Source organism: Mucilaginibacter angelicae (assembly GCF_042434235.1).
GTDB lineage: Bacteria > Bacteroidota > Bacteroidia > Sphingobacteriales > Sphingobacteriaceae > Mucilaginibacter > Mucilaginibacter angelicae.
In genome coordinates, this window is sequence record NZ_JBHLTS010000070.1 from 1 (window position 1) to 99,947 (window position 99,947).

Here is a 99,947-nt window from a genome sequence, read left to right on the forward strand (position 1 = left end):
AAGGCCTCATCAGGGTATTAATGGTAAAAAACCTATTGAAATGGCATCCGTAAACAACAAATAAAATACCTGATTCTGTTACCGAATTACTAAACCTGTACAATTGCGAGCGCAGCGTGGCAATCGCGAACTGTACAGAGGCTCTTGCATAGCTGCTCTGCTTATCGGGGATTGCTTCGTACCTCGCAATGACGATTATTTAGCCCTATCTTTCAAACACCACCGATTCTGTACCTGCACCCAGCTCAGCCAATAAACCGCTGATCTCCTCAACCATTGCATCAGGGCCGCATACATAAAAGTGTTTAGAAAAATCCTTTACTTCGGCTTTCAAAAAATCAGCATTAATACGTCGCTGATCATGCATGCTGTCTTTTTGATTGGTGATAGTGAACAGCGCATTTTCTCCCAGCATACTTTTGAGTTCATCGGCCAGTATAATGTCGGCATCCGTTTTGTTGGAGAAGAATAATTTATTATCGGCCAAAGCCCCCTCCTTGTTCAACTGTCTTAGTATAGCTATAAAGGGTGTTATGCCCGCCCCGCCTGCTATAAAATAACCCGGGCCTTTGTATTCAATAGCCCCCCAGGCTTCGCGCAATATCAGTTCATCACCTACATGAAGCTGCCCTAAGTGGTTAGTTACACCCTGATGATCGTTGTATATCTTGATGGTAAACTGCAGATAATGCTCGTCGTTAAGACACGTGAAGGTAAAAGGGTTTCTTTTATCTGTCCAGCCCTCCTGGTTAATGGATATCTCGGTAGCCTGCCCGGGTGTAAAGATAAAACCGTCGGGCTTTTCAATAATAAATTGCTTAACGTCATGGGTAACCGGGTGTATATCCAGTATTCTGACAATCTGCTCCATAATTTTACTTGTTAATTGGTTTTAATAGTAATGACATTAATCTGCATTTGGTTTTAACCAAAATAAATTTGGCTTTGAATATTATAATTTTATGCTTTTTGCCTTTCGCTTTTAGCTTTGGCGCAAGTCTTGTGTGCAGGATAGTGCAGGGCAGACTTGTGACTCCGCCAAGTCCATTTATCCACCCCTTTGGCGCAAGTCTTGTGTGCAGGATACTGCAGGGCAGACTTGTGACTCCGCCAAGTCCATTTATCCACCCCTTTGGCGCAAGTCTTGTGTGCAGGATACTGCAGGGCAGACTTGTGACTCCGCTAATACAACCTTTGCCATCCCACAAACTTGAGCTCAGGCAACGATATGGCTTTAGTATCACTGCAGGCCCAAAGCCACGGCGTGGTTAAAATCCCCCTTGTCACAGCAAATCAGCTAAATCCGAAATCGAAATTCCCAAATCCGAAATCAAAAATTATCTTTGCAGCTATTATGAGCAAATCAACCGACGAACTTTTTAAAAATGTTATTTCACACGCCAAGGAATATGGCTTTGTTTTCCCTTCCAGCGAGATTTATGATGGCTTAAGCGCAGTTTATGATTACGGCCAAAACGGCGCCGAACTCAAAAACAACATCAAAGCCTACTGGTGGAAAGCCATGGTGCAAATGAATGATAACATTGTGGGCATTGATTCGGCCATATTTATGCACCCTAAGATCTGGAAAGCAAGCGGTCACGTTGATGGCTTCAGCGACCCGATGATCGATAATAAAGACTCAAAGAAACGCTACCGCGCCGATCAGCTGCTGGAAGACAAGATAGATCGCTACAGCAAAGACGGCAAAACCGATAAGGCAGAAAAACTACAGCACGATATGGACGAGGCCCTGAAAGCCGAAGACCTGCCGCGCATGAAAGAGCTGATCCTGGAACATGAAATTGCCGACCCAATAAGCGGTACCCGCAACTGGACAGATGTACGCCAGTTTAACCTGATGTTCAGCACCCAGATGGGCGCCGTGGCTGATGATGCCGATACCATTTACCTGCGTCCTGAAACCGCACAGGGAATCTTCGTAAACTACCTTAACGTGCAAAAATCGGGCAGGATGAAAATCCCCTTCGGTATTGCACAAATTGGTAAGGCTTTCCGTAACGAGGTGATTGCCCGTCAGTTCATTATCCGCATGCGCGAGTTTGAACAAATGGAAATGCAATTCTTTGTTCGCCCCGGCACTCAAAAAGAGTGGTTTAATAAATGGAAAGAAACCCGTTTGAAATGGCACCTTGCTTTGGGTACCGATGCTGCCAAATATCGCTACCACGAACATGCCAAGCTTGCTTTTTATGCTGATGCAGCCTTTGATATTGAATTTGAATTTCCGTTTGGCTTTAAAGAAGTTGAAGGTATCCACAGCCGTACCAACTATGATTTAAGCCAACACGAAAAATTCTCGGGCAAAAAATTGCAGTACTTCGATCCTGAAGTTGACCCTGAAACAGGCAAACCGTACGGTAACTACGTACCGTATGTTATTGAAACTTCGATAGGTTTAGACAGGATGTTCCTGCTTACCATGATCAACGCTTACGAAGAGGAAGACTTGAGCACTGAAGAGAAACAGGACAGCCGTACCGTATTACGCCTGCACCCATGCCTGGCACCGGTTAAAGCCGCTATTTTCCCGCTTACCAAAAAAGATGGTCTGCCCGAAAAAGCCCGCGAGATCATGGATAAACTGAAGCTTGATTTCAACATCCAGTACGAAGAAAAAGATGCCATCGGTAAACGCTACCGCAGGCAGGATGCTATTGGTACACCATTCTGCATTACGGTAGATCACCAGACGTTAGAAGATAACACCGTAACCATCCGCCACCGCGACAGCATGGCACAGGAGCGCGTAGCCGCCGATCAATTGGATAAGATCATCGGCGATCTGGTTAGCTGGAGGAATGTGTTAGCATAAGTAAAGTGGTGCGGTGATAACACCAACCACAAGCTGAAATATTCTCCAAAACGTCATTGCGAGGTACGAAGCAATCCCCGATAAGCAGGTCCGCCCTGTATAGTTTGGGATTGCTTCGTACCTCGCAATGACGTTTTTGGTTTCCCCCTGTCCACTCCCACGGCCAACAACCATCCATCCCCCCAGCGGACGGACACCCCAATCCATCAGCATAAAACCTCCCATTTATCAGTAAAGCAAACAATTGCTTATCTTGTTCCTTTCTGTGTACAAAACCCTGCATCCATGCCTGCTGTTAAAGAATACCCCTTTTACCTTAAAAGTACTGTTATACTTTTTGGGTTGATATTACTGGTTTATGTGTTTGCCCAACTGGCAGATGTTATGATCCCGCTGGCTTTTGCCGCCTTTATCGCCATTTTGCTAAACCCGGTAAGCAACTGGCTGCAAGAGCGTAAAGTACCCAAAATACTGGCTATAGGTTTAACCATGCTGCTTGGCGCTATTTTACTGGCGGGACTGTTCTACTTCCTCTCTACCCAGATCATCCAGTTTGGCGATTCGCTGCCTATGCTTAAAAAGAAGTTTGCTGAGCTGTTCATCACTTTTAAAGACTGGGTAGCCACCACCTTTAACTACTCCGTTCAAAAGCAGGACAAACTTATTAAAGATGCCATGGATAATAGCCAGGCGCTGGTAGGCCGAACGCTGGGCAACGTGCTGAGCACATTCGGGTTGGTATTTGTTGTACCTGTGTACGTTTTCCTTATATTGTTTTATAAAACCCTGCTCCTAAATTTTATTTACGAAGTATTTTCTGAAGAAAACTCTAAACAGGTTGCCGAAGTTTTAAAAGAAACCAAATCGGCCATACAAAGCTATATCCAGGGTTTATTAATTGAGATGCTGATAGTAGCCGCCATGAACTCGCTGGCGCTGGTATTACTGGGCGTTAAATATGGCATCCTGATTGGCGTTATAGGCGCTATTTTAAACCTGCTACCTTACATCGGTGGCATTATAGCCATAGCCTTGCCTGTGCTGATGGCAACCGTTACCAAAGATGGTTACAGTACACAGTTAGGGGTGATCATTGCCTATATGGTGATCCAGTTTATTGATAATAACATCCTGGTACCGCGCATTGTATCATCAAAGGTGCAGATCAACGCGTTAATGTCAATTGTAGTAGTGCTGTTAGGCAATATGCTTTGGGGCTTATCGGGCATGTTCCTGTCTATCCCCTTTATAGCGGTACTCAAAATCATCTTCGACAGGATTGATACCCTAAAACCATGGGGCAAACTCCTTGGCGACACCGTACCTACCAAACCCAAAGGCCCCGGCTGGACAAGAACCAGGAAAAAGGCGGTATTACCTGAGGAAGGTTAAAGGCGAAAGGTAAAAGGCAGAAGGTAATTGGTTAAAAGCCAAACATAAAAGGTGAAAGGTAAAAGATCAACGCGGGTGCGCTACCTTTTACCTTTCGCCTTTTACCTTTAACCTCAAAAATTAGTGCGTCACCGGATTTTCGCCATTATGCAGCGTCCCATTGATGTACAGCAATTGGTTCACCTTTTTAGGATCGCCCTGGTATACCCATACTATGTTGTTGATGTATTTACGGAAGGCGTTACTTACGTCATCCGGGGTTAATTTCTTTACATCATCAACCAGCGTTAATGAGCGTTTCCAGTTATCATGCAATACTTCGTTTGCTGCTATTGATGATGCCTGGGCACTGTTGGTTTCGTTTTTATAATAGAAACCGGTAAGGTAGGTAACCTTCATGTCAGCTACATCTTCGGGTTTAAAGCCTTCTCGTTTAATTTTGTCAACCAACTTATCAAATACAGCTATGTATTTATCAGGCTCGGTTGTAGATACGGAGAAACGGGCTGTCGACGTTTGACCGGCACTGAACCAGGCCTGCGGCGCGTATGATAAACCGTTGTTGGTACGTACCTCTAAAAAGTGCATGTTCGAGAAAATGCGCATAGCTACGTTAAAGGCGTTAAAATCAGGCGTACCGGCAGCAGGACCGCTGGCAATGCCTTCAACATAATTGGTTGCCAGATCACGTTTTTCAACGGCGATGCTGTTTTTATCAGTCCTGAAGGTTGATTTTTTAAATGCAAACGACTGGCCTTGTTTAATACCGCTCAGCATTGCTTTTACCTTAGCCTCAATAGCAGCCTGGTCAAGATCGGCAACTACCACTATCACCAAACGCGATTTGGTCAGTATTGATTGGTAGTAAGCTTTGGTTTCGGCCGGGGTTAAGGCAGTAATGATAGGTACTGTACCACTTGGGTCTTTGGCGTAGTTGGTACCGGCAAAAGCCACTTTATCGGCATATTTGTCAATGGCATTATCGGGCTGTGAGTCTTCCTGTTTCAGATTATTGATGGCATCTTGCTTAATGCGGGTAAATTCCTTTTCATCAAACTTGGGCTGGATTATAGCCTCAACATACAGCGGCCAAACAATGTCAAAGTCGCCTTTAATACAGTTCATGCGCACTACCGAATAGTTTTTGTTGCTGCTGCCGTAAACGGTTGCACTCACTTTATCAAGTTCGTCTTTAAAACTATTTTTATCGTGCTTTAAAGTGCCGCATTCGGTAAGGGCGCTCATCGCCAGCGATTCGATACCTGCTTTTGTAGCCGGGTAGTTTTGCACGCCGCCTTTTATAATAGTTTGCACTTCAACAATATCGTTACCGCTTGGCTGTACAATAACCTTTACGCCATCTACCGTGGTTTCATAGGCCTGTTTTTGCGCTTTAGCTGTATTTCCTATAGCCGCTGCTACCAGCAGGGCAATTATATATTTTTTCATCATGATGAGGTAGTTTTAAATTACTTAGCTGCAAAAAATGAAGCCGCGTTTACTGTTTTGTTTAACTCAGGCGCTATGATCAGACCGGCAGCATAAGGCTTACCTATTACGTAAGTCTCCAGGTACTTTTTAATATCAGCACGGGTAACTTTCTGATAGTTGGCATCCAGGTCGGTATAAAAATTAAACGAGGTGCTGCACCACTGGTAGCTGATCTGGCTTGGCAGCGATGATGGTTTTTCCTTGGCATGAATATCATTACGGTGCAGGATAGCCTTTGCGGTAGCCATTTGCTCGTCGGTAAAATAATCGTCCTTGTTCCACATGCTAATCTGGTTCATCAGCTCGGTATAGCACTCTTTAAGCTTGTTAGGATTAGGTACCACAAATACATCAATAGGGCCAACATAACGACTTGTAGTGTAGTTTACATAAACACCGCTGGCCAGGCCTTTATCAACCAATGCCTGTTGCAGTTTTGATGAGTTTAAGCCCACAATGGTCGAAAATACGTCAGCAACAACCGTTCCCGCCGAATCGGTTGGGTAAGATGGCCCCTGCCATGTTAACTCCATATAAGGAGTTTGGGCAATGGTTGCTTCCTTAACAAAATATTCGGGCTTGGTTAAAGGCTTAAATGCCGGGATCGGGAACTTGGTTTGCGGATCGAAACCGCTGCTGGCCCAATCGCCAAAAATGCTTTCGGCAAGGGCAAAGGCATTATCATGCTTCACATCGCCGCAAATGGTAAGGAGGCTGTTATTAGGGAAATAGTATTTATCCTTAATGATCATCATTTTTTCGGGTGTAGCCGTGTTGATCACTTCGTGGATACCGATAGGGTTTTTACGGGTGATGAGATCGCCCCACAGCTTTTGCTGCATACCAAACCAAAGCTGGAAACCCGGGTCACTTTCGGCACGCTGAAACTCGCCGTCAACCACAGGACGTTCCTTCTTCATATCTTCCTCGCGGTAAATAGGAAAACGGATGGCTGCGTTCATGAACTTTAAGCCGGCCTTAAGGCTATCCCTGTCAAAAGTAAAGAAGTAGTTTACACGCTCGGTATTGGTGGTACCATTCCAGATGGCGCCAAGTTCCTGCGTGCGTTTTAAAAACTTTTCCTGGGTTGGATAATCCTTATTGGCTTTGAAAAACATGTGCTCAAACAGGTGCGAAAGACCGCTGAATTCCGGCCCTTCGGTATAGGCACCGTTTTTAACGGCAATTTCAATGGTGGTTAATGGTACTTTGGCATTTTCAATAACCAGCACATCCAATCCGTTTGGCAGTGTTTTCAGGAAGTATCCTTCCGGCAGCCGGGTTTGGGCAGTAGCCATGCAAGCGCTGAAAACTGCGGCTGCGCTTAATGCAAAAATTTTGATAAAATTTCGGTTCATATATCTACAATGTTTTATACACTATAAATATATCGGTATAATCTCAAATAAATGAACGATTTAACCCCCTGTCCTAAATTTTTTAACACAAAATTAAACCTGTGGTGATTTCAGCATATTTGCATACCGGCAATTAAATACCGGCTTTAATGCTGTTATAAGGCAAGCCCAGGTCATCAACGGAGTACTGGGTAAGTACACTGTCTTTTATGGTGATATAATCGCCGCGGTGGGTGACCAGGTATTTTTCCACACCATCTTTGTTGTCAACCTCGGGGATAGTGGCTGATACCACTTTGCCTGCGGTGTCCAGTTCTATTACATACAATTCCTTTTTACCGCCAACAATATCGGTAAAAGGCACAATAAGCGTGTGGTTATTATCGTCAACAAAACGGCCTACAATGCTTTTGCCTTCCAGTTCTTTAGGTTCAAGGGTAAGCAAATGTTTAGCTATTTCGGCGCTTACCCCGGCAATGTTCAGTCTTACCGTATTGCCACCGGCATCTTTAGTGGTATCCTGTATAGTAACCTTATCGCCCTGCGGGTAACGGGCAACAGCATAAAAGCTATTGGCACCTGTACTTTTATCATTATGACCGGGCAGCAAAAAGTAAAGCTGCAGGTTGCTCAGCTTTGCGCTATCAGCCTTAATTTGCGAGGTTATGCTCAGCAGCTCGGCCCACTTAAGCCTGCCATCTATTTTAACGGTGAGTTTAGTAGCGGTATCTGACTTGGTAACCCTCGATATGGTGTAATGCGGTATGTTTTTCTTAGTGCAGCCAAAAGCCACAAGCATGATTATTAAGCAGGGAAAAATATTCTTGATCATGTGGCAAAGTTAAACCGTTGATTTGAATTTTTGAACCTTGATTTTTAGGATTGAAAGATGACCTTGACAGATTGCCGCGACCAAACTTACGAAGTTTTAAAAACTTCGTAAGTTTTCCTTATTCTATTTAACATAATGCCTTTCGCCTACAAACTTATCCCCAGCCTCAATGCCGATTTTGCTTCAGTACCGCCATTGTACGATACGCCATACATAACCCGGATATTGAGGTATTGCAAACCGAAACCCAGCTCCATGTAGTTTTTAAGCGTAGGCGTGTACAGGTAATTTACATCAACAATTTCCTGCAGTTTAAACTTGCGGATAAGCGGAATTTTATTGGTTATAAAACCCGAAAAGTTATGTTCAAAATGCCCTTCAAGGTATTTATCAGGCGTGCTGAAATCATAATAATCCAGCAGCAGGAAGCGGTTTAGCCTTGGTTTATATGACAATACTTCGTTACCTGCAAAGTGGAAATAATCGGGAAAGAAAACACTTTTGGCATTCAGGAATTTACCGGCACCTATAAAAAATGAGCTGCTGCCATAAAAACCCATGCTGATATCGGCCTTGGAGATCTCTGCGCTGATCTTATCATAATCAACATCCGACCCTAATACATTGCTGATCCCTTTGCTGTAATTTAAACTGATAGTCGGGTATTTTGAGGGCAGATAACGCCTGCCCGATGGATAGGTTTCATACTTGTTGCTGAAATCATAACTGACCTGCAGGTTTACCGCGAGTGACTGATTTTCGGGGAACAACAGCGTGTTATGATCAGGATCCATTGGATTATTCGATGTAAACTGGTGGGAATGCGGATCAAAAATACTGAATGAGGCCGTATTTAACAGCGATTTACGGTTAGCCCATTCAACTGATGCGCTGCCGCGCAAGCCACCGGTTACCCTGCCCGAAAGCGATGCGGATGCAAACTGTTTTTGATAGAGTTTTTTGAAGTTTTGCTGCGAAAGCAGACTGTGAACTGTATTCACAAAGGCCGACATGGGTGCCTGGTTATTAAGGTCAACCACATCCGATCCTCCGTTTAAGCCCAGCGTAAACCGTTGTAATACCGGGATTGCCGCACCCGCCGAAGCATTGAACAAATGATTGGAAAAACCATACCGTACTTTGCCGTTCAGCATAAAATAGCGGTTATTAACGGTATCAATTAGTTTGCTGTATGATGCGCCGTAATCAATAGCCAAACCTTCAACCGTGTTATAAAGCAGGGAGCCGATAATAGGGTCGTAATGAAAATATTCCTTTTTATAGCGGTTACGGGTATTGATGCCCGTGAGCAACAGGTTTACCGGTTTAAATTTATTGTTGGCTTTATCCAGCGAGTCGAGGTATTCTTTCGATTCGCGTTTTTTGGCAAGCTTATCTTTATTGGTGTAATCAGTAACTTCTTCACCTGTGAGCGGGATTGGTCGGGCCTGGTTCCAGTATGCAGTATCTTTGCTGATACCTTTGGTGATCCGGAGCACCTCATTAAAATCGGCTTTGCTCAACGCAGGATCGAGGTTGTAGTTTTTATAGATCGAAATAAAATATCCTCCCAATTTAAACCCAAACAAACCTCCTGTAAATTCAAATTTAACCGATGATGTCATCCATACCTTTTCGCTCACCGGGAAAAACTGCTGATTAATTTTAAGGGTATCAACAAAATTGATGTTAGCCTTTTTAGTAATGTAAAGCTGCAAACCATAAATGCGCCAGCTATCGTCCAAAATATAAATATACCCTTCAAAGCATGGATCGTGCGCCCGCCTGGGGATCACCTGGATCTTGTTGATGGTTTCGCCGTTCTCTACCGAGGTACCAATGTATTTATAGTTATAATAAAATAGAGCGTTATCGGCCACCGGCGATACCAGCGGGCGATTGCTCATACCCTGCCATGTTTCATAATTCTGGTAAAAATTAACCGCCATATCCGACGCCCGGTTAAAGCTGAACGCCCTGTTACGGCCCGATACTTTTGAGGATACCTGCTCCTCATGCACCTTATCGGGCCTGATAAAACTGTATTTTGATTCCGACTCGGAAAGGTAAACAATCCCGCGGCGGTTTGAATCGAGCCCGGCTTCGCTGGTAGCCTTTTGCACGTCAAAACCCATAAAGCTTTTGGGCGCAGCCAACAATTTTTGCAAGCCCTTGATGTAAATATCGCAGGTATAGGCTTTTACTTCGTTAAGATAGGTTTTGCGTTTTTTAATAGCCTTGCGCATAATAGCATAGGCCGGGTCTTCTCCGCCTGCATGTACGGTGACATCCTTAAGCTGGTAGGTTTCTGTTTGCAGGCTGATGTTGATCACCTGGTTGGCAGCAAGGTTTACAATTTTGCTTTGCTGCGCATAGCCAACTGCCTTGTATTGAATTTCGTGCCTGCCGCCATTTAAACGCAGCAGGTACGTCCCCTCGCTGTTGGCTGATACTCCTGTAGTGGTGTTTTTTATAAATACGGATGCAAAGGGGATTGGCTTACCTTCTTCGTTGGTTATTTTGCCGCTAATACTGAATTGTTGTGCATATAAGGGAATACTGAGAATTAAAAATAACGCAACTAAGGCTGGCTTCATTTAGCAGATGTTTATGCTAAGATGAAACTTATTAATTAATTGTTACAACGCTAAATTGTTAAATAATGTGAAAAGGCACCCGGTTAGGATGCCTTTTTCTTTGAAGTTTCTTTATTGCCAAGTGGCGGATGCGGTTTATTTTTGATGTTCCAGTCCTTAATATCAACAAGGCCGGGTTTTGTATGATAGTGTGATTTGCTTTTAGGGCACCTCACAATAAAGTTAGCTTTAACCTGCTCTATAACTGGCCTTTCCCCACATTCTTTGCACGGTTCGCAAAAAATATTCGCTTGTATCGGTATAAATTTTTCCATAGTAAATTACTCGAACGTGATGCGTTTAATTAATTATGGGGATCCCTTTTGGGTAAGGCAAATTACATAAATTTTGAACTGAAAATTTTATTTTTTTATTTCAATGAACAAAATAAACAAACCCGGAATGTTTATTTGATCAATTCCATCAGTTCCTCATCACCAATGATGGGGATATTGAGTTTATTAGCCTTTTCAAGCTTTGCAGGCCCCATATTATCGCCCGCAACCAGGTAATTCAGTTTGGCTGAAATACTGCTCAAAATCTTTCCGCCGTTTTGCTCAATGATATCTTTCAACTCATCGCGCGAAAATTTCTCGAAAGTACCGGAGATAATAAAGTTCATCCCGGCAAGTTTTTCACTGGCCAGCACAACTTCTTTTTCTTCGGCAATAAACTGTAGTCCCTGCTCCCTTAGTTTTTGTATTTCCTGCCGGTGAACGTCACCTGCAAAATATTCGGTTATACTTTGGGCTATCCTTTCGCCTATCTCTTCGGCAGCTGTCAGTTCTTCAACCGAAGCCTCCATCAGTTTATCTATCGATTTAAAATGGAAAGCCAGCTTGCGGGCTACTGTTTCACCTACGTAGCGGATACCTAAACCAAACAGCACTTTTTCAAAAGGCATTTTTTTAGATGCCTCGATACCATCAAGCATGTTATTGATTGATTTTTCACCAAAACGGCCCATCTGTTTCAACTCGACAGCGTGGGTATGCAACTCGTAAATATCGCTGATGTGGCCTATAAACCCTTTGCCATACAATGTTTCGATAGTTTCATCGCCAAGGCCATCAATATTCATAGCCTTACGACCGATGAAGTGCTGCATTTTTCCAACAATCTGTGGCGGGCAGCCTTCATCGTTAGGGCAATAGAATGCAGCTTCGCCTTCCTTGCGCTCAAGCAGCGTATCACAAGCGGGGCAGGTAGTACGGTAAACAACAGGCACGGCATCAGCCTTACGCTTTTCGGGGTTTACGCTGATGATTTTAGGGATGATCTCACCCCCTTTTTCAACAAAAACTGTATCGCCCTCATGCAAATCAAGGCGAATGATCTCATTAGCATTATGCAGTGTTGCGCGCTTTACCGTGGTACCGGCAAGTAATACAGGCTTTAAATTAGCAACAGGGGTAACTGCTCCGGTACGGCCAACCTGGTAAGTCACTTCAAGCAGTTCGGTCTCTACCCTCTCGGCCTTAAATTTATAGGAGATAGCCCAGCGCGGCGATTTGGCTGTGAAGCCAAGCTCCTGCTGTTGTGAGTAATTATTTACTTTAATAACAATGCCGTCAATATCGTAGCTCAGGTTAAAGCGCTCCTTATCCCATTTGTTAATAAACTCCAGTACGCAATTAATATCCGGGCAAAGCTCGCTATGTTCGTTGGTATGGAAGCCCCAGGTTTTAACAGCCTGCAGGCTTTCCCAATGGGTTTTAAACAATGGTTTTTCGGTATATAAAAAGTACAGGAAACAATCAAGCGGGCGTTTAGCTACCTCGGCCGAATCCTGCATTTTTACCGTACCCGAAGCAAAATTGCGGGGATTGGCATAAGGTACCTCTCCGTTTTCAATTCGCTCGTTATTAAGCCTGTCAAAAGCTTTGCGGTGCATAAATACCTCACCGCGGATATCAAAATAGGCGGGATATCCCTCGCCATGCAGGCGCTTTGGTATGGTATGAATGGTTTTAATATTGGTGGTTACCTCATCACCCTGCACACCATCACCACGGGTAACGCCCCGTACCAGTTTGCCATCTTCATAAGTAAGGCTCATGCTTAAACCATCAAACTTAAGCTCGCATACGTACTCAAAATTATCACCGATAGCTTTGCGGATACGCTGGTCAAAATCAAGCAGTTCCTGCTCGTTATAGGTGTTACCTAACGACAGCATTGGCCAGCGGTGCCTAACCGTTACAAACTCTTTGGTAATATCCCCGCCTACTTTTTGCGTTGGCGAATCAGGATCGGCAAATTCCGGGTGTTCCTTTTCGAGCTGGTTAAGCAACTCCAGTTTTTTATCAAAATCAAAATCAGAAATGGTTGGCATAGCCAGCACATAGTAATTATAGGTGTGCTGTTTAAGTTCGGCCGTTAATGCCTCTATTTGTTTTTTTGCTTCAGCTGATGACATAGCTACGAAGGTAATAATTTCCTTTATTCCATTCTTCCTAAACAACCGACAGCACAATAACAAACTGATAAACAATTAAATAACATCAAAAAAAAATAATAAATATCCCCATAAGCTCTAAGCTATAGTTAACTTTATTTAAAACCTTAAAACCATGAAAAAAATAAACATCCTTCTGCTGGGAATGCTGCTCATGCCGTTCCTCGTAAATGCTCAGAAGCGTCATTTACAAAAGTCTTTCTATCAATCTAAAAATTTATTAACTATCGCAAAAACCAAGTTGGATACCTCTATGACGAGAGGAGTAAGTTATTCTGCATTTAAGCTATCGGTAAAAGAATTTGATGATAAAAACAAATCTCTTTTGGATAGTGTATGGTTATTATGGAAAAACAAAAAATGGAGCGAATTGGAAAAATTATTCGATATCAAGAAATTAAATAAAAGACGCCCTCCTAATTTTGGCTTTGTATCCCAAGAAATAATTAAATTAGATACGGGTACAATAATCAGTCGTTTTCGTTACAGTGACAGTAATTGTTATGATAGTCCTGATCTCGGTGATTTTGTTGCTCCGGAGGGAGTAAGTTTTGAACAACGTTCAATTACTAATAATAAGTACCAATATATCGTTTATAAAGTTAATAAACCTATTGACAGTGTTAAAAAAGGCCCCGCCATTCCGTGGTACGGTAAGGTTGGTTTAGGCATTCAATATAAGCTAAAAAAAGATATTGAATCTTTAAGAAAGGATACATCCCTTGTAGAGATTAAGCAATAACAAACATCAAATTTTGAAGGCTCTACTTGTCAACCCCTGTAGGGCCTTTTCTCATATTAAATACATTTCGATAGTAACATATAATATGAATAAAATAAATACAATAATTCCCTTTCATAAAAGCGATGGGTGATGTAGCTTTATCAAACCAAAAACTACATCGAATGAAAACACTAAGATTGCTGATCCTGTCCGTAATGCTGATGCCTTTTCTGGCAACGGCACAAACCAAACCATTAAAAGCTGCACATCACGCTGCAAAAGGGCATCACCTCCCGGTACGTGGTGTTACTTACGATGACTTTAAAAGCTCCGTAGCCGATTTTGCCGACAGCACAAAAAAACCTCTTGCCGACTCAGCCTGGTTGTTCTTTAAAACAGAGAAATGGGCAGCGCTCGAAAAATTCTTCACCAGGAACAACCTTAACGGCGGCTGGCCGCCAAACCGGGGCGCCGTAAACCTGGTAATAGTTACCTTACCAAAAGGTGTGCTGATTGACCGTTACGGAGGTTATACCGATTCTACTGGTACTTTCCAGGATAAGGGTACTTTTGTATCGCCAAAAGGTGTACCTTTCCCTATGCGCGCGCTGCCTGATAATACATTGACCAAACCCTATAAAATTTATAAAGTTTTAAAAGCAATAGCCAAAGTGAGGCAAGGGAAGATCATCCCATGGTTTGGCAAGCCTGGTTTAGGTATCCAATACGAAGTACCTGCCACTGTTAACGACCTCAAGACAGGTGGTTACATAGAAGAAGTAAAACAATAAAAAACGAGAATACTATTAAAATATGATCACAAAATATGAAATAACAAAATCATTATTGTTTGATGGAGACGAAGCAGAGGCTGTGCATAAATCCTTTAGCCTGCCTGCCGGGAGTATAAAGTTCAATGATTTTGCCAACAACAATTTTGAAGATCTGCGAAAGGTAATTACCACTGATGACTTTGAAACCATTGTAAAAACAGGTGGTTTTAATGCCGACTTTCTTAATTTATACAAGGGCAGCGAAAGGCTCCGTTTATACTACACAAAAAAAGGAAATACCATTGCTGTTTTTGCTTATGGCGAGTTTCAGCCTACCAGGTATAAGCTTTACCTTGAAGGGATATGGGAGCTGTAATGCCGGGTACTTACCCAACAAAAAATCCCTGCCGGCTTCGGCAGGGATTTTTACTTTTAAGATTATGAGCTTACTTAGCTGTAATAACCGTTTCTGTTTTAGCGCTCATCGGGAAACTAAGCCCGCCTGGAGTTTGGGGACTGTCCTTGATATCAATAGTACCATCTATTACCTGTTTTATATTTGACTCGGTAACCCAGCCGGTAATTTTATCAGTTTTAATATCAGATACCATAGTACCCTTTATATTATATTTCATAGCCACTCCCATCATAGCCTTATAATCAATGGCCGGATCACTGTTAATGCTGGCCTCACCATGAATAACATAGTTTTGCGGCGTAACATCAACCAACCTGTAAACCGATGCAAGCTTTGCAGCCATTGTGCCGCCAATATCAGTGTTAACATGCCACTCATCATTTTTTGAAACAGCTTTGTCAGGGAATATCGCCATTATCATTTCTATATTACCTTTTATGGTGGCCGAACCAAAAGTTTGCAAAAGCTGGGTTTTTAATTGTTCTTTTTGCACTCCCTGCGCCTGCGGAAAACCATCTATTACGGAGCTTATCATAACCTCGATATTATCAACAGCACGAACCTTTCCTGTTTTGGTAATGCGTGCGGTAAAAGGCTTATTGGTTAAACCTGCCAACAGACTGGATACCACGTCTGCAGCATCTTTTTTATTGGAATCAAATGCTACATTACCTGTAGGTAACTGCATCTTCATAGTCAAAATCATATAATTAACTTCCATGTAATACAAAGAATCATCGGCATTTAAAACTTTAAACGAGAGCTTGCTTCCCACGTTAAGGTTAATATTATTTGCCTGCCCATTCATATTTTGATTAATTTCTGAAACGGATGAGGTAACCAGGTAGTAGGTGTCTCCTTTGGTTAATTTCAGAGCTGGTTTTACTTTTTGAGCATGGGCCGCAATTGATATTATTGCCAGTACACCGGCAAACAAAATTTTCTTCATGATCTGTGATATGTAAGCGCTAAATATATTATAATATCCATCGCAAAAAACTCAAAATTCCTAACAATTAATTAAAAACAATTTCGTTAACTTTATACTACGCTCAACTCTTATTTTTTTGACACACTTATTTAGCGGAAAGAGAGGTTTTTATGTTACAGCAAATAGCATTTATACCACAGCACCAGTTTCATGTGCTGATTAATTTTTCGGGAGAAGATGAACGTATTGTGGCCGTTTTACCCAACGAAGCAGGAGGATTCCGCGTGGTTGACCAGGGCAAAATTATTGCCGAACTTAATCTGAATAAGGGCTCCTGTACCTGTTATAAAGGCAAGCTGAAAAAAGACATTATGACCCAACTTGAGCGCCAGATAAAAAATCATTACGCGTAAGCTGTTAATAAAAAGATTTTGATAGTTCATGGGAAATAAACTCATGGTTCATAGTCCATGAGTTTATCCCCGTGGACTATCAATTAATTTCCGCTGGTTTTGGCCAGCATGGCTTCCCTTATAAATTTAACCGGGGCGCTGCCATAGCTTAAAAACTTTTCGTTAAACTCCTTCAGTTTATACTTATCGCCCATTTTTATTTTATAGGCATCCCGCAAATCAATGATCTCTTTATACCCGGTGAAGTAACTGGTAAGCTGAACACTGGTAACGCTAACACGTTTCCATTTCCCATCGGCTTCGGCCTGTTGCTGGAAAGCTTCACGCGTTAACAGTTTAATGGCTTCATCCTTATTCATACTGCCGCTGTGTACACTATAATCCAAAATGGTATTACATACCGATCGCAGGTTCCATTTGTACCACATCAGCATCATTTCGGGCTCGTTATTGCCGAAGCCATTTTCCAGCATCATCTGTTCGGTATATACTGCCCAGCCTTCGGCCATGGCGCCATTACCAAACACAGCTTTAATAATACTTGGGGCTTTGTTTGAATATACGCCCTGCACATAATGTCCAGGTACGGCTTCGTGGATACTCAGGATCTGTAAAATATAATTATTGTATTCGCGCAGGTAGCTTTCGGCTTTTTCCTTGCTCCAACCGGCCAGGCTGCCTACATTATAATACGAATTACCATTTTTATCATAAGGGCCGGGGCCGCTCATGGAAGCACCCGCCACACCTGCCATATAACCAGGTTCCTTGCGGATGATCAATGGTTTTGACGGATCAAGCGTTAACAGGTCTTTAGCTTTAACAAAGGCATTAAGCTTAGGGATGATCTGCTCAATTGACGATTGAAAATCTTCGGGCTTAACATGCTTTGATGAAATGGTATCTATCAGCTGGCTTATCATCAGCAAACTATCGGCAGGTGCAGCCTGTTTACCAAAGTATTTTGACCAAAGCTGCTTGCTGATCTTAGTCATTTCGCGGTGGATGTATTTTTTACGCTCAACTGCGGCATTGTAAATTTTTTCGGCAGTGTTGGTGGCTACAATCTCGTATTTAAATTTATCCTCATACAAATCCTTACCCAGCCTGAAACTTCTTGGATGATCGTTTTTCAACGCCTTAAGCCAGTCGGCATAAGCTTTAATGGCCACAACGCTTTGCGCTGCCCTGTCGGTCATTAACTTTTGCTCGGCTTTGGGGATATTGCTTTTCTTCAACGAATCGGCAAAGTCCTTTCCTATCACATCCATACCACCCAGGTTTTGCTCTATAGCTAAGCTGGTAAGCTCCAGCACCGGGTTTTTGATCTGCTTTTCGGCATCCTTATAATACTGCGGAATAAACGACATACGCTGATAAAAATGGCGTAAACGTTTAGGCAAAGGCTCATAGTGCTCGTTCAAAATATAAGCAAACGTACCGATAACGTTATATGACGATGGGTCCCACTCATACTGCTTTAACTGGCGTACCTGCCACTGCAGGTATTCAAGCTGATTTTGCAGGATCTTGTAATCTATTTTATTGGCATCAGACAGGCTATTTACTTCAAAGCGGCTCAATGAATCAACCTGATATTTGGCAAAGGTTACCAGTTTATCACGGCTTTGCTCATTAGGAAGCACCATCAGGCTGTCGTATTTATGATAACCTGCCGATGTAGCCCAATCGGGGTTTAGTTTCCAGAAGTTATCCAGAAACGTATTCTCATATTTAACAAAAGCGGCATCGTCCTTACCTAATAACGGGCCGGTGCCACTACCCCCTTCTTTTTTACAGCCGGTAAGGGCAACTATAAATAAAACAACGGCGAGTGCTAATTTTAAGAATATGTTTCTGATCACAACTGATGAGTTTTACAATGAAGCATAAACTTAAAACATTTAAGCCAAATAAATCAAACCGGCGATGAATTTGTTACTTTTAAAAACATTTAGCCCCCCGGCCCCCTGAAGGGGGTGCGAATAGCGGTTACAATCTGGATTTGCCTATGAATAATGAACATAAAGTTTTAATTGATGAAATTGCGCATTTGCTGCAAGGCGGCAACGCCCATGCCGGTCTGAAAAAAGCCCTTGATGGTTTGCCACCAAAACTTCGCGGCATTAAAGTTGACCAGCTGCCCTATACCATATGGCAACTGGTTGAGCATATCCGCATAGCGCAATGGGATATGGTGGAGTTTAGCAAAGACGGCAGCCATGAATCGCCAAACTGGCCTGAGGATTACTGGCCGAAGGAACTTGCACCTAAAAATGATGAAGCCTGGGATAAATGCCTTAAACAAATTGACGATGACCTGGAAGCGCTGATTGACATGGTAAAAACCAAAGATATTTATATAAAAATTCCGCATGGCGATGGACAAACCATCCTTCGCGAAGCACTACAGGTAGCTGATCATAATGCCTATCACGTTGCCGAGATCATTATGATCAGGAGGTTATTGGGGGCATGGTAGAATAAAACGGACACCTCCATCCGTCATTGCTGTAAGGCACGAAGCAATCGCGAACTATACAGGGCGCACCTGCAAATCGGGGATTGCTTCGTGCCTCGCAATGACGGGATTTTATAAGTATAAAAAGGGGGGCTTACTTCGTTGTCTTCAGCACAAACGTAATTATCGCCGTAACAAACTCCGGTTTCAATGGCAAATCGGGCTCGTTGTAGGTAGCCTTGTTCTTCTCCTTATCGGCCGGGGCCTCTTTCAGCACATGGTTCATGTTGGGGATAATGGTAAGTATAGCGTCGGATTTTGCTTTTTTCAGCTTCTCTGCATCGCCAACAGTTACCTGCAAATCTGTTGTTCCCTGTATGATCAGGATCGGTGCTTTTACCTTCCTGATCTCGCGTTGAGGATTGTACCTGAACCACGACATTAGGTATTTCTGAATACTTGGCCTGGCAATAAAGTACAGCGCCGGATCTATATTATCAGTTGTTTTACCCCTCTTCAAACTGTCCAGCATGCGGTTAAACCCATCTGATATAAATGCAGGCTGTGATTTCATTTGCTCGGTCAGGATCTTATCGGCCGAATCTCCTGCACCGGCTACAGATATAAAGCCTTTTATGGGCTCATCAAAAGCAGCCATCATACCCACCAACGAGCCTTCACTGTGCCCAAGAATAATGATGCGGGAAAAACGCTCATCACTAACAAACGTGTTAAGCAGGGCGGATGCATCCTCCACATAGTCCTCAAACCTGATCTCGTTTTCTTTAATGGACGTGATGCTTTGCCCAACCAAACGTTTATCATAACGCAATGATGCTATACCTTTTTTGCCCAGTTCATTGGCTATCATTTTGTAAATATTAGCATGCAGTCCCAATTTAGGGCTGTTGCCATCCCTATCTGTAGGGCCCGAGCCCGCAATGATCAATACCAGCGGCACCTTACCATTGGCATCCTTTGGCATCGCTAATGTTCCTGATATGGAACCCAGTAAAGTTTTAACTACAACAGGCGACTCGGTTAACGACGGATCCGTAGCTATAGCTGTGCCTGCTGCCGGGGCTGCAGCAGTAGTTGCAGTTGGAGCCGTATATGGCGTTAATGACAGGCCTGTAAACTTGTTATCAGCATTCAGCGACAGGTTTAACAAAAAAACACCTTTTTGAAATGTGGCCTTGTAGTGTGCTATCGGCGTTTCGTAACTTGATAAATCAGCCTGCAACAATGAACCTAATTGTGTTTTCAGCTGTAATGTCGTGCTCTTGAAATCGGCTAATGAAAGAGCCTTCATCATTTCGGGGCTAAACATGATGTACACGCTATCCGGCTGGTTATTGTTGTATAGCTGTTTAAACTTATTTAAGGCCGTGGCATAATTGGCCGGGGGCATTTGTGCAAACAATTTCCCTGCAAAACAGGTAACTAATATAAACAGACAAATTTTTTTCATGTTATAACGGTCAATATACAATGCGATGATGTATTGAGGCCGAAAATAAAGAAAAAATCAGGTTGTTTTGTTTATTTATGCCATTGCATGCGTTTTAGCAAACAATATTTAAGTGTAATAATGTAAAACCTTTTACTCAACATAATTCCATACTCATGTTGCAACATTGTTTTGTATTATATAGTTAAAATATCAATACAATACATATAGTTTTATATATATTGTATTATATTGCGGTGAATTTTATAATCTTTTAAACCATAGCAAACGTCTACATCTACTAATTAATGAGGGTTTTAACAGCAGGCTTATTTTTTGCATTCCTGACAGGAATGTATTGTATTTCGTTTGCCCAAACAAAATCTTCAATAATACAAGGCAAAGTTTTAACTGAAAATAATCAGCCCGCCGAAGCTGCTACCGCCGTACTGCTTACAGCCTCCGACTCCTCGATATTAAAATCAAACCTGGTAAATAAAAACGGCCAGTTTGAGTTTACCGGACTGCAGCCCGACAGCTATTTAGTACTCATTAGTAAAATAGGATATGTAAAAGTTTATGCCGGGCCGTATAAGGTTACCGCTGGTCAAAAAATAACTGCCAACGATATTGTTTTAAAACTTTCAGATAATCAGCTGCAGGAAGTTAAAGTTGTTGCCCGGAAACCTTACATTGAGGTAAAGCCCGGCAAAATTGTTTTGAGTGTACAAAACAGCATCCTGGCCGAGGGCAATTCGGCTTTTGATATCCTGAGGCAGTCGCCGGGGGTACGGGTTAACAGCAACGAAACTTTAAGCATTAACGGCAGGCAGGCTGCGTTAATAACCATCGACGGCAAACCCACTAACCTTACCGGCGATGACCTTACCAGCCTGCTCCGCAGTATGCAAAGCAGCACTATCGACCAGGTTGAAATGATCAGCAGCCCATCGGCTAAATATGATGCATCGGGAGGCGGTATTATCAACATCATCTTAAAAAAAGGTAAAAACCTGGGCACCAACGGTACCATAACCGCCATGGCCGGTTATGGAAAGTATTATAAAAGTACCGCCGGCATTGTTTTCAACAACCGCACAAGTAAGCTCAATATCTTTGGCAATTACACTTACGATAACAACAAAGGTACCCGCACCATTACAACCAACCGAAATATTACCTATAACGATATCCTGAGCAATTACGATGTTGATTATAATAATATCCAAAAAACCACTAACCACAATTTTAAATTAGGAGCCGATTACTCCATCAACACTAAGCAAACTATAGGTTTTTTGGTAAGCGGTATTATCAGGGAAGATGGCTTCGCAAAAAATAATGACCTGTACATCAGCAACCAAAGTAAACTGGATTCGATAATCAGGGCCCGGTCAAACCTTGACAGGGGCAGCAGCTACTTAAATTACAATATCAACTATAACGCTGTACTGGATAAAAGCGGCAGAAGTATCTCGGTGGATGGCAACTATTCAACTTACCACCGCCACTCCAATGAGTTTATTACCAATAGCTTTTTTACCCCGGCGGGCAATACTTACCGTAACGACCTTGATTTGGAAAATCTATCGCCATCAGATATCCATATCTGGACATCTAAGATCGATTTTGTAAATCCGCTGACTAAGACCTCACGATTGGAAGCCGGAATCAAGTACAATAATGCCAGCAGCAACAACAATCTTGTTTTTGGCCCCAAAATAAACAACGTATACCAGGCCGATCCAAATTTCAGCAACAGGTTTCTTTATACTGAAGCAGTGAGCGCAGGCTATATCAACTATATTAATAAAATTGGCAAATGGGATCTTACGGCAGGTGTACGTGCCGAAAACACCCATGCAAGCGGTAAATCATGGGGACTAAATGACAACATTCCTGATGTAAACACCTACAATTATTTCAATCTTTTTCCGCAGGCTCAAATAAGCTACGAAGCCGATAAAAAGAACATCATTGGCATCAGTTATAACCGTGGCATTCACAGGCCGCTTTATGAAGATATAAACCCATTTTTGTATTATACCGACCTGTATGACTACCGCGCCGGTAACCCGCAACTCAAACCCGAATACACCAATACCATACAGATCTCCCATACTTACGATCAAACCTTTTCAACCGAATTGTATTATACCGTTACCAATAATGCTTATGATTTCCCGGTGTACTACCAAAACGACTCGACCAAGGTTAATGTAACCTTCCGCAAAAACTTTGGGCAGATCTTTGTTTACGGTGCTTCATTTTATGCACCGGTGCAATTCACCAGGTGGTGGTCGGGTAGTTTTAACCTTGATGCAATTTATGTTCGTTACAAGGCCTATCCGCGAAATGGAGATTTTGACAGGGGCAAGCAGGATATTATTTTTGGCAGCACACAAAACTTTACCATCACCAATACATTGCTTGGCGAAATATCAGGCAGATATGAAACGCCAACCATATATGGCATCAATGAGTTAAAGGCCAGCTATGCAGTAAATGCAGGCATCAGCAAGCAAATATTAGATAAACGTGCTACGCTTAAACTAACAGTAAACGATGTATTTAATACCGACAGGGGCCGCAACCATGCCAGCTATCAAAACATCGATCTATCAGAAGTAAATAAGCGGGATACACGTATTGTAAGGCTTAACTTCAGCTATCGTTTCGGCAAAAGCACTGTTAAATCGGCCAATAAGCGTAATACAGGGAATGACGATGAGCGCCGCCGCACCGGAAACTAATGATGCCCAAACCTAACTTTTAGCTCGGGGTATTTGCCTTTTATACGGGTAACGAAGAAGTTCCCAAGCGATTCGGCGCTAATAAATTTTTTATAGGTAGATAACGGAAAACCAAAGTATTGCCATACACCGCCATTTTCCCGAAATTCAAGTTCAAGTATCCTGGCGTCCCGATCATAACCAATGCTGTTTAAAGCCGATGATTGTACAAAATGCCTCTCCATATATAATATAATATGATAAAGGCAAAAAGGTTTTAAATATTATCCTGCGTGGCCGCTTATCATGCTTGCTAAAATAATAAGCAGCACTATTAAGGTGATAGCCGTATACAGGTAATCCTTTTCCATAATAAAGCCAATAGCCGAAAATAACACCCTGATAACCGGCGTGGCTATCAGCAAAACTATACCCGCCTGTATAATTGCCCGGCCGCGTAAAGTAAATACACCATGGATAATTGCGCCGGGATTACTTACAAAATCGGGCACACCAACAAACTTGCTGTAATCAACATGGGTTTGTCCATGCCGGTACAGGTAAATAACCCCGCCAATAAAAATAATGCTCATTGATACCAGCACCCCTGCGCGCAGTATCCAGCCTATTATGGCCTGCATATCGGTATCCTTAAACTTTTTAGTCATTGGTTCATTTGTTCATTAGTTCATTGGTATATTGTTCATTAGTCTGGCTGCCAGGCAACCCATATGACCCATTAGATAAGCACTAATGAACAATTGAACCAATGAACTATATAGTCCCTGTAATTCCTTTATATATCATTTGCGATGCCAAAAACGTAACCACCAGTGCAAATACCCAACGAAGCCAGCCCGATGATGTGGTATGCACCAGTATTTTTGACCCGGTTAATGCACCTAACAAAACGCCTATGGCAACCGGCATGGAAAGGCCCGGATCAATATATCCCCGCTGCAGGTAAACCACCGCACTTGCAGCAGCGGTAACCCCTATCATAAAATTACTCGTAGTGGTTGATACCTTAAAAGGGATACGCATAATGCCATCCATCGCCAAAACTTTCAGCGCCCCTGAGCCTATGCCAAGCAAGCCCGATATCACCCCGGCAAAAAGCATCATAAAAAAACCACCGCCTACATTCCTTACCGAATAGGCTACTTCACCAGCCGGGGTTGGGAAACTGCCGTTTAGTTTCAGCTTTTCGGCAAGTACACTTTTTTGCTGGTGGATTTCCTGGGCTTTTTTTCGCAGCGACATCACCGCCGAAAGGATCAGGATAACACCGAATAAAACTGCTATAAAATTTGTAGGGATATAAACCGCTATCAGCGCGCCAACCATAGCACCTGCGGTAGTTGCTATCTCCAAAAACATCCCAAGCCTGATATTGGTGATACCCTCTTTAACATAAGCCGCCGCTGATCCTGACGATGTGGCTATAACCGAGATCAGCGATGCACCAATAGCATACTGGATATCAACACCAAGTAAAATGGTAAGCAGGGGAATAATAACAACACCTCCGCCTAAACCCGTTAACGAGCCTAATAAACCCGCCAAATACGACCCAACAAGTATAATAAGCGTAAGTACTGTTACCGACATAGAGGCAATTGATAATTGATGCGAAAGTAAGGATTTTATCATTAGATCGCCGGATCATTAAGTCATCGTTTATGTTAATAGGCGATTACCATTTGTTATCTGATTATGTAAATGCCCAATGACAATGAAATGAATGACCAAATAAAAAAAACGCTAATTTCGCTGCATGGGTTACTCAAGTTTACAAGCCTGCATTACCGATCTCGAAAAAAATGGTCATCTCATTCGCATTAAGGAACAGGTTGACCCTTACCTGCAAATGGCCGCGATACACTTACGTGTATTTGAAAACGAGGGGCCTGCCATATTATTCGAGAATGTAAAGGGTAGTAAATTCCCGGCAGTATCCAACCTGTTTGGTACACTCGACAGGTCGAAATTTATTTTCAGGGATACGCTTGAGAAGATCAAGGTTTTGGTTGATATCAAAAACGACCCGATAAAAGCCATAAAAAATCCTTTTAAATATGCAGGTGTTGGCTTAACGGCCCTTTCGGCACTGCCTATGAAAAGCGGTATGGGCGCACCAATCAAATTTGGCAAATGCAGCATCAGCGAGATCCCGCAAATAGTAAACTGGCCTATGGACGGCGGTCCATTTGTTACCATGCCGCAGGTATATACTGAAGATACTGATCAACCGGGTATTATGAACGCCAACCTGGGCATGTACCGCATCCAACTGGCTGGTAACGAATATATACAAAACCAGGAGATTGGTTTGCATTACCAGATCCACCGGGGCATTGGCGTACACCAAACCAAAGCCAATGCCAAAGGGCAGCCGTTAAAAGTAAGTATCTTCGTAGGCGGGCCACCCGCGCACCCCGTTGCCGCTGTAATGCCCCTGCCCGAAGGCCTGTCTGAAATGACCTTTGCAGGTGCATTGGGCAAGCGCCGTTTCCGTTATTTTTATGACGCTGAAGGCTTTTGCATTTCGGCCGATGCCGACTTCGTGATCACCGGCACCGTTATGCCGCACGAAAATAAACCCGAAGGCCCTTTTGGTGACCATCTGGGTTATTATAGCCTTGTACACCCTTTCCCATTGATGAAAGTGCACAATGTTTATCACCGTAAAGATGCCGTATGGTCATTTACCGTGGTTGGCCGGCCGCCACAGGAGGATACCAGCTTCGGGGCGCTGATCCATGAAATAACCGGCTCGGCCATTCCAAAAGAAATTCCCGGTTTGCATGCTGTTAATGCGGTTGATGCGGCTGGTGTACACCCCCTGCTTTTTGCTATAGGCAGCGAACGCTACACCCCCTACCTTAAAGAGCGTAAGCCACAGGAGATAGTGACTATTGCCAATCATATACTGGGTAAAGGTCAGCTGAGCCTGGCTAAATATCTGTTCATTGCCGCACAGGAGGATGATCCTAAACTTAATGTAAACGATGTAGGTGGGTTCCTGAAGCATATTTTGCAAAGGATAGACCTTACCCGCGACCTGCATTTTCATACCAACACCACCATCGATACACTTGACTATAGCGGCAGCGGCCTAAACTCCGGCAGCAAACTGGCAGTTACTGTTGCCGGCGAGACTAAACGGGAGCTTTGGACAGAACTGCCCGATTGGTTCAACCTCCCCCGCCCTGTCAGCGGCTATAAAATGGCTATGCCCGGCGTACTCATGGTTGAAGTGCCCAAACACATCAATCATAAGGATATTGATAACATCATCAGCATTATTGAATATCATTTACAGGATGAGGATTTAAGTGGCCTGCCCCTGATAGTACTTTGTGATGATGCCCCTTTCGCCGCCCAAACCATCAACAATTTTGTTTGGGTAACCTTTACCCGCAGTAACCCATCGCATGATATTTACGGCGTCGGCAGCTTTACCGAGCACAAACACTGGGGCTGCAAAGGTCCGCTGATTATTGACGCCCGGATAAAACCACATCATGCCCCCGTGCTGGAACGGGTACCCGAGGTTGAAAAAACGGTAGATAAGCTTGGTGAAAAGGGAGGATCGTTGTTTGGGGTAATTTGATAATATCTCCACAGCGTCATTGCGAGGCACGAAGCAATCCCAAACTATACAGGGCGGACCTGCTTATCGGGGATTGCTTCGTGCCTCGCAATGACGGATGGGGTAAAATGTAATTCCACACCCCAAAATCTAACTTTAAACGAAACCAAGGCTGTTTTTCAAAAAATAAACCGGCAACTAAACACCAATCTCCGCTCACTAATCACTATATTAGCATCCTTTTAATTTTACTCATGAATATATTTTACGGAACAGGGGTAGCTATGGTAACCCCTTTTCATGCGGATGGTCAAATTGACTACGACGGGTTGAAAAACCTGATTGAACATTTGATTGATGGCGGGGTGGAATACCTTGTGTCTTTAGGTACAACCGGCGAAAGCGCTACATTGAACGAGGTTGAACGAAAGCAGGTTTGGGCTTTCACTGCCGAAGTGGTAAATAAGCGCGTTGGCCTGGTAGCCGGTATAGGCGGTAATAATACTCATGAAGTTGTTGAGCAAATAAAATCATTTGATATTGAAGGCTATGATGCTATACTTTCATCAAGCCCGCATTATAATAAACCTACCCAGGAGGGTATTTATCAGCATTACAGGGCGATAGCACAAAATACTAAACTGCCTATAATCCTGTATAATGTACCAAGCCGTACGGGCAGCAGCATTAGTGCCGAAACAACAGTACGCCTGGCAAAAGAGTTTAAAAACATTATCGGAATTAAAGAAGCATCGGGCAATTTCGACCTATTTAATCAGTTGATGCGCGATAAGCCTGAGGATTTCTTGTTTATATCGGGCGATGATCCGGTTACTTTGCCAATGATAGCCTTGGGTGGCGTTGGTGCTATATCGGTTATTGGTAATGCTTTGCCTCGCCAGCTATCTGATATGGTAAGGCTTTTGCTTAACAATGATTACAAAGGCGCGCAACCCGCACACTTTAGCCTGATAGAGTTTACCCGTTTAATGTTTGCCGAAGGCAGCCCTGCAGGTGTTAAAACTGCGCTGAAGCAATTAGGTATTTGCGGTGATACCGTAAGGCTACCGCTGGTACAGGTAAGCGAAAAAACTGCTGATGCTATTGCTGAAGAGCTTAAAAAACTGGCGCCGGTAGCGGTAAAGGCGTAAAAATTTATAAGAACTCTCTACTTCACGTCATTGCGAGGTACGAAGCAATCCCAAACTATACAGGGCGAACCTGCAAGTCGGGGATTGCTTCGTACCTCGCAATGACGTTTTTTTATAGATACGTTTTAAATACTATACAAAATAAAAAACCCGATCCATGGACCGGGTTTTTTATTGGAATAAGATGATAAAATCTTACTAAGCTTCTTTATTCTTAGCTTCCTGAACTTCAAGGCGGATAGCCTGTGCCAGGTTTTTAAGATCCTGCATGCCTTTACGTACACGTGTACCGGCAGCGCTGTTTCCTTTATTGTAGAATTTATCGGCGTCGGCCTCTAAAGCTGCTACAAGCTCTTTTACTTCAGTAAATTTTTTCATTTAATTACTCCTTTTAAAATTTGAGGTTTATTGTTTTAATTAAGCTAAGCTAAAATGTTTTTTGCTAATTAAAAACTTTTGAAGCCAAAAAATACGGCCTTAACAGTGGTTTTTTTCCACATTTTTGACGCTTTTGGTTTATTAGCCCCCGCTTATTTTATATTAAAAAGTTTAAATCAAACTTATACTTCAAAATAAGTTTGATTAATAATTAAAATACAAATTATAAATCAATATAAATAATATTCACAGCACTCTATACAACCATAAGGTGGTATTTAAAATACTTTCAAGTATTAATATATTCAGCAGGTTTAAAAAGTCTGCTGCAGTATATCAGGATAGTGTTCATGCACTTTTAGTATCAACTCGCCAAATAAAGTGTTAGCCCAGGCAAACCATTTACGGGTAAAGTCCTTAGCATCATCCTTATTGAATGATTCATGCATAAAACCTGTACCCGCATGGGTACTTTTCAGCCATTTGATGCACTGTACAATCTCCGCTTTATCGGTTGAAGTAATACCCCGCATAATAATTGCCATTGGCCATATGTATCCAATACCTACGTGCGGACCGCCAATCCCTTCGGCAGCGGTGCCTTTAAAATAGTAAGGGTTACTATCACTTAACACAAACTTACGGGTGCTTTGGTACAAGGGGTCATCAACCTTTACCGAATCAAGGTAAGGCAAAGCCAGCAGGCTTGGCACGTTTGAATCATCCATGAACAACTGGTTACCGTAGCCATCAACCTCAAACGGAATAACCTGACCAAATTGAGGGTGCTGACCTATGGCGTTTTGCTTAAGTGCCGCCTGAACCTCTGCAGCCAAAGCTTTACAGGCATCAGCAGTAGCGTTATCATGACCTATGGTGCTGTACATTTCGGCCATTTGATTTAAGCTTGCTACCGCGAAATAGTTTGACGGGATCAGGAAGGGATAAATGGTAGCATCATCCGACGGGCGGAAGATAGAGCAGATCAGGCCAACAGGCTTAACCGGGTTACCATAGCCCCTGTTTGGCGCGGTATCGCTTGCAGTTTCGGTTTTACGCTGGAAAAAGTACGGGCCTTTACCATCCTTACGCTGCTGTTCTTTAAAAGTGGCAAGGATGATCTTACCTGCTTTTTGCCAGTTATCGTCAAAGAAGCTGCTGTCGCCACTGATCTTCCAGTAGTTATAGGCAAGCCTTACCGGGTAACAAAGTGAATCGATCTCCCATTTGCGTTCATGCAGTTCGGGTTTCATGTTGGTGCGGTCGCTGTCCCACTCGCTGCCTGTTGGGCCTTCGTTAAAGGCGTTGGCATATGGGTCAATGATCACGCATTTAGCCTGGCGGCTCAGCACACCCTGGATCAGCTTTTTAAGTGCAGGATCATTTTTAATAAGCGGCAGGTACGGCCAAACCTGAGCCGATGAATCGCGCATCCACATGGCGTTAATATCACCGGTGATCACGAATGTATCAGGCTTACCATCCTTTTCAGAATAGTTTACCGTAGTATCTAAAGTATTGGGATAGCAGTTTTCAAAAAGCCAGGCAACTTCAGGATCTTTAATATCGGCCTTAACTTTTTTAATGATGGCCTCAACAGCCTTGCTGGTGAACTTACGGTCGGCCAGTTTTGGGCGCTGGCTTTCAAAAGCCGGGGCCATTGCCGAAGCAAATGCGGGAGTTAAACCTAAACCGATCCCGGCAGCTGCAACGCCGTTAATTTTTATAAAATGTCGTCTGCTTAACATATGGTTTTGTAATGGTAGCCGTAAAAATAGAAAAGCGTTTCAGTTAAACAAAAAAGCTTGCTAAAATAATTTAGAAAACGTTTTATCAAGGTTTTTGAGTTCAGATTGATCTTAATAAAATCGTCATTGCGAGGCACGAAGCAATCCCCAACTCTACAGAGGGACTTGCATAGCCGCTTTGCTTATCCTACTGTGTGTACACATCTTTTTATTAAAAGAAAATGTCATTTCGATAGAGCAGGGCTGGGCTGCGCGCAGGAGCGAAAGAGAAATCTTATACGCCTTGCAGAGCCGTAAGTATGGTTTAGAGCAGGGTGTATAAGATTTCTCCTCACCACACCCGCACATTCCCCAACCGGTTCGTCGAAATGACATTCGGCTTTATTGTTTAATATTCGTTTACAAGATGTTTACATATGGTAGCTGCTTATCGGGGATTGCTTCATACCTTATAATGACGTGATTGTAAGTTATTGATTATTAAGTATGTTTTTTTGATCGATTTATGAATATGGGCGTTGCCTGCGACCCGTGCTATCCGCTCATACTGCACAGGCATTAGCCACAAGGCCGGTATCCGCTACTATCACTAACGCGACCCCTGCACAACATCGCTAAATATATTGTACACGTCATCACCATTTTTTCCGGGGTTTCTCTGGTGAATACTCGCAATGACGCGTGAAGATGGCAGGTGAGTTTTTTTGTTTACACAAAAAAGCCCCGGATCATCTCCGGGGCTACCTATGTTATTTGCCAGATTTACTATTAAGCAATTTCCAGTTTATTCTCTTTATAATAACCGGCTTTCAGCTTTTCGCCAATTGAGCTGTAAGCATCAAGGGTGCGCTGTACATCCTCTAAGCTATGAGAGGCGGTTGGGATCAATCTTAGTACAATTAAGCCTTTAGGGATAACCGGGTACACTACTATTGAGCAGAAGATGCCATAGTTCTCACGCAAATCGCGGGTTAAAGAAGTAGCTTCAAAAAGGTCGCCTTTTAAAAACACGGGGGTAACCATGGTGTTTGAAACACCAAGATCAAAACCACGTTCCCTTAAGCCCTGTTGCAGCGCGTTGGCTATCTGCCATAATTTTTCGCGAAGCTCGGGCTGGGTTTTCAGCATTTCGAAACGCTTTTTCAAACCTAATACCATTGGCATAGGTAATGCCTTGGCAAATGTTTGCGAACGCATATTGTAGCGCAGGTAATGGATAATATCCTGATCGGCTGCTACAAAAGCGCCAATACCGGCCATTGATTTGGCGAAGGTAGCAAAGTACACATCCACCTCATCCATACAATCCTGCTCCTCATGCGTACCTGCACCCGTTTTACCCATGGTACCAAAACCATGCGCGTCATCAACCAGTAAACGGAAGTTGAATTTCTTTTTAAGTTCGGCAACCTGTTTAAGCTTGCCCTGCGCGCCCGACATACCAAAAACACCTTCGGTAATTAACAGGATTCCGCCGCCGGTTTGTTCGGTTAAGCGGGTTGCACGCTCCAGCTGTTTTTCACAGCTTTCAATATCGTTGTGCTGGTAAACAAAGCGTTTACCCATATGTAAACGTACGCCATCAATGATACAGGCATGCGATTCAGCATCATAAACAATAACATCATTCCTGTCAACCAGGGCATCAATTATCGATACCATTCCCTGGTAACCGTAATTAAGCAAAAAGGCCGATTGTTTGCCAACAAAGGTTGCCAGGTTATTTTCCAGCTCTTCGTGGTGGATTGAGTTTCCCGACATCATCCTTGCGCCCATAGGGTAAGCCATACCATAATCAGCAGCGGCTTGCGCATCGGCCTGCCTCACTTCGGGATGATTAGCCAAACCAAGGTAATTGTTAAGGCTCCAAACTAAATGCTCTTTTCCTTTAAATTCCATGTGCGGGCCAATCTCACCTTCCAGCTTAGGAAAAGAAAAATAACCATGCGACCACTTCTGATGCTGACCTATCGGCCCACCCAGGCTTTTTGTTATTTTATCAAATAAATCCAAAATGAATTGTTTTTATAAATTTAAATGCAAATATAGCCGTTAAAACACCTTTAAACAATAGCTATAACTTTTTAGAATAGGTTATAACTTGAAGGAAAGAAGCAAGAAATTAAGAAGAAAGAACCAAGACGGCAAGATTCAAGCTCCAGGAAAACATATGACAGATCTTAACCCGTCATTGCGAGGTACGAAGCAATCCCCGATCGGTAAGTCCGCCCTGTATAGTTTGGGATTGCTTCGTACCTCGCAATGACGCTTTTTTAACAGCTTTTCGGACTTCAATAAAAAAGGGAGATCAACTACCAGATTTAATTCTTTTGTCGATCTCCCATTCAATTATTGTGGTTTTATTTTTCTTGCCTCTTGAATCTTGCTGTCTTGACTATTTTACAAATCTTGCTTCCTGACTCTAAAAGTCTTGATTCTCCCTTAATCAGCGTTCCCGTGCAGGTATGAGTTGTTATTCCTGATCTCAACATTACCTTCGCTATCCTGCATCAGGGAAAAACGGGAGATCTGGCTTTCGTCAGATGCCGGGGTATCCTGTAAAGCAATCTCCTTACGTTTGTAAGCAGGTACATTTTCCAGCTCCTGGATATTACCGGTACGCAGTTTCATGCTTAGGTCTTTCAGCCTCATGATCCGCTCGCGCGATTTTTTCAACTGTTCCTCTATCGATTCGTTGGTTTTGTTATCATCAGCACCAACAACCGCTTGCGGTACTGGAGCAGGTTCCGGCTCCGGTTCGGGCATGCGTGGCTGTTCCCTAACAGGCTGCTCGTAACTAACCGGCTCGCTCATTTTAAAAGTGAACCCGGCAGTATCCGGCTCATTATCAGCTTCGGGCTCTTCCTCGTGCATCAGGCTGTGCCTTACCACAGCAGGTTCTTCCTGACGGCTGCCGGCAAACATATCAAACAAACCGGCCTGTTTGGCATCCTCTTTAGGAACCTTAGCGTAAGGCTCGGCAGGAGTATTAGCCTTTACAGGCTTAATAAACTCGTTAACCGGTTTTGCCTGCTGCGGCTCTTCAGGAACCAGCATTGAAACTATTTTCTTGTTGCTATGCTCTTTTTCACGTTCATCCTGAGTTTGGAAACCGGTAGCGATAATAGTAACCGATAATTGCTCACCCAGGTTTTCATCGATACAGTTACCCCAGATCAGGTCGGCAGCTAAACCGGCTTCTTCCTGTATGTAATCGGTAATTACGCTGATCTCATCCATGGTAACCTCTTTAAGGCCCGAGCTGATGTTCAGCAAAATATACCTTGCACCTTCAATTTCATTATCCTTTAACAGCGGCGATGCCAAAGCACCTTCAACAGCTTTTAAGGCACGGCTTTCACCATCGGCACTAAAGCTGCCCATGATAGATACACCGCTATCCTTCATCACCGTGCGCACATCTTTAAAGTCGACGTTTATATAACCCGGTAAGGTAATGATCTCGGCAATGCCCTTAGCAGCCGTGGTCAATATATTATCAGCCTGTGCAAATGCCGAACTCATGGTCAGGTTACCAAAAATCTGGCGGAGCCTGTCATTCGAGATCACCAGGAATGAATCTACGTATTTACGCAGTTCTTCTAAACCGGCATCAGCCTGCATTTTACGGCGTTTTCCTTCAAAAGAGAAAGGCGTGGTAATGATGCCCACTGTTAATATATCCATTTCTCGCGCTGCTTTGGCAATGATAGGACTTGCGCCTGTACCCGTGCCACCGCCCATACCAGCTGTAATGAACAGCATTTTGGTATTAACGCCCAACATCTGTTTAATATCGTCAATATTTTCAATAGCCGAATTTTTGCCAACTTCGGGTATTGAGCCTGCACCCATGCCCTCAGTTAAACTGGCACCCAACTGCACCTTGTTAGGTATAGGGCTCAGCTCCAATGCCTGGGCATCCGTGTTGCAGATTATAAAATCAACACCGGTAATTCCTTGCCTGTACATATGGTTTACCGCGTTTCCACCACCACCGCCAACACCAATTACCTTGATGATCGACGATTTTTCTTTTAACATTTCAAAATGCATAATCTTCGTTTTCAGCTATATGTAAATCAACCAACATTAGATTTTACCATTGTAATAATAACACTTTTTCAACAAGGTTTTTCCACAATTGTGAGCAATGTGAATAAGTTTAACCCTTGTGAATAATTATTATTTCAGAAAGTCCTCATCCTTAATGTCATCCTTAATAAATGTGATGCTCTTTTTCAGCAGCCTGTCTAACAAGCCACCTTCTTTGCTTTTAGCATCGAATTTGGGTTTAGCCGTTTTTACTTCGGCAGGGATTGCTTCATTCATGTACTCCATTTTCTGGATCCCTTTAATAAGCAAACCAATGCCGGTAGCAAAAGTCGGGCTTTGCAATTCTTCGTACGTATTTTTTGGCAGCACTTCGTTTTTGGCGAGGTGCTCGGTAGGATAACCAACACGGCAATCCAAACCGGTAACAAATTCAACCAACTGGCGCAAGTGTTTCAACTGCGCGCCGCCGCCTGTTATTACGATGCCTGCTATCAGTTTCTTTTCGTAACCTGATGATTTGATTTCGTAATAAACATGCTCTACAATCTCTTCCATACGCGCCTGGATCACATAAGCCAGGTTTTTTACCGAAATTTCTTTAGGCTCCCTGCCGCGTAAACCCGGAACGCATACAATCTCGTTTTCCTTGTTCTCATCAGCCAGGGCCGATCCAAACCTTACTTTCAGTTGCTCGGCAATGTTGCGCATTACCGAACAGCCTTCGCGGATATCCTCGGTTACGCTATTACCTCCGAAAGGGATAACGGCCGTATGACGAATGATCCCTTCGTGAAAGATGGCTACGTCGGTAGTACCACCACCAATATCAACCAATACCACACCGGCTTCTTTTTCCTCTTCGCTCAAAACAGATTCTGAAGATGCCAGCGGCTCAAGGATCAGTTCCTGGCTTTCCAGGCTTGCCTTGTTAACACATTTAACAATATTTTTGATAGCGGTTACCTGGCCCGATATGATGTGGAAGTTGGCCTCAAGCCTAACACCCGCCATACCTATCGGATCTTTAATCCCCGGTTCGTTATCTACCGTAAATTCCTGCGGCAATACATGGATGATCTCTTCGCCCGGAGGCATTACCAGGTTATACATATCCTCAATCAGCTTATCAATATCCTTACGGCTGATCTCTGACTGCAGGTCACGGCGGGTAATTAAACCGCGGTGCTGCAGGCTTTTGATGTGCTGCCCGGCAATACCCACGTTCACTACCCTGATCTCCACATTTGATTGCGAGCCCGCCACATCCACCGCCTGGTGAATGCCCTGTACTGTTTTATCTATATTTGAAACCACGCCGCGCGTTACACCGGCAGATTCGGCTTTGCCAATCCCTAAAACCTCAATCTTCCCGTTCCTGCTCCTGCGCCCAACAATGGCACATATCTTGGTAGTTCCGATATCCAATCCTACTACAATTGGCGAACTTTTTTCCTGAGTTGAGCTTTTGTCCATATTACAATTTAATTTGAGATGAGTCCCTTTTCGTTTTAAGCGAATCCTGTTTGGCAGCCTTAGCCGCTTTTACCGAATCAGCTTTTATATTTTCATTTTTTATACCGATAACCTGGTTGGTATATTTAATATTTATAATCCTGTAGGTATCCCAGCCTACTTTTGGCAACACTTGTTTATAAAAAGCCAGCAGGTTATTGAACTTAACATCCAGCGAATCGGCATTGCCTATCAATACTCTTTGATTACCCACTCTCGGGATCAGCTCGATCTCGCGATCGCTGTTCACATACATCTGTGCAATCTGCGCGTCCCAAAGCGAATCCCTGCGGATATAATCGGCCGTTTTAAACAGATCTTTAGCCAACCGTGTATGTAATGAATCAACATGGTTGGTAAACAGCTCTTCAATAAAACCATTAGCCACCAATACCCTTGCGGTAAAGTTTGGCGACAGCGGGATCTTTAAACCATGCTGATCTACATAAAAATCCATATCATAATGGTTCATGATCCGTAGTATTGGCTGGCGCTGGCTTACCTCAACTCGCAGTACACCGTCCATTTCGGTATAAACTTTGGCAAACTCAATAAAGGGGTTCGCTTTCAGCTTATCCTCCAGTTCCTGGATGTTGATATCTTCGATAGGTTTACCTACCAACGAATGACTGGTAACTTCAATAATATGATCAACCTCCTGCTTGTCAATAAAATACTGCCCGCCGGGGATGCTCACATTTACCTCGGTACATTTTACACCCGCTTTTTTTGTTTCAATAAAACTCATGAGCACCACAAGGCCACCCAGGCTTATTACCCAGGCACAACCTATCAGCAGGCGCTTCCAAATGAGTTTTTTATTCATTGCTCAATACTTGTTTTAATGGCTGTACCAGTGTATCAATATCACCGGCACCTACCGTTAACAATAATTCGGGTTTTTCTGTAGCTACTGCGGCTACAGCTTCTTCCTTGCTCAAAATCCTTTTGCTTTGCAGCTGCATGCGGTTAAGCAGCATCTGCGAGTTAACACCTTCAATAGGCAGTTCACGCGCCGGGTAAATTTCCAGCAATATCAGCTCGTCAACCATATCAAGCACTTCGGCAAAGCCATCGGCAAAGTCGCGGGTGCGGGTATACAGGTGCGGCTGAAATATGGCCGTCAATTTTTTAGCCGGATATAATCTTTTAATAGATGAAATGCAGGCCCTCAATTCTTCAGGGTGATGCGCGTAATCATCAATATAGATATGCTCCGGTGTTTTAACTATGTATTCAAACCTGCGTTTAACTCCTTTAAATGATGCCAGTGCTTCCTTGATATCAGCCGGGGCAATATCCAGCTTCAGCACCGCTTCAATAGCAGCAACCGCGTTCTCAACATTATGAGTGCCCGCAATACCCATTTTTATATCAGTAATATTTACAGTTGCACTGTTATAATCAAAATAAAAATCGCCATCAATAATGCGAACGTTTGAGGCGTGCGCGTCGGCGGTTTCATCTTCAAAAGCATAGGTATACCCGCTATCCAATGGCAAGCCATTTTTATGCACCAGTGTACCGCCCGGTTTAATCTGCGAAGCAAAAAGCTTAAACGACTCAGTCAGGTGTTCGTGATCGCCATAAATATCCAGGTGATCTGCATCCATTGATGTGATAATAGCCACATCAGGGTACAGGGTCAGGAATGAGCGGTCATACTCATCGGCCTCAACCACCATCACATTATTTTTGCCATACAGCACATTGGTTTGGTAATTTGATGAAATACCACCCAAAAACGCCGAGCAATCATTACCCGATGCTTTGAGCAAGTGCGCCACCATAGTTGAAGTAGTGGTTTTGCCATGGGTACCGGCAACTGCAATGGTGTATGAACTCTTGCTGATCAATCCTAAAACCTGCGAGCGTTTGAACAGCTCAAAGCCGTGATTTTTAAAGTAGTTTACTATGTGCGAATCCTTTGGTACAGCGGGCGTATAAATAATAAGCGTATCGCTGCAGGGTTTTTGAAAACTCATAGGGATATAATCCGCATGATCTTCAAAAACAATCTGGATCCCTTCGTTGTGCAACTGGTTAGTTAAATCAGTTGATGTTTTATCATATCCGCAAACAATGCAACCCAAATGATGGAAATAGCGTGCCAGGCCGCTCATACCGATGCCGCCTATGCCTATGAGATAAACTCTTTTTATGTCGTGCAGTTCCATTTTCAATTTGTTTAAAAAAGGCCCTCCTCCCTTTAGAAGAGGAGGACCATCATTTAATTGTTACTTATTATTTGGATAAGTTCCTTTGCTATAACTTCATCGGCATTTGGCATAGCCATTTTACCAATATTTGTGCTTAATTTTTTTTGCAGGTCGCGGTCCTCCAATAATTCAAGTGCCCTGTCAACCAGTTTTTCTTCGGCATCCCTGTCGGCCACAAAAACGGCTGCGTTTTCATGTACCAGTGCCAAAGCGTTTTTAGTTTGATGATCTTCGGCCACATTAGGCGAAGGCACCAGGATCACCGGCTTTTTAATGGCACACAGCTCGGCAATGGTACCAGCCCCTGCCCTTGATATAATGATATCGGCAGCGGCATAAGCCAGGTCCATCCGGGTTAAAAATTCCCTGATCTGCAGATCGGGGTGATAATTTTCGCCCAGTTTTTCGATGATGCTTTTATAATAAAACTTGCCGGTTTGCCATATTACCTGTACATCAGCAGCCAGTAGTTTATCAATCCCATTCATGATACTGTTGTTCAACGTGCGCGCCCCAAGGCTACCGCCGGTTATCAGTATCGTTTTTTTAAAGGCCGATAAATGATACAGCTCCAATGCCTGCATGTGCTTACCTGCAATGTTTACCGCATCCTTACGGATGGGGTTACCGGTTTTGATGATCTTATCGGCAGGGAAAAATTTCTCCATGCCATCAAAAGCCACACAGATCTTTTTAGCGTGCTTACCCAGCCATTTATTAGTAATACCTGCATAGGAGTTTTGCTCCTGTATGAGGTATGGGATATTTTTTAACGATGCCGCGTACAATAACGGCCCCGAAGCATAACCACCAACACCTACAGCAGCATCGGGCTTAAAATCTTTAATAATCTTGATAGCCCTGCGCACACTGTTGGCAAGCTTGACAGGGAACATCAGGTTTTTAACAATAGAACCACGCTGAATCCCCTGAATATCCAACCCGATGATCTTATAACCGGCGGCCGGAACTTTTTCCATTTCCATGCGCCCGTTAGCCCCCACAAAAAGGATCTCGGTATTGGGGTCAATATTTTTCAAAGCATTGGCAATAGAGATAGCCGGGAAGATATGTCCTCCTGTTCCGCCACCGCTTATGATGATACGCAGCGAAGCCCCCCCCGCCCCCTGAAGGGGGTGCTTTTGAGTTGCGTCTTTCATTTTGCCTTTATCTTCCATTTGTTAATTACTCTTTTATTCAATCTCCGCCATTGTCCCCCTTTAGGGGGTTAGGGGGCAACGCTTACGCTGTCCTGATCTCTCCTACTATAATCTTATTAGGACCTGCATTATCTTCTTTTGCCGGCTTGTCTTTCTTAGGTTCTTCAATATCCTTACTTACAGATAGTATAATACCAAAGGCCACACTTGTAAATAATATGGAAGTACCACCCATACTCACCAGCGGCAAGGGCACACCTGTTACCGGCCCCAAGCCAACGGCTACAGCCATATTGGCAAAAGCCTGTATGGTTAAGCTAAAACTTAAACCGCAGGCCAGCAATGCCCCAAATGCTTTTGGGGCCTTCGTTATGATCTTGATACATCGATACAGCAGGAACACATAGATCCCCACCACAATGATGCCCCCCACCAGACCATACTCCTCGACTATGATGGCATAAATTTCATCAGAGTATGATTCGGGCAGGTAATTTCTTTCGGTACTGTTTCCCGGGCCTTTTCCAAATATGCCGCCAGTTGCAATAGCAATCTTAGCATGATCGCTTTGAAATGATTTATCTGCTTTTGCCAGTTCCGGATGCATAAACACCTTCATACGCGATACATAAGTATGCCGCCTTGGACCAAGAAAAATCACCCCCAGCAACAATATAAAACCGGCAGCGCAGGTAATAGCTATTTGCCTGATACTGATCCGACCGATGATCAACAACAAAATGCTAACCCCAAACAACATCAAAGCTGTTGAAAGGTTGGCAAGCGCTATCAGAATAAACACAACGCATACCGAGCCCATGATGGGTAAAAAGGATTCTTTTACATTTTTGATATTTTCCTGCTTACGCGATAACGTACGGGCCAGGTAGGTAATGAGTGCCAGCTTAGCCAAATCCGAAGTCTGGAAGCTTAAACCCGTTCCGGGGATGGCTATCCAGCGGCTTGCATTATTGATGTGACTACCAAAAACCAGTGTATACAACAACAGCGGAATGGTAACGATCATCATCACCTTCGAGATCCCGGCATAATAACGGTAATCAAGCTTGTGCGAAAAATACATCAGCGCAATACCTCCCAATATCATAAACACGTGTTTCATGAGTATGATCTCAACCCCTTTACCCTGCTTAAATGCCAGCGTACCAACCGAGCTGTATACCGCCAATAAGGATATAACAGAAAGCAATATGACTATAAGCCATATCCAGCGATCTCCTTTTGTATTGTCTAATATCCTATGCATAATAACTCTCTGAACCTTGATTTTTAGGATTTTGGGATTACCCTGATCCTCTATTTTGTGTTACTTACTCATTTGTAATCTGCACATCTGAAATCTGCACATTTATAACTCCTTCACCGCCTCCTTAAACTGCCTGCCACGGTCTTCGTAGTTTTTAAACAGATCGAAGCTGGCGCAGGCCGGGGATAGCAATACCGTATCGCCTTTGGTTGCCAGGTGATAAGCTACGGTTGCGGCTTCCTGGGCCGATGCTGTGTTAACTATAATATCAACCATATCATCAAAGGCCTCATGGATGCGTTTGTTATCCTTACCTAAACACACAATGGCTTTTACCTTTTGCTTAATCAAATCATTAAGCATGCTGTAATCATTTCCTTTGTCAACCCCGCCTAAAATCAACACTACATCGCTGGTCATACTTTCCAAAGCGTACCAGGTTGAATTAACGTTGGTAGCTTTTGAATCGTTAATGAAGCGGATACCAGAGATATTGGCAACAAACTCCAGGCGGTGCTCAATGCTTTTGAAGTTGCCCATGCTCTCCCTCATCGTTTCGTTGCGCAGCTCCAACACCTTTGCTACAATACCCGATGCCATGGAGTTGTAAATGTTGTGTTTGCCTTGCAGGGCCAGTTCTTGAATTGACATTGTAAAATGTTCTTGTGTTGTGTTTATGACAATATTGTCGTTACTATCCAGGTATGCGCCCGGTTCAAATTTTTGCTGTATGGAAAACGGCAACAGCTGTGCCCCGAACGTTCGTTCCTTCATGCCTTTAATGGTTTCAGGATCATCGGCACAATAAATAAAATAATCGGCGGCCGTTTGGTTCTGCGTTACACGGAATTTTGATGCCGCGTAGTTTTCCAGTTTATAGTCGTACCTGTCCAAATGGTCAGGTGTAATGTTTAATAATACCGCTATGTCAACTTTAAATTTGAACATATCGTCCAGCATAAAGCTGCTCAGCTCCAGCACATACCAATCAAACTTTTCAGTTGCCACCTGGTAAGCAAAGCTTTTACCTATGTTACCTGCTAAACCAACATTTAAGCCTGCGTTGTGCAGGATGTGGTAGGTTAAGCTGGTGGTAGTGGTTTTACCATTTGAGCCCGTGATCCCTATGATCTTTGCATCACAATACCTTCCTGCAAACTCTATCTCCGATATTACCGGGATCCCTTTTTCATGCAGTTTTTTAATGATCGGTGCCTTATCCGGGATGCCGGGACTTTTGATCACTTCGGCAGCATTCAATATCAGTTCTTCAGTATGTTGTTTCTCTTCAAAAGGGATCTTCCAGTCTTCGAGTTGTTTTTTATAGTTATCGGCAATAGCACCAAAATCAGATACAAAAACATCAAAGCCCTGCTGCTGCGCAAGGTATGCCGCCCCAACACCGCTCTCACCGGCACCGAGGATGACAAGGCGTACAGCCCCCCCCGCCCCCTGAAGGGGGTGCTTTTGATTGGCTTGTTCACTTTGCGTATTCACCGATTTTATCTTTATTTTCTATTTTTTATATCTTTCTAACTCCATTCCTCTCCCTTTAGGGAGCCGGGGGGCGACTACCTCAGTTTCAACGTTATCACCGTCACTATCGCCAGCATGATACAAATGATCCAGAAGCGGGTAACGATCTTTGCTTCATGGAACCCCTTTTTCTGATAGTGGTGGTGAAGCGGGGCCATTAAAAACACGCGCCTGCCTTCGCCAAATTTCTTTTTGGTGTACTTAAACCATGATACCTGTATGATCACTGAGAAGTTTTCGACCAGGAAAATACCACATAACAATGGCAGCATCAGTTCCTTGCGGATCATGATGGCAAACACCGCTATGATACCACCTATGGCCAAACTGCCGGTATCGCCCATAAATACCTGTGCGGGGTATGAGTTGTACCACAAAAAGCCCACACATGCGCCAACAAAAGCACCGGCAAAAATTACCAGCTCGCCCGAATTGGGGATGTACATAATATTAAGGTAATCGGCAATAACCGTGTTACCTGATATGTAGGCCAGTATTGCCAGCGTTATACCGATAATGGCCGACGTGCCCGTCGCCAAACCGTCTATCCCATCGGTGATGTTGGCTCCGTTTGATATGAACGTGATGATGAGGATCACAAAAAACAGGAACACTACCAGCGCGTATTGCTCATAACCTTTTCCCAAAAACTTTAATACCTTGGCATAATCAAACTCATTGTTTTTATAAAAAGGCATGGTTGTTTTAGTAGAGTGCACATCCTGGGTATATACAGGAACATTACGTTTCATGTGAAACTCAACCGGGGCATCGTCCTTAACAGGCAAAACCACTTCCTGACGGATGATGATATTGCTGTTGAAATACATTGTCCACCCAACAATAAGCGACAAACCAACCTGGCCAATAATCTTGAACCTGCCTGCCAAACCTTCTTTATTCTTTTTAAATACTTTAATATAATCATCCAGAAAACCGATAGCACCCAGCCAAACCGTAGTAACGATCATCAGGATCACGTAAACATTATCCAACTTGGCAAACAATAGCGTTGGCACCAGGATCCCTAACAAAATAATGATACCACCCATTGTAGGTGTACCTGATTTTTGCATCTGGCCTTCAAGTCCTAAATTCCTTACGGTTTCGCCTACCTGTTTAAAACGCAGGTAATCGATTAAACGGCGACCATATACCGTAGTGATCAGCAACGATGTAATTACAGCCATCGCCATCCGGAAGGTGATGTACTGAAACACCCCTGTTCCCGGGATACTGTAATTTTTGTTTAAGTAGTTAAACAGGTAATACAACATTGCTTTATTGATGTGCAGATGTGCAGATTTCAGATGTGCAGATGATTGATTTGCTCATCTTAGATCTTGCAGATTTGCGAGTTATTTTTTAATTCTTTATTTTATCTACTCTCTATTAATTGCTTGATGATATTATCTTTCCTAACACCTTAGCTATTGATTCTATATCATCAAGCAGTTCCTGTTTAAAAGGATAATTTTTTGCAAGCTGACACAGGCGCAACCAATACCTTGTCTCCTCAACTTCCTTATAAGCAATTTTGCATTTATGTTTGAAGTCACTCCTGCTTTCTGCTCCTTGCGCCTCACAAACATTTGCTCCAATTGATGTACCGCTTCTGAAAAGCTGATTAGCCATATTAAATTTTCTTCTCTCTTCAAGTTCTTCAGTAAATTCTATGATCTTCAAAGAAAACTTAAATGTCAGGTCAACTATCAAATTAGGTTTATCGCTCATATTGTTTCAATTACATCATTTAATCATTATTTTGCTTTTCATCTGTACATCATTCAATTCCTCATTTGCACATTTGCACATCTGAAATCTGCACATCCACCCGTCTACACCAAATCTTTGAATTGAGCTTCCAACTCTTCCATATCGTCGAAGTGGTTTTTAACCCCATTTATCTCCTGGTATTTTTCGTGGCCTTTACCGGCTACCAGGATAATATCACCAGGATTAGCCAGCATACAGGCGGTTTTAATTGCCTCGTGCCTGTCAACAATACTTACTGTATGCCTCTTGAACGCAGGATCAACACCTTCTTCCATTTCTTTGATGATCTGTGCCGGATCTTCTGTACGCGGATTATCGGATGTCAGGATCACTTTATCGCTCCACTCACAAGCGGTTTTAGCCATGATAGGGCGCTTGGTTTTGTCCCTGTCGCCACCGCAGCCAATTACGGTGATCACTTTTTCGTTTCCTTTACGGATATCGTGAATTGTGCTCAACACGTTCTGAACAGCATCGGGCGTATGGGCATAATCAACTATACCTACCACCTTGTTAGGGGCGGTAATGTATTCAAACCTGCCTTCGGCACCGGTTAGTTTGCTCAGGCTGGTAAGCACTTTGGCCTTGTCCTGCTCGAGCAGCATCGCGGTAGCATAAACACCTAACAGGTTGTAAGCATTAAATGTACCCACCATTTTAAACCATACTTCCTCGCCATCAATTTGCAGCAATAAGCCGCTGAACTGATTTTCGAGGATCTTCGCTTTATAATCGGCCATGGTTTTAAGGCCATAGCTTTTTTTATGTGCCGCTGTATTTTGCAGCATTACGTTACCATTCTTATCATCGCTGTTGGTCAATGCGAAGGCATCCTTCGGTAAACCGTCGAAAAATGTTTTCTTGGCATTCAGATACCTTAAAAAGGTTTTATGATAATCTAAATGGTCGTGCGTCAAATTGGTAAATACACCACCCGCAAAAGCCAGGCGCTCAATACGCCTTTGTGAAATTGCGTGCGAGCTCACTTCCATAAAGCAATAATCGCAGCCGCTATCCACCATTTCGGCAAGCAGGCTGTTTAACTCAACCGGATCGGGCGTAGTATGGGTTGATGGGATCACCTTGCCGTTGATCTGATTTTCGACAGTCGACAGTAAGCCACATTTATAACCCAGGTCGCGAAACAACTGATAAAGCAGCGTAGCAATAGTTGTTTTACCGTTAGTACCCGTTACCCCTACCAGTTTTAGTTTTGCCGATGGATTATCATAGAAATTAGCAGCTACAATACCCAGCGCCACAGCCGAATCGGCTACCATCAGAAAATCTACTTCGCCGGTGGTATGAGCGGGCAGGTCTTCGCAAATTACTGCCACAGCACCTTTTTTAATGGCCTGTTCAATATAATCGTGTCCATCAACAACAGTCCCTTTCACAGCAACAAACATTGATCCCGGGATTACTGCCCTTGAATCAAACGCAATTGCTGTGATCTCCACATCGGCGCTTCCCTGTAATTCGGTGAAGGCCAGTCCGTCAATTATATCGCTTAAATACCTCATTGCAACTCTATTAATATTCGTGATCCTTTTGGTATTGCACTTCCACCGGTAACCGATTGATTGGTAACTATGCCGCTTCCGCGTACAGTTACTTTATAACCGGCATTACCCATAACATATAACGCATCGCTAAGCCCCATGCCTGTTACCGCCGGCACGGTGCCGTTTTTATATTTTACTTCCTCAAACGGGACGCCGTTGCTGGTATCAACCGTACTATTGGCCGATGCATACAAAGCTTTAACGCCCAGTTTTGAATAAACTTTTTTCAAAGCCTTCATATTGCCCTGTTTTACCTGCGGCATTACCGTATTGCCAACATAATGCGCCTGCGAGCTTTGGTTAATATCCAGATCATTGGCGTAAACCCTGTCTGCCACTTCCCTAAACACCGGACCGGCAACCTTAGCTGCTAAATAATCGCCCTGGGTTGGGTTGTTGACCACCACAATCATCGAATATTTAGGATGATCGGCCGGGAAATAACCGCAAAACGAGGCCTGGTATTTTTTATCCTTATAACCTTTGGTTCCGTTGGCAACCTGCGCTGTTCCGGTTTTACCGGCCACACTGTAAAGCTTATTTTTAATAACATTTTTACCGGTACCATTCATCACAACACCTTCCAGCATTCCGCGCACTTTACCTAAAGTTGCTTCCGAACATACCTGCTCGGTAATTACCCTTGCCTGGAACTGCTCAATAGGATTGCCCAGCCTGCGGATCTCGCGAACCAGCAGCGGAGCTATCATCTTGCCGTTGTTAGCTACCGAATTATAAAAAGCCAGCATTTGCAGCGGCGTAATGTTCATTTCATAGCCATAAGCCATCTCAGGCAAGCTGTAGTTTTTGTTCCAGCTGCGGTTTGATGGATTTTTAATTACCGGCCTGCCTTCGCCCTGGATTTGCAGACCAAGCTTTTCGTTCAGGTGATAGCTGTACAGCTTATTAATGTATTGCCACGGGTTATTATGATAAAACTGATCAACAAGCCTTGCCGCTGCCACGTTTGATGACTCTTCAAAAGCGCGTTTAACCGACATTTCATAATTATCATGCTCGGTATCGGTAATGGTTGGCCCTTTCGGGAATTTGTACCTGCCACCTTCGGCATTAACTATGGTGCTGGTATCAATTTTATGCTGATCGAGCATGGTCATGTATGATGCCAGTTTAAAAGTTGAACCCGGATCGATAGCGTTGCTGATGGCATAGTTCATCTGCTCTTTGTAATCACCATCCTTAGTGCGGGTGTAATTAGCAATCGCCCTGATCTCGCCGGTAGCTACCTCCATAAGCACAACGCAGCCATGATCGGCCGCGCTTTTAACCAGTTGTTTCTTCAATGCATCCTGTGCCACATCCTGGAAGTTTACGTTGATGGTTGAAATAATATCTGCACCATCTTTAGGTGCTATTTCGTCATCATCGTCAACCGGCATCCAGATGCCGCCGGGAATCCTTTGCATTAAACGCCTGCCGCTTTCACCGTTAATATATGATGAATAAGCACCTTCCAACCCTACCGGGTTCTTTACGTTCTCATTCTTATACCCTATAGTACGCGCAGCCAGCGACTGAAATGGCAGGATCCTCCTGTTCTTTTGAATCACGATCAAGCCACCTTTATACTTGCCCATGTTAAACACCGGAAACTGGCGGATCTTTTTCAAATCCTGATATGATACCTTACGCCTGATCAGCACATAACGTGAGCTATCCTTGCGGGCCTCACGCAGCACACGCGAATAATCCCTGGCTGATCTGTCGCCAAACATACCTGATAGCTTTGCAGCCAGCAGGTCGATATTATTATTAAATGCCGTATCGGAGGCAATACCACCGGCCAGCATATCCATGTGCAGCTCATATTCAGGTATCGAGGTAGCCAGTAAACTTCCGTCAACAGAAAAAATATTACCCCTTGCTGCTTCAACAGTTTGGTATTGTGCCGAAAGATCGGCAGCCATAGCCTTCCACTTGTCGCCCTGAACAAATTGCAGGCGGCATAACTGCACGGTAACAGCAATGGCCAAAAGCAAAACAAGCCCGAAGGCTAAATAAACCCTGGCCAGTATGTTAGTCCTAATTCCCATCAGAAACCTCCTTCACTGTTATTTTCCCCGGCGGATCAACCGATTGGCTCAGGCCCAATGTATCTGCACGCTTGGCCACTTCGGTAAGCGTACTTTTAAATGCCATATCGGCCTTTGTCGATTTATAATCCCAGCCCAGCTCTTTAACTTCTTTGGTAAGCGCGTCAATTTCCCGTACCGATTTTTCGGCATAGTGCATATTACCAATGTACACCATCCCCAAAAACGCCAAAAACAAAACAAAAGGCAAAGCGCCGGTAGCCCTCTCGGTAGTTAGAAAGCCTTTGGTAAAAAGTTGTGTAAAAAAGTTATCAGGCAGCTCCCTTGCAGGTCTTTCCTCAATAACCTCCTCAACTTCTTCTTCATCCTGAATTTCTGTACGTAAACGATTGGTCATTTTTTTACAGCTATCCTTAATTTAGCGCTCCGTGCCCTGTTATTATTAGTTATCTCCTCTGCCGATGCTGTTATGGCCCCGCGGCTTACAGCATCAAGCGGTTTATTATCGTTGCCATAAAGGTCTTTCTCCAACTCACCACTGAACTTGCCTTTGGCTATGAAGTTTTTTACCAGCCTGTCTTCAAGTGAGTGGTATGACATCACCACCAGCCTGCCCCCAACACCTAAAACCTCGGCCGACTGCATTAAAAAATCCTTCAATGCCTCCAGCTCCTGGTTAACCTCTATCCTTAATGCCTGGAACACTTGTGCCAGGTATTTATTTTCTTTTCCTTTCGGGATGCGGTTGCTGATCACGTTTTTCAGATCGGCAATGGTCACTATCTGCGTATTTAACCTTGCAGTTGCAATAGTTTCGGCCAGCGATCTGGCATTTTGAATTTCTCCGTAAATGCCAAAAATCCGGTGCAGCTCGGCAACCGAATAATTATTTACCACATCTTTTGCAGTCAGCTCGCCCAACTGGTTCATGCGCATATCCAACTCGGCATCAAACCGGATGGAAAAGCCGCGATCGGCCTCATCAAACTGGTGCGATGACACACCCAGATCGGCCAGGATCCCGTTTACGGGGATAGCCCCGTGTAAACGGCAAAAGTTTTTAAGGTACCTGAAATTCTGGTCTACAAAAACAAAACGTTCATCATCAATTATATTCCGTTGCGCATCGGCATCCTGATCAAAAGCGATCAGCCTGCCTTTAGGCCCCAAATGCTTCAAAATCTCGCGCGAATGCCCACCCCCTCCAAAAGTCACATCCACATAAGTACCATCCGGATCAATATTCAGCCCATCAATACATTCCTTCAGCATTACCGGCACATGGTACTCACTCATTCCTGCTCCTTATTTTTACCACCCATTACTTTTTTTGCCAGCGCACTAAAGCTTTTTGGTTCATCATCCATCAACTTACGGTGAGCTTCGGCATCCCAAACCTCAATTTTATTTAACTGGCAGGCCAGCACCACATCACCTTTTATACCAGCATATTCCAACAGGAATTTCGGCAGCAATACCCGCCCGGCAGCATCAGGCATAAGCTCGGTGGCGCCGCGGGTAAAATATCGTATAAAGGCTATATTATCCTCTTCGTATTCATTAAGTTTGCTCAAATCTTCAAGTCGTTTATCCCATTCCTTTTTAGTGTATATGACAAGGTATTTTTCAAACCCGCGATTGATCACCAGGCCTTCAGATTCCAATTCAGGAAGCTTTTTTTTTAGGCCAGCCGGGATCATCATCCTAAATTTAGGATCAAGCTTACACTCAAATTCACCGGTTAAAAACGACATTGTATGACTTGGGCAATTTTGTAACGTAAAAGTAAATACTTTTACCACTTCTTACCACTTTCCCCCACTAAAAGTTTTCAACAATTTTTAGCGGGTACTGTTTTAAGTTTTTGTAAGATTTTTCAAAATCTCAACCCCAATAAAACCCACTAATAAACAAGCAGTTACAACACAGCTCGGCTATAAATTTTGAATCACTAAAAAGTGGGAGAAAAAACCATTTATCGCGAAACCATCGCACAGGAAAACCACAATTGCTTACCCAAACCAGCGGCTCTAATATTTTGTATATTAAGCGTTTGAACTTAACAAACTACATGTACCCTTATAAATACAAAGACCTGGCTTTAGCCTTATATGAAGCCCTCATTCCCGATCCTTTTTACATAGAATTGTTACGCGAGATCCCCGGAGGGCAGCAGGAAAAGCAGGAAGCATTGATGAAATACATGGATTATTCCATGACCGAAAGCGAAAAGTACGGCCACCTTACCATTGCCGGCGATGCACCATACGGAGCCGCCATCTGGAGCAAACCTTTAGACGCAGCGACCGACACGGAAAAGAGCCTGTTAAAGAAAGATTTTATCAGAACGTATATGGGCGAATCGTCACTCAATGCTTATTTAACCATCGTTTCGTTCATGACAGCGCAGCTTGGAAATGTTCCGACCGATGCGTGGTATTTATCAATTGCAGGCATCAAACCCGCCTACCAGGGCAAGGGACTTGGAGCCGACCTCTTAACAGCCGTGCTTGATGAAACAGATAAAAACCAAATCCCAACCTATCTTGAAACCTTTACCCCGCGCAATATCAGGTTTTATGAACGGCTGGGATATAAAATAGCAAAGGAAGTATTTGAACCGGTTACAGGTAGTTCTTACTGGATTATGCTTAGGGAGCCATTTAAAATTGATAATACATAGTTTACAGGCAAATAAAACTTCATTGCCGTTGGTTTTAACCAACGGAATAATGAGTAGCAATAAGAGGGCTTCAGCCCAAATCCGCTTGCATAATTAGGCTAAAGCCAAGGCATTTCAACTTGTTTACCGTTGGTTAAAACCAACGGCAATGAATATTTGCATTTTTAGACAGCTTCTCAGGGAGCCCACGCATTTTCAAGAATATCGTTTCCTCGCCTATAAATCGTCAGGCACTGCTTCCGACGAATTATGTTAATTATAACATCACAAGAAATTAACAAAATTACGGGCACCTTTGCCCGGTTTTATCCCGATTTACCAATTTGCCTTACATCAAATCGGCTACACATCCACTATGAAAAAGCAATTATCAATCGCAATCCTTGCCTTGTTTGTGACGACAGGCCAGCTTATGGCACAAACTGCCAAACATGTAATCTTTTTAACCATTGACGGGTTCCGCCCTGATTTTTATCTGGATAGTACCTGGCAAACACCCAACCTACACGCGTTGATGCAAGATGGCGCTTATGCCAAAGGCGTAAACAGTGTATTCCCATCCATGACCTATCCTTCGCATACCACAATCGTTACAGGTGTGCAGCCTGCCAAACATGGTGTGTTCTATAACAACATATTTACGCCGGACGGAGCACCGCAACAACCATACTGGCAGGATAGCTCCATTCACGCACCCACCATTTGGAAAGCTGCCAAAGACAAAGGCATGACGGTTGCTTCGCTGTACTGGCCTGTATCTGCCAATGCCCCTGTAGACTACAATATCCCGGATATAGGCGGTCTGGGCGATGGGGTTCGTGAGCAATATTCTTTGCCGCAGGGATTTTATGCCGAAGTGAAAAAAGAAGTCTTTGGCGGAGTTGACAAGATAGATGCAGGAAAAAATCAAAATATAGCTAAGATTGCAGCGTATGTGATCATGAAAAGCAAGCCTGAACTGATGACCATTCACGTATTTTCTGTCGATGGTGCAGAACATGCCGAAGGGCGTTCCGGAACACGGGTGCAGGAAGCGGTGGCCGATGCGGATGCTGCAGTAGGTATTATCGTAGATGCACTGAAAGCAGCAGGTATCTGGGAAAGCACAGTATTACTTGTTGGCGGCGATCATGGATTTTATGATGTAAAGAAAACGATTTCGCCCAATGTATGGCTGAAAGAAGCCGGGTTGATCAATGACCTGAAAACCGGCGACTGGAAAGCGCAATTCAATTCAGTAGGCGGATCTGCTTATCTGTACCTGAAAAACCCTGCTGATAAAGCTACTGCTAATAAAGTAAAAGCACTATTGGAAGCACAGCCCGACAGCGTGAAGCAATACTACCGCATCATCAGCAGGGAACAACTGGACAAAGGCGGCTATAACCCTAATGTTGCTTTCGCAATTACCGGGGAGCACGACGCCGCATTCAGCGCTGCCATCACAGGCAATGCCGTAAAGCCCGGCAAAGGCGGTACACACGGGCATTTCCCCGACACCAAAAATATCCGTACCGGCCTGATAGCTCATGGCCCGGGCATTCGCAAGGGCGCTGTAATAGAAGAAATGAACCTGCGCGATATGACGCCCATTATGGTAAAACTCCTGGGTATTTCATTCCCAAAAGTTGATGGGAAAATCCCGGCAGGGTTGTTAAAATAATTGACTATCTGTTTATATAAATAGTTGTGGGGTGGCTTGTTGAAACGTTGTTTACAACGAGCTCTTCCTGGTATATTCTTCGGGAGCCATAGGGTTTAGAACAGCGAATCTGAATGGAGTATGCATCAGAGTCCTTTGCGAGAGCTCCTAATGGGATGTTGAAAGGGAGCAATAACATCTTTACCACGTCATTGCGAGGCACGAAGCAATCCCCGAGTTACAGATCCGATCTGTATAGTTTGGGATTGCTTCGTACCTCGCAATGACGTATTCAATAGTCTGAATTAAATAGCTTCAGCCTGTATTACCTTTACCCTGCCACGCACAGGTTTCTTCTTCTTTTTGCCAATACGGTTAAGCCACATCATTACCCCGGTTACAGGGAAAATAAGTGAAACTAAAGTGATAATAAAAGCTAAAATTTTTGTTGGCCAGCCATAAATGGAACCTGTATGAATAGGCTTAATAACCGCCCTGATGCGCTGGCCAAGGCTTTTATCAGCAAATAAAGCCGCCCCGGCAACCTTGCCACTGTATTGATCAACATAATAAACATCAGTAGCCAACTCAACCGAGCCTTTTTTAAGTACATTGAAAGTATAAACAGCGGTGGTATCTTTCGGGTAACGAATAGTATAATTTTCGGCATTGGCTATTTTATCACCTATTGCGCTAACTGCACTTTCGGGTGAGATGGCATAAATACCCCGTCGATAAACAGAAAGCGGGGCCTTGATATCTTCTTTGGCAACAACTTTTGAGTTGGTAAGGAAAAACAAGGTATTGTTTGCCCACTTAAAGGTCATAACCAAACCCGATGAAGAAATAATGATCAGGAATATAGAGGTATAAAAACCGGTAACAATATGCAGGTCGTGCGTGAGGCGTTTGCCGCTGCCGTCCCATTTTATTTTAAGCCGCTGTTTCATGATGGCTTTGGTTTTAGGCCACCAAAGTATTACGCCGGTTATCAGTATCCCCAGGAAAAACAGGGTTGAAATACTGATCACCCAATCCCCCAGGCTATTTTTACCTCCTAATAAATACCGGTGAAACATCTCTACCGAATACAGGAACGTTTGCCTGCGGTTAAATTGATCAACTATTTGACCTGTATAGGGGTTTACAAAAGCAGTGAGGTTTGAACGTTCAGCATCTTTAGGTTTTTGCTCCTTTTTATCATGAGCTCCGGCCTGCTTTTCTGTTTTTGGCTTATCAACCGGCTTTTTATCTTTCTTTTCAGGCACAATGAGGCCAACTTCTACTGTACGTTCCGGATCATCATAAACCATCACTGTTGCCAGCTTTGATTTAGGGATCTGTTTCAACACCCCGGCCGTTAAATCAGCCAGCGCCAACCTTTTATACTGTGGCTTTACAAAATACCGCTGCGGATGCAACGACTGTTGAATTTCCTTTTCAAAAACCAGCATCGTGCCCGTTAAACACGAACAGAAAATGATTACCCCGGCTGCGAGGCTCAAATAAAGGTGAATGGTGCGGAAAAATACTTTCATTGGTTGGTATAAGCATAAAAACCGGGCATGAAAACATGCCCGGTTAGTTTAATTAGTTAAAATTTATAACTCAACGTAGTTAAAAACTGTCTTGGCGGTATAGGGTTAATGCTATAGTTTTCGTGTACATTGTAATTGAGTACGTTGCCTATGTTAGAGATCTTACCAATAATAGAGATCTTTTTATAGGTATAACCTACTGAAGCATCAACAGTAGTAAAGCCTGGTACAGACACCAACTTCGACAGCGTCTGGGCCTGACCTACCAAATTAGCATTACCCGCAACACGGTTACCCAGGTAATAAACAGATGCACCTACTTTAAACCCTTTCAAATCGCCATTGTAAAAGGTATAAAACACACTGGTGTTGGCGGTATTCTTTGGCGTATTCAGCAAAGGCTGCCCTGCTATGTTACTGCCTTGTGCGGTTCCTGTTTTAGTATATTTAGCATTAGTATAACTGTAACCTGCCAGTACATCGAGCCCTTTAACCGGATGGCCTGCGATATCAAGTTCTACGCCATCGCTCCTTGTTTCGCCACTCAACACTTTGATATTGGTATTGGTGTTCTCTTTCCCATCGAGAGTGAAAGGCGCAGTCTGGGCCAGGTTATTATTTTTAATACGGTAAGCCGTTACATTTACCGATAGGTTGCCATTCAGGAAATCGTTTTTAACACCAACTTCATACTGGTCAACTATCGACGGATCAAGCGGGCTACCATTAATATCGGAGCCTGTATTTGTAATAAACGAATTAGAGTAGCTTGCAAAAAGGGCTGTGTTAGCTATTGGTTTATAAACTACACCCACGCGAGGCGAAAAGGCCTTATCCTCTTTACCGGCGGCCTGCGCCGCAGTAGCCCACTTAGTATAATTGGTAACTGTTGTTGGTGACACATATTGGTATGACCAGCGAATACCGGCAAGCACCTTAACTTTTTCAGATAAACTGATGAGGTCGTTAGCATAAGCACCGAAACGGTTGGTAGGCGTTATAATGTCATAAAACGGGTTCATTTGAGGCTTATCGGTACGAAGGGTGTATTTATCAAGATCAAAAATATTGATCTTGTCGTAAACAGCATTTTGCGGTGTATTATTTTGATCAAGATAGCTTGATACTTTATTTACCGTAGCAACATAGGTATAAGCATTATTGCGGTACCAGTCGGCATCAACACCTGCCAAAATATTGTGTTTAATTGAACCTGTGTTAAACTGACCGGTAATGTTAAACTGGCCTGTGTAATAATCTTCAAGCGTTTCGGCCCTGTTTAGGGTACGTCCCCAGTCGCCGTTGGCATCAGGCAACACACGTTCGGTTGTTTGATACTGGCGATTGAAATGCTGGTATGAAAAACCACCGCTTAACTGCCAAAGGCTATTGAGCTGGTGGTTAATAGTTGCTGTAGCCGTGGTTTGCTTGGTATTACCGGTTGACCATGATGCACCCAAATACCTGTTACGCGGAACTTTTGCAATAACGTTATTGATTTGCCCGGTTCCGAAATCGGGGGTAAAGTCATAGTTCAGGTAATCACCTTCAACTATTAAGGTTGTTTTATCACTTATTTTGTACAGGAATGAAGGGTTAATGTATTCCCTTTCTGATTTTACATTATCGCGGTAGCTTTTGGCATTTTCATAGGTACCATTTACGCGATAAGCTAATTTGGAAGATATAGGGCCATAAACATCAAACGACGGGCGGTAAAGATCATAGCTGCCATAGGTCATTGATACCGAGCCGCCCTGCTCAAATAAAGGTTTCTTGGTTACCATATTCAGGATCCCGCCGGGAGCCACGTTTCCGTATAATAAAGCAGCGCTGCCTTTCAACACTTCAACACGTTCCAGTGAACTAATCTCCGGCACAACGCCTGAGTTAACCCTGAAACCGTTTTTAAACATGTTGTTACTTCCAAAGTTATAACCGCGGGCGCCAAATGTTTCCTGGGTATTGCCACGGCTGCTGTATAAATACACGCCGTTCACATTTTTGATAACATCACTTAAACGCAAGGATTGTTGCTGATCAAGCACATCGCGGCCTATCACGGTAACGCTTTGGGGCAGGTCCATTGGCGAAACGTTCATTTTACCGATGTTTAACTTTTTACGGTTGATGGTTTTTGTTGATGAAACTACAACCTCATCTAACTGGGCCGAGCTTTCATTAAGTTTAAAGGATACCACCGTTGTTTTATTTGCTGAAACTGTTACGGTTTGCTCTTCGGTTTTTGTACCCACGTATGAGGTAACCAGGGTATAGGTACCCGGCTTAACATTATTGAAAGCAAATGATCCGTTATCGGTTGTGGTTGTGCTTTTGTTTAATCCTTTAATGGCAACATTTACAAACGAAGCCGGTTTATCATCGCTGGTTTTAACAACACCGGTTATTTTGCCGTTATTGCCTTCATCATCAGCTTTCAGAATTAATATGTTTGAAAACAGGAATAAAAGTAAAAGAGGGATTATGCGCAGGGAGTAGTAAAGGTTATTTGCCATTCTATTTAGATTAAGTCTAATTAAGCGCAAAAGTATAAAAAGACTTTCTTTCTGCAAGTTTTATTTATAATTAGTTTAAATAAGGGCGTAAAGATAAAAAGGCCGCACATCTGAATATGTGCAGCCTTTTATTGCAAGGAAACGATTTACTTATTCAAGCACTATTTTATCCGGGCCGGATACTTTAGCAATATGGCAGTTACACCCACCAGAAATTTTCAACAAGGTGGTTTTGGTAACACCCGTTTTTGCATTAGTTGCGGTTAGTTCTACATCATCTCCCTCGGTAGAAAATTCACTTTTATTATTATCAGTAGCAATAGTATATAAATTAGGGCCCACAGACGGCACAACCGGGCCTCCGTTTCCTTTTGAAATTATAGCTTCATGAGTGCGCAAATTTATAACGGTTACATTTTTCCCTAACGCAAGCAGTCCGTCCTTATCTACAAAATTTACATATAATACGGCAAAATTGGCGGTGCAAGGGCGACTGGGGCAGCCTGTTTGTTGGTTATGTTTTTTACAACCCGAAAAAGCTGTGGCTAATAATAGTAAAAAAATGTATTTACGCATGGCTATAGGTTTAATTAATAGCCAGTACGTCAATACCGTATAAAACGCAACAGCCCCATGTAATTACATGAGGCTGTTATACTTGTAATAAAAGCCCATGTATGCTCACACGGACCTTAAATATCAATAATCGTTATCGTTTACTCTCTAAATATTTTTCAGAGAACGCTCCGGCAACCCTTTCATCCTTATCATCATAAATGGCCCAATCCTCTACATCGTTTACGTTTACCAACACGGTATCGCCCATGTGTACGTTTTTAACATCAACGGCCGAGTCAATAAACGTCCCGCTAAATTTATCCGACTTATATTCAAGAATTTGTGACCACATGTGCTCATGTGTATCGCCATCTTTAAAATCTGATTTTATCACAAATTTGAATCCTTCAGTCTTTTTCGTCAGCGCCTCAATAAACTGCGGCATATATTTTTGAGCGGTATCCTTTAATGCCAGGAAAGTAGGATCGTCTTTTTTTAACATAGCACCAGGCTCGTTCCTGCTTCTTTGACCTTTGCAGCCAGAGCATATCATTAGACATAACAAGCAGATATAAATACCACGTTTCATACTATTCAATTACCCTAACCTTTAAATAGCTCGGATTAGTTTTTGAAGTATATACCTTATGCGTAGCTTTTTTAAAATCGGTGTCCTTTGCCTTCATAATATCCTGGAATTGCTGGGTATTCCTGTCGATAAGCGGGAACCAGGTACTTTGCACCTGCACCATAATGCGGTGCCCTTTTTTAAAGGTGTGCAGCACATCCTGTAATTCAAAGTTCACCGGGGTTACTTTACCCGGCACAAAAGGTTCGGGCTTATCAAATCCGTTACGGAACTTACCGCGCATGGCCTCGCTGCGCACCATTTGCTGATAACCGCTCAGGTACACTTCCTTACCTGCCCATTTGGTGTTTTTGGTTGAGTCGGGATAAACATCTATTACTTTAACAACCCAATCGGCATCGGTACCCGTGGTGGATACTTTGAGGTTAGCCCAGATGTTACCTGCTATGGTTACATTATTATCTAAAAGATCGGTTTCATAAGTAAGCACATCGGGGCGTTGTGAAGCAAAACGCTGATCGCCGGTCATGTATTCGCGTTTCATATCCATATCAATACTGTTGATGAAGGGCACCGGTTTGTTAGGGTCTGATACAAATTCATCATGGCTATCGGCTACAGCCGTTGGAGCAGTAAATGATAGTTTACCTCCCGGTAGCAGGTACAGTTTTTTTTCTGCAGATTCTTTTGGAGGCCAGGTGTTATAGGTTTTCCATTCATTAACACCTGTTTCAAAGGTTGATACGGGTTTCAAGTCAAAATCGGCAGTACCTTTTAGATAGTGGCTAAAAAATGAAAACTCAATTTTTTCACGATAGAAAGGGCCTGTAGGACCGCCGAAACCAACATCGCCCAAATGATCGCCATCGCCGCGTGCCCAGCCGCCATGTACCCATGGCCCCATGGTGAAATAAACCGGGGTTTTAGGGTTTTCTTTTACCAGCGTTTTATACGTGTTGATTGCGCCGTACAGATCTTCGGCATCATACCAGCCACCGGTTACCAGTACCGCTGTTTTTATATCATGTAAATGATAAAGCACGTTACGGTCTTTCCAGTGCTGGTCATAATTAGGGTGATCAAGCATTTCGTTCCATAGCCGGATAGTATCTTTATAATATTTAGTGTTTGAATTTTTCACCGAACCCATCTTCAGAAAAAAGTCATAGCCATCTTCGGTACCGGCATCAAATCTTGCACCGCGGCGTTGGGTGGGTTTATCATCCTGCCTGTTGGTGAAGCCAGGGTAAAAGCCAAAGTTGGCCACCAGCATAAACGCACCGTTATGAAAAGCATCATCGCGGTACAAATCGGCAATGGGTGCCTGCGGCGATGCAGCTACCAATGCCGGGTGACGGCTTAACAAAGCAGTAGTAGTGTAAAAACCGGGATATGAAATTCCCCATACGCCTACTTTACCATTATTGTTAGGGATGTTTTTCAGCAGCCAGTCGATAGTATCATAGGTATCAGTGCCTTCATCAACATCTTTATTGGTTTTATGATCTTCCTTTTCGGGGGTCATCTCTTCATAAATACCCTCACTCATCCAGCGGCCGCGTACATCCTGGTAAACAAAAATGTAACCATCATGCGCAAATAACGATGATGGGCCAAGGCTTCCTTTATACAATTCGGTACCGTAAGGGGCTACGCTATAGGGCGTCCTGTCCATCATAAAAGGATATTTTTTTGATTGATCCTTTGGCACATAAACCGAGGTGAAAAGCTTTTTACCATCCCGCATCGGGATCTGGTATTCGTATTTCTGGTAATTGGCTTTGATATAATCAGCATCGGGCCCTTTGGGCTGTGCGTAAAGGCCTGTTGCCGAAAGCAAAAGGCAGAAAGCGAGAAGTAAAGTTTTCTTCATAATTTTTTTGTCAGTCAATCAAATGTAACCGAATAAAATAAAAAGGGCAACTAACCATACTGCAATTTATCAAAAGCCTCTTTTTTGTTACAGAATAAAGTTTTTTGTTGAAGTTAAAATTAACTGTAAAAAACACCTTTATTAACCCTGGAAAATTTTTATATAATAATAATTAAAACCTGTAGGCAATCGGACACGTTTAATGGTCTATTACCATGAACCGATATAATACCAACGCGAGGACCTAAGCGCTATGGTAATCTAAATATTTAAACAGTTTTTTTTAAGAGATAGTAAATCCCCCGGGGCTGTGCCACAGGCTGATATTACGCGAATCAATTATGTTAAAACAATTTATCTTTTATAAACAATTAACAATCAAACCAATTATGAGAACAAACCTTAATCTGCCTATTACAAAAACCCTCACCGTTTTATTCGGCGCCGTTTTACTTGTCACATCCGCCTGTAAAAAAGACCATGCCCCGGTACCTGCCGATGCAGGCAGCAACCCTTCTTCAAAACTAACCACCAACGCCATAGGCGTAGCCGGGCCAAAAGGCGTTTGCTATGTGGAAGTGAACAATAACGATATCCGAAACGTGGGCAATTACACCCTGTCAACCGGGCAGCAGCTTTTTGATATCGCTATCATATTTGCGGCTAACATCAACTACAACACCACAACCCAAAAAGCCGAACTATTCTTTAATCCACAGGTAACCAACGTACTCAACAATAAGGCAACCTATATTCAAAGCTTACAGGCTAAAGGCATTAAGGTATTGTTATCCATTTTAGGTAACCACCAGGGTGCCGGCATCAGCAACTTTCCAAGCCAGGCGGCAGCCAATGATTTTGCCCAGTTGCTGAGCAATGCCGTTACTACCTACGGACTGGACGGTATTGATTTTGACGACGAATACGCCGATTATGGCACCAACGGCACCGGACAGCCTAATTCAAGCTCATTTGTTTACCTGGTTACCGCCCTTCGCACCCTGATGCCAACCAAAATAATTTCGTTTTATTTTTATGGCCCGGCAGCATCACGTCTGAGCTTTAACGGTGTAACTGTAGGCTCCAAAGTGGATTATAGCTGGAACGCCATTTATGGCACTTATTCTGTTCCGAATGTTCCGGGATTAGCTGCTTCCAACCTTGGCCCTGCTGCTATTGATATTCAAAGCACCAGCTCATCAACTGCAGCATCGCTGGCTACACAAACAGTAAATAATAACTATGGTATTTACCTGTATTACAACCTGCCAAATGCCGATTCGCACACTTACCTGTCAAGCGTATCCAATGCATTGTACGGCAAGCCTACTGTATTTAACTCGGGGACAAGTACAACAGGAGTCACTTTTTACCAGAATATCAATTACGGAGGAGCGGTTACAAGCGCCATCCCTAAAGGCACCTATACCCTTGCCCAATTGCAGGCCTATGGTTTTGTAGATAACTGGGCTTCATCGGCAAAGATCCCAACAGGCTGGACAGTTACCATGTATTCAAACGATAACTCTACAGGCACAACCTGGACACGGACATCAAACACACCTAATTTCACCACGCTATCGCCAAATGCTAATGATGTGGTGACTTCGGTTAAGATTCAATAAAGATTAAAAGTGTGGCGTTTCCTGATCAGAAACGCCACACTTTTAATCTTGAAATCTTCGAAAATCAGAGAATCGAATAGCTAATTACTCATTAAAAAGTAATCTCCTAAATCATCGGCTCCTGTATCAATAACCTCCCATCCTAATGTGCGATAAAAGTTCAAAGCATTTCCATTTTTAATCAGGCACTTTAACGTAAGCTTCTGATCAGTCGTTTTTATAGCTGTGGCCAATAGCAATTTCCCTATTCCTTTGCGCCTGTAAGCAGCATCAACATATAAATGATGAATAAATGCATCTGGTTTCCAGATAGCTATAAAGCCAGCAATAATTCCATCAAATTCACATACCAGTATTTCCTCATCTTTTGTATCTACATCAAACTCATCGAGCCGGAATGATGATCCATCAACCCAATAAAATGTCTGTATCCTGCATAGAAGGTAAAGTTCCTGAAGCATCCCGCGGTCACCCTCTTCAAATTTCCGGACATGTAAGTTAGTTGATTTCAAACAGGGAGAATTCTGTGTTATTTATTTTCAGATTCATTTTTCTGAATCAAACAGCTTAATATCTTCGATAAACTTATAGTCCTTTAAATTATAGGTGAATAGTTTATGGTTTGTATATATTGCAGTTGAAGCAATTAATGCATCTGGCATAGCTAAATTGTGGCTTAGCTTATATGATTCCATTAGTCTTATAGCTATTGAGGTAATCTCCGGATTAAATAATAAGATATTAAACCAATAAATATTTTTGTTTACTTGTTTAAGTTCTGCTTTATTCGTGGCGCCGGCCATTAACTCTATTTTAGTAACAGCCGATAAAACAACATTTTCCAGGCCTATTACATCTTCAAGAATTAATTTAGTGCTTTGATGACGACTTCTTCTACCATCAAGGTATTCTATCATTACATCCGTATCACAGATTATTTGTTCCGCTGCCACAAATCGTTTCTTAATTTTTTAGCATCCAAATCTTTCCCTGTAAATACTTTCTTAAGTTCAGAAACATCGAGCTTTTTATTACCGGGTATTAAAATATCATTAAGAGGAGTTTCCTTTTTTGCAGATGATGGAGATATCTTAAAATCAAAATATTTAGCCAGTCCCTTTAATATCTTCAGGGTTTCCGGTTTTTTATATTTTATGGTTACTTCGGGCATCGCTTAGTTTTTATATAAAGTTAAAGCTTTTAAACAGAAAAGGCAACCCATATAGGTTGCCTTTTCATATTTCGGATTAACCTGATTACTCGTTTATCGCCTTTACACCTGGTAATTCTTTACCTTCCATGTATTCAAGCAGGGCACCACCACCGGTTGATACGTAGCTTACCTCATCGGTCATGCCAAATTTGGCTACTGCCGCAGCAGAATCACCACCACCTATCAGCGAGAAAGCACCATTTTCGGTTGCTTTTGCTACAGCTTCGGCAATGGCTTTGGTACCGCCTAAAAATTTCTCCATTTCAAATACACCCATCGGACCGTTCCATAAAATGGTTTTTGACTCTTCAACTACTTTGCTAAATAAAGCAACAGTTTCCGGACCGATATCCAGGCCCATCCAGTTATCTTTTATTTCGCCTGTTTTAGCTACATCGGTATTAGCATCGGGTGAAAACGCATCTGCAATAATATTATCTAAAGGCAATAACAATTTTACGCCTTTATCTTTTGCTTTTTGAACCAGACTGGTAGCCAGATCAAGCTTATCAAGCTCAACCAATGAGGTACCAATGCTGCCTCCATCTGCTTTAGCAAAAGTGTAAGCCATACCACCACCAATAATCAGGTTATCAACCTTATCAAGCAGTTTTTCAATAAGCTCAATTTTATCAGAAACCTTTGAGCCGCCCATGATAGCTGTAAAAGGCTTAGGTGCGTTGTTCAGGATCTTTTCGGCGTTGTTCAACTCGGCTGCCATCAGGTAACCAAAGTATTTTGCATCAGGAAAAAACTTGGCGATGATAGCGGTTGAAGCGTGTGCACGGTGAGCGGTGCCGAAAGCATCGTTTACATATACATCGCCTAATTTTGATAGCTTTTCTGCAAAAGCAACATCACCTTTTTCTTCTTCTTTATAAAAACGCAGGTTCTCTAACAATAAAACCTCGCCATTACCAAGCGCTTTTGCTTTTTCAACAGCCTGCTCGCCAATGCAATCATCGGCAAACTGAACCTGCTGACCAAGCAGATCAGACAAATGAGATACGATATGCTTTAATGAATATTTTTCGGTAGGACCATCTTTCGGTCTGCCTAAGTGCGACATCAGGATAACTTTACCACCATCTTTTAATATTTTTTTTATGGTTGGCAAAGCTGCCGTCATGCGGTTATCGTCGGTAATATTGTAATTCTCGTCAAGAGGCACGTTAAAATCAACCCTGATGAGGGCTTTTTTGCCGGCAAAACTAATTTGATCTACTGTTTTCATATTTATTAAAGGGTCATTTGTATGAACGGGCGCAAATTGAGCATTTTAATTCAAAATACTTAACGAAAAAGGAAAAAAGCTGTTTCATTCCGCCAAAACTTCATCTAATTTTAACATACATTACATGGTGAGGGCCAATGCCCGGAACCTCAAACTCGGGCGAAACGATCTCGAAACCAAGGCCGCTATAAAAGCGTACAGCCTTTTTACGGGCGTTGCACCAAAGGTAATCTGCCTTTTGCCCGCGCAGGTATACAAGGGCAAAGTTAACTAACTGGTTGCCTAAGCCTTGTCCCCGGTATTTTTCAATTGTTGCCATACCCCGCAGCTGGTAGCCGGTGCCCCCAAATTCGCCATAGCTTTGCGGGTGAAAGGAAGCTATACAAGCCAGTTCATCATCAACGAAATAACCAAGGTGAAAATTACCCTCATTATTATCTGACGGAAAACGGCATTCATCAAGGGTAAGCCTGCCTTCACGCAGTACCTCATTACGCACATGCAACAGCTCATCAACTTTTATAAACCTGATCATGCCCGCAAAATTGGAAAAATTCCCCAAATGGGGAATTTTAATCCCATCAAATTAATAACCACAGGTTAATGTTTCGTTAGCCCCTCGCCTACTACAACCACCAATTAAAAGGATTTGCTTATTACTCACTATTAAACCAATAAGGAGTAAGGCATAATAGTTGCCAAAAGAGAAGGAAATACTTAATCATAGAAATGAAAAAACACTTTACCTGCATCCTTATCGCAACTACACTTTTCAGCTGCAAAAAAACAGACATAATTCCCGAAGTAATTAAAGGAGCTAATGGCTCAAACACCGGCACAAATACCGATACAAGCACGGGCACATCTACGGCTTCAATAAAGCTTGACATTGCCGACCAGGTTGTGAATACCAAAGTAAGCAACGATACGCTTTACTTAAATTATACCGAAACTGCTAATTTGATCTTAAACGCTGATGATTATCAAAAATCATCTGCCGTACATTTTAAAGAAGATTTTTCAAAATCGGCCCTGTCCAAGTTTAATTTCACCACTGTTAACAAGGACCACCAGGTAGCAACCAACTATCTTGATGATAACCTGAACAATGTGGCCATTAAATCGGCCTCAACATTAACTATCGATGGTAAACAGTTTACTAAGCTGGTACTGGAAAGAGTTATAATATTTTCAAAAGCATATAAACAGCATGATCTTGCTGTTGAATCCCAGAACCAGATTTTAGGACAAACCGGGGAGGTGATCAGCTTTGCTTCCTATTATTATACGAACGGCAAAAATTCAGATCCCATAACGGCAACCGCTACCATAGTATACAGAAAATAATTTGTGCAGCCGGCTTAGGCCGGCTGCTTTTTAAGTTCAGCTATCTGCACAACCAGATCGGCCAGCCTGCTGCTGTAGCCCATTTCATTATCATACCAGCCAACAACTTTTACAAGTCCCCCTACAATAGAGGTTAGCTGCGCATCAAAAATGCAGCTGTGCGGGTTATCCAATATATCGGTTGATACAATAGGATCTTCGGTGTATTCCAATACATTTTTCATCGGCCCATCGGCAGCTTGTTTAAAAGCTTCATTGATTTGAGCTATAGTGGGCTGCTTTTTAAGGCTGCAGGTAAAATCGGTCAATGAGCCGTTAAGCACCGGCACCCGGATCCCAGCACCTCCCAGGCGGCCATCCAAATGCGGAAATATAGCCGTTATGGCCTTGGCAGCACCAGTTGTGGTAGGTATAATAGAAGCAGATGCAGCCCTTGCGCGCCTCAGATCTTTATGCGGTGCGTCATGCAGGTTCTGATCGCCGGTCATGGAGTGAACGGTGGTAATGTAGCCGTCAATAATGCCCCAGTTTTCATCCAGTATCTTTACCATTGCGGCAACATTGTTAGTTGTACATGATGCATTTGACAGTATGGGCGATTGCAGGTCAACCTGCCCGTCGTTTACGGCAAGTACTACGGTTGGTACATTTTTATCGGTAGATGGGGCCGATATAATAACCTGCCGTGCCCCGGCAGTTAAATGCGCTTCGGCGCCTCGCCTGGAGGTAAATTTACCGGTAGATTCTATTACGATATCAATATCCAGTGCCCTCCAGGGCAGTTTAAGAGGATCACGTTCGGCAAACACCCGGATGCGGTTACCGTTTATGATAATGCCGTTATCATCAGCGTTAACAGAACCCTTAAAACCGCGGTGAACAGAATCGTACTTAAATAAATGGGCAAGAGTTTGCGTGTCGGTAAGGTCATTTATAGCTACCACCTGTATTTCGGGGTGTGCTAAAATATTCCTTAAAAATATGCGGCCAATGCGGCCAAACCCGTTTATAGCTATCTTCATCGCATGCTGTAATAAAGCATCAAAGTTAATGAAGATGGATGGTTAATTTAGTGTATTTACTTTATTACTACCTGCAGGTTACAATAGCATCAATCGCCAAAATTCCGGAACATCAGAAACCCGCGCTTTTTTGAACGGATAAAATAAGTGATTATCCCGTTAAAGGATATCGACAGCAAAAATATCAGCACAATAAGCAAAGAGTTGTTTAAACCGCTTAAGGTTAGTACCATCAATATAGAAACGAGATTCAAACACGCTAAAATAAGTGTGGTTTGTAAATGCGTGAAACCTATCTTTAATATACGATGGTGGATATGGTTCCGGTCGGCGTCAAAAGGAGATTTTCCATTTAATATGCGGATAGTGAAAACCCTGAGGGTATCAAAAACAGGGCCTACCAATATGGCAACAATTAAAGCCGGGGCTGTATATATAAAAGGAAGTTTAACTGTCGAAACCTTACTTAATTCAATAAATTTAATAGCCATTACAGCCGATACCAGGCCAATGAGCAGGGCGCCGGTATCGCCCATAAATATTTTGGCAGGGGTTATATTAAAACGTAAAAAACCAACTACTGCACCTACCATAGCCAGCGAAATTGCTGCCAGCTCATACTGTTGCATATAAATAAAAAGCGCGGCAAAAGTGCTGTTGGCAATAATACCCGTGGTTGCGGCCAGGCCATCAATACCATCAATAAGGTTAAATGAATTGATGATAAGCATAATAATCAGTATTGACAATATTACACTTGGGATATACGGCAGGGCCGAAATATTAAAAACCCCGTACATGCTGCTGATCCGGATATTTCCGGGAATAACAAGTATAGCGGCAACCACAAACTGGATCATGAATTTTGTACTGGAATTAACCCCCGAAAGATCATCCTTTAGCCCCATTGCAAACAAAATGATACATGCAGTAAGCAGGTAACTGATTGGAAGCGATTTATCAATAATGCTAAACAATAAGGCGGTGATAGTAAAGCTTACAAAAATGGCTACACCACCTAAACGGGGGATACCATGATCATGCTGCTTTCTGAAATGACCAACATCATCATATAAATGACGGGCACGTGCAACATGTAAAATTGAGGGGATACAAATTAATGTTACCAGGGTTGAAAATACAACTATGAGCACATTATAAACAAAATGATAAGAGCGTAAAAATTCAAACATATGTTATAAATGTGTTTTAGTGACCGGCTTATTCATTTCCAAGATTTTTATACGGATACAGACACCAAAAGGTTAACTAATGATTAAAAGAATTGAGAAATTTTCCTCAACGGTTTTAACATTATAGCCAGCACGGGTAAAAACACCTTATTTTCACGCATTGCTTTCAAATCAAATGACCAGGCCTTAACACGGTTCATTAAATTGCTGTTGCTTACCCCTCCTGTCTGCATTTTAACCATAACCCGGTTAAGATAAAAACTCCTTACACTCCACTTATGCAGAAACCTTACCATTAATTCATAATCAGCTGCCGAACCATACTCAAGGCTATAAAAACCATGTTTTGCAAACAATTCACGCCTGCAATAAAAGGTAGGGTGCGGGGGCATAAAACCCCACTGAAAGGAATTTTTTCCACACTTGTAACTTTTCCATTTACGAATAATTTTACCGGCAGAATTTATGTAATCCAAATCGCCATAAACGATCCCGGCCCCGCTGTTCGAAAAAGCCTGTGCCACTGCCGATATAACCTCCTTACCGGCAAAAAAATCGTCGGCATTAAGCATACCTACAATTTCGCCTGTTGCCAAACTAATCCCTTTATTCATGGCATCATAAATGCCCTGATCCGGTTCGGATACTAAAACTTTGATATGCGATTTATATTGGTTGATTATTTGCAGGGAATTGTCTGTTGAGCTGCCATCAATTATAATGTACTCGATGTTATTGTAATTTTGGCCGATAACAGATTCGATACATCTTTTAATAGTATCCTGCGCATTATAAATGATAGTGATAACCGAGATCTTCAACCTTGCAACTTTGGAAAAATACACCGTATTTATAGCCGCAAATTATGTAATTTTGGACTTGAAGCCTAATTATATTAAATATAACGTGGAATTTTATAGCTAAACATGCGCAATTTTATACCTACCTGCCTGATTATTGGGATATTTTTTTTACTAACCTCCTGCTCAAACAAACAATATCAATATCTTTTTGATCAAAAGCATAGTGTTAGCGATACCTCATCAAAAGGCGGCGACGTTACTACAGCCCCATACCGGATCAAAGCACAGGATATACTGCAGATCAGAAACATGCAAAGCATTAAGTATATAGTTGAAGAAACTCCTTCTGCCAGTGCGGGCGGCAGTATCGGAGGAGGCAACGCTTCCGGACAAACTTTCCAGGTTGAGGATGATGGTACCGTAGCCCTGCCTGCTATAGGCCATGTAAAGGTTGCCGGGCTTACCAGGCCCGAAGCTGCAAAACAAATTGAGGACCTTTACCGTAAAAGCCTGCTGAAAGACCCTATAATTGAGCTTAAGATCGTTAACCTCAAAGTAACAATACTTGGTGAAATAAAAAGTCAGGGTAATTATACACTAACAAAAGACAGGACAACTTTGGTTGAAATGATTGGTGAAGCAGGAGGCCTGACAGATAAGGCCAATGAAGCTAATGTAAAAATAATAAGGGGCGATCAAAGAAACCAGCAGGTTACTGAAATTAACCTCCGGGATATTCAATCCATAAATGATCCCCGTGCCGTGCTTCAAAGCGGTGATGTTATTTATATTGCACAAAACAAGCGTACTGTACGCAACGATAAATTGCAAAACCTGTCGGTAATAACGCAGCCTGTGTTACTGCTGCTTAATACTGCCTTAATTATTTTTACGCTTTCTCATCGGTAAATGGAAGAGTTAGAAAAAGTACAAAGAAAGCTGCCTAACCAGGAAATTGATTATTTTAAGATCGGTAAAATACTATTAAGCCGCTGGTATTGGATAGCGGCATCCGTTATTATTACCTCGGCCATCTCCTACACCTATCTGTGGTATACGCCTAAAACATATGCCACCGGGGGTACACTTAAGGTAGAAGAAAAAAAATCGGAGATCTCTGACATTATCAGTGTAATAACCACGCCCGAACGCGGGCCCTCAAAAATTCAAAGTATTACCTCGGTATTAACCAGCCGCAACCTTATACTTACAGCTATAAAAGATATTGACTATCGCATTAGCTTTTATATTTCGGGCAGGGTGCGTACATCCGAAACCTACCCGCAAAAGCCCCTCAATATCAGCCTGGTAAAGTTTGACAGCCTTAATTTTTTTCATAGTTTAATAACCTTTAAACCGGTTAACCAACAAATCTTTAACCTTACTTATAGTATAAACGGTAAAGAGGTTCAAAACAACTACTCATACGAAAGCCCTGTTACTATAGGCAATACCAGTTTCCGGATCAAGTATCCCGGTGTAATTCCGTCCAAAACAATTTATTTGTTCAAGTTTAATATCCCCGAAGATTTTATTGGCCGGGTACAGGGCAATTTATATGCAGGTGAAACGGCAAAAAACTCAAATATAATTGCCATTCAGCAAACAGATTCAAATCCGCAGTTTGCTGCCGATGTGCTTAATGCCATCATGAACGACTATATTTTGTGGGAGGCGAAGTGAGATGATTACTCTTTATATTATCAATATTGAAATCTATAATAAAAAACGTCATTGCGAGGTACGAAGCAATCCCAAACTATACAGAGTGGCTCTGCTAATCGGGGATTGCTTCGTACCTCGCAATGACGCTTCTTTTTAACCTATTTTAAGGCTTTTAAACAGCTGTTAAACCACGTCCGCGTTGATCTCTTTCCAGAGCAGGTCTTTTAGCTGATCGATATTTTTCTGGGCTACAGATGATATAAATATAGAGGGGATGCCATCAGGAACCTCCTTTTTCATTTCGGCCTGCAGCTCATCGTCAAGCATATCAGTTTTGGTGATAGCCAGTACGCGGGGCTTGTGCATCAGTTCGGGGTTGTATTCTTCCAGCTCGTGCAGCAGGATACTGTATTCTTCTTTTATACTGCGCGATGTATCGGCAGGTACCATAAACAACAATACTGAGTTACGCTCAATGTGCCTCAAAAACCTAAAGCCTAAGCCTTTGCCTTGCGATGCACCTTCAATAATACCCGGAATATCGGCCATTACAAATGAACGCCCGCCACGGTATGATACGATGCCTAAATTAGGCACCAGTGTAGTAAACGCGTAATCGGCAATTTCGGGCTTGGCGGCTGATACTACCGAAAGCAGGGTTGATTTACCCGCGTTAGGGAAACCTACCAAACCAACATCGGCAAGTACTTTAAGTTCAAGGATGTTCCAGTCTTCACGGCCATCTTCGCCGGGCTGGGCAAAACGCGGTGTTTGCTGGGTTGACGTTTTAAAATGCCAGTTACCCAGGCCGCCGCGGCCACCGGGAGTAAGGATTTGGGTTTCACCGTCTTTGGTTATTTCAAAAATAACTTCGCCGGTTTCTGCATTTTTTATGGTTGTACCAAGGGGTACTTCCAATATCTCATCGCGACCGGTTTTACCCGAACGCAGTGAGCTGCCGCCCGAATCACCGTCGCCGGCAATTACGTGTTTGCGGTATTTGAGGTGCAGCATGGTCCATAATTGGGCGTTACCTTTAACGATAACATGACCTCCCCTGCCGCCGTCGCCGCCATCGGGGCCACCTTTTGAAGTTAATATATCACGGTGCAAATGGGCAGAACCCGCACCTCCGTGGCCCGAACGGCAACAGATCTTTACATAATCAACAAAATTGGAACCCTGCGACATAATATTTTATTTGGACTAAAAAACCAAAAATCAGTAAAGTCCGCAAAATTAAGAATTTTAACGCTCCTAACTTGCGGACTTTACTGACTTTAGGTCTTACTAAATTCGAACTATTTCTTATACGATTCGATTACATCAACAATCGCGGCGAAGATCTCATCAACTGAACCCACACCGTTAACGCTTGTAAACTTATCCTGTTTTTGATAAAAACCTGCTACGGGAGCAGTTTTATCATTGTATTCTTTAATACGTTTGCGGATCACCTCGGGGTTGGCATCATCCGGGCGACCAGATTCTTTACCACGCTCCAACAGGCGGCGCTCCAGCTCATCATCACCAACTTCAAGCGCTATCATGCCCGAAATTGCCGATTGTTTTGATTCAAGCAACTGATCCAAAGCTTCAGCCTGCGCAACTGTACGCGGAAAGCCGTCAAAAATAAAACCTTTGGCGGTTTTATTAGCGTCGAGCTTATTGCTGATCATACCAATAACTACCTCGTCAGGAACTAAGTGCCCATTGTCCATCAGCTTCTCGGCCTCTAAACCCAGGGGGGTACGCTGCGCTTTTTCGCTGCGCAACAAATCCCCAGTTGAAAGGTGGATCAAATCGTATTTTTCAATAAGTTTTTTCGACTGAGTACCTTTCCCGGCTCCGGGAGGACCAAACAAAACCAGATTTAGCATGCTCTTGATAAATTAAAAGCCTTTCGGTAATACAACAGAAAGGCTTACAGTTAATTTGCACATGCGGTGGAAAAATCCCGGGCTGCAGTGCTTTGTTGTGCACTCGAAGGGAGTCGAACCCCTAACCTTCTGATCCGTAGTCAGACGCTCTATCCAATTGAGCTACGAGTGCTTTCCGAAATGGAATGCAAAGATAGGTTTTTAAACTTTCGTTGCAAACTTTTATTCAAAATTATTTTACAACTTTGGCTATAGCCTCAAAATCAGGCAGCTGGCCTGCATCTTCAAGTACCTCGGCATAAATGATGTTCTGCTCTTCGTCAATTACAAAGGCAGCGCGCTTTGATACACCTTTAAGCCCCATAACAAACTGATCATAAATAGCGCCATAGGCTGTTGATACATCTTTGTTGAAATCAGATAGCAGGTCGAACTGGTAATTATTCTCTTCTTTAAACTTAGCTAAAGTAAAAGGCGAATCGACAGAAACACCTAATATCGTAGCATTCAGGCCATCATAGTAACCAAAGCTATCGCGCATGGTGCAAAGCTGCGTGGTACAAACGCCCGTAAAAGCCAAAGGGAAAAAGTGGACAACTACCTTACGGCCTTTAAAATCGGCCAGGGAAACGCTTTTTAAAGCTGATGAAATTAAAATAAACTGGGGGGCCGGCTGGCCAATCTGTAATGACATAGTGTGATTATTTATACTGCAAATAAATCGCATTTAGGCATCAATTGCTAATTATACTCATAATTGCAATGTCAATTTAGTTGTTGCCGATGGTTTGTTACCTGATGCGGTTATAAAAGGCTGACAAGGGCAGAAAACTAACGTTTAACCAATTATTGGATCTTAAAAATCCGTCTTGCATTGTCATATAAAGACTTGTATCTCTCAAACGTAGCTTCCTCGCTTTTGTCCCAATAAACCCGGAGCCCATTACTTTCTTCGGCTGCCTGCACAAATCCTCTTTGCAGCTTATCATAAGCCTGTTCAAAGGTATCTGATGGATATAGCGGCACGATAGCACCGTGAAAAGTAATTTTGTAATTTAAAAAAACAGGCGATTCTGCGTTTAGTTCTTCCAGTTGCTTTTGGATCCTTGCCAAAAAACCAACAGATTCATATTGAGGTCCTTTTATCAGAAAAATAAATTCATCGCCGCCTGTATATTTTCGATAAATACGCTTCATGAAGTTATTTTCAAGTTTATAATCCCTCTTGTAAATCTCTTCATCCCTCCTCATCCTGCTAAACAAATCCTGGGCAATTGTTCTAATTACTTCATCACCTTTCTGAAAACCCTGCTTTTTATTTATTTCTCCAAAACCATCTAAATCAATCAATATCAAATGAAATAATTCTTTAGGCCTGTTTTGGATATCTATTTTGAATTTCTCCTGATTAGCAATGCCGGTCACAAAGTCGATTAAACGCATTCTTTCAGAGTCCAATAATAATGCTTTCACATTTTCCAGCTCAGTTTTAGTTTTTTTATGGCTGGTAACTTCTTTGAAGTAAAAAATATAAACGCTATAAAATACCACTGTTCCAATACCCAGTAATGAAAAAACATATAGCGGAACACTGATAGCAATCCCGGCAGGAAAAAAGAAACCTTTAATTTTTTCAAACTCTGTAAAAAATAAAATAGCACCAGTAATAGTTGTTAATATTACTCCAAGGGAGGTTATAAGTTTTCGGGGCTCCACAGTAATTGAACTGGTAAATAAGTGATATGATTAAAAGCTTATTAGAAAATGTTCATGATTCTATAAAAATATAAACAATTACTTCTAATATAAAATCAATATTCAGCCAATGATCTGAAATCCAGGAAAGGCAAGCAGCCAACCGTTCAGTCATACCTGAGTGGTAATTCAAGGCTCCGTAGGTGCCTCCTGTTAACCACTGATTATAAAAACGCATTCCTACTCTTGTCGCTCTCATCCAAAAATAAAACCGCTCTTAGCGCAAGTCTTGAGTAGTGGACTGAGAGGAGGAGGTGACTTGTGCCTTGCAGAAGGCACAAGTAAGCGCCCGCACTGGCACTCACACAATACTTGCGCCAAAAAAGTTCAAGATTTTCAGAGACAAACATTTTCACCCTAACTTAGCTTTCAACATTATATCTATGAAAGCAATAGTGATCACCCAACCCGGCGGGCCCGAAGTTTTGCAGTTGGCCTACAGACCAAAACCACAATGCGAAGCGCATGAAGTACTGATAAAAGTAATGGCAGCAGGCATTAACCGGCCCGATGTTTTTCAGCGCAAGGGCAATTATCCGCCGCCTGCTGGTGCGTCTATAGATATCCCGGGACTGGAAATAGCCGGCACCGTTGCCGAAGTTGGCAGTGCAATTACCCGTTGGAAAACAGGTGACAAAATTTGCGCCTTGGTTGCAGGAGGCGGTTATGCCGAATATTGTAAAGCACCTGAAGGCCAGTGCCTCCCCGTTCCTCGAAACCTAAACTATCCGGAAGCAGCATCATTGCCCGAAACGTTTTTCACCGTTTGGAGTAATGTGTTCGACCGCGGCGCACTTCAACCCGGCGAATCTTTACTGGTGCATGGCGGATCGAGCGGTATAGGTGTAACCGCAATTCAAATGGCCAAAGCTTTGGGCAGTATCGTTTATGTAACGGCCGGTTCTGATGAAAAATGCAGTTTTTGCGAGCAGCTTGGCGCCGATAAGGCTATCAATTACAAAACCGCCGACTTTAAGGATGAGATCAAAGCGCTCACCAAGGGCAAAGGGGTGAACGTGATATTGGATATGATAGGTGGCGATTACATGCCAGGCAATATTGATTCCCTTGCAATTGAAGGCCGTTTGGTGATGATCAATGCCATGAATGGCCGCGAAGTACAGCTTGACCTTGGTAAAGTAATGGCCAAAAGGCTCATCATTACCGGCTCTATGCTCCGCAGCAGAGAGGTAGCATTTAAAGCTGCTATCGCTAAAAACCTGGAGCAAAAGATCTGGCCGCTTATTGAGTCGGGAGCCATAAAGCCGGTGATCTATCAAATTTTTAATGCTGAAGATGCGGCGGCCGCTCACCAACTGATGGAAAGCAGCGAACATACGGGCAAAATAGTTTTGAGTTTTAAACATTAAAACCAACTAATTAACAATGTTGAAATTATCGTTTAAAAAACTTGATCCAGTATTTAAATAATTCGATAGAAATCTTAACTTTGCGCCTCTGAAATAGCATCTTATATATTATTGTTACAAATAGTGTATGTTGCTGTTCAGTAAAAGCATTTTTTTTAAAACACCAGGTTATATATGCCAAACATTGGAAAAATATCACGGATCATTGGTCCGGTAGTTGACGTAAGTTTCGCTGATGATGCTCATCTTCCTAAAATTTATGATGCGTTAGAGATCACGAAAGACAATGGCCAGAAAGTTATTTTAGAGGTTCAGCAGCACTTAGGCGAAGACCGTGTACGTGCTATCGCGATGGACTCGACCGACGGCTTGTTACGCGGCATGAAGGTTTTAGATACCGAAGCTGCTATCAAAATGCCGGTAGGCGACAACATCAAAGGCCGCGTATTTAACGTGGTAGGTGATGCTATCGACGGTATCCCTAACCTTGAAAAAGTAAATGGTCGTCCTATTCACGCTAACCCTCCAAGGTTTGAAGACCTGTCTACCGAAACTGAAGTACTTTTTACAGGTATTAAAGTTATCGACCTTTTAGAACCTTATGCAAAAGGTGGTAAAATTGGTTTGTTTGGTGGTGCCGGTGTAGGTAAAACAGTATTGATCCAGGAACTGATCAACAACATCGCTAAGGCTTATGCAGGTTTATCTGTATTTGCAGGTGTTGGCGAGCGTACACGTGAAGGTAATGACCTTTTACGTGAGATGCTTGAATCAGGCATTATAAAATATGGCGACGCTTTCATGCATTCAATGGAAGAAGGCGGCTGGGACCTATCTAAAGTAGATACCGAAGCCATGAAAGATTCAAAAGCAACATTTGTGTTCGGTCAGATGAACGAGCCTCCTGGTGCACGTGCACGTGTGGCCCTTTCAGGCTTAACCATTGCCGAGTATTTCCGTGATGGCGATGAAGATGGTAAAGGCCGTGATATCCTTTTCTTTATCGATAACATCTTCCGCTTTACACAGGCAGGTTCAGAAGTATCAGCGCTTTTAGGCCGTATGCCATCAGCAGTAGGTTACCAGCCAACACTGGCAACTGAGATGGGTACCATGCAGGAGCGTATCACTTCAACCAAACGCGGTTCAATTACATCTGTACAGGCTGTTTACGTACCTGCGGATGACTTGACCGACCCGGCGCCGGCTACAACCTTCGCCCACTTAGATGCTACTACTGTACTTTCACGTAAAATTGCCGAGCTTGGTATTTACCCTGCGGTGGATCCATTGGATTCAACCTCAAGGATCCTGAGCCCAGCTGTTTTAGGTGACGAGCACTACAATACCGCTCAACGCGTTAAAGAAACCTTACAACGTTACAAAGAGCTTCAGGATATCATCGCCATTTTGGGTATGGACGAGCTTTCTGAAGAAGACAAGTTAGTTGTATCACGCGCCCGCCGTGTTCAGCGTTTCTTGTCACAACCGTTCCACGTTGCCGAGCAGTTCACCGGCTTAAAAGGTGTACTGGTTGACATTAAAGATACCATCAAAGGTTTCAACATGATCATGGACGGTGAAGTTGATGAATACCCTGAAGCAGCTTTCAACTTAGTTGGTAACATCGACGACGCTATTGAAAAAGGCAAAAAATTATTAGCGGAAGCTAATTCATAAATATGCAAATGTGCAAGTGTGCGGATGTGCAAATTAAAACATCATCTGCACATCTGCATATCTGCACATACGCACATTAAGCTATGACATTAGAAATTCTTACTCCCGATAAAAAAGTTTACGAAGGCGAGGCCACCTCGGTAACATTGCCCGGCACTTTGGGATTATTTGAAATACTGAACAACCACGCCCCTATAATTTCCACCCTTCAGGATGGCAAGCTTACCGTACGCGGTGGTGCAGCTAAAGAAGAAGTGTTTTTTATAAAAGGTGGTGTTGTTGAAGCATTAAACAATAAAGTAACTGTTTTGGCCGAAGGTATTCAGCACAAATAAGCACTGCTTTATAAAAAGCTAAAAGCGCCCGGGTATGATTATCCGGGCGCTTTTTTTGTGTCTGATTTCTGCAAACAGACCTAATCGTCATTGTTGTAAAGTATGAAGCAATCACCGTTTAGCAGAGCGGCCCATGCAAAAACTACCCTGTACTGTTTGGGATTGCTTCATACCTTACAATGAATAATGACGTTTAACAAAACATTATTTCAAAGCTTTATCCAGTTCATCTGTAAGCGTATCGCCGAACGACGGTCTTGCACTATTGTTGTTCACTATTTTGCCATCAGTACCTATGGTAACATAATGAGGGATACCTGTTACATTATATTTCTGGCATACCGGGTTTCTTGACCAGCCTTCGGCAATGAGGTTGACACCACTTACATTCAATGACGTTAAATTGCTTTTCCAGGTTTTCTCGTCCGAATCAACGCAGATATTCAGGAATACTACATTCTTATCTTTATACCGCTCGTGTAAAGCGGCGGTAGTGTTTTTTATCTCGTAGATGCAGGGCCCGCAACCTACTCCCCAAAAATCGATATACACTACTTTTCCGCGCAGGCTTTTTAAGGACACCATCTCCCCTTTATCATTCTTCAAACTAAATTCAGGTGCAGGGTTACCGGGTTTTAACTGCTGTATAGCCGCATAAAATTGCTTAAGGCTATCTGCGTACCTCGGCGTTTTAACCTTTGTTATAAAATCCTTATAAATACTCTCGGCATCTTCAAATGCATATGAGCCAAAATCCATCTCTATTGCTTTGGTCACAAACCAGTCGCGCAGTTCAATTAAACGAAAATTGGCCATACCCAGGTAATACTCATCCCATGCAGGTGCAAAAGGTGCCATTTTATTGCCCCAGTCCGATCCTTCTATCCTGGTAGCATTCAATCCTTTATTAAAGCGGATATAATTAAAAAGAAAGTTTTTGTACTCGCTACTGTTCTTATAGGCAAACTCCGATTCCATATGGTAGGCTCCCGGAGGGAATTGCAGGTTGAGTCTTTTTCCTATAGTGTTAGTATCGGTAACGTGCAAATCGTACTTAAGTAATAAACGGTGGGCATTTAGCAAGCCAACATACTTATAATAAACATCAGTAATTAACTTCTCGCTTTCCGGGTAATCGGGATTTACCCCTGCCACCATCATCTCCTTATTATAAAGCTTGTTTATTTTTTCAAATTTTGCGGAGTCGGTTGCCTTGTCGCTATAAAGAGATTCACTCAAATCCATCATTTCTTTACGGCAGAGATTATAAACCGCCATCATGGTTTGCAATCGTTCATTGATCCGTGGTTTCGGTGATGAAACTTTGAAAGTATTTTTGAAATCCTTGCTATCCCAATTAACGATTAAGGTATCATTCTTTTGAGCGCAGATGGTGATAGCATCATTGTTAAGATATAAATAGAGATCTTCTGTTTCTCCGTCAATACTAATGGTTTTGTTAAAGTTGCCGTCCTTATCAACGGGTATTGTTATGGAGTAATTGGTCAGATCGCCGGTTATGGCCATCTCCCAGTATTTATCGGTAAAGTTTTTGACGTTTCCTTTAATTACAGCAGTGGCTTTGAGAACAGAGGAGGCTATCGGTTTATTTTCGGCAACTGTTTTAACAGGTTTCCTTTTTGTTTGGGCATTCAGGATTGCTGTTAAAAGCAACAGGGGCACAAATAGCAGGTTTTTCATTTTGGTGGATAAGATTTAGATTATATCAAATATATAGAAATAAAACTATTTGAATAAATCGGTATCCTGTTTTTAATACCACAGATGGTATTCATGCTTATCATTCTACAGGAGCGTGGACGCTCCCACTTATTAACGTTCAAGCGTGGACGCTTAAACCTGCACTTAAAAAGATTGGGGCAACATCAGCAAAAAAGGCAGGGCATTTGAATAATCCAACAACTCATATTCCAGGCCGGGCAACCTGATATTATGGTAATAGGCTTGATGGTGATCGTAGTAATATTTTTCTGATTGCATAAACCAGGCTTTAGGACCAAGCTTTTCGGCTATGAACCATTTTTCGAGCAGGCATGCGGTACGACCATTGCCATCTTCAAATGGGTGGATCTTTACAAATACCAAATGAACCATGGCAGCACAAAAGAAAACTTCCTGGGCGGTTAGCTTTGCTTTTAATGCCAGGTTGATATCATTAAAAAGCATATCAAGCTTTTGCCGTACTAAATCAGGAGAGCAGGCTACATATTCAATTTCGGCATCGGGTGTTATTACAGCCATATTGGCGGTACGTAACCGACTCTTGCGTTCTTTTTGCAGGATATGTTTGATGAGTAATTTATGCGTTTCCTGTACTGAAGCGTAACTCAATGTGGTTCGTTGGGCAAACTGGTAGGCCTCATAAAGATCATCTGTCTTTTGGGTATAATCGGGCAAAAATTTAACGCCAAGCATTTTGTGCTTCATAAACGAGTCAAGCTCGATGCTTTCACCCTCGATTTTGGAGGAGAATACAGCTGATACAGATGTGTAGAAACTGAAGGTACCTGCAGACAGCTCATTATCCTTTAATTGCTCAAAACTTTGAAGGATAGTTTGAGGCACCTGGCTAAGATATTTATCCAGCAGATCAACGGGCAATATTTCAAAGGCGAGATCCTTCATTAATTGTAAATTTAGCAAAAGAAATGGGGAAGCGGCATTCACGCTCACGAGTTCGCGTTTGAGTACACTCGACGGCAGGAGGCACCTACGGAGCCTAAAAACATCCGTCTATGTTGCTATAAACATGGTACTCCTACGGAGTTTGGGCACGCGCATTTTTCAAACTCCGTAGGAGTACCATGTTTGTAGAAAGAAATCGGATGAAACTTTGGCTCCGTAGGTGCCTCCTGTTTAATTCCAACTAATGTATCAGTCCCTTGATATGCAGTTATTCCTTTTGAGTACTTTTACAAATAAGCTATTTTCTCCACTAAACCATGGCAACATTAACCATCCGACAAAAATTGATGATTTATTTAGCAGATGCTGATGATAGTAAAATCAAAGCTATTTACACGCTTTTGAAAAGAGAGATCAAGGATGAGAATGCTATTATCCTTAACGAAGAACAATTAGCCATACTGGATAAAGAACGTGGGATGCACCTAAGTCGTCAAACAAAATCTTACACACGCCAGGAGGCCAATCAAATCATCAGAACCGGACGCCAAAATCAGGGTTAAAGTAAAACATCTTAAGCGGCTTCAACCACCAACTCCAACCACCCCTCCCCCCATTTCAGGCAGAAAATCGGCAACTTACTATGCATGCATAAAAAACATACCGAATACCGTTTTGAACTTTGGTATATTTCATTAAAAATTTTGTATCTTTATAATCGATAGTAACAGAATTAAATTCTGAATAAATAAAATAATTAAAATAAAATACTTATTTCAAAAAATCAGTGGCACCTATTGTTATTGCCTAATCCTATGGCTACCTTACATATATTGATTTCGGATACCAAGTAAACCAGTATCACTAACACAAATAATTAATAAAACTTCTATCATCCAAATAAAAATGAGTTCATCATCAGATACTACGGCGGCTATAGAATTGAACAAGTATAGCAAAACCTTCACCCAGGATCCAACACAGCCGGCCGCTCAGGCCATGCTTTACGGGATTGGCTTAACCGACGACGATATGCGCAAAGCACAGGTCGGCGTGGCCAGCATGGGTTACGATGGTAACACTTGCAACATGCACCTCAATGACCTGGCCAAGCTGGTTAAACAAGGTATCTGGGATGAGGATATGGTAGGCCTGATTTTCCATACCATTGGCGTAAGTGATGGTATGAGCAATGGTACCGAAGGCATGCGCTACTCTTTAGTGAGCCGCGATATCATTGCCGACTCTATTGAGGCCGTTACCGGCGCTCAGTATTACGATGGCTTGATCACCCTGCCGGGCTGTGATAAAAACATGCCGGGCTCTATCATGGCTATGGGCCGTTTAAACCGCCCATCGATCATGGTTTATGGTGGTACTATCAAACCCGGTCACTGGAAAGGTGAAGACCTGAACATCGTATCGGCATTTGAGGCTTTGGGCAAAAAGATTGCCGGCCAGATTGATGACGTTGACTTTATGGGTGTAATTAAAAATGCCTGTCCAAGCGCGGGTGCCTGTGGCGGTATCTACACAGCTAATACTATGGCTGCCGCTATCGAGGCATTGGGTATGAGCTTGCCATACTCGTCATCAAACCCTGCATTAAGCGAAGATAAAAAAGCAGAATGCCTTGCGGCCGGTAAAGCCATCAAGGTACTGTTAGAGAAAGATATTAAACCGTCGGACATCATGACCCGCGCGGCATTTGAAAATGCCATTGTGGTAATCATGGTATTGGGTGGTTCAACCAACGCGGTATTGCACCTTATTGCAATGGCCAAAAGCGTTGATGTTAAATTAACTCAGGATGATTTCCAGGCGGTAAGTAACCGCATCCCGGTACTGGCCGATATGAAGCCAAGCGGTAAATACATGATGGAAGACCTGCACAACATTGGCGGTGTTCCGGCTGTAATAAAATACTGTTTGGAGCAAGGCTGGATGGATGGCAGCTGCCTTACAGTTACAGGCAAAACCATTGCCGAAAACCTGGCTGATGTACCGGCACTGGAATTTGATACCCAAAAGATCATCAAACCTGTCGAAAACCCGATCAAAGCTACAGGTCACTTACAGATCCTGTATGGAAACCTTGCCGAAGGCGGCAGCGTTGCCAAGATCAGCGGTAAAGAAGGCGAACGTTTCACCGGCCCTGCCCGCGTGTTTGACGGCGAGTTTGAACTGATCCACGGTATCCAGAGCGGTCGTGTTCAAAAAGGTGATGTTGTGGTGATCCGCAATGTAGGCCCTAAAGGCGCACCGGGTATGCCGGAGATGCTGAAACCAACCTCGGCCATATTTGGTGCAGGTTTGGGCAGTTCAGTAGCATTAATTACTGATGGACGCTTTAGCGGCGGTACGCATGGCTTCGTCGTCGGTCACATCACACCCGAGGCTTTTGACGGCGGGTTGATAGCGATGGTTAAAGACGAAGACGTAATTGAGATTGACGCTGTTGCCAATACCATAAAAGTAGTGCTGTCGGACGAGGAAATAGCCGCACGCCGTGCCGCATGGCAAAAACCGGCGCTGAAGGTTACCAAGGGTGTGTTATACCGTTACGCTAAAAACGTAACTACCGCTGCCGAAGGCTGCGTTACCGACGAATAACAGCAATGAACAAAATGGCTTACTAAAAAAGCCATGAATAAAGTGAACACAGGCTTAACGCGTTCATTTTAGCAAATTAGAGAGAAATAGAATAAAATCAATTTAACACCCTTAAAAGTGTTATAAATATAAAAAAATACAGGTATGGAAGTTGCACAAGATACACTAACCGCACCCGCCACCACCGAAACCGTAAAGGTTTCAGGATCGGTAGCATTATTGGAAGCATTGATAACCGAAGGTACCGATACCATTTTTGGTTACCCGGGCGGCGCCATCATGCCCATTTACGATGCTTTGTTTGATTACAATGATAAACTGAACCACATACTGGTGCGCCATGAACAAGGCGGCATTCACGCCGGCCAGGGTTATGCGCGTACATCGGGTAAAGTGGGTGTGGTATTTGCTACCAGCGGCCCCGGCGCTACTAACCTTGTAACAGGTTTGGCCGACGCCCAGATTGACAGCACGCCGCTGGTTTGTATCACCGGTCAGGTATTCGCGCACCTTTTAGGTACCGACGCCTTCCAGGAAACCGATGTGATCAACATTACTACGCCGGTTACTAAATGGAACTACCAGGTAACTGATGCTACCGAAATTCCCGAGGTTATTGCCAAGGCATTTTACATTGCCCGTAGCGGCAGGCCCGGCCCGGTTTTGATCGACATTACCAAAAACGCGCAGATCCAGTTATTTGACTTTGCAGGCTATAAACCTTGCGACCATATCCGCAGCTACAGGCCAAAACCAATTGTACGTACACAGTACATTGATGAAGCTGCAGCTTTGATCAACAGTGCTAAAAAACCTTTCATTTTGTTTGGCCAGGGCATTATTTTAGGCGGTGCCGAGCAGGAGTTTAAAGCTTTTGTTGAAAAAAGCGGCATCCCTGCTGCATGGACCATCCTTGGTGCAGGTGCTATCCCAACAGATCATCCACAAAATGTTGGTATGCTGGGCATGCACGGCAACTACGGCCCTAACGTTTTAACTAACGATTGCGATGTACTGATTGCTATAGGTATGCGTTTTGACGACCGTGTAACCGGTCGCCTGGATAAATATGCTAAACAGGCTAAGGTTATCCATTTAGATATTGACCCGGCCGAGATCGACAAAAATGTAAAATCAACCGTACCGGTTTGGGGCGATTGCAAGGAAACACTTCCGTTATTAACCAAAGCTATCGAAAAGAAAGAATACCCTGAATGGCTTGCCAAATTTAACGACTACACCAAACAGGAAGTTGAAGCAGTTATTCATAACGAGCTTAACCCAACCACGGCAGAAATGACCATGGGCGAGGTGATCAAACAACTTAACGAGATCACCAAAGGCGAGGCAGTTATTGTGACCGACGTAGGCCAGCACCAGATGGTAGCCTGCCGTTATGCGCAGTTCAATAACACCCGCAGCAACGTTACCAGCGGTGGCTTAGGTACTATGGGCTTTGCCCTTCCGGCTGCCATCGGTGCCAAATTTGGTGCGCCAAACCGCACTGTAGTAGCTATTATTGGCGATGGCGGTTTCCAGATGACCTGCCAGGAGCTGGGTACCATTATGCAAAGTGATGTTGATGTAAAGATCATCATCCTTAACAACCGTTTCCTGGGCATGGTAAGACAATGGCAGGAGCTGTTCAATTCGCGCCGTTACTCGTTTGTTGATATTCAAAGCCCCGATTTTGTGGCATTAGCTGCTGCATACCGCATCCCCGGCAAACTGGTTGATGACCGTGCCGATTTGATCCCGGCATTGAACGAAATGCTGAGCACACCGGGATCATTCCTTTTAGAAGTAATGGTTACCAAAGAGAACAACGTGTTCCCGATGGTACCACAAGGATGTAGTGTAAGCGAGATCAGGTTAAAGTAGAAGCCCCCTACCCCCCTAAAGGGGGAATAAAAAGACAAAGTCATGAGCGAACCAGAAGAAAAACAGGAATTTAACATCACGGTTTATACTGAAAACCAAATTGGTTTATTAAGCCGGATAGCTATTATATTTACACGCCGTAAAATCAATATCGACAGCCTGAATACCTCTCCGTCGGAGATTGACAGTATTCACCGCTTCAATATCGTGATTAACGAGTCGGAAGATGTGGTGCGTAAACTTACACGCCAGATAGAGAAGCAGGTAGAAGTGCTAAAAGTATATTATCATACCAACGAAGATGTTGTTTGGCAGGAAATGGCGTTATATAAGGTATCAACCGATGTAATTGCCGAACGCGTGAGCGTTGAACGTTTATTGCGCGAAAACGGTGCCCGCGCGGTAGTGATCCGTAAGGACTACACCGTATTTGAAACCACCGGTCACCGCGAAGAAACAGACAACCTCATCAACATTTTACAGCCTTACGGCCTGATTGAGTTTGTACGAAGTGCCCGTGTTGCCATCATCAAAGACAGCGACGGCTTTAACCGCAAGCTCCGCGAATTTGAAAGGCTTGAACCAGGTGAAGATGTGATTGAAAATGAATATCTGAACCAGGGGCAAAAGGTGTTTACGATGTAGAGCCTAAAGCTTAAGGCTGAAAGCCGAAAGCTAAAAAAACGTCATTGCGAGGTACGAAGCAATCCCAAACTATACAGAGCGGATCTGCAAATCGGGGATTGCTTCGTACCTCGCAATGACGGGATTAACAAAAAACAAAAACTTAAATTACTTATAAAATAAAATCGGTGAAATCAATAAAATCAACGAGATCACCAAAAATCAAACAATAAAAACAATGGCAAAACTAAATTTCGGCGGTACTGAAGAAAACGTAGTAACCCGCGAAGAGTTCCCTTTATCAAAAGCTCAGGAAGTATTAAAAGACGAAGTTGTAGCGGTAATTGGCTATGGCGTACAAGGTCCGGGTCAGGCATTGAACCAAAAGGACAATGGTATCAACGTAATTGTTGGTCAGCGTAAAGGCACCAAAACATGGGATAAAGCTATCAGCGATGGCTTTGTACCCGGCGAAACACTTTTTGAAATTGAAGAAGCCCTGCAAAGGGGAACTGTAATTTGCTACTTATTGAGCGATGCAGCGCAGATTGCTTTATGGCCAACTGTTCAAAAACATTTAACTCCAGGCAAAGCCCTTTATTTTTCACACGGCTTTGGTATCACTTTCAACGAACAAACAGGTATCATCCCTCCTGCTGATGTTGACGTATTTTTGGTTGCCCCTAAAGGTTCAGGTACTTCATTGCGCCGTATGTTCCTGCAAGGCCGTGGCTTAAACTCAAGCTATGCTATTTTCCAGGATGCTACAGGCAAAGCTTTTGAGCGTGTTATCGCTTTGGGTATTGCTGTAGGCAGCGGTTACCTGTTTGAAACTAACTTCAAAAAAGAAGTTTACAGCGATTTAACCGGCGAGCGTGGTACTTTGATGGGTTGTATCCAGGGTATTTTTGCCGCTCAGTACGAAGTATTGCGCAGCAATGGTCACTCTCCATCTGAAGCATTTAACGAAACTGTTGAAGAGCTTACCCAATCATTAATGCCGCTTGTTGCTGAAAACGGTATGGACTGGATGTACGCCAACTGTTCAACTACTGCTCAACGCGGTGCGCTTGACTGGTGGAAAAAATTCCGTGACGCTACTAAACCGGTATTTGCCGAACTTTATAACAGCGTTGCAACCGGTGTTGAATCACAACGTTCTATCGATTCAAACAGCCAGCCGGATTACCGCGAAAAACTGGATGCCGAACTGAAAGAATTACGCGAAAGCGAATTATGGCAGGCAGGCAAAACCGTACGCAGCCTACGCCCTGAAAACCAGGTTGTAGAAGCGTAAGCCCCCTACCCCCCTAAAGGGGGAACAATTACGGGAATATAATTAGCGATGGGTTTAAACACCCATCGCTATTCTTAAAAGAAAATAATACCATGGGACAAACATTATTTGATAAAATCTGGGATGCGCACGTCGTCAGTAGCAATGAGGGCTTTCCGGATATTTTATACATCGATACACATTTCATTCACGAGGTAACAAGTCCGCAGGCATTTGATGGTTTGCGTACAAGAGGGCTACCCGTTTTCAGGCCAAAACAAACAGTGGCCACTGCCGATCACAACGTTCCAACCATTGATCAGCACCTCCCCATTAAAGAAGAACTTTCACGCTACCAGGTTGATATGCTCACCAAAAACTGTGCAGCATTCGGCATTGAGCTTTACGGCCTGGGCCATCCCTACCAGGGTATCGTTCACGTTATAGGCCCCGAATTGGGCATCACCCGTCCGGGTGGTACTTATGTTTGTGGGGACAGCCATACTTCAACCCACGGCGCTTTTGGTGCTATTGCCTTTGGTATAGGTACATCGCAGGTTGAGCAGGTACTGGCTACCCAATGTTTACTGCAATCGCGCCCTAAAAGGATGAAGATTGAGGTAAACGGTAAATTGCAAAAAGGCGTTGGCGCAAAGGATATCATCCTTTACATCATTTCGCAGATCTCGGCAGCCGGTGGTACCGGTTATGCTGTTGAATACGCCGGCGATACCATCCGCTCACTGAGTATGGAGGGCCGCATGACCATCTGCAATATGAGCATCGAAATGGGTGCCCGCTGCGGACTGATAGCGCCCGACGAAACAACTATTGAATACGTAAAAGGCCGCCAATTTGCCCCTAAAGGCGAAGACTGGGATAAGGCCGTAGCTTACTGGAAAACTTTATACTCTGATGCTGATGCAGCTTTTGATGAAGTATTATCCTTTAAAGCCGAAGATATTGAACCGATGATCACCTACGGAACCAATCCTGGTATGGGCATCGGTGTTACACAACACGTTCCTGAAACTGCTTCATTTGAAGCCAAAGAACAGGGATCATACAAAAAAGCCCTTGACTATATGGGCCTGCATGATGATGAAACACTTTTGGGCAAACCAATTGATTATGTCTTCATCGGCAGCTGCACCAACTCGCGCATTGAAGACCTGCGCCAGGTAGCAGAGTTTGTAAAAGGCAAACACAAAGCGGATAATGTTACCGTATGGGTAGTTCCAGGCTCAAAACAAGTACAGCAACAAGCCATTGCCGAAGGACTGGACAAAATATTTGATGCCGCAGGCTTCCCGCTAAGAGAACCGGGCTGCAGCGCATGCCTTGGTATGAACGAAGACAAGATCCCTGCAGGTAAATACTGCGTATCAACCTCAAACCGCAACTTTGAAGGAAGACAAGGCCCTAACAGCCGTACTTTCCTTGCCAGCCCGCTTACCGCAGCCGCAAGTGCAATTACGGGGGTGGTTACGGATATCAGGGAATTTTTGAAGGAAGAGGAATTGGTAGGTTAATAAGAAGAACGAAACAACACCCACCACGTCATTGCGAGGCACGAAGCAATCCCAAACTTTACAGGGCGGATCTGCTAACCGGGGATTGCTTCGTACCTCGCAATGACGAAAAGAAGATAAAATGATACTCGAAGTAGCCATACTTAATGTAATTCCCGGCAAAGAAGATGCCTTTATCGAAGCATTTTCAAAAGCCCGGGATATCATAGCAAAAATGGCAGGCTATATCTCACATCAACTTAAAAGATGTGTAGAAAATACAAGCCAGTTTATTTTATTGGTTGAGTGGGAAGAACTTACCGACCATACAGAAGGCTTCAGAGGATCAAAAGAATACCAGGAGTGGAAAGGGTTATTACATCATTTTTATGATCCCTTCCCCACTGTTGAACATTATGAATAGAGACTAAATATTAACGCGTCATTGCTTCGTACCTCGCAATGACGAAAAGACAATATTATGGCAACCAAAATATTTAAACACATTCAAACCAGCGTGGTGCCTTTGCCTATCGAAAACATCGATACGGATCAAATTATCCCTGCAAGGTTTTTGAAAGCCACTACCCGCGATGGTTTTGGTAATAACTTATTCCGCGATTGGCGTTTTGATGGCGACGATAATCCTAAACAGGATTTTGTGCTTAACAACCCAAACTATAGCGGTAAGATCCTGGTTGCCGGTAAAAATTTCGGCTGCGGCAGTAGCCGTGAGCATGCCGCCTGGGCCATTGCCGACTATGGCTTTGATGCCGTGGTAAGCAGCTTTTTTGCCGATATTTTTAAAGGCAACGCGCTTAACAACGGTTTGCTTCCGGTACAGGTAAGCGAAGATTTTTTAAAGAAGATCTTCGATGCTGTTTATGCAGATGAACATGCTGTAGTAGAGATTGACCTGGTTGACCAGTTCATCAAAATTGTGGCAACCGGCGAACAGGAAAGCTTTGAGGTTAATCCCTACAAAAAAGCCTGCATGACCAATGGCTACGATGATATCGACTATATCCTGAGCAAAAAGGACGAAATAGCGGAATTTGAGTTAGCGAGGTAGTTAAAAAGGTAAAAGCTGAAAGGTTAAAGGCGAAAGGTCAAAAACCCGAACAGACCAATGAACCATTGAACAAATGAACTAATGAACCAGTCAACAACCAATAAAGTAATCCAGAGAGAAGGTGAAGGTACTGCCAAATTATTCGACGAACGGAGTTTAGCGAATGATTATGCAACCCTCGCCCCTTTGCTCAAACCAGGTCTGAAGGTGCTGGATGTTGGTTGTGGTACAGGCGCTATCTCTAAAGATATTGCTGCATTGGTTGGTGAAATCGGTCATGTTACGGGCATTGATAATACCGAGTATTTTATACAAAGCGGTAAGGAAACTTACGCTTCGGTTAAAAATATGGAGTTGATCTATATTGATCTGTTCAGTTTTGAACCGGAAGAAAAGTACGATCTGATTGTATCGGCAAGGGTATTACAATGGCTTAATAACCCTATCGAGGCTTTGAAAAAAATGTATTCGCTGTTAAAACCGGGTGGTACAGTATCCATTTTGGATTATAACCACGAAGCTTTGCAATGGCAGCCGCAACCGCCGCCAAGTATGCAGCGTTTTTATGCTACCTTTTTAAGGTGGCGTGGTGATGCAGGTATGAACAATCACATTGCCGAAGACCTGCCAGAGTATTTGCAGGAAGCAGGTTTTACTGATATCGAAACATTTGATGCTGATGAGGTTTACCAAAAAGGCGAAGCAAATTTCATACACAAAGCCGGTATCTGGGCAAAAGTAGCCCAATTAAAGCAAATAGTTGAAGAAGGCTATATTGACGATGAATCGCGCTTGCTGGCCATTGACGAGTATACCCACTGGGTAGAAAACGATGCCGAGCAAATGGTGATGAAACTAAAAGAAGTAAGAGGAACTAAACAGGCATAAGTCCTGAATTATTAACCATAAAATAAAAATCCCCCTTTAGGGGGTTTGGGGGCATGGGAATTAAAAAACACATTTTAGTAATACCCGGCGACGGGATAGGTCCCGAGGTTACCACCTGGGGTAAAGCAGTTTTAGAAAAAATTGGTCAGGATTACGGCCATGAATTTACGTTTGATAAAGCCCTGATGGGCCATGCAGGCATCGAGGCAACCGGCAACCCACTGCCCGATGAAACACTGGCTAAAGCTAAAGCAAGCGATGCTATCCTGTTTGGCGCCATCGGTCACATTAAATATGATAATGATCCGTCGGCAAAAGTTCGTCCGGAGCAGGGATTATTAAAGATCCGTAAAGAGCTTGGTTTGTATGCCAACCTGCGCCCTATTATGTTGTTTGATGAGCTTTTGGATGCATCAAGCCTTAAGCCTGAGATATTGAAAGGTACTGATATCCTTTTCTTCCGCGAACTGACAGGTGATGTTTATTTCGGCGAGAAAAAACGCAGCGAAGACCGCAATACCGCGTCTGATCTGATGATCTACTCACGTTACGAGGTAGAACGCATCGCCATAAAAGCATACGAAGCGGCAATGGTTCGCGGTAAAAGGCTATGTTCTGTTGATAAAGCAAACGTATTGGAGGCTTCAAGGTTATGGCGCGAGGTTGTACAGGAAATTGCCAAACAATACCCTGAGGTTGAAACCGAGCACATGTTTATTGACAATGCAGCCATGCAGCTGGTTAAAAACCCTAAAAAGTTTGATGTGGTATTAACCGCCAATCTTTTTGGTGATATCCTTACCGACGAAGCATCGCAAATTGCAGGTTCAATGGGGATGTTGGCCTCGGCTTCGGTTGGTGATGGTACAGGATTTTTTGAGCCTATCCACGGTTCGGCACATGATATTGCCGGTCAGGATAAAGCAAATCCGCTGGCCTCTATCCTATCTGTAGCCCTGATGCTTGAGATAAGTTTCGGTCTTAAAGAAGAAGCTAAAAAGATAACAGATGCTATTGATAAAACGCTTAAAGACGGTTATCGCACCGGCGACATCGCCGATACCAATACCGACAAAGCCAAAATTTTAGGCACTACGGCCATGGGGCAAAAGGTGCTTGAATATTTATAGTAGACAGCCATTATCATGATGACGAAATTCAGCATCTTCATGATGATATTGTTCCTCTTCTGCGGCTACGGAGCCAATAACGGAGGAGGGACATTTGCCTTTATCGAAGTGCTGATGGCAATGAGCATGGACGATAACGAAAAACTTGAAAACCTGGTGTTGTTGGTAGCAATAGCGGCGCAGATAGCAGGGGTTTACGCTATCACCCGTTCAAACAGCAGACTGATGCTGGCGGTGGTGATGGCCTTAAGCCTGGTAGTTGTTATTGTAACTATTGCCTCGGCAGATGCCATTGGCAAGGTGATATGGGTTAATGGTTTGTTTGTATTGTGTGCGATAATATATGTGTTGGTTCATTTAAAAAAAACAAAAGCGCAGGAAAGTGCGATTCCTTCCCTGGGGAAGGAGAAGGAAGGGGTTCGATAAGCTTAAAGCAAGCATGTAGTAGAAACCCCTCCCTGCCGCAACACAGTCTACCGCACCCCTCCCAAGGGAGGGAACTAAAAAAAGAAATCGGTGAAATCATCAATCAATCGGTGAAATCCCCAAAAATAAAATCGGTGTAATCAAAAAATCATCGGTGTAATCATAGAAAACAATGAAATGGAACGCTGATTTATACGACCAAAAGCATGCTTTCGTATTTAAATACGGAGAAGACGTGCTTGAGTTTCTGGATGCGAAACCCGGTGAACGCATCCTTGACCTGGGTTGCGGCACAGGCCATTTAACTAAACAAATACAGGATAAAGGCGCCATTGTAAAAGGTACCGATTACTCGCCCGAAATGATAGCCCAGGCAAAACAGCTTTACCCCGACGTTGATTTCGCGGTAGAGAATGCGGCTGATTTTCACACCGAAGAAAAGTATGATGCCGTGTTTTCAAACGCAGCCCTTCATTGGGTACTTGACGCCAACGGCGCTATTCACAGCGTAGCCAACAGTCTTAAACAAGGCGGCAGGTTTGTTGCCGAAATGGGCGGCAAAGACAATGTTGAACGTTTGATTGAGGCAACCAAACTGGTGCTGCATAATCATGGTTATAATGAAAAGGCCGATACCAAAGTATGGTATTTCCCTTCGGTTGGTGAATATGCTACCAAACTGGAAGAACATGGTTTCCGGGTTACCTACATGATTCATTATGATCGTAAAACACCGCTGCAAGACGGCGACCAGGGTGTAGCCAAATGGATCACCATGTTTGGTGCGCAGTTTTTAGAAGGTATCCCCGAGGATGAGAAAGAACAGATCCTGGCCGAAATCACCAAAAAATTGGAACCTTTTTACAACGAAAACGGCCAATGGTATGCCGATTATAAAAGGCTAAGATTTGTTGCCATTAAAAAATAGATAGGAGACGTGAGATTTGAGATATGGGATTTTTTTCTCTAACTTGAATATTCGCTTGTAAAAAATAAAAATAATATAACTGATGTCAGATAAGAGCCTCAAATCTCCTATCTGACATCTCAAATCAAAAAATAAGATATGTTACACGATCCCAACCGCGTTTATGTTTTTGATACTACGCTCCGCGATGGCGAGCAGGTACCGGGTTGCCAGTTAACAACCCCCGAAAAGATTGAGATAGCTAAAGAACTGGAACTGCTGGGCGTGGATATCATTGAAGCAGGTTTCCCGGTTTCAAGTCCGGGCGATTTTCAGAGCGTTGTTGAAATTTCAAAGGCTGTAAAAGAGCCAACCGTTTGCGCGCTTACCCGTGCCAACAAAGGTGATATTGATGCAGCTGTAGCATCGCTGCAATATGCTAAACGTCCGCGCATCCATACGGGTATCGGTTCGTCTGATATGCACATCAAACATAAATTCAACAGTACTCGCGAAGAAATTCTGGAGCGCGCTGTTGAAGCTGTTAAATATGCCAAAAAATCGGTTGAAGATATTGAGTTTTATGCCGAAGATGCTGGCAGGGCCGATGTGGTTTACCTGGCGCAGATGGTTGAGGCCGTGATTGCCGCCGGTGCTACCGTGGTAAATATTCCGGATACCAACGGCTATTGCCTGCCCGATCAGTACGGCAGCAAGATCAAATTCCTGAAAGAGAACGTTAAAAATATTGATAAGGCCATTATCTCTGTTCATTGCCATAACGACCTTGGTTTGGCTACAGCCAACTCCATAGCCGGTTTACAGAACGGTGCCCGCCAAATTGAAGGTACCATTAACGGTATCGGCGAGCGTGCAGGTAATACCTCTATCGAAGAAGTGGTGATGATCCTGAAAACGCACCAGGTTTTGGGCTTACATACCAAAATAGATTCCAAAAGGTTCTATGAGCTAAGCCAGATGATCCGCACGCAAATGCGGATGCCGGTACAGCCCAACAAAGCCATTGTAGGTGCAAACGCTTTTGCCCATAGCTCAGGCATTCACCAGGACGGCTTTTTGAAGATGCGCGAAAACTATGAGATCATTCGTCCTGAAGATGTAGGCTTTCCGAGCGCCACAATAGTGCTAACCGCGCGCAGCGGCAGGCATGCTCTGAAGTTCCATCTGGAACGTTTAGGCTTTAGTTTAGATAAGGAAGAACTGGCCGCAGTATACAACAAATTTTTAACGCTTGCAGATGCCAAGCTTGATATAAACGACCAGGACCTGCACGGCTTAATGGCCCACAGGCTGGTAAAGAACTAAAAATGGAAACGGATACAAAAAGCCAGCTTAATTTTGAAGCGGCATACGAGCGGTTAAAAGACGTTGTGAAACGTACACCGCTTGAATATAACGCCGGTCTTTCGGCCAAATACGAGTGCGAGGTTTATTTAAAACGCGAAGACCTGCAGATCGTGCGTTCATACAAATTGCGCGGTGCATACAACATGATCAGTCAGTTAAATGATGATGAGCTGAGCCGCGGTGTGGTTTGCGCAAGTGCGGGCAACCATGCACAGGGTGTAGCTTTTTCATGCAACCGAAAAGATATTAAAGGTGTAATTTTTATGCCCGAAATAACCCCCAAACAAAAGGTAAAACAAACCGCCATGTTTGGTAACGGCAATGTAGAGATTGTGCTTACCGGCGATACTTTTGATGATTGCCTGGCCGAAGCGCTCATCTATACCGAAAAAAACAAAATGACTTTTATCCCCCCTTTCGACAACTACCGCGTTATTGAAGGCCAGGGAACGGTTGGTGTTGAGATATTGCAGGACCTGCCCGATATTGAAGCCGTAATTATGCCTATCGGCGGCGGCGGCCTGGCAGCAGGCACCGGAACTTATCTTAAAAATCACAACCCGAATATTTACCTTATAGGCGTGGAGCCTGAAGGTGCCCCATCAATGCTGGGTGCCATTAACCATGGCAAACCGGTTACATTAGATGAGATCGACCGCTTTGTTGACGGTGCTGCCGTTAAACGCGTTGGCGCATTAACTTATGATATTTGCAAAGATATCCTTAACGATATGCTGCTGGTGCCCGAAGGTAAAGTTTGCACTACCATATTAAAACTGTACAACGAGGATGCCATTGTTGTAGAACCTGCCGGCGCACTATCAGTAGCTGCGCTTGATGCCTGCAAAGAGCAGATCAAAGGTAAAAAGGTGGTATGCGTAATCAGCGGCGGTAATAACGATATTGCCCGCATGCAGGAGATCAAAGAAAAATCACTGCTGTACGAAGGCCTGAAACATTACTTCATCGTTCGTTTCCCGCAGCGCCCGGGCGCTTTGAAGTTGTTTGTGAATAGCGTATTAGGCCCTGGTGATGATATTACCCGTTTTGAGTTCATTAAAAAGAACGAGAAAGAAAACGGCCCGGCGTTAGTAGGTATCGAACTAAAAAATGCCGAGGATTATCCGGCGCTGCTGCAACGCATGCATGCGCACCGTTTTAATGTTATTGAACTGAATAAGGACCAGACTTTATTTGAGTATTTGGTGTAAACTCACTGATTTTTAACCTATCGTCCCGTTCTGGCGCAAGTCTTGTGCGCTGAATGAGCACTGGGTGACTTGTGCCTTCTGACAGTCACAAGTCACCCATCCCGCAGGCAGCTTCACAAGACTTGCGCCATTAGGGTGTAAAGCTCTTAATCTACCGTCATTGCGAGCGGAGCGTAGCAACCACAAACTATGCAGAGCGGATTTGCTTCCGTGCGATTGCTTCGTGCCTCGCAATGACATAAAGGGTGATTTACTCCACCACCACATCAATCCAATTCCCATCACCTTTGATGATATTGATCAACTCATCAAGCGCATTGGCCGAACTGATATTTTTCTTCACGGCTTCCTTGCCGCGGTAAAGGGTAATCTTATCAGTACCAGAACCCACATAACCATAATCGGCATCGGCCATTTCACCCGGGCCATTTACGATACAGCCCATGATGCCGATCTTCAAGCCTTTTAGGTGACTGGTACGGCTCCTGATCATCTGGGTGGTAACCATCAGATCGAACAGGGTACGCCCGCAGCTTGGGCAGGAGATATATTCAGTTTTAGAGATCCGTGAGCGCGTAGCCTGCAAAATACCAAAGGCGGTAGAGGTAATAACCCCTGCAGGCAGTTCAGGTGCATCTATCCAGATACCATCACCAAAACCATCAACTAATAAAGCGCCGAGGTCTGTTGAGGCGTAGAGTTGTAATTTAGATGTGAGATCTGAGATTTGAGATTTGCGATCAGCTTCAACCGTGGGCTTTCCAACTTCCGGACTTTCCAACTCAAACAAGTAACTTCTTTTCACAATCACCGGCACATCAAGCCCTAATTCTTCCATTTTAAAGAAGAACGAGCGCTGCTCGGCCATGCCATGTAAAGCTTCTGTTTCAAGTACCAGCACCAGCGAATTATCCAGTTGGATAGAGCTGAAAGCTTCCGAATCTATATCGGCAGGTTGTAACTTTACAAGGTTCAGTTTGGATGAACGGTCAACATCACCAATGTACTCCTGCAAGGTAAATACAGGGTGACAGTTTGTTTTATCGCCCAGTTTAAGCCAGGTATTGTAATTATACAGTTGCTTTAAATTACCAGGCAAGGTAAATGAAGGCAATTCATCAGCCAGGTAAACAAAATCAACCGATTGCTCGGCCATGTTATATTTATCCAGTAATGGCGAGTACAGGTACCCGGCCTCGTTCAAAACAGCCGGGTCTTTCAGGTTCTTTTTTGACAGATCGATAACCACCCTCGGCACCATATGGCCACCTATGAAAGCGTTGGCTTCGTAAGTATGACGCTTTTTGTATTCGTAGGGATTATGTTTTGAAGGTGAAAGGTCAAAGGTGAAAGGTGAAAGGTTTTTATCGTCAATAGCTTCTGCTTTTTGCCTTTCGCCTTTTGCCTTTTCCCTCAAAGTGTAACGTTTAACCAGCTCAATAGCTACCGGGGCTTCGGCTTCGGGTTCTTCGGTGAGGGATACGCGTACGGTATCGCCAAGGCCATCCTCCAATAAGGTGCCGATGCCTACGGCCGATTTAATACGGCCATCTTCGCCATCGCCGGCTTCGGTTACGCCAAGGTGCAGCGGGTAGTTCATACCCTCGGCAACCATAGTTTCCACCAGCAAACGGTAAGCCTGCACCATCACCTGCGGATTGCTCGATTTCATCGAGATCACGAGGTTATAAAAATTCAGCTGCTCGCACATCCGCATAAATTCCATGGCAGATTCAACCATGCCCTGCGGGGTATCGCCATAACGGCTCATGATCCTGTCGCTCAGCGAACCGTGGTTGGTGCCTATACGCATGGCAGTGCCGTACTCTTTACAAACTTTTACCAGTGGTGTAAATTTCTGGAAAATGCGTTCCAGTTCTCCCTGGTACTCCAGGTCGGTATAGTCAATCTGGTCAAATTTCTTTTTATCGGCGTAGTTCCCGGGGTTTACACGCACTTTTTCAACTATGCGGGCGGCTACTTCCGCAGCATTTGGGGTAAAGTGGATATCGGCAACCAGCGGCACAGTGTAACCACGGGCGCGAAGCTGCTTTTTAATTTCGGCCAGGTTTTGAGCTTCCTTGATGCTTGGTGCTGTAATGCGCACATACTCGCAACCGGCATCAACCATGCGGATAGACTGCTCAACCGTACCGATGGTATCCATGGTATCGGTAGTGGTCATGCTTTGTATGCGGATTGGATTATTCCCGCCCATAGGCACATCGCCAATATTAACCTCGCGGGTAATAAAGCGTGAGTATTCGGTTAACGAATTACAATAACGGCCGGGCAGCACTTTAACAGCATCAGTATTCATCAATGATGGAAATTAATATGATGCAAATTTAATGAATATGTTTTTGATTAGCCTGCCCATGCGTAAATGATAAATTATTATGACGTTAACTCGTTATCAAATGAATATATATATTTTAGTACCTGATAACCTTTATCTATTCACGATGAAAAACTACTTTTTGCTTTTATTAGTGCTTATCTTCCTTTTTTCTTGTAAAAGCAGCACTAAACAATCTTCAACAGATACCGGCCTGACACCCAATAAAGTCGAAAAATCAGATATTCTCATTGAAAAATTCAAACCATTATTACAGGGCACCTGGGTAAAGAAAGCTTATATTGATAAAATCGCAAAAACAAAATCACCATTGGCCGCGGTGGACGAGGCTTTGGATATAACTACATTTAGTATTAATACCATAGACATGAAAGGCAATAGTATTATTGTCCCCATTGGCTCAGGCAATCATGACGGAAGCAACCTTACATTATCATTTAAAGAAGGAAAACGACCGTCGTCATTAATAATCGGAGCCGGCGAACTTAGCGTTGCCGTTGATCATGGTGATACCACTATTACCCTTTATTACCCTGATGACAAAAACCAAGTAAAAGCCACTCAGTTTATAAGGGCAAACTCCAAAAAGGTGATGCAAATTGCGGATGGAATGTACCGTATGGTTAATAAAGTGCTTATAGCCGGGATTTACAATATAATGGATACCACAGCCAACGCAACGGTGATATTTAATATCGACGGAAAAGTGAAGGGGTTTAAAAGCTTTAAAAACTATGTGATAAACATTGATCTTAACTCAGACGCGATGGATAATCTTGATGAGATCCGGTTTGATGATGACACCAGAAATCGCAAGTCTTATTCTTTTAGGTTTGATGCCGATACGCTCAAGCTTTATGACATTAAACCAAATGCGGATTCTACACTGTTAGTATTAGATAAATTGAGATATAAATTGGTAAGGCAGAAATAGAATAAACTATAAATTCACTAAATTTCAATATGGCAACTCAGTTCATCACTAATGAAAAAGGCAAAAAGACCGCTGTAATTATTCCGATAAGTGAATACGAGGATTTGCTGCATCAACATCACATCGATCTGGAATTAACCGATGAGTATAAAAAAATGATGGATGGGATGTTGGATGATGAAGACAAAAGCAAAGTAACAAATGTTTCATTTGAACATATTAACAATAGATTTAATAGTGACCTTTTAAAGAAATTTTAACTGCTCTGGCTGACCTATGCCTTTATATGGCTCCTCACTAATAGCTTTAAGCAATTCTTTTATTTTCTTGATGGCTTGAATATTTCCGCTTTTCCTAAAATAATCAAGATCGTCGTCGGCTTTCGCTGTAAATTGTATGATCACAGATCGTCGATATTTACTACACGTGTTTCACCTCTTTTTACTTGTTCCCTACTCTCTTTTATTTTAGCTACAAATTCAGGATCATAATCAGATTTCTCTTCTTCAAAAGAAATTTTAAATGCTTTCATGAAAGTCTTCAAAGCAGCTAATTGCTCTTTATTTCGTGGATGTACAATTAATGATTCCATATTCAAATTTAAACATTAAACATTGATGTTCAAAACTGCTCTCTATACCAACCTATCCTTAATCACCAGCGTCCCGGCAATCATATCATGTAAGCACTGCTGCTGTTTATTAAAAAACGCCATCAGGTAGCCAATAAAAAAAGTCAATACCGAAAATATTTTGGCCAGATTGCGGCCTATGGCTTTGGCAAGGCTGATCCTGTTTCCGTCCATATCAACCACTCTTATTTTAAGCATTTGCTTACCGTAAGTAGCTTGCTTATCCGAGCTTTCCATCACCACATGATAAATAAATTTACCTATGGGGGTAAATGCTACAATAGCGATAGAGGTAATAATACGGGCCTGCTTATCCGTAATGAACAGGAACACCACCATAGCAGCAAGCAAAACAAACACGCCAAAAAGTATAAACCAGTCCAACGCCGAAGCCAGCCAGCGCTGGTCAAAACTACCATAGTATTGCATGAGCAATTTAGGTCGGGCAAAGCCAAACAGCTCCCTTAGTTCGGCAATTTCCTGGGCTTCCTTATAATCTACCATGTCACCGGTTTTAACAAAATCGCCAGGTTTGATACCGCGGGCTTTGAGTTCGGGAATGGTAAAAGGGCCTTCGGGTTTACCGTTGATGACTAATATGTAGGATTGGGGCATGGGATGATTGGTTATATAACCATGTCATTGCGAGGAGGAACGACGAAGCAATCGCATGCTATACAGGGCGGTTATGCCTTCGTGCGGTTGCCACGCTTCGCTCGCAATGACATATTTTTATTTGTATTTTATCCCTCTAAGATAAATATTCCTTCCACCAATCAGAATTATAAGCGCCTTTTACTTCAGTTGGTTCACCGGGTTTGGGTACCAATAAATCGATGTGTTTTTGTTTTGCCATGGTGGTTAGCCATTCAATAGGCTCATACCAGGCGTGCGGGGCCAGGTTAAAAGTACCGTAATGAATGGGCATCATCAGCTTTCCTTTCAAATCAAGATGGGCGTTTGAAGCATGATCAGGCCCCATGTGAATATCCGGCCAGAACTTTCCGTACGCTCCTATCTCCAGCATGGTCAGATCAAAGGGGCCAAAAGCCTCTCCTATAGCCTTAAATTCAGGCGAGTAACCTGAATCAGCCCCAAAGTAAATATTATGCTGCGGACCTTTGATCACAAACGACGACCACAGTGTTTCATTCCTCCCGGTGATCCCCCTGCCCGAAAAATGGCGCGCTGGTGTAGCCGTAAGCACAATTTCATTGCCTATCAAAACGCTGTCGCCCCAATCCATTTCAGTAATAAAGTTGGCAGCCATGCCCCAGTTGGTTAAATGCTGGGCTACCCCCATCGAACAGAAAAAGGGAATACTTTTGTCAGCAAAGAACTTGATGGTAGCTTTATCCAAATGGTCGTAATGATCGTGCGACTGGATCACTGCATCCAGCGGAGGCAGATCATCCAAAGCTATTGGCGGTTTAAAAAACCGCTTCGGACCAAATGATTGTGAAAACGAAACCCGGTCGCTCCAAACCGGATCGGTAAGGATGCGTTTTCCGTCAATCTCTATCAGGATGCTGGAATGGCCTATCCAGGTAATGCGCAAACCAGATGCGGGCGGGGTACTGTAAACCAACGGACCCGTTTTAAAAGGCCCTAAAGTTTTTATAGGCGTGTTTTCGGCCTTGTTGTTCATGTACTCCCTTAAAATAGGGATCATTTTGCCAAAGCCTGCCTCATCAGTGGGTATGGTATTTTGATATTTTCGTCCTTTTTTACGCGATGCGGGTAAACTCATAATGGCAATTATAGTACTTATATCAACTATGATATAAGTAACGCAAAAAAGTTACGAATGGTTGGAAGCGTTAAACCTTTATTTACTTAAGAATGATATTGCTGTATCACAAAATTCAATCAGCGAAGCCGGCAAAACATCCCCGGCAAAAGGATGTTCACCGCCAAAAGTATGGTCGGCACCTTTTTGTACTATATATTCGGCCGCAGGATTAGCTTCATGCAATTGCTCCGAATGACTTACAGGTACAGTGGGATCGGCATCGCCATGAATGATGAGCCATGGCTGGGCTATTTTAGCAGCCTGCATTAAAATATCCAACCGGAGCGGATGGCTATCCAGATCATCCAGCAGAGTTGATTTTACAGGCATTTGCTGACCGGTACGCTTATTTTCAAAATAAAAAACACTCTGTAAGCGCCATTGCTGTTCTATCTGCTTAGGCCAAAGGTTCCGGAAGCCGGAGATAGAGGCCATGCTTACCAGCTTTTTGATCCGCGCGTCTTCGGCAGTTTTGATAATGCTTACACCGCCGCCCATGCTATGGCCAATCAGGTATACACCGTTTGCTACAGGCATGCTTGCCCCGCTGCAGGCAAAATCAATAATGGTATCCAGGTCTTCCAGTTCAATAGAGATGGTATTATCGGCAAAAGCGGTCAGATCGGCAAAGTCTAACGGGTTGGCAGGTGTTGTGCCATTGTGCGAAAAATTGAATTTCAGGAAACGGAAGCCTTTTTCAGCAAAGTACCGGGCTAAAAGATCATGCGTACCCCAATCCTTAAAGCCCTTAAAGCCATGGGCAAAAATTACCAGCGGCGCGTTTTTAAAAACATCATCATAGGTAACATCAATAAGCATTGGCCGCCCTTTGGCGCCGGGAAGGGTGAAATTATCTTTCCTGATCATGGCGGCTAATTTAGCATTAAAGAAGATAATGTTGGGCGGTTAATTGGTGATAAACGGTATTCTCTTGGCCAGTATTATTTAACAAAAGAAGCGTCATTGCGAGGTACGAAGCAATCCCAAACTGTACAGGGTAGCTTGCTTGGCTGACCTGCATGACGGGGATTGCTTCGTACCTCGCAATGACGCTTCTTAGTATACTTTTTTAAACTATTCCCTACACCCTCTTCCCATTAAAAGTAATATTCCCGTCCCCTCAGGGTCTCTCGCAGATTTAAGTTAACCCATAAAATAAAAAAGTTATATTAGTGTCCCTAATGGGGATATTTGAAGAATCAAGGTGCATCGCATTACAGGTTCAGGGAATTCAG

The 99,947-nt window shown here is 43.2% G+C and carries 90 protein-coding genes and 1 tRNA gene; 35 read left to right on the forward strand and 56 right to left on the reverse strand.

Going from position 1 to position 99,947, the window contains the following annotated elements; translation table 11 throughout:
- Positions 1-205: 205 nt before the first annotated feature.
- Positions 206-871 carry a ferredoxin reductase domain-containing protein gene (locus ACFFGT_RS22330; RefSeq protein ID WP_377024733.1) on the reverse strand — a complete coding sequence of 222 codons (666 nt, stop codon included), beginning with the start codon at positions 869-871 and terminating at the stop codon, positions 206-208.
- A 483-nt stretch (positions 872-1,354) separates the two neighbouring features.
- Between ACFFGT_RS22330 and ACFFGT_RS22335 the strand changes: the two genes are divergently transcribed.
- Complete coding sequence (locus tag ACFFGT_RS22335) at positions 1,355-2,836, forward strand: glycine--tRNA ligase (RefSeq protein ID WP_377024817.1); 1,482 nt, start codon at positions 1,355-1,357, stop codon at positions 2,834-2,836.
- Positions 2,837-3,121: 285 nt separating this feature from the next.
- A complete protein-coding gene (locus ACFFGT_RS22340) occupies positions 3,122-4,228 on the forward strand; it encodes an AI-2E family transporter (protein WP_377024734.1) in 1,107 nt (368 codons plus the stop codon).
- A 120-nt stretch (positions 4,229-4,348) separates the two neighbouring features.
- Here ACFFGT_RS22340 and ACFFGT_RS22345 read toward each other — a convergent pair whose 3' ends face one another.
- The 6 genes from ACFFGT_RS22345 to ligA all read right to left on the reverse strand — a co-directional run bounded on the left by ACFFGT_RS22345 (position 4,349) and on the right by ligA (position 12,964).
- The gene (locus ACFFGT_RS22345; RefSeq protein WP_377024735.1) at positions 4,349-5,680 is read right to left on the reverse strand and encodes a M16 family metallopeptidase; all 1,332 of its coding nucleotides are present in this window, start codon (positions 5,678-5,680) and stop codon (positions 4,349-4,351) included.
- Positions 5,681-5,697: 17 nt separating this feature from the next.
- Complete coding sequence (locus ACFFGT_RS22350) at positions 5,698-7,077, reverse strand: M16 family metallopeptidase (RefSeq protein WP_377024736.1); 1,380 nt, start codon at positions 7,075-7,077, stop codon at positions 5,698-5,700.
- Between the two features lie 133 nt (positions 7,078-7,210).
- A complete protein-coding gene (locus tag ACFFGT_RS22355) occupies positions 7,211-7,909 on the reverse strand; it encodes a hypothetical protein (RefSeq protein WP_377024737.1) in 699 nt (232 codons plus the stop codon).
- Positions 7,910-8,055: 146 nt separating this feature from the next.
- On the reverse strand, positions 8,056-10,506 hold the full coding sequence (locus tag ACFFGT_RS22360) for a DUF5686 and carboxypeptidase regulatory-like domain-containing protein (RefSeq protein ID WP_377024738.1): 2,451 nt from the start codon (positions 10,504-10,506) through the stop codon (positions 8,056-8,058).
- Between the two features lie 83 nt (positions 10,507-10,589).
- Positions 10,590-10,820 (reverse strand): hypothetical protein, encoded by a 231-nt coding sequence (locus ACFFGT_RS22365; protein WP_377024739.1) that lies wholly within the window; start codon positions 10,818-10,820, stop codon positions 10,590-10,592.
- 131 nt (positions 10,821-10,951) lie between these two features.
- Positions 10,952-12,964: an NAD-dependent DNA ligase LigA gene (ligA, locus tag ACFFGT_RS22370; protein WP_377024740.1), complete on the reverse strand. Its 2,013-nt coding sequence runs from the start codon at positions 12,962-12,964 to the stop codon at positions 10,952-10,954.
- A gap of 154 nt (positions 12,965-13,118) precedes the next feature.
- On the opposite strand from ligA, the gene ACFFGT_RS22375 reads away from it, so the two are divergent.
- From ACFFGT_RS22375 to ACFFGT_RS22385, 3 genes are all read left to right on the forward strand, one after another.
- On the forward strand, positions 13,119-13,745 hold the full coding sequence (locus tag ACFFGT_RS22375; RefSeq protein ID WP_377024741.1) for a TNT domain-containing protein: 627 nt from the start codon (positions 13,119-13,121) through the stop codon (positions 13,743-13,745).
- Positions 13,746-13,909: 164 nt separating this feature from the next.
- Positions 13,910-14,518, forward strand: coding sequence for a TNT domain-containing protein (locus ACFFGT_RS22380; RefSeq protein WP_377024742.1), 609 nt, complete (start codon positions 13,910-13,912; stop codon positions 14,516-14,518).
- 22 nt (positions 14,519-14,540) lie between these two features.
- Positions 14,541-14,876 carry a hypothetical protein gene (locus tag ACFFGT_RS22385; protein WP_377024743.1) on the forward strand — a complete coding sequence of 112 codons (336 nt, stop codon included), beginning with the start codon at positions 14,541-14,543 and terminating at the stop codon, positions 14,874-14,876.
- Positions 14,877-14,946: 70 nt separating this feature from the next.
- On the opposite strand, the gene ACFFGT_RS22390 is transcribed toward ACFFGT_RS22385, so the two are convergent.
- Entirely contained in the window at positions 14,947-15,867 is a 921-nt protein-coding gene (locus ACFFGT_RS22390) for a DUF6263 family protein (RefSeq protein WP_377024744.1), read from the reverse strand.
- A gap of 152 nt (positions 15,868-16,019) precedes the next feature.
- On the opposite strand from ACFFGT_RS22390, the gene ACFFGT_RS22395 reads away from it, so the two are divergent.
- Positions 16,020-16,262: a hypothetical protein gene (locus tag ACFFGT_RS22395; protein WP_377024745.1), complete on the forward strand. Its 243-nt coding sequence runs from the start codon at positions 16,020-16,022 to the stop codon at positions 16,260-16,262.
- Positions 16,263-16,345: 83 nt separating this feature from the next.
- Here the strand turns inward: ACFFGT_RS22395 and ACFFGT_RS22400 are convergent, their stop codons facing one another.
- Complete coding sequence (locus ACFFGT_RS22400; protein WP_377024746.1) at positions 16,346-18,127, reverse strand: DUF885 domain-containing protein; 1,782 nt, start codon at positions 18,125-18,127, stop codon at positions 16,346-16,348.
- A gap of 146 nt (positions 18,128-18,273) precedes the next feature.
- On the opposite strand from ACFFGT_RS22400, the gene ACFFGT_RS22405 reads away from it, so the two are divergent.
- The gene (locus ACFFGT_RS22405) at positions 18,274-18,744 is read left to right on the forward strand and encodes a DinB family protein (protein ID WP_377024747.1); all 471 of its coding nucleotides are present in this window, start codon (positions 18,274-18,276) and stop codon (positions 18,742-18,744) included.
- A gap of 133 nt (positions 18,745-18,877) precedes the next feature.
- On the opposite strand, the gene ACFFGT_RS22410 is transcribed toward ACFFGT_RS22405, so the two are convergent.
- Complete coding sequence (locus ACFFGT_RS22410; protein WP_377024748.1) at positions 18,878-20,194, reverse strand: alpha/beta fold hydrolase; 1,317 nt, start codon at positions 20,192-20,194, stop codon at positions 18,878-18,880.
- A gap of 287 nt (positions 20,195-20,481) precedes the next feature.
- Between ACFFGT_RS22410 and ACFFGT_RS22415 the strand changes: the two genes are divergently transcribed.
- The gene (locus ACFFGT_RS22415) at positions 20,482-22,926 is read left to right on the forward strand and encodes a TonB-dependent receptor domain-containing protein (protein WP_377024749.1); all 2,445 of its coding nucleotides are present in this window, start codon (positions 20,482-20,484) and stop codon (positions 22,924-22,926) included.
- Here ACFFGT_RS22415 and ACFFGT_RS22420 read toward each other — a convergent pair.
- The 3 genes from ACFFGT_RS22420 to ACFFGT_RS22430 all read right to left on the reverse strand — a co-directional run bounded on the left by ACFFGT_RS22420 (position 22,923) and on the right by ACFFGT_RS22430 (position 24,516).
- A complete protein-coding gene (locus ACFFGT_RS22420; RefSeq protein WP_377024750.1) occupies positions 22,923-23,150 on the reverse strand; it encodes a KTSC domain-containing protein in 228 nt (75 codons plus the stop codon). The two genes, ACFFGT_RS22415 and ACFFGT_RS22420, sit on opposite strands and share 4 nt — an antisense overlap.
- Before the next feature lie 39 nt (positions 23,151-23,189).
- The gene (locus tag ACFFGT_RS22425) at positions 23,190-23,573 is read right to left on the reverse strand and encodes a DUF1634 domain-containing protein (protein WP_377024751.1); all 384 of its coding nucleotides are present in this window, start codon (positions 23,571-23,573) and stop codon (positions 23,190-23,192) included.
- Between the two features lie 106 nt (positions 23,574-23,679).
- Positions 23,680-24,516, reverse strand: coding sequence for a sulfite exporter TauE/SafE family protein (locus ACFFGT_RS22430; protein WP_377024818.1), 837 nt, complete (start codon positions 24,514-24,516; stop codon positions 23,680-23,682).
- A gap of 166 nt (positions 24,517-24,682) precedes the next feature.
- Between ACFFGT_RS22430 and ACFFGT_RS22435 the strand changes: the two genes are divergently transcribed.
- Both ACFFGT_RS22435 and dapA read left to right on the forward strand, forming a co-directional pair.
- Positions 24,683-26,521 (forward strand): UbiD family decarboxylase, encoded by a 1,839-nt coding sequence (locus tag ACFFGT_RS22435; RefSeq protein WP_377024752.1) that lies wholly within the window; start codon positions 24,683-24,685, stop codon positions 26,519-26,521.
- 233 nt (positions 26,522-26,754) lie between these two features.
- Positions 26,755-27,651 (forward strand): 4-hydroxy-tetrahydrodipicolinate synthase, encoded by an 897-nt coding sequence (dapA, locus tag ACFFGT_RS22440; protein ID WP_377024753.1) that lies wholly within the window; start codon positions 26,755-26,757, stop codon positions 27,649-27,651.
- Between the two features lie 198 nt (positions 27,652-27,849).
- Here dapA and ACFFGT_RS22445 read toward each other — a convergent pair whose 3' ends face one another.
- From ACFFGT_RS22445 to ACFFGT_RS22525, 17 genes are all read right to left on the reverse strand, one after another.
- The gene (locus tag ACFFGT_RS22445) at positions 27,850-28,029 is read right to left on the reverse strand and encodes a BF3379 family histone-like protein (RefSeq protein WP_090529881.1); all 180 of its coding nucleotides are present in this window, start codon (positions 28,027-28,029) and stop codon (positions 27,850-27,852) included.
- A gap of 314 nt (positions 28,030-28,343) precedes the next feature.
- The gene (locus tag ACFFGT_RS22450; protein ID WP_377024754.1) at positions 28,344-29,777 is read right to left on the reverse strand and encodes a glycoside hydrolase family 125 protein; all 1,434 of its coding nucleotides are present in this window, start codon (positions 29,775-29,777) and stop codon (positions 28,344-28,346) included.
- 768 nt (positions 29,778-30,545) lie between these two features.
- Positions 30,546-31,790, reverse strand: coding sequence for an aminotransferase class I/II-fold pyridoxal phosphate-dependent enzyme (locus ACFFGT_RS22455; protein ID WP_377024755.1), 1,245 nt, complete (start codon positions 31,788-31,790; stop codon positions 30,546-30,548).
- Between the two features lie 429 nt (positions 31,791-32,219).
- Positions 32,220-33,833, reverse strand: a complete 1,614-nt coding sequence (gene ftsZ / locus ACFFGT_RS22460) for a cell division protein FtsZ (RefSeq protein WP_377024756.1) — start codon at positions 33,831-33,833, stop codon at positions 32,220-32,222.
- Positions 33,834-33,962: 129 nt separating this feature from the next.
- On the reverse strand, positions 33,963-35,306 hold the full coding sequence (gene ftsA, locus ACFFGT_RS22465; RefSeq protein ID WP_377024757.1) for a cell division protein FtsA: 1,344 nt from the start codon (positions 35,304-35,306) through the stop codon (positions 33,963-33,965).
- Between the two features lies 1 nt (position 35,307).
- On the reverse strand, positions 35,308-36,171 hold the full coding sequence (locus ACFFGT_RS22470; RefSeq protein ID WP_377024758.1) for a cell division protein FtsQ/DivIB: 864 nt from the start codon (positions 36,169-36,171) through the stop codon (positions 35,308-35,310).
- Positions 36,164-37,522: a UDP-N-acetylmuramate--L-alanine ligase gene (murC, locus tag ACFFGT_RS22475; RefSeq protein ID WP_377024759.1), complete on the reverse strand. Its 1,359-nt coding sequence runs from the start codon at positions 37,520-37,522 to the stop codon at positions 36,164-36,166. Before murC ends, ACFFGT_RS22470 begins: the two co-directional genes overlap by 8 nt.
- Positions 37,523-37,575: 53 nt before the next feature.
- Complete coding sequence (murG, locus tag ACFFGT_RS22480) at positions 37,576-38,724, reverse strand: undecaprenyldiphospho-muramoylpentapeptide beta-N-acetylglucosaminyltransferase (protein ID WP_377024819.1); 1,149 nt, start codon at positions 38,722-38,724, stop codon at positions 37,576-37,578.
- Between the two features lie 82 nt (positions 38,725-38,806).
- Entirely contained in the window at positions 38,807-39,991 is a 1,185-nt protein-coding gene (locus ACFFGT_RS22485) for an FtsW/RodA/SpoVE family cell cycle protein (protein ID WP_377024760.1), read from the reverse strand.
- Positions 39,992-40,093: 102 nt separating this feature from the next.
- Complete coding sequence (murD, locus tag ACFFGT_RS22490) at positions 40,094-41,488, reverse strand: UDP-N-acetylmuramoyl-L-alanine--D-glutamate ligase (RefSeq protein WP_377024761.1); 1,395 nt, start codon at positions 41,486-41,488, stop codon at positions 40,094-40,096.
- Positions 41,489-41,562: 74 nt separating this feature from the next.
- Positions 41,563-42,804, reverse strand: coding sequence for a phospho-N-acetylmuramoyl-pentapeptide-transferase (gene mraY / locus ACFFGT_RS22495; RefSeq protein ID WP_377024762.1), 1,242 nt, complete (start codon positions 42,802-42,804; stop codon positions 41,563-41,565).
- Positions 42,805-42,919: 115 nt separating this feature from the next.
- Entirely contained in the window at positions 42,920-43,261 is a 342-nt protein-coding gene (locus tag ACFFGT_RS22500) for a four helix bundle protein (protein WP_377024763.1), read from the reverse strand.
- A 104-nt stretch (positions 43,262-43,365) separates the two neighbouring features.
- Complete coding sequence (locus ACFFGT_RS22505) at positions 43,366-44,826, reverse strand: UDP-N-acetylmuramoyl-L-alanyl-D-glutamate--2,6-diaminopimelate ligase (protein ID WP_377024764.1); 1,461 nt, start codon at positions 44,824-44,826, stop codon at positions 43,366-43,368.
- A complete protein-coding gene (locus ACFFGT_RS22510) occupies positions 44,823-46,922 on the reverse strand; it encodes a PASTA domain-containing penicillin-binding protein (protein WP_377024765.1) in 2,100 nt (699 codons plus the stop codon). The genes ACFFGT_RS22505 and ACFFGT_RS22510 overlap by 4 nt, the downstream gene beginning before the upstream one ends.
- On the reverse strand, positions 46,912-47,319 hold the full coding sequence (locus tag ACFFGT_RS22515) for an FtsL-like putative cell division protein (RefSeq protein WP_377024766.1): 408 nt from the start codon (positions 47,317-47,319) through the stop codon (positions 46,912-46,914). Before ACFFGT_RS22515 ends, ACFFGT_RS22510 begins: the two co-directional genes overlap by 11 nt.
- Positions 47,316-48,218: a 16S rRNA (cytosine(1402)-N(4))-methyltransferase RsmH gene (gene rsmH, locus ACFFGT_RS22520; RefSeq protein WP_377024767.1), complete on the reverse strand. Its 903-nt coding sequence runs from the start codon at positions 48,216-48,218 to the stop codon at positions 47,316-47,318. Before rsmH ends, ACFFGT_RS22515 begins: the two co-directional genes overlap by 4 nt.
- Positions 48,215-48,676 (reverse strand): division/cell wall cluster transcriptional repressor MraZ, encoded by a 462-nt coding sequence (locus ACFFGT_RS22525; protein ID WP_091213347.1) that lies wholly within the window; start codon positions 48,674-48,676, stop codon positions 48,215-48,217. Before ACFFGT_RS22525 ends, rsmH begins: the two co-directional genes overlap by 4 nt.
- A 317-nt stretch (positions 48,677-48,993) precedes the next feature.
- On the opposite strand from ACFFGT_RS22525, the gene ACFFGT_RS22530 reads away from it, so the two are divergent.
- Complete coding sequence (locus ACFFGT_RS22530) at positions 48,994-49,605, forward strand: GNAT family N-acetyltransferase (RefSeq protein WP_377024768.1); 612 nt, start codon at positions 48,994-48,996, stop codon at positions 49,603-49,605.
- Between the two features lie 355 nt (positions 49,606-49,960).
- The gene (locus tag ACFFGT_RS22535; protein WP_377024769.1) at positions 49,961-51,268 is read left to right on the forward strand and encodes an alkaline phosphatase family protein; all 1,308 of its coding nucleotides are present in this window, start codon (positions 49,961-49,963) and stop codon (positions 51,266-51,268) included.
- Positions 51,269-51,552: 284 nt separating this feature from the next.
- Here ACFFGT_RS22535 and ACFFGT_RS22540 read toward each other — a convergent pair whose 3' ends face one another.
- The 5 genes from ACFFGT_RS22540 to ACFFGT_RS22560 form a co-directional block, all read right to left on the reverse strand.
- The gene (locus tag ACFFGT_RS22540) at positions 51,553-52,785 is read right to left on the reverse strand and encodes a PepSY-associated TM helix domain-containing protein (RefSeq protein WP_377024770.1); all 1,233 of its coding nucleotides are present in this window, start codon (positions 52,783-52,785) and stop codon (positions 51,553-51,555) included.
- A gap of 56 nt (positions 52,786-52,841) precedes the next feature.
- On the reverse strand, positions 52,842-55,301 hold the full coding sequence (locus ACFFGT_RS22545) for a TonB-dependent siderophore receptor (RefSeq protein ID WP_377024771.1): 2,460 nt from the start codon (positions 55,299-55,301) through the stop codon (positions 52,842-52,844).
- Positions 55,302-55,451: 150 nt separating this feature from the next.
- Entirely contained in the window at positions 55,452-55,877 is a 426-nt protein-coding gene (locus ACFFGT_RS22550) for a hypothetical protein (RefSeq protein ID WP_377024772.1), read from the reverse strand.
- A 133-nt stretch (positions 55,878-56,010) separates the two neighbouring features.
- Positions 56,011-56,361: a DUF2314 domain-containing protein gene (locus ACFFGT_RS22555; protein ID WP_377024773.1), complete on the reverse strand. Its 351-nt coding sequence runs from the start codon at positions 56,359-56,361 to the stop codon at positions 56,011-56,013.
- Between the two features lie 88 nt (positions 56,362-56,449).
- A complete protein-coding gene (locus ACFFGT_RS22560; RefSeq protein WP_377024774.1) occupies positions 56,450-58,321 on the reverse strand; it encodes a CocE/NonD family hydrolase in 1,872 nt (623 codons plus the stop codon).
- Positions 58,322-58,710: 389 nt separating this feature from the next.
- Here ACFFGT_RS22560 and ACFFGT_RS22565 point away from each other — a divergent pair, with 389 nt between their 5' ends.
- Positions 58,711-59,946: an endo-beta-N-acetylglucosaminidase H gene (locus ACFFGT_RS22565; RefSeq protein WP_377024775.1), complete on the forward strand. Its 1,236-nt coding sequence runs from the start codon at positions 58,711-58,713 to the stop codon at positions 59,944-59,946.
- An 80-nt stretch (positions 59,947-60,026) separates the two neighbouring features.
- On the opposite strand, the gene ACFFGT_RS22570 is transcribed toward ACFFGT_RS22565, so the two are convergent.
- The 5 genes from ACFFGT_RS22570 to ACFFGT_RS22590 all read right to left on the reverse strand — a co-directional run bounded on the left by ACFFGT_RS22570 (position 60,027) and on the right by ACFFGT_RS22590 (position 62,928).
- A complete protein-coding gene (locus tag ACFFGT_RS22570) occupies positions 60,027-60,458 on the reverse strand; it encodes a GNAT family N-acetyltransferase (protein WP_377024776.1) in 432 nt (143 codons plus the stop codon).
- Between the two features lie 33 nt (positions 60,459-60,491).
- The gene (locus ACFFGT_RS22575) at positions 60,492-60,899 is read right to left on the reverse strand and encodes a type II toxin-antitoxin system VapC family toxin (protein ID WP_377024777.1); all 408 of its coding nucleotides are present in this window, start codon (positions 60,897-60,899) and stop codon (positions 60,492-60,494) included.
- Entirely contained in the window at positions 60,881-61,117 is a 237-nt protein-coding gene (locus tag ACFFGT_RS22580; RefSeq protein WP_377024778.1) for a hypothetical protein, read from the reverse strand. The genes ACFFGT_RS22575 and ACFFGT_RS22580 overlap by 19 nt, the downstream gene beginning before the upstream one ends.
- Positions 61,118-61,202: 85 nt before the next feature.
- Positions 61,203-62,393 carry a phosphoglycerate kinase gene (locus tag ACFFGT_RS22585; RefSeq protein WP_377024779.1) on the reverse strand — a complete coding sequence of 397 codons (1,191 nt, stop codon included), beginning with the start codon at positions 62,391-62,393 and terminating at the stop codon, positions 61,203-61,205.
- Between the two features lie 100 nt (positions 62,394-62,493).
- Entirely contained in the window at positions 62,494-62,928 is a 435-nt protein-coding gene (locus ACFFGT_RS22590) for a GNAT family N-acetyltransferase (RefSeq protein WP_377024780.1), read from the reverse strand.
- Positions 62,929-63,122: 194 nt separating this feature from the next.
- On the opposite strand from ACFFGT_RS22590, the gene ACFFGT_RS22595 reads away from it, so the two are divergent.
- Complete coding sequence (locus ACFFGT_RS22595; RefSeq protein WP_377024781.1) at positions 63,123-63,740, forward strand: hypothetical protein; 618 nt, start codon at positions 63,123-63,125, stop codon at positions 63,738-63,740.
- A gap of 14 nt (positions 63,741-63,754) precedes the next feature.
- Here ACFFGT_RS22595 and gap read toward each other — a convergent pair whose 3' ends face one another.
- From gap to ACFFGT_RS22610, 3 genes are all read right to left on the reverse strand, one after another.
- Positions 63,755-64,762, reverse strand: coding sequence for a type I glyceraldehyde-3-phosphate dehydrogenase (gene gap, locus ACFFGT_RS22600; RefSeq protein WP_377024782.1), 1,008 nt, complete (start codon positions 64,760-64,762; stop codon positions 63,755-63,757).
- Positions 64,763-64,851: 89 nt separating this feature from the next.
- Positions 64,852-65,955 carry an MraY family glycosyltransferase gene (locus ACFFGT_RS22605; RefSeq protein WP_377024783.1) on the reverse strand — a complete coding sequence of 368 codons (1,104 nt, stop codon included), beginning with the start codon at positions 65,953-65,955 and terminating at the stop codon, positions 64,852-64,854.
- Between the two features lie 83 nt (positions 65,956-66,038).
- Positions 66,039-66,800 carry a glycosyltransferase family 2 protein gene (locus ACFFGT_RS22610; protein WP_377024784.1) on the reverse strand — a complete coding sequence of 254 codons (762 nt, stop codon included), beginning with the start codon at positions 66,798-66,800 and terminating at the stop codon, positions 66,039-66,041.
- 81 nt (positions 66,801-66,881) lie between these two features.
- Between ACFFGT_RS22610 and ACFFGT_RS22615 the strand changes: the two genes are divergently transcribed.
- Complete coding sequence (locus tag ACFFGT_RS22615; protein WP_377024785.1) at positions 66,882-67,667, forward strand: polysaccharide biosynthesis/export family protein; 786 nt, start codon at positions 66,882-66,884, stop codon at positions 67,665-67,667.
- On the forward strand, positions 67,668-68,441 hold the full coding sequence (locus tag ACFFGT_RS22620) for a Wzz/FepE/Etk N-terminal domain-containing protein (protein WP_377024786.1): 774 nt from the start codon (positions 67,668-67,670) through the stop codon (positions 68,439-68,441).
- 165 nt (positions 68,442-68,606) lie between these two features.
- On the opposite strand, the gene obgE is transcribed toward ACFFGT_RS22620, so the two are convergent.
- From obgE to ACFFGT_RS22645, 5 genes are all read right to left on the reverse strand, one after another.
- Entirely contained in the window at positions 68,607-69,614 is a 1,008-nt protein-coding gene (gene obgE, locus ACFFGT_RS22625; protein WP_377024787.1) for a GTPase ObgE, read from the reverse strand.
- Positions 69,615-69,724: 110 nt separating this feature from the next.
- A complete protein-coding gene (locus ACFFGT_RS22630; RefSeq protein WP_377024788.1) occupies positions 69,725-70,303 on the reverse strand; it encodes an adenylate kinase in 579 nt (192 codons plus the stop codon).
- 98 nt (positions 70,304-70,401) lie between these two features.
- Positions 70,402-70,475, reverse strand: a tRNA-Arg gene (locus ACFFGT_RS22635).
- Between the two features lie 60 nt (positions 70,476-70,535).
- On the reverse strand, positions 70,536-70,997 hold the full coding sequence (locus ACFFGT_RS22640) for a redoxin domain-containing protein (protein ID WP_377024789.1): 462 nt from the start codon (positions 70,995-70,997) through the stop codon (positions 70,536-70,538).
- 152 nt (positions 70,998-71,149) lie between these two features.
- Positions 71,150-72,019, reverse strand: a complete 870-nt coding sequence (locus ACFFGT_RS22645; protein ID WP_377024790.1) for a GGDEF domain-containing protein — start codon at positions 72,017-72,019, stop codon at positions 71,150-71,152.
- 422 nt (positions 72,020-72,441) lie between these two features.
- Between ACFFGT_RS22645 and ACFFGT_RS22650 the strand changes: the two genes are divergently transcribed.
- The 3 genes from ACFFGT_RS22650 (at position 72,442) to atpC (ending at position 75,443) form a co-directional block, all read left to right on the forward strand.
- Complete coding sequence (locus ACFFGT_RS22650) at positions 72,442-73,428, forward strand: NAD(P)H-quinone oxidoreductase (protein ID WP_377024791.1); 987 nt, start codon at positions 72,442-72,444, stop codon at positions 73,426-73,428.
- 174 nt (positions 73,429-73,602) lie between these two features.
- The gene (gene atpD, locus ACFFGT_RS22655; RefSeq protein WP_377024792.1) at positions 73,603-75,108 is read left to right on the forward strand and encodes a F0F1 ATP synthase subunit beta; all 1,506 of its coding nucleotides are present in this window, start codon (positions 73,603-73,605) and stop codon (positions 75,106-75,108) included.
- Between the two features lie 83 nt (positions 75,109-75,191).
- The gene (atpC, locus tag ACFFGT_RS22660; RefSeq protein WP_377024793.1) at positions 75,192-75,443 is read left to right on the forward strand and encodes an ATP synthase F1 subunit epsilon; all 252 of its coding nucleotides are present in this window, start codon (positions 75,192-75,194) and stop codon (positions 75,441-75,443) included.
- A gap of 204 nt (positions 75,444-75,647) precedes the next feature.
- Here the strand turns inward: atpC and ACFFGT_RS22665 are convergent, their stop codons facing one another.
- Positions 75,648-77,144: a TlpA family protein disulfide reductase gene (locus ACFFGT_RS22665; RefSeq protein ID WP_377024794.1), complete on the reverse strand. Its 1,497-nt coding sequence runs from the start codon at positions 77,142-77,144 to the stop codon at positions 75,648-75,650.
- Between the two features lie 165 nt (positions 77,145-77,309).
- Positions 77,310-78,089, reverse strand: coding sequence for a Fic family protein (locus tag ACFFGT_RS22670; protein WP_377024795.1), 780 nt, complete (start codon positions 78,087-78,089; stop codon positions 77,310-77,312).
- 317 nt (positions 78,090-78,406) lie between these two features.
- Between ACFFGT_RS22670 and ACFFGT_RS22675 the strand changes: the two genes are divergently transcribed.
- The 14 genes from ACFFGT_RS22675 (at position 78,407) to ilvA (ending at position 92,996) form a co-directional block, all read left to right on the forward strand.
- Positions 78,407-78,652, forward strand: coding sequence for a hypothetical protein (locus tag ACFFGT_RS22675; RefSeq protein ID WP_377024796.1), 246 nt, complete (start codon positions 78,407-78,409; stop codon positions 78,650-78,652).
- Positions 78,653-78,995: 343 nt separating this feature from the next.
- Positions 78,996-80,702 carry a dihydroxy-acid dehydratase gene (ilvD, locus tag ACFFGT_RS22680; RefSeq protein WP_377024797.1) on the forward strand — a complete coding sequence of 569 codons (1,707 nt, stop codon included), beginning with the start codon at positions 78,996-78,998 and terminating at the stop codon, positions 80,700-80,702.
- A 144-nt stretch (positions 80,703-80,846) separates the two neighbouring features.
- The gene (ilvB, locus tag ACFFGT_RS22685) at positions 80,847-82,583 is read left to right on the forward strand and encodes a biosynthetic-type acetolactate synthase large subunit (protein WP_377024798.1); all 1,737 of its coding nucleotides are present in this window, start codon (positions 80,847-80,849) and stop codon (positions 82,581-82,583) included.
- Between the two features lie 42 nt (positions 82,584-82,625).
- Positions 82,626-83,228, forward strand: coding sequence for an acetolactate synthase small subunit (gene ilvN, locus ACFFGT_RS22690; protein ID WP_377024799.1), 603 nt, complete (start codon positions 82,626-82,628; stop codon positions 83,226-83,228).
- Positions 83,229-83,445: 217 nt separating this feature from the next.
- Positions 83,446-84,504 (forward strand): ketol-acid reductoisomerase, encoded by a 1,059-nt coding sequence (gene ilvC / locus ACFFGT_RS22695; RefSeq protein WP_377024800.1) that lies wholly within the window; start codon positions 83,446-83,448, stop codon positions 84,502-84,504.
- A 92-nt stretch (positions 84,505-84,596) separates the two neighbouring features.
- On the forward strand, positions 84,597-86,015 hold the full coding sequence (leuC, locus tag ACFFGT_RS22700) for a 3-isopropylmalate dehydratase large subunit (protein ID WP_377024801.1): 1,419 nt from the start codon (positions 84,597-84,599) through the stop codon (positions 86,013-86,015).
- Between the two features lie 121 nt (positions 86,016-86,136).
- A complete protein-coding gene (locus tag ACFFGT_RS22705; RefSeq protein WP_377024802.1) occupies positions 86,137-86,418 on the forward strand; it encodes an antibiotic biosynthesis monooxygenase family protein in 282 nt (93 codons plus the stop codon).
- 57 nt (positions 86,419-86,475) lie between these two features.
- The gene (leuD, locus tag ACFFGT_RS22710; protein WP_377024803.1) at positions 86,476-87,066 is read left to right on the forward strand and encodes a 3-isopropylmalate dehydratase small subunit; all 591 of its coding nucleotides are present in this window, start codon (positions 86,476-86,478) and stop codon (positions 87,064-87,066) included.
- Between the two features lie 81 nt (positions 87,067-87,147).
- Complete coding sequence (locus ACFFGT_RS22715) at positions 87,148-87,954, forward strand: methyltransferase domain-containing protein (RefSeq protein ID WP_377024804.1); 807 nt, start codon at positions 87,148-87,150, stop codon at positions 87,952-87,954.
- A 59-nt stretch (positions 87,955-88,013) separates the two neighbouring features.
- Positions 88,014-89,084, forward strand: coding sequence for a 3-isopropylmalate dehydrogenase (gene leuB, locus ACFFGT_RS22720; protein ID WP_377024820.1), 1,071 nt, complete (start codon positions 88,014-88,016; stop codon positions 89,082-89,084).
- 15 nt (positions 89,085-89,099) lie between these two features.
- Positions 89,100-89,510: a hypothetical protein gene (locus ACFFGT_RS22725; protein WP_377024805.1), complete on the forward strand. Its 411-nt coding sequence runs from the start codon at positions 89,100-89,102 to the stop codon at positions 89,508-89,510.
- Between the two features lie 172 nt (positions 89,511-89,682).
- A complete protein-coding gene (locus ACFFGT_RS22730; protein WP_377024806.1) occupies positions 89,683-90,438 on the forward strand; it encodes a class I SAM-dependent methyltransferase in 756 nt (251 codons plus the stop codon).
- A 138-nt stretch (positions 90,439-90,576) separates the two neighbouring features.
- Positions 90,577-91,743 carry a 2-isopropylmalate synthase gene (locus ACFFGT_RS22735; RefSeq protein ID WP_377024807.1) on the forward strand — a complete coding sequence of 389 codons (1,167 nt, stop codon included), beginning with the start codon at positions 90,577-90,579 and terminating at the stop codon, positions 91,741-91,743.
- A gap of 2 nt (positions 91,744-91,745) precedes the next feature.
- Complete coding sequence (ilvA, locus tag ACFFGT_RS22740; protein WP_377024808.1) at positions 91,746-92,996, forward strand: threonine ammonia-lyase IlvA; 1,251 nt, start codon at positions 91,746-91,748, stop codon at positions 92,994-92,996.
- Positions 92,997-93,246: 250 nt separating this feature from the next.
- Here the strand turns inward: ilvA and ispG are convergent, their stop codons facing one another.
- Complete coding sequence (gene ispG / locus ACFFGT_RS22745) at positions 93,247-95,316, reverse strand: (E)-4-hydroxy-3-methylbut-2-enyl-diphosphate synthase (protein WP_377024809.1); 2,070 nt, start codon at positions 95,314-95,316, stop codon at positions 93,247-93,249.
- Positions 95,317-95,461: 145 nt separating this feature from the next.
- Here ispG and ACFFGT_RS22750 point away from each other — a divergent pair, with 145 nt between their 5' ends.
- Together ACFFGT_RS22750 and ACFFGT_RS22755 are read left to right on the forward strand one after the other, a co-directional pair.
- A complete protein-coding gene (locus tag ACFFGT_RS22750; RefSeq protein WP_377024810.1) occupies positions 95,462-96,289 on the forward strand; it encodes a hypothetical protein in 828 nt (275 codons plus the stop codon).
- Between the two features lie 29 nt (positions 96,290-96,318).
- Positions 96,319-96,549, forward strand: coding sequence for a hypothetical protein (locus ACFFGT_RS22755; protein ID WP_377024811.1), 231 nt, complete (start codon positions 96,319-96,321; stop codon positions 96,547-96,549).
- Here the strand turns inward: ACFFGT_RS22755 and ACFFGT_RS22760 are convergent.
- The 5 genes from ACFFGT_RS22760 to ACFFGT_RS22780 all read right to left on the reverse strand — a co-directional run bounded on the left by ACFFGT_RS22760 (position 96,535) and on the right by ACFFGT_RS22780 (position 99,579).
- Positions 96,535-96,693: a type II toxin-antitoxin system YoeB family toxin gene (locus ACFFGT_RS22760; protein WP_377024812.1), complete on the reverse strand. Its 159-nt coding sequence runs from the start codon at positions 96,691-96,693 to the stop codon at positions 96,535-96,537. The genes ACFFGT_RS22755 and ACFFGT_RS22760 overlap by 15 nt on opposite strands.
- Positions 96,690-96,881, reverse strand: coding sequence for a DUF2683 family protein (locus ACFFGT_RS22765; RefSeq protein WP_377024813.1), 192 nt, complete (start codon positions 96,879-96,881; stop codon positions 96,690-96,692). The genes ACFFGT_RS22760 and ACFFGT_RS22765 overlap by 4 nt, the downstream gene beginning before the upstream one ends.
- Positions 96,882-96,923: 42 nt before the next feature.
- Complete coding sequence (locus tag ACFFGT_RS22770; RefSeq protein ID WP_377024814.1) at positions 96,924-97,535, reverse strand: RDD family protein; 612 nt, start codon at positions 97,533-97,535, stop codon at positions 96,924-96,926.
- A gap of 136 nt (positions 97,536-97,671) precedes the next feature.
- Positions 97,672-98,670 carry an MBL fold metallo-hydrolase gene (locus tag ACFFGT_RS22775; RefSeq protein WP_377024815.1) on the reverse strand — a complete coding sequence of 333 codons (999 nt, stop codon included), beginning with the start codon at positions 98,668-98,670 and terminating at the stop codon, positions 97,672-97,674.
- A gap of 78 nt (positions 98,671-98,748) precedes the next feature.
- On the reverse strand, positions 98,749-99,579 hold the full coding sequence (locus ACFFGT_RS22780; RefSeq protein ID WP_377024816.1) for an alpha/beta hydrolase family protein: 831 nt from the start codon (positions 99,577-99,579) through the stop codon (positions 98,749-98,751).
- Positions 99,580-99,947 lie beyond the last annotated feature (368 nt).

Excerpts from the sequence above, each read along its gene's own strand:
- ACFFGT_RS22330 (WP_377024733.1), bottom strand. The coding sequence starts at position 871 with ATGGAGCAGATTGTCAGAATACTGGATATACACCCGGTTACCCATGAC.
- ACFFGT_RS22335 (WP_377024817.1), top strand. The coding sequence starts at position 1,355 with ATGAGCAAATCAACCGACGAACTTTTTAAAAATGTTATTTCACACGCC.
- ACFFGT_RS22340 (WP_377024734.1), top strand. The coding sequence starts at position 3,122 with ATGCCTGCTGTTAAAGAATACCCCTTTTACCTTAAAAGTACTGTTATA.
- ACFFGT_RS22345 (WP_377024735.1), bottom strand. The coding sequence starts at position 5,680 with ATGATGAAAAAATATATAATTGCCCTGCTGGTAGCAGCGGCTATAGGA.
- ACFFGT_RS22350 (WP_377024736.1), bottom strand. The coding sequence starts at position 7,077 with ATGAACCGAAATTTTATCAAAATTTTTGCATTAAGCGCAGCCGCAGTT.
- ACFFGT_RS22355 (WP_377024737.1), bottom strand. The coding sequence starts at position 7,909 with ATGATCAAGAATATTTTTCCCTGCTTAATAATCATGCTTGTGGCTTTT.
- ACFFGT_RS22360 (WP_377024738.1), bottom strand. The coding sequence starts at position 10,506 with ATGAAGCCAGCCTTAGTTGCGTTATTTTTAATTCTCAGTATTCCCTTA.
- ACFFGT_RS22365 (WP_377024739.1), bottom strand. The coding sequence starts at position 10,820 with ATGGAAAAATTTATACCGATACAAGCGAATATTTTTTGCGAACCGTGC.
- ligA (WP_377024740.1), bottom strand. The coding sequence starts at position 12,964 with ATGTCATCAGCTGAAGCAAAAAAACAAATAGAGGCATTAACGGCCGAA.
- ACFFGT_RS22375 (WP_377024741.1), top strand. The coding sequence starts at position 13,119 with ATGAAAAAAATAAACATCCTTCTGCTGGGAATGCTGCTCATGCCGTTC.
- ACFFGT_RS22380 (WP_377024742.1), top strand. The coding sequence starts at position 13,910 with ATGAAAACACTAAGATTGCTGATCCTGTCCGTAATGCTGATGCCTTTT.
- ACFFGT_RS22385 (WP_377024743.1), top strand. The coding sequence starts at position 14,541 with ATGATCACAAAATATGAAATAACAAAATCATTATTGTTTGATGGAGAC.
- ACFFGT_RS22390 (WP_377024744.1), bottom strand. The coding sequence starts at position 15,867 with ATGAAGAAAATTTTGTTTGCCGGTGTACTGGCAATAATATCAATTGCG.
- ACFFGT_RS22395 (WP_377024745.1), top strand. The coding sequence starts at position 16,020 with ATGTTACAGCAAATAGCATTTATACCACAGCACCAGTTTCATGTGCTG.
- ACFFGT_RS22405 (WP_377024747.1), top strand. The coding sequence starts at position 18,274 with ATGAATAATGAACATAAAGTTTTAATTGATGAAATTGCGCATTTGCTG.
- ACFFGT_RS22410 (WP_377024748.1), bottom strand. The coding sequence starts at position 20,194 with ATGAAAAAAATTTGTCTGTTTATATTAGTTACCTGTTTTGCAGGGAAA.
- ACFFGT_RS22415 (WP_377024749.1), top strand. The coding sequence starts at position 20,482 with ATGAGGGTTTTAACAGCAGGCTTATTTTTTGCATTCCTGACAGGAATG.
- ACFFGT_RS22420 (WP_377024750.1), bottom strand. The coding sequence starts at position 23,150 with ATGGAGAGGCATTTTGTACAATCATCGGCTTTAAACAGCATTGGTTAT.
- ACFFGT_RS22425 (WP_377024751.1), bottom strand. The coding sequence starts at position 23,573 with ATGACTAAAAAGTTTAAGGATACCGATATGCAGGCCATAATAGGCTGG.
- ACFFGT_RS22430 (WP_377024818.1), bottom strand. The coding sequence starts at position 24,516 with ATGTCGGTAACAGTACTTACGCTTATTATACTTGTTGGGTCGTATTTG.
- ACFFGT_RS22435 (WP_377024752.1), top strand. The coding sequence starts at position 24,683 with ATGGGTTACTCAAGTTTACAAGCCTGCATTACCGATCTCGAAAAAAAT.
- dapA (WP_377024753.1), top strand. The coding sequence starts at position 26,755 with ATGAATATATTTTACGGAACAGGGGTAGCTATGGTAACCCCTTTTCAT.
- ACFFGT_RS22445 (WP_090529881.1), bottom strand. The coding sequence starts at position 28,029 with ATGAAAAAATTTACTGAAGTAAAAGAGCTTGTAGCAGCTTTAGAGGCC.
- ACFFGT_RS22450 (WP_377024754.1), bottom strand. The coding sequence starts at position 29,777 with ATGTTAAGCAGACGACATTTTATAAAAATTAACGGCGTTGCAGCTGCC.
- ftsZ (WP_377024756.1), bottom strand. The coding sequence starts at position 33,833 with ATGCATTTTGAAATGTTAAAAGAAAAATCGTCGATCATCAAGGTAATT.
- ftsA (WP_377024757.1), bottom strand. The coding sequence starts at position 35,306 with ATGGACAAAAGCTCAACTCAGGAAAAAAGTTCGCCAATTGTAGTAGGA.
- ACFFGT_RS22470 (WP_377024758.1), bottom strand. The coding sequence starts at position 36,171 with ATGAATAAAAAACTCATTTGGAAGCGCCTGCTGATAGGTTGTGCCTGG.
- murC (WP_377024759.1), bottom strand. The coding sequence starts at position 37,522 with ATGGAACTGCACGACATAAAAAGAGTTTATCTCATAGGCATAGGCGGC.
- murG (WP_377024819.1), bottom strand. The coding sequence starts at position 38,724 with ATGAAAGACGCAACTCAAAAGCACCCCCTTCAGGGGGCGGGGGGGGCT.
- ACFFGT_RS22485 (WP_377024760.1), bottom strand. The coding sequence starts at position 39,991 with ATGCATAGGATATTAGACAATACAAAAGGAGATCGCTGGATATGGCTT.
- mraY (WP_377024762.1), bottom strand. The coding sequence starts at position 42,804 with ATGTTGTATTACCTGTTTAACTACTTAAACAAAAATTACAGTATCCCG.
- ACFFGT_RS22500 (WP_377024763.1), bottom strand. The coding sequence starts at position 43,261 with ATGAGCGATAAACCTAATTTGATAGTTGACCTGACATTTAAGTTTTCT.
- ACFFGT_RS22505 (WP_377024764.1), bottom strand. The coding sequence starts at position 44,826 with ATGAGGTATTTAAGCGATATAATTGACGGACTGGCCTTCACCGAATTA.
- ACFFGT_RS22510 (WP_377024765.1), bottom strand. The coding sequence starts at position 46,922 with ATGGGAATTAGGACTAACATACTGGCCAGGGTTTATTTAGCCTTCGGG.
- ACFFGT_RS22515 (WP_377024766.1), bottom strand. The coding sequence starts at position 47,319 with ATGACCAATCGTTTACGTACAGAAATTCAGGATGAAGAAGAAGTTGAG.
- rsmH (WP_377024767.1), bottom strand. The coding sequence starts at position 48,218 with ATGAGTGAGTACCATGTGCCGGTAATGCTGAAGGAATGTATTGATGGG.
- ACFFGT_RS22525 (WP_091213347.1), bottom strand. The coding sequence starts at position 48,676 with ATGTCGTTTTTAACCGGTGAATTTGAGTGTAAGCTTGATCCTAAATTT.
- ACFFGT_RS22530 (WP_377024768.1), top strand. The coding sequence starts at position 48,994 with ATGTACCCTTATAAATACAAAGACCTGGCTTTAGCCTTATATGAAGCC.
- ACFFGT_RS22535 (WP_377024769.1), top strand. The coding sequence starts at position 49,961 with ATGAAAAAGCAATTATCAATCGCAATCCTTGCCTTGTTTGTGACGACA.
- ACFFGT_RS22540 (WP_377024770.1), bottom strand. The coding sequence starts at position 52,785 with ATGAAAGTATTTTTCCGCACCATTCACCTTTATTTGAGCCTCGCAGCC.
- ACFFGT_RS22545 (WP_377024771.1), bottom strand. The coding sequence starts at position 55,301 with ATGGCAAATAACCTTTACTACTCCCTGCGCATAATCCCTCTTTTACTT.
- ACFFGT_RS22550 (WP_377024772.1), bottom strand. The coding sequence starts at position 55,877 with ATGCGTAAATACATTTTTTTACTATTATTAGCCACAGCTTTTTCGGGT.
- ACFFGT_RS22555 (WP_377024773.1), bottom strand. The coding sequence starts at position 56,361 with ATGTTAAAAAAAGACGATCCTACTTTCCTGGCATTAAAGGATACCGCT.
- ACFFGT_RS22560 (WP_377024774.1), bottom strand. The coding sequence starts at position 58,321 with ATGAAGAAAACTTTACTTCTCGCTTTCTGCCTTTTGCTTTCGGCAACA.
- ACFFGT_RS22565 (WP_377024775.1), top strand. The coding sequence starts at position 58,711 with ATGAGAACAAACCTTAATCTGCCTATTACAAAAACCCTCACCGTTTTA.
- ACFFGT_RS22580 (WP_377024778.1), bottom strand. The coding sequence starts at position 61,117 with ATGCCCGAAGTAACCATAAAATATAAAAAACCGGAAACCCTGAAGATA.
- ACFFGT_RS22585 (WP_377024779.1), bottom strand. The coding sequence starts at position 62,393 with ATGAAAACAGTAGATCAAATTAGTTTTGCCGGCAAAAAAGCCCTCATC.
- ACFFGT_RS22590 (WP_377024780.1), bottom strand. The coding sequence starts at position 62,928 with ATGATCAGGTTTATAAAAGTTGATGAGCTGTTGCATGTGCGTAATGAG.
- ACFFGT_RS22595 (WP_377024781.1), top strand. The coding sequence starts at position 63,123 with ATGAAAAAACACTTTACCTGCATCCTTATCGCAACTACACTTTTCAGC.
- gap (WP_377024782.1), bottom strand. The coding sequence starts at position 64,762 with ATGAAGATAGCTATAAACGGGTTTGGCCGCATTGGCCGCATATTTTTA.
- ACFFGT_RS22605 (WP_377024783.1), bottom strand. The coding sequence starts at position 65,955 with ATGTTTGAATTTTTACGCTCTTATCATTTTGTTTATAATGTGCTCATA.
- ACFFGT_RS22615 (WP_377024785.1), top strand. The coding sequence starts at position 66,882 with ATGCGCAATTTTATACCTACCTGCCTGATTATTGGGATATTTTTTTTA.
- ACFFGT_RS22620 (WP_377024786.1), top strand. The coding sequence starts at position 67,668 with ATGGAAGAGTTAGAAAAAGTACAAAGAAAGCTGCCTAACCAGGAAATT.
- obgE (WP_377024787.1), bottom strand. The coding sequence starts at position 69,614 with ATGTCGCAGGGTTCCAATTTTGTTGATTATGTAAAGATCTGTTGCCGT.
- ACFFGT_RS22630 (WP_377024788.1), bottom strand. The coding sequence starts at position 70,303 with ATGCTAAATCTGGTTTTGTTTGGTCCTCCCGGAGCCGGGAAAGGTACT.
- ACFFGT_RS22640 (WP_377024789.1), bottom strand. The coding sequence starts at position 70,997 with ATGTCATTACAGATTGGCCAGCCGGCCCCCCAGTTTATTTTAATTTCA.
- ACFFGT_RS22650 (WP_377024791.1), top strand. The coding sequence starts at position 72,442 with ATGAAAGCAATAGTGATCACCCAACCCGGCGGGCCCGAAGTTTTGCAG.
- atpD (WP_377024792.1), top strand. The coding sequence starts at position 73,603 with ATGCCAAACATTGGAAAAATATCACGGATCATTGGTCCGGTAGTTGAC.
- atpC (WP_377024793.1), top strand. The coding sequence starts at position 75,192 with ATGACATTAGAAATTCTTACTCCCGATAAAAAAGTTTACGAAGGCGAG.
- ACFFGT_RS22665 (WP_377024794.1), bottom strand. The coding sequence starts at position 77,144 with ATGAAAAACCTGCTATTTGTGCCCCTGTTGCTTTTAACAGCAATCCTG.
- ACFFGT_RS22670 (WP_377024795.1), bottom strand. The coding sequence starts at position 78,089 with ATGAAGGATCTCGCCTTTGAAATATTGCCCGTTGATCTGCTGGATAAA.
- ACFFGT_RS22675 (WP_377024796.1), top strand. The coding sequence starts at position 78,407 with ATGGCAACATTAACCATCCGACAAAAATTGATGATTTATTTAGCAGAT.
- ilvD (WP_377024797.1), top strand. The coding sequence starts at position 78,996 with ATGAGTTCATCATCAGATACTACGGCGGCTATAGAATTGAACAAGTAT.
- ilvB (WP_377024798.1), top strand. The coding sequence starts at position 80,847 with ATGGAAGTTGCACAAGATACACTAACCGCACCCGCCACCACCGAAACC.
- ilvN (WP_377024799.1), top strand. The coding sequence starts at position 82,626 with ATGAGCGAACCAGAAGAAAAACAGGAATTTAACATCACGGTTTATACT.
- ilvC (WP_377024800.1), top strand. The coding sequence starts at position 83,446 with ATGGCAAAACTAAATTTCGGCGGTACTGAAGAAAACGTAGTAACCCGC.
- leuC (WP_377024801.1), top strand. The coding sequence starts at position 84,597 with ATGGGACAAACATTATTTGATAAAATCTGGGATGCGCACGTCGTCAGT.
- ACFFGT_RS22705 (WP_377024802.1), top strand. The coding sequence starts at position 86,137 with ATGATACTCGAAGTAGCCATACTTAATGTAATTCCCGGCAAAGAAGAT.
- leuD (WP_377024803.1), top strand. The coding sequence starts at position 86,476 with ATGGCAACCAAAATATTTAAACACATTCAAACCAGCGTGGTGCCTTTG.
- ACFFGT_RS22715 (WP_377024804.1), top strand. The coding sequence starts at position 87,148 with ATGAACCAGTCAACAACCAATAAAGTAATCCAGAGAGAAGGTGAAGGT.
- ACFFGT_RS22725 (WP_377024805.1), top strand. The coding sequence starts at position 89,100 with ATGATGACGAAATTCAGCATCTTCATGATGATATTGTTCCTCTTCTGC.
- ACFFGT_RS22730 (WP_377024806.1), top strand. The coding sequence starts at position 89,683 with ATGAAATGGAACGCTGATTTATACGACCAAAAGCATGCTTTCGTATTT.
- ACFFGT_RS22735 (WP_377024807.1), top strand. The coding sequence starts at position 90,577 with ATGTTACACGATCCCAACCGCGTTTATGTTTTTGATACTACGCTCCGC.
- ilvA (WP_377024808.1), top strand. The coding sequence starts at position 91,746 with ATGGAAACGGATACAAAAAGCCAGCTTAATTTTGAAGCGGCATACGAG.
- ispG (WP_377024809.1), bottom strand. The coding sequence starts at position 95,316 with ATGAATACTGATGCTGTTAAAGTGCTGCCCGGCCGTTATTGTAATTCG.
- ACFFGT_RS22750 (WP_377024810.1), top strand. The coding sequence starts at position 95,462 with ATGAAAAACTACTTTTTGCTTTTATTAGTGCTTATCTTCCTTTTTTCT.
- ACFFGT_RS22755 (WP_377024811.1), top strand. The coding sequence starts at position 96,319 with ATGGCAACTCAGTTCATCACTAATGAAAAAGGCAAAAAGACCGCTGTA.
- ACFFGT_RS22765 (WP_377024813.1), bottom strand. The coding sequence starts at position 96,881 with ATGGAATCATTAATTGTACATCCACGAAATAAAGAGCAATTAGCTGCT.
- ACFFGT_RS22770 (WP_377024814.1), bottom strand. The coding sequence starts at position 97,535 with ATGCCCCAATCCTACATATTAGTCATCAACGGTAAACCCGAAGGCCCT.
- ACFFGT_RS22775 (WP_377024815.1), bottom strand. The coding sequence starts at position 98,670 with ATGAGTTTACCCGCATCGCGTAAAAAAGGACGAAAATATCAAAATACC.
- ACFFGT_RS22780 (WP_377024816.1), bottom strand. The coding sequence starts at position 99,579 with ATGATCAGGAAAGATAATTTCACCCTTCCCGGCGCCAAAGGGCGGCCA.